At 66.9% G+C, this 90,649-nt stretch carries 73 protein-coding genes and 4 pseudogenes; 33 read left to right on the plus strand and 44 right to left on the minus strand.

Annotated elements, in window-relative coordinates; all coding sequences use genetic code 11:
- The 4 genes and pseudogenes from IU459_RS27555 to IU459_RS38760 all read left to right on the plus strand — a co-directional run.
- Positions 1 to 797: pseudogene (locus IU459_RS27555) on the plus strand (hypothetical protein); the annotation flags it as partial.
- 15 nt (positions 798 to 812) lie between these two features.
- Complete coding sequence (locus IU459_RS27560; protein ID WP_195132496.1) at positions 813 to 1,892, plus strand: glycosyltransferase; 1,080 nt, start codon at positions 813 to 815, stop codon at positions 1,890 to 1,892.
- A gap of 9 nt (positions 1,893 to 1,901) precedes the next feature.
- Complete coding sequence (locus IU459_RS27565; RefSeq protein WP_195132497.1) at positions 1,902 to 3,512, plus strand: DUF707 domain-containing protein; 1,611 nt, start codon at positions 1,902 to 1,904, stop codon at positions 3,510 to 3,512.
- Between the two features lie 539 nt (positions 3,513 to 4,051).
- Positions 4,052 to 4,279, plus strand: a pseudogene (locus IU459_RS38760) (metallophosphoesterase family protein); the annotation flags it as partial.
- Between the two features lie 28 nt (positions 4,280 to 4,307).
- On the opposite strand, the gene IU459_RS27570 reads toward IU459_RS38760, so the two are convergent.
- The gene (locus IU459_RS27570) at positions 4,308 to 4,949 is read right to left on the minus strand and encodes a TetR/AcrR family transcriptional regulator (protein ID WP_195132498.1); all 642 of its coding nucleotides are present in this window, start codon (positions 4,947 to 4,949) and stop codon (positions 4,308 to 4,310) included.
- A gap of 71 nt (positions 4,950 to 5,020) precedes the next feature.
- On the opposite strand from IU459_RS27570, the gene IU459_RS27575 reads away from it, so the two are divergent.
- The gene (locus IU459_RS27575; RefSeq protein WP_195132499.1) at positions 5,021 to 5,899 is read left to right on the plus strand and encodes an alpha/beta fold hydrolase; all 879 of its coding nucleotides are present in this window, start codon (positions 5,021 to 5,023) and stop codon (positions 5,897 to 5,899) included.
- 693 nt (positions 5,900 to 6,592) lie between these two features.
- Here IU459_RS27575 and IU459_RS39805 read toward each other — a convergent pair.
- Positions 6,593 to 7,618: an AraC family transcriptional regulator gene (locus IU459_RS39805; RefSeq protein WP_195132500.1), complete on the minus strand. Its 1,026-nt coding sequence runs from the start codon at positions 7,616 to 7,618 to the stop codon at positions 6,593 to 6,595.
- Between the two features lie 229 nt (positions 7,619 to 7,847).
- Here IU459_RS39805 and IU459_RS27585 point away from each other — a divergent pair, with 229 nt between their 5' ends.
- Both IU459_RS27585 and IU459_RS27590 read left to right on the plus strand, forming a co-directional pair.
- Positions 7,848 to 8,510, plus strand: a complete 663-nt coding sequence (locus tag IU459_RS27585; RefSeq protein WP_195132501.1) for a hypothetical protein — start codon at positions 7,848 to 7,850, stop codon at positions 8,508 to 8,510.
- Complete coding sequence (locus IU459_RS27590) at positions 8,507 to 9,448, plus strand: NADP-dependent oxidoreductase (RefSeq protein ID WP_195132502.1); 942 nt, start codon at positions 8,507 to 8,509, stop codon at positions 9,446 to 9,448. The genes IU459_RS27585 and IU459_RS27590 overlap by 4 nt, the downstream gene beginning before the upstream one ends.
- Before the next feature lie 60 nt (positions 9,449 to 9,508).
- Here IU459_RS27590 and IU459_RS27595 read toward each other — a convergent pair whose 3' ends face one another.
- Entirely contained in the window at positions 9,509 to 9,877 is a 369-nt protein-coding gene (locus IU459_RS27595; RefSeq protein ID WP_195132503.1) for a VOC family protein, read from the minus strand.
- 63 nt (positions 9,878 to 9,940) lie between these two features.
- Between IU459_RS27595 and IU459_RS27600 the strand changes: the two genes are divergently transcribed.
- Together IU459_RS27600 and IU459_RS27605 are read left to right on the plus strand one after the other, a co-directional pair.
- The gene (locus IU459_RS27600; RefSeq protein WP_195132504.1) at positions 9,941 to 10,399 is read left to right on the plus strand and encodes a MarR family winged helix-turn-helix transcriptional regulator; all 459 of its coding nucleotides are present in this window, start codon (positions 9,941 to 9,943) and stop codon (positions 10,397 to 10,399) included.
- 61 nt (positions 10,400 to 10,460) lie between these two features.
- The gene (locus IU459_RS27605; protein WP_195132505.1) at positions 10,461 to 10,991 is read left to right on the plus strand and encodes a hypothetical protein; all 531 of its coding nucleotides are present in this window, start codon (positions 10,461 to 10,463) and stop codon (positions 10,989 to 10,991) included.
- 98 nt (positions 10,992 to 11,089) lie between these two features.
- Here IU459_RS27605 and IU459_RS27610 read toward each other — a convergent pair whose 3' ends face one another.
- The 3 genes from IU459_RS27610 to IU459_RS27620 form a co-directional block, all read right to left on the minus strand.
- A complete protein-coding gene (locus tag IU459_RS27610; protein ID WP_195132506.1) occupies positions 11,090 to 11,488 on the minus strand; it encodes a PPOX class F420-dependent oxidoreductase in 399 nt (132 codons plus the stop codon).
- Between the two features lie 121 nt (positions 11,489 to 11,609).
- Complete coding sequence (locus IU459_RS27615; RefSeq protein WP_195132507.1) at positions 11,610 to 12,086, minus strand: DUF1772 domain-containing protein; 477 nt, start codon at positions 12,084 to 12,086, stop codon at positions 11,610 to 11,612.
- Positions 12,087 to 12,746: 660 nt separating this feature from the next.
- Positions 12,747 to 13,319 carry a TetR/AcrR family transcriptional regulator gene (locus IU459_RS27620; protein WP_195132508.1) on the minus strand — a complete coding sequence of 191 codons (573 nt, stop codon included), beginning with the start codon at positions 13,317 to 13,319 and terminating at the stop codon, positions 12,747 to 12,749.
- Between the two features lie 136 nt (positions 13,320 to 13,455).
- Here IU459_RS27620 and IU459_RS27625 point away from each other — a divergent pair, with 136 nt between their 5' ends.
- A complete protein-coding gene (locus tag IU459_RS27625) occupies positions 13,456 to 13,719 on the plus strand; it encodes a hypothetical protein (RefSeq protein WP_195132509.1) in 264 nt (87 codons plus the stop codon).
- Positions 13,720 to 13,742: 23 nt separating this feature from the next.
- Here the strand turns inward: IU459_RS27625 and IU459_RS27630 are convergent, their stop codons facing one another.
- From IU459_RS27630 to IU459_RS27660, 7 genes are all read right to left on the minus strand, one after another.
- Entirely contained in the window at positions 13,743 to 14,108 is a 366-nt protein-coding gene (locus tag IU459_RS27630) for a TetR/AcrR family transcriptional regulator C-terminal domain-containing protein (protein WP_195132510.1), read from the minus strand.
- Positions 14,105 to 14,548 carry a nitroreductase family deazaflavin-dependent oxidoreductase gene (locus IU459_RS27635; protein WP_228838616.1) on the minus strand — a complete coding sequence of 148 codons (444 nt, stop codon included), beginning with the start codon at positions 14,546 to 14,548 and terminating at the stop codon, positions 14,105 to 14,107. The genes IU459_RS27630 and IU459_RS27635 overlap by 4 nt, the downstream gene beginning before the upstream one ends.
- Positions 14,529 to 15,089 (minus strand): dihydrofolate reductase family protein, encoded by a 561-nt coding sequence (locus IU459_RS27640; protein ID WP_228838617.1) that lies wholly within the window; start codon positions 15,087 to 15,089, stop codon positions 14,529 to 14,531. The genes IU459_RS27635 and IU459_RS27640 overlap by 20 nt, the downstream gene beginning before the upstream one ends.
- Before the next feature lie 48 nt (positions 15,090 to 15,137).
- The gene (locus IU459_RS27645) at positions 15,138 to 15,641 is read right to left on the minus strand and encodes an SRPBCC family protein (RefSeq protein ID WP_195132512.1); all 504 of its coding nucleotides are present in this window, start codon (positions 15,639 to 15,641) and stop codon (positions 15,138 to 15,140) included.
- A complete protein-coding gene (locus IU459_RS27650) occupies positions 15,638 to 15,985 on the minus strand; it encodes an ArsR/SmtB family transcription factor (protein WP_324199052.1) in 348 nt (115 codons plus the stop codon). Before IU459_RS27650 ends, IU459_RS27645 begins: the two co-directional genes overlap by 4 nt.
- Positions 15,986 to 16,690: 705 nt before the next feature.
- Positions 16,691 to 17,071, minus strand: coding sequence for a peptidase inhibitor family I36 protein (locus IU459_RS27655; RefSeq protein ID WP_195132513.1), 381 nt, complete (start codon positions 17,069 to 17,071; stop codon positions 16,691 to 16,693).
- A 146-nt stretch (positions 17,072 to 17,217) separates the two neighbouring features.
- Positions 17,218 to 18,117: an AraC family transcriptional regulator gene (locus IU459_RS27660; RefSeq protein ID WP_195132514.1), complete on the minus strand. Its 900-nt coding sequence runs from the start codon at positions 18,115 to 18,117 to the stop codon at positions 17,218 to 17,220.
- Between the two features lie 724 nt (positions 18,118 to 18,841).
- Here IU459_RS27660 and IU459_RS27665 point away from each other — a divergent pair.
- Entirely contained in the window at positions 18,842 to 19,018 is a 177-nt protein-coding gene (locus tag IU459_RS27665; RefSeq protein WP_195132515.1) for a hypothetical protein, read from the plus strand.
- 44 nt (positions 19,019 to 19,062) lie between these two features.
- Here IU459_RS27665 and IU459_RS27670 read toward each other — a convergent pair whose 3' ends face one another.
- Positions 19,063 to 19,539, minus strand: a complete 477-nt coding sequence (locus IU459_RS27670) for a hypothetical protein (protein ID WP_195132516.1) — start codon at positions 19,537 to 19,539, stop codon at positions 19,063 to 19,065.
- Positions 19,540 to 20,184: 645 nt separating this feature from the next.
- Between IU459_RS27670 and IU459_RS27675 the strand changes: the two genes are divergently transcribed.
- Positions 20,185 to 20,511 carry a hypothetical protein gene (locus IU459_RS27675; protein ID WP_324199053.1) on the plus strand — a complete coding sequence of 109 codons (327 nt, stop codon included), beginning with the start codon at positions 20,185 to 20,187 and terminating at the stop codon, positions 20,509 to 20,511.
- Between the two features lie 13 nt (positions 20,512 to 20,524).
- Here IU459_RS27675 and IU459_RS27680 read toward each other — a convergent pair whose 3' ends face one another.
- Positions 20,525 to 20,683, minus strand: coding sequence for a hypothetical protein (locus IU459_RS27680; RefSeq protein WP_195132517.1), 159 nt, complete (start codon positions 20,681 to 20,683; stop codon positions 20,525 to 20,527).
- A 73-nt stretch (positions 20,684 to 20,756) separates the two neighbouring features.
- On the opposite strand from IU459_RS27680, the gene IU459_RS27685 reads away from it, so the two are divergent.
- Both IU459_RS27685 and IU459_RS27690 read left to right on the plus strand, forming a co-directional pair.
- The gene (locus IU459_RS27685) at positions 20,757 to 21,419 is read left to right on the plus strand and encodes an HAD family hydrolase (RefSeq protein WP_195132518.1); all 663 of its coding nucleotides are present in this window, start codon (positions 20,757 to 20,759) and stop codon (positions 21,417 to 21,419) included.
- Positions 21,420 to 21,464: 45 nt separating this feature from the next.
- Complete coding sequence (locus IU459_RS27690) at positions 21,465 to 22,292, plus strand: enoyl-CoA hydratase-related protein (protein ID WP_195132519.1); 828 nt, start codon at positions 21,465 to 21,467, stop codon at positions 22,290 to 22,292.
- A gap of 104 nt (positions 22,293 to 22,396) precedes the next feature.
- On the opposite strand, the gene IU459_RS27695 is transcribed toward IU459_RS27690, so the two are convergent.
- Positions 22,397 to 23,614, minus strand: coding sequence for an NAD(P)/FAD-dependent oxidoreductase (locus tag IU459_RS27695; protein WP_195132563.1), 1,218 nt, complete (start codon positions 23,612 to 23,614; stop codon positions 22,397 to 22,399).
- A gap of 420 nt (positions 23,615 to 24,034) precedes the next feature.
- On the opposite strand from IU459_RS27695, the gene IU459_RS27700 reads away from it, so the two are divergent.
- Positions 24,035 to 25,231, plus strand: a complete 1,197-nt coding sequence (locus tag IU459_RS27700; RefSeq protein ID WP_324199054.1) for a L,D-transpeptidase — start codon at positions 24,035 to 24,037, stop codon at positions 25,229 to 25,231.
- A gap of 344 nt (positions 25,232 to 25,575) precedes the next feature.
- On the opposite strand, the gene IU459_RS27705 is transcribed toward IU459_RS27700, so the two are convergent.
- The 4 genes from IU459_RS27705 to IU459_RS27720 all read right to left on the minus strand — a co-directional run bounded on the left by IU459_RS27705 (position 25,576) and on the right by IU459_RS27720 (position 29,253).
- On the minus strand, positions 25,576 to 26,172 hold the full coding sequence (locus tag IU459_RS27705; RefSeq protein WP_195132521.1) for an MBL fold metallo-hydrolase: 597 nt from the start codon (positions 26,170 to 26,172) through the stop codon (positions 25,576 to 25,578).
- A gap of 154 nt (positions 26,173 to 26,326) precedes the next feature.
- Positions 26,327 to 26,716 carry a DUF2267 domain-containing protein gene (locus tag IU459_RS27710; RefSeq protein WP_195132522.1) on the minus strand — a complete coding sequence of 130 codons (390 nt, stop codon included), beginning with the start codon at positions 26,714 to 26,716 and terminating at the stop codon, positions 26,327 to 26,329.
- Between the two features lie 507 nt (positions 26,717 to 27,223).
- Positions 27,224 to 27,817, minus strand: coding sequence for a 3-hydroxy-9,10-secoandrosta-1,3,5(10)-triene-9,17-dione monooxygenase reductase subunit (gene hsaB / locus IU459_RS27715; protein WP_195132523.1), 594 nt, complete (start codon positions 27,815 to 27,817; stop codon positions 27,224 to 27,226).
- The gene (locus tag IU459_RS27720) at positions 27,814 to 29,253 is read right to left on the minus strand and encodes an MFS transporter (protein ID WP_195132524.1); all 1,440 of its coding nucleotides are present in this window, start codon (positions 29,251 to 29,253) and stop codon (positions 27,814 to 27,816) included. Before IU459_RS27720 ends, hsaB begins: the two co-directional genes overlap by 4 nt.
- Positions 29,254 to 29,344: 91 nt before the next feature.
- On the opposite strand from IU459_RS27720, the gene IU459_RS27725 reads away from it, so the two are divergent.
- Positions 29,345 to 30,019, plus strand: coding sequence for a TetR/AcrR family transcriptional regulator (locus tag IU459_RS27725; RefSeq protein ID WP_195132525.1), 675 nt, complete (start codon positions 29,345 to 29,347; stop codon positions 30,017 to 30,019).
- On the opposite strand, the gene IU459_RS27730 is transcribed toward IU459_RS27725, so the two are convergent.
- The 8 genes from IU459_RS27730 to IU459_RS27765 all read right to left on the minus strand — a co-directional run bounded on the left by IU459_RS27730 (position 29,988) and on the right by IU459_RS27765 (position 47,957).
- Positions 29,988 to 31,241 carry a cation:proton antiporter gene (locus tag IU459_RS27730; RefSeq protein WP_195132526.1) on the minus strand — a complete coding sequence of 418 codons (1,254 nt, stop codon included), beginning with the start codon at positions 31,239 to 31,241 and terminating at the stop codon, positions 29,988 to 29,990. The two genes, IU459_RS27725 and IU459_RS27730, sit on opposite strands and share 32 nt — an antisense overlap.
- 11 nt (positions 31,242 to 31,252) lie before the next feature.
- A complete protein-coding gene (locus tag IU459_RS27735; RefSeq protein ID WP_195132527.1) occupies positions 31,253 to 31,969 on the minus strand; it encodes a class I SAM-dependent methyltransferase in 717 nt (238 codons plus the stop codon).
- On the minus strand, positions 31,966 to 32,952 hold the full coding sequence (locus IU459_RS27740; protein ID WP_195132528.1) for a methyltransferase: 987 nt from the start codon (positions 32,950 to 32,952) through the stop codon (positions 31,966 to 31,968). Before IU459_RS27740 ends, IU459_RS27735 begins: the two co-directional genes overlap by 4 nt.
- Positions 32,943 to 34,013: a cytochrome P450 gene (locus tag IU459_RS27745; protein WP_195132529.1), complete on the minus strand. Its 1,071-nt coding sequence runs from the start codon at positions 34,011 to 34,013 to the stop codon at positions 32,943 to 32,945. Before IU459_RS27745 ends, IU459_RS27740 begins: the two co-directional genes overlap by 10 nt.
- An 11-nt stretch (positions 34,014 to 34,024) precedes the next feature.
- Entirely contained in the window at positions 34,025 to 35,083 is a 1,059-nt protein-coding gene (locus IU459_RS27750) for a Gfo/Idh/MocA family oxidoreductase (protein WP_195132530.1), read from the minus strand.
- Complete coding sequence (locus tag IU459_RS39810) at positions 35,080 to 35,880, minus strand: hypothetical protein (protein WP_195132531.1); 801 nt, start codon at positions 35,878 to 35,880, stop codon at positions 35,080 to 35,082. Before IU459_RS39810 ends, IU459_RS27750 begins: the two co-directional genes overlap by 4 nt.
- 150 nt (positions 35,881 to 36,030) lie before the next feature.
- Positions 36,031 to 40,980 (minus strand): amino acid adenylation domain-containing protein, encoded by a 4,950-nt coding sequence (locus tag IU459_RS27760; RefSeq protein ID WP_195132532.1) that lies wholly within the window; start codon positions 40,978 to 40,980, stop codon positions 36,031 to 36,033.
- Positions 40,977 to 47,957, minus strand: a complete 6,981-nt coding sequence (locus IU459_RS27765) for a non-ribosomal peptide synthetase (RefSeq protein ID WP_195132533.1) — start codon at positions 47,955 to 47,957, stop codon at positions 40,977 to 40,979. The genes IU459_RS27760 and IU459_RS27765 overlap by 4 nt, the downstream gene beginning before the upstream one ends.
- Before the next feature lie 161 nt (positions 47,958 to 48,118).
- Between IU459_RS27765 and IU459_RS27770 the strand changes: the two genes are divergently transcribed.
- The 10 genes from IU459_RS27770 to IU459_RS27815 all read left to right on the plus strand — a co-directional run bounded on the left by IU459_RS27770 (position 48,119) and on the right by IU459_RS27815 (position 61,290).
- Positions 48,119 to 49,801, plus strand: a complete 1,683-nt coding sequence (locus IU459_RS27770) for an ABC transporter ATP-binding protein (RefSeq protein ID WP_195132534.1) — start codon at positions 48,119 to 48,121, stop codon at positions 49,799 to 49,801.
- Positions 49,798 to 51,582, plus strand: coding sequence for an ABC transporter ATP-binding protein (locus tag IU459_RS27775; RefSeq protein ID WP_195132535.1), 1,785 nt, complete (start codon positions 49,798 to 49,800; stop codon positions 51,580 to 51,582). The genes IU459_RS27770 and IU459_RS27775 overlap by 4 nt, the downstream gene beginning before the upstream one ends.
- 4 nt (positions 51,583 to 51,586) lie before the next feature.
- Positions 51,587 to 53,170 (plus strand): NAD(P)/FAD-dependent oxidoreductase, encoded by a 1,584-nt coding sequence (locus IU459_RS27780; protein WP_195132536.1) that lies wholly within the window; start codon positions 51,587 to 51,589, stop codon positions 53,168 to 53,170.
- Positions 53,167 to 54,231: an alpha/beta fold hydrolase gene (locus IU459_RS27785; RefSeq protein WP_195132537.1), complete on the plus strand. Its 1,065-nt coding sequence runs from the start codon at positions 53,167 to 53,169 to the stop codon at positions 54,229 to 54,231. The genes IU459_RS27780 and IU459_RS27785 overlap by 4 nt, the downstream gene beginning before the upstream one ends.
- Complete coding sequence (locus IU459_RS27790; RefSeq protein ID WP_195132538.1) at positions 54,231 to 55,592, plus strand: salicylate synthase; 1,362 nt, start codon at positions 54,231 to 54,233, stop codon at positions 55,590 to 55,592. Before IU459_RS27785 ends, IU459_RS27790 begins: the two co-directional genes overlap by 1 nt.
- Positions 55,589 to 57,193 (plus strand): AMP-binding protein, encoded by a 1,605-nt coding sequence (locus IU459_RS27795; protein ID WP_195132539.1) that lies wholly within the window; start codon positions 55,589 to 55,591, stop codon positions 57,191 to 57,193. Before IU459_RS27790 ends, IU459_RS27795 begins: the two co-directional genes overlap by 4 nt.
- Before the next feature lie 271 nt (positions 57,194 to 57,464).
- A complete protein-coding gene (locus IU459_RS27800; protein WP_195132540.1) occupies positions 57,465 to 58,397 on the plus strand; it encodes a universal stress protein in 933 nt (310 codons plus the stop codon).
- 162 nt (positions 58,398 to 58,559) lie between these two features.
- On the plus strand, positions 58,560 to 59,087 hold the full coding sequence (locus tag IU459_RS27805; RefSeq protein ID WP_195132541.1) for a flavodoxin family protein: 528 nt from the start codon (positions 58,560 to 58,562) through the stop codon (positions 59,085 to 59,087).
- A gap of 408 nt (positions 59,088 to 59,495) precedes the next feature.
- Complete coding sequence (locus IU459_RS27810; protein WP_195132542.1) at positions 59,496 to 60,410, plus strand: universal stress protein; 915 nt, start codon at positions 59,496 to 59,498, stop codon at positions 60,408 to 60,410.
- A gap of 16 nt (positions 60,411 to 60,426) precedes the next feature.
- Positions 60,427 to 61,290, plus strand: coding sequence for a universal stress protein (locus tag IU459_RS27815; protein ID WP_195132543.1), 864 nt, complete (start codon positions 60,427 to 60,429; stop codon positions 61,288 to 61,290).
- Between the two features lie 22 nt (positions 61,291 to 61,312).
- Here the strand turns inward: IU459_RS27815 and otsB are convergent, their stop codons facing one another.
- Complete coding sequence (gene otsB, locus IU459_RS27820; RefSeq protein WP_324199055.1) at positions 61,313 to 65,293, minus strand: trehalose-phosphatase; 3,981 nt, start codon at positions 65,291 to 65,293, stop codon at positions 61,313 to 61,315.
- Positions 65,294 to 65,434: 141 nt separating this feature from the next.
- On the opposite strand from otsB, the gene IU459_RS27825 reads away from it, so the two are divergent.
- From IU459_RS27825 to IU459_RS27835, 3 genes are read left to right on the plus strand one after another with little or no spacing between them, the layout of a single operon-like run.
- Positions 65,435 to 66,433 (plus strand): Acg family FMN-binding oxidoreductase, encoded by a 999-nt coding sequence (locus IU459_RS27825; RefSeq protein WP_195132544.1) that lies wholly within the window; start codon positions 65,435 to 65,437, stop codon positions 66,431 to 66,433.
- Between the two features lie 20 nt (positions 66,434 to 66,453).
- The gene (locus tag IU459_RS27830; protein ID WP_195132545.1) at positions 66,454 to 67,161 is read left to right on the plus strand and encodes an SRPBCC family protein; all 708 of its coding nucleotides are present in this window, start codon (positions 66,454 to 66,456) and stop codon (positions 67,159 to 67,161) included.
- Positions 67,158 to 68,165, plus strand: a complete 1,008-nt coding sequence (locus IU459_RS27835; protein ID WP_195132546.1) for an Acg family FMN-binding oxidoreductase — start codon at positions 67,158 to 67,160, stop codon at positions 68,163 to 68,165. Before IU459_RS27830 ends, IU459_RS27835 begins: the two co-directional genes overlap by 4 nt.
- A 73-nt stretch (positions 68,166 to 68,238) precedes the next feature.
- Here IU459_RS27835 and IU459_RS27840 read toward each other — a convergent pair whose 3' ends face one another.
- The 4 genes from IU459_RS27840 to IU459_RS27855 all read right to left on the minus strand — a co-directional run bounded on the left by IU459_RS27840 (position 68,239) and on the right by IU459_RS27855 (position 73,383).
- Positions 68,239 to 69,846 carry an ABC transporter permease gene (locus IU459_RS27840; protein WP_324199056.1) on the minus strand — a complete coding sequence of 536 codons (1,608 nt, stop codon included), beginning with the start codon at positions 69,844 to 69,846 and terminating at the stop codon, positions 68,239 to 68,241.
- A complete protein-coding gene (locus IU459_RS27845; protein WP_195132547.1) occupies positions 69,843 to 70,754 on the minus strand; it encodes an ABC transporter ATP-binding protein in 912 nt (303 codons plus the stop codon). The genes IU459_RS27840 and IU459_RS27845 overlap by 4 nt, the downstream gene beginning before the upstream one ends.
- Positions 70,751 to 72,208, minus strand: a complete 1,458-nt coding sequence (locus tag IU459_RS27850; RefSeq protein ID WP_324199057.1) for a serine hydrolase domain-containing protein — start codon at positions 72,206 to 72,208, stop codon at positions 70,751 to 70,753. Before IU459_RS27850 ends, IU459_RS27845 begins: the two co-directional genes overlap by 4 nt.
- A gap of 203 nt (positions 72,209 to 72,411) precedes the next feature.
- Entirely contained in the window at positions 72,412 to 73,383 is a 972-nt protein-coding gene (locus tag IU459_RS27855) for a 1-phosphofructokinase family hexose kinase (protein ID WP_195132549.1), read from the minus strand.
- Positions 73,384 to 73,726: 343 nt separating this feature from the next.
- On the opposite strand from IU459_RS27855, the pseudogene IU459_RS27860 reads away from it, so the two are divergent.
- Positions 73,727 to 75,324: pseudogene (locus tag IU459_RS27860) on the plus strand (adenosylcobalamin-dependent ribonucleoside-diphosphate reductase).
- On the opposite strand, the gene IU459_RS27865 reads toward IU459_RS27860, so the two are convergent.
- Complete coding sequence (locus IU459_RS27865) at positions 75,282 to 75,560, minus strand: DUF1918 domain-containing protein (protein ID WP_195132550.1); 279 nt, start codon at positions 75,558 to 75,560, stop codon at positions 75,282 to 75,284. The pseudogene IU459_RS27860 and the gene IU459_RS27865 overlap by 43 nt on opposite strands.
- 291 nt (positions 75,561 to 75,851) lie before the next feature.
- Between IU459_RS27865 and IU459_RS27870 the strand changes: the two genes are divergently transcribed.
- A complete protein-coding gene (locus IU459_RS27870; RefSeq protein ID WP_324199058.1) occupies positions 75,852 to 76,829 on the plus strand; it encodes a magnesium transporter in 978 nt (325 codons plus the stop codon).
- Positions 76,830 to 76,849: 20 nt separating this feature from the next.
- Here the strand turns inward: IU459_RS27870 and fdhF are convergent, their stop codons facing one another.
- Positions 76,850 to 79,534 carry a formate dehydrogenase subunit alpha gene (fdhF, locus tag IU459_RS27875; RefSeq protein ID WP_195132551.1) on the minus strand — a complete coding sequence of 895 codons (2,685 nt, stop codon included), beginning with the start codon at positions 79,532 to 79,534 and terminating at the stop codon, positions 76,850 to 76,852.
- Positions 79,534 to 81,105, minus strand: coding sequence for an NADH-ubiquinone oxidoreductase-F iron-sulfur binding region domain-containing protein (locus IU459_RS27880; protein WP_324199059.1), 1,572 nt, complete (start codon positions 81,103 to 81,105; stop codon positions 79,534 to 79,536). Before IU459_RS27880 ends, fdhF begins: the two co-directional genes overlap by 1 nt.
- A 758-nt stretch (positions 81,106 to 81,863) precedes the next feature.
- Between IU459_RS27880 and IU459_RS27885 the strand changes: the two genes are divergently transcribed.
- Positions 81,864 to 82,229, plus strand: coding sequence for a hypothetical protein (locus IU459_RS27885; protein ID WP_195132552.1), 366 nt, complete (start codon positions 81,864 to 81,866; stop codon positions 82,227 to 82,229).
- A gap of 9 nt (positions 82,230 to 82,238) precedes the next feature.
- Positions 82,239 to 82,376, plus strand: a pseudogene (locus IU459_RS40165) (helix-hairpin-helix domain-containing protein); the annotation flags it as partial.
- Positions 82,377 to 82,411: 35 nt separating this feature from the next.
- Here the strand turns inward: IU459_RS40165 and IU459_RS40170 are convergent.
- The 8 genes from IU459_RS40170 to IU459_RS27930 form a co-directional block, all read right to left on the minus strand.
- The gene (locus tag IU459_RS40170) at positions 82,412 to 82,696 is read right to left on the minus strand and encodes a wax ester/triacylglycerol synthase domain-containing protein (protein WP_195132553.1); all 285 of its coding nucleotides are present in this window, start codon (positions 82,694 to 82,696) and stop codon (positions 82,412 to 82,414) included.
- 64 nt (positions 82,697 to 82,760) lie between these two features.
- Positions 82,761 to 84,296 (minus strand): ABC transporter permease, encoded by a 1,536-nt coding sequence (locus tag IU459_RS27900; RefSeq protein WP_195132554.1) that lies wholly within the window; start codon positions 84,294 to 84,296, stop codon positions 82,761 to 82,763.
- Complete coding sequence (locus tag IU459_RS27905; protein WP_195132555.1) at positions 84,293 to 84,988, minus strand: ATP-binding cassette domain-containing protein; 696 nt, start codon at positions 84,986 to 84,988, stop codon at positions 84,293 to 84,295. The genes IU459_RS27900 and IU459_RS27905 overlap by 4 nt, the downstream gene beginning before the upstream one ends.
- A gap of 90 nt (positions 84,989 to 85,078) precedes the next feature.
- Complete coding sequence (locus IU459_RS27910; protein ID WP_195132556.1) at positions 85,079 to 85,306, minus strand: DUF2933 domain-containing protein; 228 nt, start codon at positions 85,304 to 85,306, stop codon at positions 85,079 to 85,081.
- Between the two features lie 502 nt (positions 85,307 to 85,808).
- A complete protein-coding gene (locus IU459_RS27915; RefSeq protein WP_195132557.1) occupies positions 85,809 to 87,647 on the minus strand; it encodes an AMP-dependent synthetase/ligase in 1,839 nt (612 codons plus the stop codon).
- A 123-nt stretch (positions 87,648 to 87,770) separates the two neighbouring features.
- Positions 87,771 to 89,228: a GNAT family N-acetyltransferase gene (locus tag IU459_RS27920; protein WP_195132558.1), complete on the minus strand. Its 1,458-nt coding sequence runs from the start codon at positions 89,226 to 89,228 to the stop codon at positions 87,771 to 87,773.
- A 382-nt stretch (positions 89,229 to 89,610) separates the two neighbouring features.
- Complete coding sequence (locus IU459_RS27925) at positions 89,611 to 90,060, minus strand: Hsp20/alpha crystallin family protein (RefSeq protein WP_195132559.1); 450 nt, start codon at positions 90,058 to 90,060, stop codon at positions 89,611 to 89,613.
- 147 nt (positions 90,061 to 90,207) lie between these two features.
- Entirely contained in the window at positions 90,208 to 90,528 is a 321-nt protein-coding gene (locus IU459_RS27930; protein WP_195132560.1) for a hypothetical protein, read from the minus strand.
- Positions 90,529 to 90,649: the final 121 nt, after the last annotated feature.

A 90,649-nucleotide genomic window follows, 5' to 3' on the forward strand; every position in this document is an offset into this window, starting at 1 on the left:
TCGGCCAGGTCCCCGAATTCGTCGACCCGAATACCGCGGCACCCGCCAACAATGGTGGGACAGGCGGTGGTGGGGGAACCGGAGGCAACAACGGCGGCAATGGCGGCGGGAGCGGCAACGGCGGCGGCGCAGGCAACAACAGCGGCGGACCCGGCACAGGCGGAAACAGCGGCACCGGCGGCGACGGCGCCAACCCTCCCACCACCAGCGGCCTTCCACCTTCATCCTCCAAAAGCGGCTTGGACTCCGCGGGCAACCAACCGACGCCGACCGGGTCGACCGGTCCGACCAACTCGACCAGCCCGCTCGGCAGTTCGGGGCCGTTGTCCAAGCTCGCGGACATGCTGGCTCAGCTGAATTCAGGCCCCATGTTCAACGGAACCCCCGGCTCGTTCGGCGCGACCGGCCCATGGGGTGCGTCCGGCCCATGGGGCGCATCGGGTCCGTTCGGGTCAATAAGTCCGGCGGGCCTCGGCGGCGGATCGGCCGGCGGCGGAGCCGGGATCGGCAGTCCGGTCGACGACAAACTGTTCCCTCGTGCCGGCGCCCCCGGGACCGGCACCCCCACCAACACCGGCCGTGCCGGAATCCCGGACACCGCAACCCAAACCAACGCCGCCTACCCGATGGGGATGGGCGGCTACCCGATGGGCGGAGGTATGGGCGGCGGCATGGGCGGACAAGGCCAGCAACAACAGCAGGAGCGCAAACGTGCCGCCTACCTGGACGGTCCCGAGCACCTCGAGGAAGCCGTCGGCGACGATCCACTGTCGGTCCGGCCCATCATCGATCGTTGAGACAGGCGGCCGACCATGCGCTTTCATATCGTGAATTTCCCCAATACCGAGACCACCCGGCACTATCAGCCGTGCGCGTATACGCAGAAGAATCGGCGCTTCGCCTCGATGATGACCGAGCTCGGTCATGAGGTATTCCTGTACGGCGGCGAGGAGAACGACGCGACGTGCACGGAATTCGTCCCGATCATCACCAAAGCTGAGCAGTCCGAGTGGTTCGGCGGCGCCGACCTGTACAAGGACCCCATCAATCTCACGTGGAGTCCCCATGATGTGCATTGGCAGACCTCCAACGAGCGCGCGGTCACCGAGATCGCCCAGCGGAAGATCGAGCACGACTTCATCGGAATCCTCGGTGGCACTTGCCAAAAGCCCATCGCAGATACCTTTCCCGAGCTGATGACCGTCGAATTCGGCATCGGCTACAGCGGGGTGTTCGCCAACTATCGTGTGTTCGAGAGCTACGCGTGGATGCATGCCGTCTACGGCTCGTATGCGAGTGTCCCCGGCGTCATGAGCGCCCGCGGCCAGTTCTACGACGCCGTGATCCCGAACTACTATGACGTGGCGGACTTCCCGTTCTCCGACGAAAAGGACGACTACTTCCTGTTCATCGGCAGGATGGTCGAGGCCAAAGGCATTCAGATCGCGATCGACACCTGCACGCGGCTCGGCGTGAAGCTGATCGTCGCCGGCGCGGGGGAAGTCCCCGAGGCCGACTGCGTCGAATACGTCGGTGTAGTCGACTCGACGCGCCGCGGCGAGTTGATGAGCCGGGCCCGTGCGGTTTTCGTGCCGACGCTCTATCTCGAACCTTTCGGTGGCGTCCACGCCGAGGCGATGCTGTGTGGGACCCCGGTGATCACCACCGACTGGGGTGTGTTCACCGAAACCGTGCAGCACGGTGTGCAGGGCTTTCGCTGCCGGACGCTACGCGAGTTCTGCGAGGCCGCTGACGCCGTCGACAAACTCGACTATCGCGGAATCCGCGACTACGCGATCTCGAAATTTTCCACTGACGTCGTCGCCCCACAGTACGAGGCGTATTTCGAACGCTTGCTCACGCTGTGGGGCGAAGGCTGGTACGCGACATAGGAGGTCACTGTGACGGGAACACTGTCGCGGTCGGACACAGGGCCTACCGTGCTGACGGAATCGGGCCGCCGGAACCTGGTCGTTCTGCGGGCGGGCGACGAATCACTGCACGAGCAGTGGCTGGCCGGTCCGCATCCACGCACCTGGGACCTGGTGGTGAGCTATTTCGGTGACGACCCGGACCGCTACCGGGTCGCGGACGTGACCAGAATCGACCGCAAAGGCCCGAAATGGCCTGCCCTGCACCATGTCCTGACGGTCGACCTGGCTGAGGTGCTCGACCGATACGATTACGTCTGGCTCCCCGACGACGACCTGGCCGCCGACACCTCCAGCATCAACGAGCTGTTCCAATACGCGGCGCAGCACCGGCTCGCACTGACCCAGCCCGCGCTCACCGAGGACAGCTACTACTCCCACGAGATCACGCTCGTCGATCGCCGATTCGTCCTCCGGCACACGAACTTCGTCGAAATCATGGCGCCTTGTTTCAGCCGGGAATTCCTGCGCCGTTGCCTGCCGACCTTCGACGCCACCCAGACCGGCTGGGGTCTGGACTTCCACTGGCCGCGATTCATCACCGACTCCACAGCGATCGCCATCGTCGACGCCGTAACGGTCCGGCACACCCGACCGGTCGGCGGGCCGAATTACGCTGCGGCTCGGGCGAGTGGGATCGACACGTGGGCGGAGTATTGCGAATATCTGCTCACGCACGAAATCAGTGATTTGACGCCGCGCGTGCACCGCGGCGTCGGCGCACCCAACCGGCCGGCGGGAACCCTTGAACCCACCGCGATCTGCGTAACCATCGACCGGTGGCGCCCCGAGTTGGCCGGCTGGATCGACTTCCACTCCGCGCAAGCGGAATTGACCATCGTCTACACCGATGATCCGGACGTCCGGGCCGCGCTGAGCGCAGTGCGCGGTGAGCGGCCCGTCAGTCTTCGCGACCACGCGGCACCCACCGACGACACGGTTCCCCGCGAGGTAGCCAACATCGCCGACGCCGCCGCAACGGCCGAGGCGGCGGGTATGCAATGGCTGCTACCACTCGGCCCCGACGAGGTCTTCTATGACGACGGTCGCCGCCGCTGGCAGATTCCCGGCGCCGGGCAGGTGACATTCATCGGACACGAAGCCATCCCCTCCCCGGTGCCGGTGACCGATCCGATCCACGAGTGCACCGTGTTCCGGGTCAGCGGGCGGTCACCCTTCCTCGACACACCGGCCAACCGCAGCGCGGTCCGTCTCGGCCCTGCAGTCGCACCGGTGGACGAGTACGGTTTCACCGGATTCGACGGCGTGCACGGCACCGTGACCGCGCCGATGATCCTGCACTACCCGTATCCGAGTTTCGAGAGCTGGCTGGCTCGAGCCGAAGAAGTCGCCGAGGTCGGCGGCAGCAAGGCACGGCATTTCGCCCATCACTCCAGAGACCTGCTGCAGGTGGCCCTCGCCCATGGCGAGCTCTCGGGCGCACGCGCCTGTTTCCAAGCCGGAATCCCGTCCGACGGCATGGTCGACCGGATGCTCCTGGCCGGTGAGCTCATGCGCGCCGAGCCGCTGCGACTGATGCGCGGCCCCACCGGTGCGAGAGCGGCTACCGGCAGTCGGTGAGGTCGAGGGCCGCGCGCACGAGGTGTCGGTGCCGTGGTAGCGGTAGACGTCGTCAAGAGATCCGGATTGGCCGAATGTGCTGACCCCCAGCGCAATACCGCGCACCTGGCTGATCGTGGCCAGGAAGGTCAGGGTCGAGGCGGCAGCCCGCGGCGCGGTCGCGGCGATCAGCGACCGGCCATGTACCGAGCTACCGACGTTCGTGGTGGACGACCCTCGACGCGTGCTGGGTCCACTTGCCTCGAGGATCTACGGCGAGCCCTCTCACAAGGCAGCCACAATGGTCCACCGCTGGATCCACGCTGTTCCAGCGCACATCGCCCGGTCGTACCGGCACGTACCGCAATTCGCCGATCCCGCCGCTCTGCCGAGTTGATCGGCCCGATTCTGTGCGAACTCATCGAGCGCACCGGTGTTCTGCTCCTGCTCGACCTCGCCTACGCCCTCCGGACTACGCGATCGGAACTGTCGTACCGGCGCGCCGCGCCGCGTCACCGTCACGGCGGGCATACAGACAATCGGACGTCCAATTGCTGATCATGTCCGATACGCACGTTCCCACGCGGGCACGGGATCTGCCGGGGATGCTCTGGCGCGAGGTCGGCGCGGCCGACGTGGTCGGACACGCGGGCGACTGGGTGGAGCTCGCCCTGCTGTACCGGCTGGCAGTGCGCAGTATGCGCCTCATCGGCGTCTACGGCAACAACGACGGTCCCGAGCTCCGCGCGCGGCTGCCCGGGATCGCTCATGCCGACCTCGACGGACTCTTCCAATGCGACCGGTTCAATGAAATATTCAATTATCCTTTTCCCCGGTGCGAGGCGTCGGCACTTGCTCTGGGGCGACGGCCGTGCGCAGGGTCTCGATCCACCAGTCGACCGTGCGATCCCGCGCGCCCGCGCCCAGGCCGGCGCTGCGGCGGAATTCATCGCCGAACAGCGGCTCCATCGCAACAGCCTGGTGCAATGCGGCCACCGTCAGCTGAATCGCCTCGCGTGTCGGCGGCGTTCGCCCGAGGGCCACGCAGCTCTCGCACGCCTGGGCGTGCAGCCGGTCCACCACCTGATCGAGCAGTCCGCTGCCGGTGTCCCGCCAACCGGACCGGTGCAGCGCAAGCGCCAGTTCGGCATAACCGTCGGCGTACAGCGCCGACAGCGCATGCACCAACTCGGCGGGGTCGATCGGACGATCCGTCCACGCACCCAGAACGGCGTGCAGTTCCGTCTTCAGTTTGGTCCCGCCGAATCGCAGCAATGCCTCCAGCAGTTGGTCACGCGTGCCGAAGTGATGGTTGACCGCGGCATCGGACACCCCGATCTCGGCGGCGACCGCACGCACCTGCACCGCGGCCGGTCCACCCGTGGCCAGCAGCTTGCCCGCCGCCTCCAAAATGATCCGCTTGGCGTCATCGGGTTTGCGTCGCACTCGGTTAGCCACTCATAGATCCTACCTTGACAAGTCAAAGTAGCTCCTCTTACCTTGGATGCTCAAGGTAAGGAGGTGGCGTCGTGCACGGACAATCCACGATTCCCGCGATGACCGATCTGGCGGTGACACTGGGCGTCTCGATCCACGATTCGACACCACCCCGCGAGATCCGCTTCTCCCATGCGGGCTGTCGGCTACACGGATTGGACTGGGGCGGAACCCGATTTCCGGTACTGCTGCTGCACGGCGGCAAATTAACCGCGCACACATGGGATTTCGTCTGCCTCGGCCTGCGCGGCGATGTCCGGCTGGTCGCGCTGGATCTGCGCGGACACGGTGACAGCGACTGGTCCGACGACTACAGCATCGACACCCTTGCGGCCGACGTCGTCGCTACGGCCGACCACCTCGGCTTCGATCGGGTCGGGCTGGTCGGAATGTCACTCGGCGGCGTGGTCGCCGCGCACGTCGCTGACGCGCGGCCCGACCGAGTCGACCGGCTGGCACTCATCGATGTCGCCCCCGGCGTGGACTTCGACAGCACCCAGCGAATGCGAGCATTCATCACCGGGCTCGGCCCGGTGCGCGAACTCCAGACGGTGGTAGATGCCGCCATGCGGGTCAATCCACGCGCCAACCGCGCGACAGTCGCCTACCGCATGAGCACACTGTTTCGCCAGGCGCCCGATGGCGATTGGGTGCCGAAGGCCGATCCGAGTCCACCCGACTTCCCCGCTATTCTCGCCGCCATCGATCGGCTGGCCGCTCAGCTGAGCGGGGTGCGGGTGCTGTTGGTGCGCGGCGGACGCAGCAGGGCACTTTCTCAAGCCGCGGCCGAACGACTGGTCGAACGCATACCGGACGGGGAACTCGTGGTCGTACCGGACGCCGGGCACAACGTCCAGGAGGACGATCCGGCCGCGCTGATAACCGCACTGCGCGCCTTCTTGACACGCTGACCGCTACCAACGCCCGGCAACTGCGACCGCAGTCACCCCCGCCGCCGCATGCACCTCACTTTGCGGTACGGGGTACAGCCCGGAGTAAGACAGGCAACAGGTGCAGTCAACGCCGAGTCTCGTCGACGCGACCCGACGGTGTCGGCCGGACTGCAGTTGGCGGTCGCCGCGGTACTGACCACGCCTCTGCTAGGTCCAAAATCATTGGTGTACAACGTCTTCCAGTGCGCGGTAATGGCCAGGAGCGTATGGTGGTCGGCTTTCAGTGCTCTGTCACCCGTATGGCACGGACGCACGCTGCTGGGCAAGGCGGCCGGCCGGTTACGATACTCAACCACGCCGATGCGGCCGGTAGGAATCAATCGGACTTCGCCTTGCGCTCAGCCAGTCGCGTGGTGAGCTGGGCCAGCACTTCGCTATATTCGTCGTCGCTGCCCGGGTGACGGTCCGGGAGGGTCAGCCGTCCGCTGCACCGCGAACGTACCAGACGGCGTGGAGTATCCTGACGCCGCAGCGAGCGGCGGCGGCCATCCTGTACGCGATGCCGTAGGCGCGGCGGGTGTTGGCGGGCCCGATCGTGTCCAGGAAGCGGCATCCCGGCCGACAGCTCCTATCGTCTGCTGCCGGCCTGACGGCCCGGCCTCACTTCAGGTGCCGGACGAAGAACCGGTTTGCCGCTGGTTTCGCGCGTGGCTAACCCGAGAGCTGCACGTCGGCCAGCCCACTGCGGGACGCGCGCCGGTAACTGCCCGGCGCGACACCGTATTCGCGTTTGAATGCCTTCGCGAACGCGAATTCCGAGCTGTATCCGGCTCGTTCGGCCACGGTCGCCAGCGGGGCATCGGTTTCGCGCAGCAGCCTGCCCGCCGCGGTCATCCGCCAACTGGTGAGATAACCGAGCGGCGGCTCCCCCAGCACGGCGGTGAACCGCTTGGCGAACGCGGCGCGCGACAGACCGGACGCTCGGCTGAGTTCCTCGACGGTCCACGGATGGCCAGGGTCGGCGTGGATGGCGCGCAGCGCGGGCGCGATGACGGGGTCGGTGACCGCTGCCGCCCATCCTTTCGCACGATCCGCCGTCATGCCCTGATACCAGGCTCGCATGATCAGCAGCAGGAGCAGGTCGATCAGGGCCGCGACGATGCTGTCGCTGCCGGGGCCCGGATTGTCCATCTCGCTGGTCAGCTGGCCGACTGCGATACGGAGGGCGGGCTGCTGGCTCGCGGCAGGCAGATGGATCACCTCAGGCATCCCCGCCATCAGCGGATGCTGCCGGGTTACGTCGAGTTTGTAAGCGCCGCAAGCAAGGACGGTCCGTTCGCCCGGCCCGTCTTTGTACAGACCGCAACCGAGGACGGGCTGATCCCCTTGCGCTTCGACGGCCACTCGGCGGTCTACCGTCTTGCCGTCGATCAGTAACTGACGGATGTAGGAGCTGTGGTCGACCCGATCTTGGGTGAACACGTCCGGCGCCAGGACCTGGTCGCTGCACAGCGTATGTCCGCTGCCCTGTCGCAGGAACACGGTGTCGCCGGTATCGAGCCGGACTGAGGCGCCGCCGTCGGGTGGGACGAGCAAGCAACTGCCGTGCAGGACCACATGGAAACTGGCGCCGGAGACAGCGGGGAATCGCATGCTCCACGGCGCGCGGGCGTCGGTGCGGGTGAACACCGGTGTACCGGTTCGCAGCGCAGTGAGGGCGTCGCTGAATACATCCACTCGCTACCTCACCGCATCCCGAAGACGTTGGGACAGAAATGCGAGCGTATCAGCCATTCAATCGCGGTCCCGGCGAACCTAACGTTGCTCGCGTTCCACTAGAGCACGGAAGGTGCGAGGTCGATGGGCACAATCACCACAGCTCAGAGCATGCGGCGAGGTCGAGCGACGCTGACTCCCGACGGCGATGTTTACCGCGGAATCGTGCCCGACGATGTGGTGGTGGGCCATGGCGGATGAGCCGATCGCGCCAGCGTTGATGAACGCCTTGGTAACCGAGCATTTCGTGCTGCAATCCGCCGCCAGCACAACCGTCAGCGAGGCTTTGGGGCGCGCCACACTGTATCTATCGTCGCTGTCGAGCTCGCTGGTGGCCATGGGGTTCGCTGCCCAGTCACCCGATATCTTTCCCGCGTTTGCGGCCGCCGTGATTCCGGTGCTCCTTCTGCTAGGCGTGCTCACCGTCGTTCGGCTGGTCGACACCGGAATTCAGAACATCACCTATTTGGCGGGCATAGCTCGGATCAGGGCTCGCTACCGAACCCTTTCGCCGGAGGCGGCGCAGTTCTTCCAGTCCTGGGGCGATGCGGAGGACGAAACCGGACAAGCTTTGGCGTCATTGGCGGTGACGAGAAGCCCGTTGGTCGGTCTGTTCACCACCGCCAGCACCATCGCTTCGATCAACAGCGTGGTGGCGGGAGCCGGAATTGTGTTGCCGCTGGTGAGACTTTTCGGTATTGATCTCGCAGTGGCTGTTCCCGTCGCGGTGGTGCTGTCCACAGTGCTCATAGCCGTCTTCTACCGGTATCAGGACCGCCGCTACCGGGCCACAGACAGGTTGCGAGGCCCCGATCGCACACCGGTTGTGATGCGAAAGGGAATATCCAGATGACACGAATGCGCGCCGTGGTGGCCGAACGGTTCGGGCCGCCCGAGGTGCTTCGGGTGGCGGAGGTGGCCGTGCCGGAACCGTCAGCTGGACAGGTCGTGGTGCGGGTTCGAGCCGCGGGTGTCAACGCCATTGATTGGTTGACTCGCGCCGGTCTAGGAGTGAGGGTGTCTCGTTTCCCGGCGATCCTCGGCTGGGATATGTCGGGCACGGTAATGGCCTGTGGGTCAGGTGTGACCGGACTACGGGAAGGAGACGACGTGTTCGGGATGTTGAGCTTCCCCGCGCTTGCGAGCTGCTATGCCGAGTACGTTGCCGCGCCTGTCACAGATGTGGCACTCAAGCCGAGTGCCATCGACCATCGCCAAGCCGCCGGTGCGCCGATGCCTGCGATCACTGCCTGGCAGGCACTGTTCCGCCACGCCGATCTGCGGGCTGGACAGCGGGTGCTGATCCACGGAGCCGCAGGCGGTGTCGGACACATCGCTGCGCAATTGGCGCATCTCACTGGCGCGGAAGTGATCGCGACCGCCTCGGCGCGCAACCGTGACTTTCTTATCGACCTCGGTGTGGACCAGGTGGTCGACTATGGCTTGGGACCAATCAGCGAGCTGGTGTCGAAGGTGGATGTCGTCGTCGATTCCCGCGGCGGCGCCGACTTCCTCGATCTGGTGAACGCGGTCCGCCCTGGGGGAATTGTCGTCACCCTCAAAGGAGAGCAACCCGAGTACCGTGCTCAGCTCGAGGCGCAACAGGTCCGCGCTGGGTATGTCTATGTCGGCCCCGACCCGCAGGCGTTGAAAGCTGTCGCGCAACATTTGGCCGATGGCGCAGTTCGCGTTGCAGTCGACCGTGCACTCCCGTTGGCGCAGGCCGCCGAAGCGCACAAGGTTGGCGAAACCGACCACGTGCGCGGCCGGATCGTGCTCGACGTCTACTGAGCCATCATGAGTCGGCCGCGGTCTGCGGGGGCCGGTGATCTTCCGGTGGCGTTTGGCCTGTCAGGCGCGGTCGTGGAGAGTGATCTGGTAGCCGTCGGGGTCGGCGAAGGTGAATGTCCGACCGAAGGGGCCGTCGATCGGTGCGGAGACGATGGTGTGACCGTCGGCGACGAGAGCATCGTGAATTGCCTGGATGTCTGTGGCGTGGAGCCAGATCGCGGCACCGATGCCGGGCTGAGCAGCGGATGCGAGATCGGTGCCGGGAACGACGTCGCGGAGTGCGAACGCGATCGGCTTCGTCTCGAAGACGACGGCGTGCGGAGGTCCGGTCTGCGAGCGGACGAGGCCGAGGTACTGCTCGTAGAACGCCTGCGAGGCGTCGAGGTCGCGCGCTTGGAGCGAGATGAAGTCGGGGCCGGTGGCGGGCATGATGATGCTCCTTCTTTACGTGTCAGGTTTCTGACACGGGCCAATCTATGTCAGAATGCTGACATGAGTCAAGACGGTGCCGGCGTCGACCTGGAGACGTCACTGGGCTACCTGCTGAAAGAGGCTTCGAGCGCCCTCCGCGTAGCCATGGAGGAGGTGCTGCGGCCACTCGGGATGAGCGTGACGCACTACTCCTGCCTCGAGCTGCTGGCTCAACGACCGGGCCTGTCGAATTCCGAGCTCGCGCGGGGCGCGTTCGTGACACGGCAGACGATGAACGTGCTACTCCAGGCCCTGGAACGAGACGGCTACGTGACCAGGCCCGCGCAGGCACCCGTCGGAAAGGTTCTTCCCACGCGGCTCACGCCTCGCGGACGACGGAGCCTCGAGAAGGCGACCGTAGCGGTCCGGTCCGTCGAGGTCAGAATGCTGGCCGGCCTGACCGAGACCGAGCAGTCAGACGCGTTCCGGATCCTGCGGAGCATGATCCATTCCCTGCGCGATGGCAACGACGGTGCATAGCTCGTTCCCCGGCGCACGTCTCGCCGCGCCCGGATAGGAGTGCAGCCGAGCGTGAAAATCCGTGCAGTCAACTTCGAAACCGACAGACCCCGACTACACCCTCTTCCGCGATGAAGCTGATTGTCGGCATGCCGAGGCTGATGATGACGGTTCGCCGGGCTGCTTCCTCGTCGAGTTGGGCCAGTTTGCCTTCAGCACCGGCGGGGCTTACTTGCAGGCCTTCGATCTCGCCGTGCCATCCCTCTCGCTCTGCTTCGCCGATCCGGGTGGTGAGGTTGTCTGGGATTTGTTCCAGCCGGGTGCGTTGTTGCGGAACCGGCCGCAGGAGCGAACATCGACACAGGCTTCTATGAACTTGATTCCCATGGTGCAGAGCTTCTTCCGGAGATCGAGCCGAACGTGGGCACTCCGAGTCCTCGAGGTTCAACCGCGGCGCCGGGACCTTGATCCGCTCGTCGGCGGCGTTGGTGGTGGTGGGCTCGACGGTGGCTTCGGCCGGCTCGAACAAATTCGCGACAACGCACCCATCGCATCACCGAGGCCGAACAGCAAGGCTCGCTCGGCGAAGCCGAAGGCCTGCGCGTCAGCCTGACCGCGGCCACCGGAAAACTGGCCCAGCTCGACGAACGAACCCGCCGCGCCGCCACGGTCGGTGACGGCCTTACGTGTGGGATCGCCCACGATGCCTGACTACTCGGCGCCGCGACTGGTGAAGTCGAAGGATCCGCCGTCAATGCCCCAGGAGATAATCCGTTCGGGGTGAATTCGGATGACCGCGCGTTCCTGGGGTTGGAACGGTGGCTCCTCGTCATCGAGCGCCTCGGCCGTGCCGCGTACCTCGATGCCGCGAATCACGTATGGCTCCAAGGAAACCTGTTGGTCGATGACGAACGACACCCGGCTGCCCGCCTCGACATTGCGGAACTTTCGACTGGCACGCATCCGCATGCCCCCGATGTCGATCGTGCCGTCGGCGTTCACCCGATAGCTGGTCGGGTTGTTCTGCACAACGCCGTCGGGCGACACCGTGGCCAGCCGACCGATCCCGGCCTCCGCGAGGAACTGTTGTTCATTGATGGTGAAGGTCATGTCAGTTACTCCTCAGTGAATTCGATATCAGGTGTGCCCCCGGCGATCAGCCGGAAGTTGTTGGGTGCGGGAAGCGCAAGCTGCTACTCACGCGCGACACCGCCTACCCCGTGCTCTGCGATCAGAACAGGATCAGCGCGGCGCACAGTCCGGCAATGGCAATGAACTGCAGGGTGACCCGGTACTTCAGAATGCTGTCCCACTTGTCCTGCAGCGCGCGGGCGTTGGCCGGAATGATGCCGCTCTGCGCGGCGGCGGTCTGCTGGGAGTTGATCGGCTTGGCGATGCGGACGTAGAAGGCGAGCCAGGTCAGCAGCGCCGCCACCGTTATCCCCGCCGCGACAGCGGCGCCGATCTGCCCGGCCCACAGCGCGATCAGCAGCGTGAGCACCGCGGTCACCGTACCGACCGCACCGACAACCGGCATGCGTTTATCGCCGTAATAGTGACCCCATCCCGCACTCATGGTCACGGTCGCATCATCGAGCTTGCGGTATACGGACCGGGTGATCACGGCCACGCAGACATCGGTGCCATAGACGATGGCATTGGAGAGAACGGCGACGGCGGCAATGATCTGGCCCGTGACAATCAGCATTTTCGGCCTCCTTCCAGGAGCTAGCAGCGCTAGCAATCGAAGCAACGTTAACATTCGCTCGCTAGATTGTCTAGCCCTGCTAGATATCAGACCGCTACCGCGGGGATCGCGCTCGGATCAGCAAGCTGCACACGCCCGTTCCGGCCGAGCAGACGCCGTCACGCGGCAAGCCGGTCACCGAACGTTGCAGATCTTCGGTCTACTGGATCCGCTGGTGGCGCTGGGCCTCAACGCGGTCAGTTGCGGCAGCCTGACCGCGCCGGGGTCGGCGATCGACGACACCTGGCCACTCCCCCGCCTTGACGCCGGTGAGCCGACCTGCCGGCCAGTGATGCCGCCGCAGCTCAGGCGGCGGCATCACTGCCACGCACCGAGGCCACCCGCAGAAACGCACTCATCTGCCGCATACCGCGCGATGCGATGGGTCAAAAATGGTCGTTTCTGACCCAAACTCGATTCGGCGCACCGGCATCGCGAAACCGCAGCTTGCCGAAACCACGAATCGGGTCACAACCCGTGTGCGGAATCTACGGGACGAAACCAGCGATGTCGTCCCTTTGGGGAACAGTTCTGGGCATGACTCGGTTCGTCTACGCGCGGGTCTCCACTCGCGGGCAGAAAGACGACTCCCAGATCGATGCGCTCAACCCCGGCAGAGGCTTACCGTGTCCACTGGTCGACCAACACCGCCAGGCGAGCGTCCCGCTGAGCCGGCCGCAGACGTCCACCGCGGTCCAGGGTCGCCAAGCCGTGCAGGGCACTCCAGCCGACCTCGGTGAAGGTCTCCGGATCGTGCTCGCCCGCGAACGGTGAGAAGGCGGCGAACATGACGGCGAACGCGTCCCGCAGCGGCTGCGAGGCATTCTCGCCGAACGCGAGGTTCACCTTCATCAGGAACATCGCGTCGTAGAGCGCGGGCCGCGCGGTCGCGAAGTCGAGGTAGGACCGCGCCACCGCCGCCAACGCTGCGCGCGGCTCGCCGCCCGCGGACTCCAACGCCGCGCGGCTCCACGCGGCCATCTCCGCGATACCTTCCTCGGCGACCGCCGTGACGATCTCGTCCTTGCCCGCGAAGTGCGAATACAGCACAGGCTGGCTGTATTCGATCCGTTCCGCCAGCCTGCGCACAGTCACCGCGTCCCAGCCCTGCGACTCGGCCAGCTCCCGAGCAGTGTCGATGATCAGCCGGTGCCGTTCGGCGCGTTCCCGTTCTCGTCGCGTCTGGGTCGCCATAGGCCGACTATAGCATCGCTTGACAATCTAGCGTTACTAGATCTCATCAATCATTGCCGACGCAACGCTTCAACCTGAAGCAGGAATCGATCGCCGTAGTATCCAGAGCCCGTGTATCGATCCTGGAATCGCTGACATGGGGTTAGCCGATGAGGTTGCCGCCCCCGACAGCAAGAACTCCGGAATGCTGGCGGCTTCGGATCGGGCGAAACTCGCCGACCTGCTGGCCGCCGGGCAGCGCGCGAGCGAGTTCCGGGATTTCAACACCGACATGATGGCCGGGTTCATCCTCGCACTGCGCAACGGCGTGATCGCCCGCATGGCCGCCGAACACGACTTCGACCTGGACACATCCACCACCGAACTGCTCGCCGCTATCCGGTCCGCCACCACAGTGTGAGCGCCACTGCGGCTTCCCGCGGCTTATGGCGCAACAGCTGCGGCAATGGTGATGCCGTCGAGCAAGCGGTTCAGGCCGAAGTAGAACAGCGACTCGGGGTCGATGATGACTCCGGGGGCGGCGCGCAGGGCGGCGAAGTGCGGGTAGCGGCCATTGGCAAGAATGGCCGCGAGCTGCGAATCCGATTCCACGAGTTCGGTTTCGGCGTCGATGCCGGTCTCGTCGGTGGCGATGCGATCGTGTTCGAGGTCGGTGGCGCAGCCGCGCACATAGCCGAAAAGGGTGATGGCGGCGTGCATCGCGGTATCGGCGTCGAGGTCGAGTTCCCGGCGAAGAAGCCGAGGTCGAACTGGTCGTGCGGCGTCCTGCAGACCATGGACGGGGCTCACCGCCGTTCTGCGCAACTCGGGCCGAGACGCCGCAAGAGCAATAGCGGGATCATTCGCTCGGTCCTGCCCTGATATTCGGTGAGCTCGGCAGATTCGGCGAGAAGCTTCGACCAGAGTTCCGCGCGTGCGGTGCCCACCAACTCCTCGGCCTGCGCCGGGAACCTCTCGATACCCACCTCGACCGTGATCGTCGGATTGGCCTTGAGGTTGTAGTACCACATCGGGTGTGTCGGCGATCCGCCGTTGGACGCGACGATCGCGAAGTCGCCGTCATTTTGGGCGAAGTAAGCCAGCGGCGTGACGCGCTCGATCCCGGATTTGGCACCGATATGGTGGATCAGGATCAGCGGGGTGCCTGCCAACACCCCGCCGACCCGTCCGCGGTTCGCGCGAAACGCCTCGACGGTCCGGCAATCGAAGTCAGTCATGGCCGATCTCATAAACAAGGCCGAGGCGGCCGTCCGGCAGTTGCTCGACATTGCGCAGTTCGACCGCGCGACGTTTTTCCGACGTCGCGAAGAGCCCCGTACCCTCGCCCGCGATCAGCGGGTAAACGATCAGCCGCAGTTCATCCACGAGCCCGGCATCGATGGCACTGGCCGTGATGGCGGCCCCACCCATCAGGTAGATGTCTTTGCCGCGGTCCAACTTGAGCGCCGCGAGTTCGTCCAGGCCGCGCAGGAATTTCGTGTTCGGCCATTTGGCCGAGGTCAGGGTGTTCGACACCACGTAGTGCGGGGTCCGGCGAGCGACCTGCGCCCATTCGATCTCTCCGGGCGTGGGCACGCTGCCGCTCTGCGGATGGACTTCATCGGGCTGGTTCTGGATCGTGGTCCAGTACTGCTCATATCCGGGGTACATCCGGCCGCCGAGCACGCACGCGTCCACTTGTGATGTCAGATCGTAGTCGTCCGACCAGCCGTCCACCCAGTCCGCGTATCCCTGCGAACCCTCGGTCTTCCCGTCGATCGAGATCTTCATGGCTGCGATAATTCTGCGCATTATTGTTCTCTCCCAATGTGTTTCGGTTCAATTGCCGATTCGCGCGGCGTATTCGACACGCAGATCGGCCATGACGTCGTCGAAGTGCGGCGGTGTGCGGTCGGCCAGTCGGTCGACGAGCAGGTTCAGATGCGCATGCCAGCCTGCGCCGTAGTTGACGATGCCGTCACGGTCGGCGATCCGGCGGTGGGTGACGACGAGCCGGACCCGGTCGCCGACCGGGGTCAGCTCGAACGTGACATCGGAACCGTCTTCCCAGGTGTAGGACAGCAACCGCGATGGCTCCCACGCCAATACCGTGCCCTCGATCAGGTGTTCATCGACCGTGCCGCGCGGGTGGCCGGTGAGCTCCGCATTGCGGAATACATGTTCCGCCGCGCCGCCGACTCGCGGCTCGACGCCGCCCGCCGCCAGCCACGTTTTGCGTTTGTCCGGCTCGGTGAGAAATGCCCAGACCCGCTCGATCGGGCCACGCACTTCACGTTCGATGCGAAGCGTCTCCGGGGTGACCAGGGTGCAGTATTCGCTCATTGCTCTTCCTTTTCGAGGTCGTCGGCTTCGAGGGCCGCTTCGAGTGCGTCGATCCGCTCGTGCCAGAACTGCTCGTAGTAGTGGAGCCAGGCGGCACCATCGCGCAGCGGTGCCACGTCCAGCGCACAGGTATGAGTGCGTCCATGGACGAACCGCCGCACCATGCCCGCACGTTCGAGCACTTTGATGTGCTTGGACGCCGCTGCCAGCGACATCGAGAACGGCGCCGCCAGCTCACCCACCGAGCGCTCCCCGCCCGCGAGGAGGCTCAGCATTGCTCGGCGAGTCGGATCGGACAATGCGTGGAAGATCGTGTCCAGTCGCTCCGACGAATTCTCAACCACGAGGTTGAATATCCCCGAACGTCAACCAATTGTCAACCATCGGGTTGAATGTTCCGGGCCAAGGTCCACGCCGGCACCTCCACCGGTTCAGCATCCTGCTCGGCGGCATCGAGGAAAGCCACGCCACCCTGGACGACCGACACCGGCCTGACTGTCCGACTCCCACAACGCACGGCACGACCGAACAACGACAGCAGCACCCGAAACAGACACCGCCCACCCCGGAGGTGACGTCACTTTTCGTCAGCACAAACCGCCGTTCCAGGCCCAGGGTGACGCCCAAATTCACCTGCAACTGACGCTGAAATTCACCTGTCTAATCAGGCCGGAACGATCGAAGGCCGGCGGTGAGGCAGCGATGAGCTTGTCGAGGCTGGGGCTGACCGCCGAGCAGGAGCGGGTGTACCGCTACCTGCTGCGCAACCCTCACATCGGCCCGGACGCCGGTGGCTCCGAGCTGGGCGAGCCCAATATACGGGTGGTCATAGCGGAGCTGCGTAGGTTGGGCCTGGTGACCGGCTCGCATACCGCGATATCCCCACCTCCGCCGTCGATCTGCTGGTACGGCAGCGCTTCGAACGGATGCGACGGGAGTTCGCCACGCTCACCGGCGCCTGGGACGTGCTCCGGGAACTGTCCGAAGAGCACAGTAAACCCTCCCGGCTGCGCGCCGGGAGAGTTACCGAGTATTGCGAATTGCAACCCTCAGCCGCAGACCCACAGGGCGTCGGCCTTGTTGTCACCGTCGGCAGGCACATTGCCCTTGCTGTTGTCGGGGACCGAGACGAGCAGTTGCCACTCCTGACCGGTCCAGTTGTAGACGCCGACCGTCTTTCCGGTGCGGTTCCAGTACGAGCTCAGACGATCTCCATTTCCTTCGTTGCCGATGTCGTGCAGCAGGCAGTTGTTGTCGACCTGCACGAACATGCCGGTGCCGTTGCGGTGGTCGTAGCCGCAGAACAGTCCGCCCGGGCAGTCGTAGGCCGCCGACGCCGGCGTCGGCGCGAGGGCTGCGCCGTACCCGGCGACCGCGAGGGTGGCCGCCGCCGCGACGCTGAGACGGCGAAACTGTGTGAGTGAAAACATAATTGACCCTTCGAAGCCGATGGGATCGAGTATCGGTGCGGCGGAAATCCGCCGCACTCATGATGGGGGGACCCGGCCGTCCGCGACTATCCACCTCGCGCGAGTTCTGTCCGGGCCGCGCGGCAGGTTCGGCGCTGCGCGGCGGGTCAGGCGCGCAGCGTCACCGACGGCGGCACACCCCATCGCCGCCGGTACAGGGCCGAAAAACGGCCCAGATGCCAGAACCCCCAGTCCGCGGCCACCGCGGCGACCGTGGTCATGGTGGGGTCCGCGGCGACCAGCGCGGCGTGCACGCCCACCAGCCGGGCTTCACGCAATCGCGCCGTCGGTGTGGTGTCGAGGTATCGGCGGAAGCCCTCCTGCAGGCTCCGCACCGAAAGTCCCACTGCCTCTGCGATGTCGGTGATGGTGAGCATTTCGTGCGCATGGTCGGTAATGAGTTGTTCGGCCAGGCGGATGGGACGCGGCGTCGACTTTCCGGGGGCGCCGTCGAGCAGGAGCTCCGAGTAGCTGTTCGGCTGGGCCAGCAGGAATTGGGACATCATCAGCTGCTCGATCTGCGGCCGCAGCTGCGGATCCAGGAACAGGCCGGGGCCTTCGGCGTCGGTCTGCAGCATGCGCACCGATTCGAACCAGATCCGGGCGGCCGGTGATCGCAATTGCATGGCGATGGCCATCCGCAGCGGTCGATTCGGCGGCCGGCCCAGCATCCGCCGCAAATGGTCGTCCAACGCGGCACGGTCGAATCGGACGAGGAGTTGCCTGCTGCTCTCGTGCCAGTTCATGTCCAGGGGCGCGTCCGGGTCCGGAACCGAGGCCACCGCCGGGCCGGAGGCAATATCCGCGGTCCCGTTGAGTATCCGGGCCCACCCTGCCAGCGGTATTTGAACCAGGCGGAAGGTTTCGATGGGTTCGGTCCGGATCCGAACCTGAACCCCGTAATGCTTGTAGACGAGGCCGACATCGCCGTACCGGACGACATTGCAGCTGGCCTCCATGGCGGAAGCGCCCGGGTCGAGCCGGTGCTCACGCAGAATGCCACTCATCCCGGCCCGGGCCACCTCGGGGTCAGCGGTCCGAAAATAGCGATGCCCCGACAGCGGTTCAACGAACATTCCGACTGCCCTCCAAGCAGCAGGCGCCGCGCGAACGGGCCTGGATCAGTGGATGCCGAAGGTATTGTCCGTCGACACCTGCGGGCACACAATCGGTTTCGCATTTCGTAGCGCGTCTTGTGGACGCTTCACTGGGGTCAGGAATCCACAGCCGTTTCCGCTGGTCGGCCCGTTGCCGGAACAGTCAGCGCCTGCATATTCTCCGGAAGCTCCTCACCGACAACCAGATCGACCTCCGACTGCGGGTCGCGTTCACCTTGCTGCTGCTCTACGGGCAGCCGCTCAGCAGAATCGTCCTGCTCACCATCGATGACGTCCTCACCAACGCTGACGGCGTCTCGATCCGATTCGGCGAACCACCCACGCCGGTTTCCGAGCCTGGTCCGCGAACTGGTCGACTACTGACGGGGAACTTTGGGTACCCGATTTCCGTTCTCGAGGACCACGCCGATATGGGTGGGCCTGGAATCTGCGGCATTGCGGCCAGGGAAGATATAGCACTGCAGAAGCTAACCAGCTGTGGTGGTAGACCACAGGGCTACAGCGTATCTGGACGGTAGTCGTAGGTCCGACGGCGAGATAGAGGAGCCTGCCCGCAGAGGTGGTCGAGCTCGTCGGCTCGGCACCTCGAACTGCCCGACGGTACGCTGCCAGTGTGGAACTGGCCGCCGCCGAGACGGGCGAGCTGGTGTTCGGGGAGACGGTGGATGCCGACGCGGTGCTGCCTTCCACCGCTGACGACGACTTCATCGAGTTCCTCGTCGGAGGTGTGGCTCTGCACCGCCCGGGGCGGTGCAGAGCTGATACGAAGCGGGACGGCCTACGGCGATGAGGCCGGAGGGTCAGCGGTTCCAGGGGTGAGCGCTGACCCTCAGCTCACCCCAGGTGGATAGGGCCGGTGTGGATGGTGGGCTCCTCGCCGGTGAACCGGTGGATCAGCCGTGTTCCCCTCGCTTGCTTGTCGAAGTAGATGAAATCGGTGTCGGGGTCACGCAGCGTTAAGCCGGCCAGGTCCCAGTTGTCGGTGGTCTCCGGCCACGACGGATTGGAGATGGACGTGATCGCAAAGCCGCCTTCCAGCGCCGGTTGGTTAGGTACGCACCCCTCGAACTCGCCGATCCTGGAGTCGATGGTGTTGCCCGGTATCCCGCCACTGACGAGAAAGCTCTTCGTACCCAGCGTGACCTGAACGAGGGTGTTGCCTCGTAGGTCGTCGCCGGCGATCCGAAAGGTCAGCTCGACACGGCACACGACATTGCGGTCCGCTGAGGCCGGACCCGCCGCCAGCGTCGCGGCAAGTCCGACCGTGATGCACAAGATCAGCGCGTGGAGGGTTTTTCGGATGGTGTGCATGGAGGTTGCTCCTGTCTGTGCCCGTCTTCGGAAGATGAATGACCGGTGCGCGCCCACAGCCGAGTCCAGTCCCGACCGCCATTGCCGCGCAGCACATGTGGCTGCCTGCCCAGGCTGAGCGACTTCGCCGGGTCGCGCTCCGATTCCGCCGGAGACGGCTCGCGGTTGCTTACTTTCGCGCAGATCAACGGTAGTTTTTGGGCAGGCGCGCGACCTATACGAACAATTTCGAATAGCGCTTCCGGATTCGACCGGACGACGGAATCGGTTGGCGCACAATACTGGAGTAAAGTCAGGACCCGACTCGAACGCCAAGAAGATCCACGACCTGGCTCTGGCGATCGTCACCGAACGCAATCAGGTGCAGATCTGGCCGCTGCTCATGCAACGACTCATCACCGACCTGACCATGCGATCTCGCGGTACTCGTCGATCTGGATCGGCACGCCGGCACTGGACACGCCCGCACCGGCACACCGGACTGGTTGTTCGAGGCCCCTTGGACGCACTCATCCACGCGCACATGCGCTCTCATGCCCTACTCCGCCACTACGCACGCATGAGGGACACGACGCCGCTGACTCTCGACGGGGCGCCGAGCTGCGCCAGCCGATTGAGAGCCTGATCCGCTGGTCCACCCCGTTGATGGTCCGCGGCCCTGACGGCGACTCTTTCCGCCCCGAATGGCTCACCCTCGCCGTCCCCGCCTTGCTCGACACCCGGGTCAAGGTCCGCCCCTCTGCGACGGTCGGTCTCGAGATCGGCGGCCCGCCCTTCCAGCTCCGCGCGACGCGCTCCGGCTTCGAGGTCGGCCCGCACGACGGCCGCTACCTCGACGCCACCGTCCGCGCCGAGCCCGCCTACGTCCTCGGCCTCGCTGCCGGCGCCCTCACCCTCGGCGACGCCCGCACTCTCGGACTGGTCGAGGTCGACGGCGACGAGTCCGTCGTCCGCACCGTCTTCGCCGCCTGACAGGACCGCTCCGTCAGGCGCGCGGTGGCAGCATCCCGTGGAGATACCGCTGGACTTTCGTATCGAGAGCGGCGGTGATCGTGGCTAGAGGCAACGCGACGACATCGCGCACACCTTCCGACGGAGCCGCGACGTTGCCCGAGCCCACGACTATCCCGGGAAAACCCCTCACGGCGTCGACTATATTGAATATGAACTCAGATTCAATTATGGTCCACTCGAGCGACTGAGCGGAAGGGGTTCTCATGACCAGCCCGGCACCGGCATCGGCCGAGAACGACCATCGCGCAACCGCGGTGCTGTTCGATTTCGGCGGCGTGCTGACGTCCAGCGTCTTCGGGGCGTTCGAGGCGCTCGGCGCCTCCCTCGGCTGCGATCCGAGGTTGCCGCTGCGCCTGCTCGGCCAGGACTCGGACGCGCGGGCGCTGTTGATCGCTCATGAGGAGGGTCGGATCGGCGAGCGGCAGTTCGAACAGGGATTCGCGGCAAGGCTGCGCCATCATGGCGTCGACGTGAACGGATCCGGCTTGGTTCGACGCATCCAGTCCACGATGCGCGCCGATGACGACATGATCCGACTGGTGGCCGACGTCAGGGCAGCCGGGTTTCGGGTAGGGCTGTTGTCCAACTCGCTCGGCGACGACTGCTATGCCGGATTCGACCTGGACGAGATGTTCGACGCTGTCACGATCTCCGGCGAGATCCGAACCCGCAAGCCTTCCGCCCGAGCGTACGAAATCGCCTGCGCCCGTTTGGGTTCCGATCCGGAAGCCACCGTGATGGTGGACGACCTGAGGCAGAACATTGTCGCGGCCGAGGGTGTGGGGCTCACCGGCGTCCTGCATCGGGAGGCGTCCGACACGGCCAGACAACTATGGGGCGCACTCGGTCCGCACCCAACCTTCTGATTCTCTCCCACAGCGAGTGGCAAAGCATTTCGAAACAAAGAACGGATGGACACGTCATTGAGTCCGATCATCCAGGAGCCCAGCGACACCGTCCTGGCCGAAAAGCGCGGCCCAGTGCAGATCCTGACACTCAACCGGCCGGACCGGCTCAATGCCTGGAACGATACTCTCGAAGCGCGCTACTTCGAATTGCTGGACGAGGCGGAGAACGCCCCCGACGTCCGGGCCATCGTCGTCACCGGAGCGGGGCGAGGTTTCTGCGCCGGAGCCGACATGGAGGATCTGCAGCAGATCAGCAACCGCACGGATCTCACCGTCCCCCCGCGGCCCCGGCCCCGCGAGTTTCCCTTGTCGGTCCGAAAGCCATTGATCGCCGCCGTCAACGGTGCGGCGGCTGGCCTGGGTCTGGTCGAGGCGCTCTACTGCGATCTACGGTTCACTACTCCGGAGGCGAAATTCACGACGGCCTTCGTGCGCCGGGGATTGATCGCAGAGTACGGAATCGCGTGGCTGCTTCCTCGCCTGATAGGTCGTAGCCGCGCCCTGGATCTGCTGCTGTCGGGCCGGGTGATCCGCGGCGAGGAAGCCTATGCGATGGGACTCGTCGATCGGATCTGCTCGCCGGAGAACCTGTTGGGCGAGGCGGTCGCCTATGCGACCGAATTGGCGAATTTCTGCTCCCCCAACTCGATGAGCCTGGTCAAGAGTCAGGTCAATCGCGCCATGCACGCGGATTTCGCGACGGCGGTCGCGGAAGCCGAGGACCTGATGCCCGCATCCTTCACCCATCCGGATGCGACCGAGGGCGTGACGAGCTACCTCGAGCGCCGCCCGCCCGAGTTCGCTCCGCTGCACCCCATCGCTGCCGACTGAATTACGCGGCCCGCGCCGGGATGGCGGGGGCCTCTCCTTCCGTCGTTCAGAGTGGTTGCAGACCAGTGCCGTGGGCTCGGCGCTGCGCGGAAGGCGTGGGCGCACTAGTGTCCGTGCTCGGGCGCGGTCTGCAGTTCGGGCGCGGCGGCGGCCAGCAATGCGTCGCGGTCGCGGTTCAACGGAGGATAGATACGCCGGGTATTGATGGCGCGCTTCGTGTCTTTAGCCTCCTCTCCGCACGCGACCACGTGGCGGTCCCAGCCCTCGGTATACACCGCTCCTGCCGGTCCCAGATCGAGAACCGTTACATACCAGGGGATCCGCAACGGCTTCATGGGCTTGCCCAGAAGATCGCCGATGACGTTGTATCCCGCCCATCGGCCCATCGGGCGGCTGTGCTGGCAGGACATCACCGACATATGCTCGTCGTCCATTCTTGCGGCGGCGACGTCACCGGCGGCGAATACCCCGGGCACACCGCAGACCCGCAGGTAATCGTCGACGGGGAGTCGACCCAGCCGGTCACGGTCGACCCCGAAGTCTGCGGTCAGCAGGTTGGCCCGCATGCCGGCACACCAGACGACAGTGGCGGCGGCCACCACTTCGCCCGAGGTGAGTGTCACGCCGCGCTGACCGATGGCGACGACCCCGACGCCCAACTTGGTCTCGATCCCGGTGTAGGCCAGCGCCGCCTCGATGACCGGTCGCGCCGATAGGCCCATGTCCGAGCCGACGACGGGGTTGCGGTCGATCAGGATGACCCGCGGTGTGACGGCACGCGTGGCAAAGGAGTCGGCGAGCATCGCGGGCAGTCCGGTCGCCTCTTCGATCCCCGTCAAACCTGCCCCGACGACGACTACTGTCGCGGCCGCCGGGTCAGCGGGGCCCTCGGCCAGCCGGCGCAGGTGGGCTTGCAGTCTGGTCGCTGCGTCATGGGTGTCGATGTCGAAACCGAACTCCCGTAGGCCAGGGATGTCGGGCTTGACCACCTGGCTGCCCAACGCGAGCACCAGCCGGTCGTAGCCGTGAGCGCCCGCGGTGGATTCCACGACCCGTGCCGCAGCATCGATCGCCGTCACTTCGCCGATGATGTGCTTGATTCCGACCGGATCGAGAAGAGCGCTGAGCGGTATGCGGGATGTGCTCAGATCGGTCTCATAATCGCGCACGCGGATGTCGTGATACGGCGTGGAACTGATTGTCGTGACATCGACGGTTCCGACCGCCACACCGAGCTCGTCGAGCCGCCGGGCCGCCGCGAGCGCCGCCCACAGACCCGCAAACCCGGACCCGAGAACCACGACACGCGAAGGCTCGGTCACTGCAGCGCGCTGCACATCGTCATCCTAATGCTCCAGCCGGACTTCGTGATCGTTGATGCTGCTGGTCAGGGCGCTGGAGTGGGGCCCGCCATCGCGTGCTCCCATTCTCCGACGGCCGTATTGGGCCCGTGGGGTGCCGCCAGCGCTGCTGCGAGCACGTGGGCAGGGCAACGGTCTCGCAATAGGTGATGACCGACGTGGCCGGGTCGGCCGCGAGCAGGCTGCCGGGGTGTAGTCAGCGCAAACACCTGATCGAGGTCTTCGCAGACCACCGACGACCGTCTGGATCGATCGAGGATCGGTATCGGTTGTGCGGCGGATCGGTGGAGATGCTGGTCGTCAGTGTCACGGGCGGCGCGTAGCTGCCGCATGCTGGCGGACAGAGGTCGGCCCAGCACCCGGCAGAAGGGAGATAAGACGGTGGCAGTGGGACGTCGTCGGCTGCTGATCGGCTTCGCCGGTGCGGGTGGCCTTGCCTTGGCCGGATGGGGGTGGGCGCGAGAACTGGCGCCGCCACCCAAACCCGCGACAATCCGATTCGATCCCGCACCCGGTACCCACGATGTCGAAGCGCGCAGTCCCGCCACGATCACTGTCACCGACGGGACGCTGCGGTCGGTCGAATGGGTCGATGAAACGGGCAGGTCGCTGCCGGGCGTATCGGCACCCGATCGTCGAGCCTGGACCAGTGCCGAACCACTCGGCTACGGACACACCTACACCGCGAAAGCCGTGGCGCACGGCGAAACCGGCGACGTCACCGCGACGACCACCTGCACCACAGTGCAACCGCATCAGCTCATCGACGTCTCCCTACGCTCCGCCAATCTCGTCGAGCTGGTCGAAAACGACATCTACGGAGTAGGTTTCGTGCTCGTCGCCCATTTCGACGAACCCGTGGATCGGGTGGCCGCGGAACGCCACCTGAAGGTCACCACCCAGCCGGCCGTCGCCGGTGCCTGGTACTGGCTCGACGATCAGAACGCACACTGGCGGCCGGAGCACTATCACGCACCGGGAACCAGGATTACGATCGCGGCCGAACTCTTCGGCCGCGCGCTCGGCGAGGGCCGCTACGGACTGCGTGACCAACGGGTTTCGGTGGTCATCGGGCCCGCGCACGTTGCGATCGCCGACGACCGTACCAAGCAGATCGAGGTCTTCGACAACGGAAACCTTGTGCGCACCATGCCTACATCGATGGGCATGGGCGGCACCACGGTCGTCGGCGGCAGAGTCATGTCGTTCTGGACTCGCCCAGGCATCTACACCGTGCTGGACCGAAACAATCCGGTGATCATGGACTCCGCCAGCTACGGCCTGCCCACCGGCTCCGCCCTCGGATACCGCACGAGCATCAACCATGCGGTCCGCATCAGCCACGACGGAATCTTCGTGCACGCATTGGCCGCGAGCATGTGGGCCCAAGGCAATACCAACGTCTCACACGGCTGCCTGAACCTCTCCCCTGCCGACGCCGCATGGTTCTATGACTTCGTCATCCCCGGCGACGTAGTCGAGGTCCGCAACACCGGCGGCGACCCCCTCGATATCTGGCACAACGGCGACTGGAGCATCCCGTGGACCGACTGGCTTCGCGGTGGCGCCCACACATGACACGAACGAGAAAGAGCGGCTGATCTGGTCGTCATTCGACTCCGCCTCCGGGCACCGTTTTGTCATGCATCCCGGACCGCGCGCGGCATGCGCGACCCGAGCACGCCGCGCGCGACACCGACTAGCACACGCCCTGCAAGTGGGAGTGCGCGCGGAATACGGCCGCCGCGGCCCGATCCTGTCATATTCACGCTGTAGCGCCACCAGTCAGGGCGTGGGTCTGATTCCACGGCGACAGATTCGGCCGGACTGGTCCGCGAGGTGAACCGCACTGGTTCAACCTCCTTAGACCGAGCGCGGATCCGGCCACCTGCGGTGCCACAGTGGCCGCGATCGACGCCGCGTCAACGCAGACGGTAGGTTCGGCCTTGGACTCCCCACTCGCCGAATTCCGGGACGTCGCCACGGTCGATGGCACGGATCGACGGGCGGCCGATGTGAGCGAACACCAGTCGTCGAACACGACTTTCCCGGGCGAGGCGGGCGGTGTCGCAAACGGCGGCGTGCCCGCCGACGTTGCGCGCGAAACGAATCGGTCGAGCCCAGCCGGCGGCGTCGGCGAACATCAGGTCCGCACCAGCCGCCCACGATGGGAACTGCCAGAACTCGGGCGCCCACACGACCCGACGGCTGCCGCAGCAGATGAGATAGCCATAGGTGGGATGGTTGGTGTGCAAGACCGGGCACGGGTCGATTTGCAGTGCTCGATCACGGTAAGAGGCGACTGCCGGTTCGGTGTCGTAGGCCCGCGCAAGGCGGCGTATCTGCCCGATGAGCTCGGCGCGGGTATCGGTGATCAGCCAGGCATCGATACGGCCGCCGGGCTCGGCACCCGGACCCCCGTCGAACATGATCCGCTGCCCCGACGAGCACAACAGCAGCCCAGCCGGACGATACCGCGGCGAGTTCATCGCCCCGACACCGAGCAATTCGAACCCCATGCGACCGAACGCTTCCTCCCTATGCTGGACAACCGGCGAGACCGCGTGCGCCCCGCACCACGAAGCGGCCTGGAGTGGAGCCGCGAGCCCTCGATGAGTCGATGCGTAGCGGCGTCGGCGTCAATGAAGACCGGCCAGCGCATCGGCGTTCGGGTCAATGCTGGACGGGTTCGGTGCCGAGCAGGTCACCGTAGTCAGCGGGCAATTGTGCTGCAATATGGTCGAATTCCTGTGGCATTGCCACCTTCAACGCGGCCATGACGGCACGAGAATGCCTGCGCGCTTGCTGCTCGGTGCGTTCTGCGCCTTCAGCGGCGGCCACCCGTCGATAGAATTCATCGATCGCGAAACGCTCGCCCGCGCCAGTCTGTGGCAAGGCATCGGCGAAGGTCTTCGGCAGCTGCGATGCGAGATCTTTGGTCTCACCGCCCGTGATCCGCTGACCGAGCACCTGCAGGGTGGCCCGGATCGCCCGGGCACCCTCGTCGACACTATCGATCTCCGCGGTGCTGCGCACCGCGGATACCAACTGATCCTCGTTCATGATTCCTCCCGTTCCGAATCGGTTGCGGACAGATTTCGAACACAGTGCCACGACGTCCACGGCTCGTCTCCGGTCGCCCGCGCAGCACATCCGCCCGGTTGCAGAAACCGGGCCGCACGTCTGGGCACTACCACCAAGAGGCACCGGCAAACGGCTCTCGACGGCACAGTCGGCAGGCCCGGTACTCCAGCGGGCATGTCAGCCGAACCCCTGCACACGGACCCGACACGGCAGTCAAGGCGCTCGCGCCAGGGTCAGTACCTGTCGTCGATAAAGCACGTGTGCGTAGTGGTCGACTCCCCCTCAGGACACCAGTGCTGAACACAGGATCGGTCCCGACAACAGCCAGCGGTTGTCGGGACCGATACGTTATGTGCAGCCGAGGAGCCAGTTAGAGGTTCGCTTTGTCCGATCGGGCGCCTGCGGGAAGGACGGCGGCGATGTCGCCGAGTGCGGTGACGAAGGTGCGGGTTCGGGTGCAGCGGACCGTCGACCACCATGTACCGCCTACAACCAGGTGTCGAGGCTGGTAGTGGTGAGGAAGTGTTCCAGGTCGGCCCGCCATGGGGCGGGGGTGGTCTTTTCCGGTTCGATCGCGCTGTACTGGCCGCGGTAGAACAACAAGGGCCTGCCGGAGTCGGCGGATTCGGTCAGGGCCAGGACTCGGCCGATCACGATGTAGTGATCGCCGCCGTCGACGACGTTGTCCACCGTGCACTGGATTGTGGCCAGCGCGCCCTCAAGGACCGGAAGTCCCAGTTTCGAAGTGGCCCAGTCGATGCCCGTGAACTTATCCGGCTCACGTGAGCCGAAGCGGGCACACACCTGCTGTTGTTCCTCGGCGAGGACGTTCACGCAGAAATGCCCGGACCTCTCGATAGCGGCCCAGCAGCGCGACCTCTTGGTGGGGCAGAACAGCACCAAGGGCGGATCGAGGGACACCGCGGCGAACGATTGGCATGCGAAACCGATCGGCTCGGCGGGAGTATCGTCGCTGGGCGATGTGAAGGTCGTGATCACCGTGATGCCGGTGCAGAACCGACCCAGCACGTTCCGGAACCGACGGTCGTCGATCTCCGGGTACTCGCCGGTCATGGTCATTGTTGTTCGGGCGCCGGTGTCGCAACGGGCGCCTTTTTCGCAACGGCAGGCGCCGCCTGGTGACCGGGAAGGATCACAGCGGCGGCCACGGAGCCGACGGCCAACAGTCCTGCGGCGATGGTGAGTGCGGTGGTGTAGCCGTCTGCGAGATCGGCTGGCGCGTACGAGCTGCCGATGATGTTGCCGGCGATCGTCACCAGTACCGCGAGCCCGACCGACCCGCCGAGCTGCCGCGAGCTGTTGAGGACTCCGGATGCTAGGCCCGCCTGCTCGGCCGCTACGCCGGCGACACCGGCGACGCCCATACCCACCATGGCGGCACCTATGCCGATGCTGCAGACCATGGAGGGGCCGAGTACTGCGCTGAGAAAACCGCTCGACTCCGTCGCCCGTCCGAACCACGCCAGTCCCAGCGCGCCCAGCAGGCCGCCCACGACCATGACCTGCCGTGCACCGACTCGGCCGATCACGCCTTGCGCCACCCGGAGACCGACGACCACTCCCACGCAGAACGGCAGGAACGCCAACCCCGTGCTGGTCGAGCTGTAGCCGAGGACTCGCTGGAGGAACTGCGAGACGAAGTAGAAACTGGCGATCTGACCGGACACCAGCATGAATCCGAAAACGGTCGCGCCGATCAGGGACCGCCGCCGCAGGAAACCGAGCGGAACCAGCGGATCGGCCGCGCGCAGTTCGGCCCACCCGAACACGGCGAGTGCCACGATCCCGCCCGCGAACCACCCCAACACCGTCGGAGAGCTCCAAGGATGATGCTCGGTGGAGATCACCGCGGCGACGCACGCTGTCATACCGACCGTGACCGACACCGCGCCGAGCACGTCGACCGGTCCACGCCGCGTCACCGTCACATCACGCACTCCCCGGACCACTGCGGCGATCGCGGCGGCGACGAACACCAGATTGACCCACATCACCCATCGCCAGCCGAGATAGTCGGTCAGCAGGCCGCTCATGACGACACCGAACGCCCCGCCTGCCGCGCCGGCACCTCCCCAGACGGCCATCGCCTTCGAGCGAGCGGGCCCCTCCGGGAATTCCGAGGTCACCAGTGCCAGTGACATCGGCGACAGCACCGCCGCCGCGATGCCCTGTACCGCCCGGGCCGCGATCAGCTCCCAACCCTGCTGCGCGGCGCCGCCAGCTGCACTGGCTACCGCGAATACGACAAGACCGGCGAGCAGCAGTCGACGGCGACCGGTCAGGTCCGCCAGCCTGCCCCCGAGCAGCATCAGGCCCGCGTAGGGGAGCATGAACGCGTTGATCACCCAGCTCAGTGCCGAGGGGCTGAAATCGAGAGCGGCGTCGATATCCGGCAACGCGACGTTGACGATCGACAGATCCAGGGACACCAGGAACATCAACAGGAAGACAACCGCCAGGATCGCCTTCGGATGCTCGGACTCGCGCGCGGGCACAGCAACCTCCATAATTTACGAACGCGTATTTTTAATACAGTTAGCACACCCTAACCACCCTGTCGAGAGCTTCGAACGCAGAAGGAGTCCCTTGTCGCCCACCACAGCCCGCAAGCGTGGCCGCCCGATCAAGGTCGGCCGCAACGCAGTCGTCGCCGCTACGACGCAGCTACTCGCCGCCGAAGGTGTCGACGGTTTCAGCATGCGGCGGCTCGCCCGCGAGCTCGGCGTGAGCACCGCCGCGATCTATCACCACTTCCCCACCAAGAACGCGCTGTTCTTCGCAGTCCTGAGCGCTCGCGCCGACGAACTGGACCGGCCGTCGCTGCCCGACGATCCACGCGACCGCCTGGTCACGATCGTGGTCTACCTCATCGACACCCTCCACCAGCTGCCGTGGGTGCTCGACATCCTCGTGACCGGTGAAACCTTCGGCCGCGCGGCGATGTGGATTCTCGACGAATTCGTCCGTGCGGCAAACGAACTCGGTGCCAGCGACGACGAGGCGGTGTACGCGTACAACGTGATGTGGCGGTTCGCTCTGGGCGAGCTCATCACCCGCCGCGCCGCGGATGAGCGGGACGAGGCCACCGCCGCCGGTAACCCACCACCGCACTGGACCGACGTCGCCACCCCTGAAGTCCTCGCCGAATTCCCCACCGTGGTCCGTCTGCTGCCGCGCTGGTCGCACAACACCGCCCGGTACGACACTGCCACCGCTGCACGGCACATGATCAACGGTTTGCTGCCCGAGGCGAAGCCCTGAGGCGTTGCGGTGTCACACGTCCGTCTGCGTCGTCAACCGGATCAGCCTTCGAATCGGCCCCTAGCAGCCTCAGCAGCGGCGCGGTGAGAGCTGTGGTGACGAGGGCCATCACGACCAGTAGCGAATACAGCTGCGGCCCGATGATTCCGGCGGACAGTCCGACATCCAGCAGAATCAGCTCCGTCAGCCCCCGGGTGTTCATCAGTACCGCGAGGACCGAGGCCGAGTTCTTTCCGCTTCCAGTCGCCCGAGCGGACAGGTAGGCGCCGCCCAACTTGCCGGCCACCGCGGCGACGATCACCACCACGAGTTCGACAACGCCGGCGCGCTCGGTGGCGGAAAGGTCGACCCGAAGACCGGCGACAACGAAGAAGCAGGGCATCAACAGCATGCCGAGCGGCCGCACGGCCGCCTGGACCTTTTCTCTGGCGGCCCGCGGAAACGCCGCCCCGAACAAGAAGGCACCGAAGATCAGATGCAGCCCGGCCCATTCGGTCGCTGCGCCCCACAGCAGGGCACCGCAGACCGCGACCAGGGTGAGAGCCGAATCGGCGGCGGCGCAGGCGGTCCGGGCGAGGATGGGGCGCACCACCCACCAGGTCCCCACAGCCACCGGAACCAGCAGCAACAGCCGCCAGGTGTGGCCGGCATCGGTGCGGGTGGAGGTGACGATACCCGCGAGCACAACCCACGCGAGGACGTCACCGACCGCCGCACAGCCGAGTGCCATCTGCCCGACCGGTGTGGCGAACATCTTCCGGTCGTGCAGGATCCGGACCAGCACCGGAAAGGCGGTCACCGCCAGCGAACAGCCGATGAACAGCACGAATCCGACCCGGCCGCCGGTGTAGTGACGAGCCAGGACTGTCAGCGCCACAACGCATCCCAGCACGAACGGCGTGAGATAGGTCGACAGCGACACGACCAGCACGGCGCTGCGGTTTCGGGTGAGCCGGCCGAGGTCGGTCTCAGTTCCCGCGACGAACATGAACAGCGCGATGCCGATGTTCGCGAGAGCGGTGAGCGCCGGTCTTGTGTCCGTAGGGAAGACGGCACTCGACAGATACGAGCCGAGTATGGTCGGACCGGCCAGAATACCCGCGGCGATCTCGCCGACAACTGGTGGCTGGCCTACTCGTTCCGCCATCCAGCCCAATATTCGCGCGGTGACCAGGACGAGGACAAGATCCACCAGGAGCATACTGATGACATGGCTGGGCATCGACGGTCCTCCTAGTTCCTGTGTGTGAGAACCGCTGTATCGGGGGCGATTCGGAGACAGCGCATATTCGATCGCTCGGCTTCGTCACGGAGATCGGACAATCCGTATTCGGCCCACGGCATCGGCACCTCGGCCTCACGTATCACCCTGTGGTCGTGCAGGACTCGATAGGTCAACGTCCACATGGTCGCGCTGCCGGAGCCTGAGCCGCGGCTCCACACCTCGTAGATGTGGTCTCCGACCGGCGTCCGGGCGATCCGCAGTGGTGCCCGGCTCGGCGGTGCGGTCTCGTCCATCAGTTCCACAACCACCGGGGCTCCCGGTGGCAGCCGCTCGGCGAGATCGGCCAGCAGCCGCGTTCGTTGCGGTGGCTCGATGTGACCGAGCACCCCATAGACCACCGCACCGCCGATGCGCTGCGGCAGAGTGAACTCGCCGGCCGTGGCCGCGGCTATGGTGACCCGGTCGGCCAGACCGCGCAGGGCCACCCGTGCGGACAAGGCGATGCGCATGCACGGGGACGGCTCGACGGCAACGATCGCCGCACCGGGTAACGCGTCGGCGATCACTTCGGTGGAGCATCCGGTGCCGGCGCCGATATCGACGATCGGGCCGAGATCGGTCCGCGCCGTGCGCAGGGCAGCGGCGAGGACCGGCCCCTTGCGCGCCCACAGCGGCCCGGCCACCAGGTCGTAGAATTCCGCGGCGCCGGCGTAGATGTCGGTCATCGGGCGTACTCGACCAACCACACCGGGCTCGCGCCCGGCAGCTGACGCGCCGACAGTCGTCGCAGTCCGGCGGCTGCCGCACGGTCGTCGAGTTGGGCGGGTGTTCGTTCGCGACCGCCGAACAGGACCAGCAGGCGCAGGTCCATCGCGGTGGCGACCTCGGGGCGCGTCCCGCTGTCGAGATTCTCCACGACAACGACCCGGCCCTGCGATCCGGCCGCCTCCGCGCATCGCGCCAGAATCCGCTCGGCATCGGCGTCGGGCCAATCGTGGAGCACCCAGGTCAGCAGATACACGTCGGCACCAGCGGGAAGCGGTTGGAAGAAGTCGCCCGCCACGGCGGCGCAGCGGGACGAGAGCCCCGCGGTTGCGAAGGATTCTGCGGCCGCGCGCGCGGCGTCGGCCAGATCGACCACGGTGCCCGACAGCCGCGGATGCGCAAGCGCAAGGGCACGCAGCACGGTTCCCGAGCCTCCACCGACGTCGACTACGGTGCGCACCTCATCCCAGGCGTAGCCCTCGACCACGCTGGGAACGGTGAACCGGGTGTGCTTGCCCATCAGTTCGTTGTAGGAATCGTCGGTGTCCTCCCACAGGGAACGACCGTGCACCACGGGGTAGCCGGGATCTCCGGTGCGCACTACATCCAGCAACGCCGTGAACGCGCGATCCATGCGCCCGCCCGCACCCTCGAGATCGAACCAATCCCGCATGGCCAGTGGGTGTTCCGCACGTAGCAACTCCGCCGATTCGGTCAGACCGAAGCGTCCGGGTTCGGATTCGGTGAACACACCCCGGCAGGCGAGGTAGCGCAACAGCCGGTGCAGGGCGTCGGTGTCGGCGCCGGCCTTCGCGGCGAGATCCGGCACCGTGCAGATACCGTCGGCGATGAGGTCGGCGATCCGCAGGGTGGCGGCCACGCGGATAGCCCACGGGGTGACCAGATCGGCGCGGGACATCAGGGACTGTGGTGTCAGGGACATGGCGATCTCCGTACCGGTAGCGTTGCGGGACCCCGGCTCATCAGATCGCCGGTCGGTCGATAGGTGGTGCCCTCGGCCAACCGCAACTCGGGAGCGCGGTCGGTGAGAACCTCGACATAGATGCCTGCCTGCAGCCTGGTGAATGCGGCGCCGAGGCAGGCATGCGGACCGGCGCCGAAGCTCAGATGCGCCGAGGCCGCCGGGCGGCCCAGCTGGAACTCGCTGGGGCCGGGCCAGCGTGCCGGATCCCGGTTGGCCGCGGCGGTGAGCACGAAGACTCGCTCCCCCGCCGCGATCGGCACGCCGTCCACCGCGCACGGCCGCATCGCGGTGCGCATACTCCACAGCGCGGGTGGTTCGTGCCGCAAGGATTCCTCGACCGCGGCGGCGATGCGATCCTCAGGAAGCGGCCACATCTGCGTTATCAGCAGACGATGCAGCAGGTTTCCCAGCAGGTGGGTCACGTTGCGCACCCCCGCGACGACGAGGAAATGCACGAGCATGCGCTTGTCCGGAACCGGCAGCTCCGGGAATCGGCGCAACGCCACCGCGTCGATCACCTCGCAGAATTCCCGCCAGCCCGGCGAGGATTCGTAGCCGACCAAGGTGGCGAACCGTGCTACCCACAGCCGGATCAGCTCCGCCGGTAACCCCAGGAACTCCGCGAGCGCCAAGGCGGGCAGCGGTTCGGTGAAATCGGTCACCAGATCCCGCAACCCGTCGATGTGGGCATGGGCCTGCGCGCGCAACGCCGGTTCGAGACCGGCCAGGGCGCGGGGAGTGAACTGCGCCTGGATCAGGCTGCGGATCCGGGTGTGGTCGGGCGGATCGAGCTGCGACAGCGCCGGAGTCTTCTCCGATTCGTTCTCCGTCGCGGTGTTGTTGGCACGGCTGGAGAAGGTCGCGGTGTCGCGCAGCACGGCCCGCGCACCGGCATCCGAGGAAACGACACGAAAGCCCGGCATCGGTGTGGTCACCGCCGCGATGTCGCGCAACCGCGGATACGGGTCACGGATATGACCAGGGTCGAGCGGGTTGAACGGGGGGTCTGCGGTGGACATGTCGTACTCGCTCAGCACAGATCCTCGACGCCGATAGGTGCGGCGGGCGCCCGCCGCACCGGTTGCGGATAACCGAGCCGCCGGGTCAGCTCCGACCACAGCCGTGACAGCGTCAGGTGGTACTGGCCCGCGATGAACGGATCGGCACCGTCGGCGATCGCCTGCCGCATGGCAAACAGCGAATGCCGCACGCCCTCCGGCCACACCGAGTCGAAAACCTCGCGCACGCCGGGCGCACCGGACGGCCCCAGACACGACACCGTGGGCGAATCGCCGACATCGTCGAGGGAGAAGGTGCCGTTCTCCTTGGGGACGTACACCGCCGGCTTCCACAGCACGGGACCGTGTGTGCCGGCGAGTTCGAGTGTGCCTGCCTCGGTGACGAGTGCGATGTGGTGTTGCAGGTGTGTCGGGTGGTCCAGATCGTCCGGTACGAACTGGTTGTTCACCCGCACGGTGACCGGTACTCCGGAGATCACCGCGTTGATGCTGCGTTCGGTGAACTCGGCGCGGGCCAGCCCGCGTAGCCGTGGCGAGACATCGAGCGGATCGCCGATCGCCCACGGGCTCAGACCGCCGAGGGCCTGCCCGATGATGTCGAGCAGGTCGTAGGACACCTGTACCGCGCAGGCGGCGTGCACGGACACCGCAGGCTGGCGCTGCAACAGCCGGTGCGCCGCGTCCAGGAACCGGCGAACCGGTTCGAGGTGGACGTAGAAGGTGTTGACCGCGAAGCCGACGCCGCGCCGGGCCGCGATCCGCAGACAGTCTGCGAGCTCGTCCCCGCGCACCGGGTGTTCCAGTAGGACCGGAATATCCTGCGACAGCAGGGCCTTCGCCAGCTCCGCTCCCGGCCCCCCGCCGACGCCGCTGGGAACCACGACACAGGCGAGGTCGATGCCGCCGGACACCTGGTCGGGGGAGGTGAACAGCGGAACTCCGTAGTGCTGGGCACAGGCGCGGGAGCGTTCGCTGCCGCGTGCGAGAATCCCGGCGAGGGTGAACGGGGGTTCGTGCACGGCGCGCAGGTAGATCCGGCCGAAACCGGTCCCGCAGACGAGAACTTTCACAGACTTCCTTCCTCGCCGAACAGTCGCGGTACGACCCGGACCGGATCGAGGACTTCGTCGGCGGAATATGTTCCGGCGGGTATTTCGCCCTCCAGCGCTGCCCGAGCGCAGAGGATCGCCGTCGCGGCGGTCAGATCCGGATCGGTGCGCAGCCGCATCCGGCGCACGGCGCCACCCGTCCCGATCAGTTCGGCGGCGATCGACAGATACTGCGCACGTCCGGCGGTATCGGCCTGTGAGGCCGCGATGAGCTGTTCGGGTGTCGGTGTGCCCGAGCTCAGCAGCCGCCGCACGCACTTGCCGTCGAACTGGGTGGTCCATGCCGAATCGCGCAGTCCCAGAGCATGATTCACGCGGCTCGCCTGTGCGCGCCAGCCATCACGGGTGCCGAGGAATTCCCGCGCTGACGCCGGTGTGAAGCGGTAGAGTCCCCCGGCGGTCACCGACAGCCGGGCCGGTTTCTCGTCCAGCTGCGCGGCCAGCAGCCGGGGCAACAGGCCGATCGCGCCCGGCATCGCGCCGGCGTCGTAGACGGCGACGCGCTCACCACCCGACCGCCGACCGGTGGCCGGACCCGCGCATGGATCGACGTAATGCGCTCCCGCTGCGTGGATTTCGGATGCCAAGGGGTGACCGGTGCAGTTGATCACGACCTGGCATCCGGCGCACCAAGACCGCAGGTCGGCGAAGTCCGCGCGGTATCCCGGCCGCGGGCGGTGGCCGGACAGCATCGCCAGGACAGCCGATCCGACCGCACCGCTCGCACCCAGGACCCCGATCACGGGTCGGTCGCTCACGGTGTCCCCTCGCTGGCGCTCGGCGCCACCGTGCGCGATGCGCGCTGTATCGTTGGTTCGCTCGCAAGCTCGCTCACGGTGTCCCCTCGCTGGCGCTCGGCGCCACCGTGCGCGATGCGCGCCGTGTCGTTGGTTCGCTCGCAAGCTCGCTCACAGCGTTGCGGTGATGTCGTGCGATAGGCATGTGAAGTGATTGCCGGGGATGTCGACGACCTCGAGTCTGCCCAGACACAGTGCGGACCAGTATTCGGTGAGATCGGTCGACATGCCGGAGACCAGTTGCATGCCCTCGCGCGGGCGCAGCAGGGTGATGTCGCCGGCATACGGCTGCGGCCGGTGTTTGCCGGCGGCGTGGAAGCTGTGGCTGAAGACCTCGAACCGTTCGATGTCGGTGGTGATCCTGGCGACGCGTTCGGCGGCGGGCAATTCGGCGAGGGAACCGAAATCCAGTGAACCTGCTGGGATTCGGCCCGGGGTTCCGGCGAGTACGGCGCTCAGCGTGGCACCCAGCGCCTCAGTGTCTCCAGGGTAACCGAACACGGTCGGGTCCGCTCCCAGCGCTTGCGCGAAAGTGCCTTCGATCACCATCGGCTCCTCCACTTCGAATTCCAATGGGTAGCTGCTGATCACGGTCAGACCGGCGACCGTGCCGCCGCGTTCGGTGAAGGTGCGCGCGACCTCGGTGGCCAGCAGTCCGCCCAGGCAGTATCCGACGAATCGAACCGTGGTGTGTCCGGCGGCGAGCAGCGCCTCGGCGTAGTCGCCGGCCAGCCGGTCGAACAGCACCTCGTCGGGGATATCGGTGAACGCCTGCGCCTGGGGCACCACCAGTCCCAGGACCCGCCGCGAGCCCGACAATCGCGCGGCCAAGCGCTGATACGGTGCCATCGTGCCCATGCCCTCGTGAACCAGGACGATGACCGGATTCGGATCACTGGGCGGGCCGCCCAGATCCACCAGCGGCGACCCGGCGGCCGTCGACTCCGACTCCGCACCGTCACGGAGGAAGTCCGCCAACTGGGCCACTGTCGGTTGATGCAGCAGTTGCCGCAGAATGCTGTCGAAGTACAACGCGTTCGCGCGGGTGATCTCCCGCTGCACCCGCCCGGCGATCTGGCTGAGCAGAACCGAGTCCGCGCCGAGGCCGAAGAGATTGGCCGAGCGAGGAATATGTCTGCGGCGCAACAGCTCCGCGGTGATCTCGGCCAGCTGCCGTTCGAGGTCGTCGCGCGGCGTGTCGTCCTCGGCGCTCGTCCGATCGGATTCGGCGATCAGGGTCGCCGCCAGATCGGTGAGTGCACGTCGATCCACCTTGCCGTTGCCGGTCAACGGCAAGGCCGACACGGTGTGCACGATCTGCGGAACCATATACTCCGGCAGCGCGGCACGCAGATGCGCCGTCACCGACGGCCCGGCGATGAACACGTGCTGTCCGAGCGGTTCGAGGGGGTGACCGGGCTCGGGCAGACAGGTGACCTCGCCGAACGGTTCCAGTTCGGCCAGCCACTCCTCGCGGGTCAGGAATGTCCGGCCCGTTTCGGCGCGCTGATCCTCAGGGGCGGTCATCATGAACGCCTGCGAGGCCATGACCTCGTAATGCTCGCGAGTGGGTTCGGTGATCACGAGCGTGCCGCCAGGTGCGAGCAATTCCCGCAGCCACGCCATCGACCGGGTGGTATTGCGGGCGTTGTTGAGCACCCCGGCGCACAGGATGAGGTCGAATGACGCCGGTGCCAAATGCTGTTCCGCCGGGGGCTGGTCGATGTCGTAGACGGCGAAGGCCAATCCGGGGAACCGGGTGCGCGCGTGATCGAGCAGGAACGGCGACACATCGGTGTAGAGGTAGTACGCGGACCCGATATCCGGACAGGCGGCGAGGACTTCGGCGGTGGTCGCGCCGACCCCGGCGCCGACTTCGAGGATCCGCGCGGGACGGCGCTGGCGCACCGCCTCGGCGGCGACCCGGTTCATGTAGCGAGTCATGATGTTCGTGCGGTAGGCGGCCTCGGCCACTTCCATGCCGCCGCGGGGGAACATCAACCCGAACGGATCCACCTCGCCCCGCAGCACCCCCGCCATCGCCGCGGCGCTGCCGGCCAGGTAGTCGATCAACCGGGCGTCGCTGAGTTCGGGTACCGCCAGCGCGCGAACCCGCGCCCACGCCGAATCGAAATCCGCAGTGGGTGCCGGGTTCTCGGCCAGCACATGTTGCCACCGCTGATACAGCCCACGATGGCGGGGGGCGATCTCATGCTCGGCGACGGTGTGCATCGCCGCGTGAGCCGCGGTCAGTACTGCCGCGTCCAAGGCGTCGGCGAAGGCGCGCCCTCGATCGGCGTCGGCGTGTACCGAGTCACCGGCGTGCCGCAGCCGCGATTCGGCGAATGCCACGAGCTGCCGGTCGGCGCCTGCGCCGTGCACGACGACGGCGCTCGCCGCGACATCCGGATGTCCGGCCATCGCGGCTTCGATCTCCGCTGGTTCGATCCGGTGCCCCCGCACCTTGACCTGATGGTCGGCGCGACCGAGGAATTCGATTTCGCCGTCGGGGAGATAGCGGCCGAGGTCCCCCGTCCGATACCAGCCGCCGACGAACTTCTGGGCCGTCAGAGCGGGATCGCCGCGATAGCCGAGTGCGACACCCGCGCCGCCGATCCACAGCTCCCCCGCGACCCAGTCCGGACAGTCGTGCCCCAGCGCGTCGACGATCCGGAAGCGCTGATTGGCCAACGGCCGGCCGTAGCGCACACTCGCCGCATCTGGTGCCAGCTCACCGATTTCGTGACTGATCGACCAGATGGCCGCCTCGGTGGCGCCGCCGAGCGAGATCAGCCGCGCCTTCGGGAACCGCTGCCGAAGCTGCGCGGGCAAAGTGACCGGAATCCAGTCGCCCGACAGCAGCGCCACTCGCACCGACGGCGCATCACCGGGCAGATAGTCGGCCAGCATCTGGGCTTGGGCGGGAACGGAATTCCAGATCGTGACCCCGTGACCGAGAACCAGCTCCGCCCAGTGTGACGGGTCGCTGCGCCGGTCCGGATCGGGCAGGATCAGACAGCCGCCGACACCCAGCACGCCGAAGATGTCGTACACCGACAGATCGAATCCGAGCTGGGCCAGCCCCAGCACGCGGTCGTCGGCGCAGACCTCGAACCGGGTGTTGATGTCTTCGATGGTGTTGCGCGCGGCGGCATGGCTGATCATGACGCCCTTGGGGGTGCCGGTGGATCCGGAGGTGTAGATCACGTACGCAACCGCCTCGGGTCCGATCAGCGACGACGGCGGATTCACCACAGCATCCGGTGCGGGCGCCGGGATGTCGGTGAGGACGTGGTGGACACCGTCGAGCATCGCGGCGCGGCGCGGCCCGGGCTGGGTGGTATCGACCGGGACATAGGCGCAGCCCGCCAGCAGTACGCCGAGCACCGCGGCGATCTGGTCGATTCCCTTCTCCATGTTGATCGCCACCAGATCACCGGGTTCGGTGTCCAGGGCGCCGGCGACCGCGGCTGCACGGGCGAGCAGTTCGGCATGGGTGACCATTCGTCCACCGGCGATCACGGCGGGCCGGTCACCGTAGCGAGCCGCGGCGGCCAGCCACGGTTCGTGCAGCAGCCCCGACGGCAACTCGGCCGCGGTGTCGTTCACCTGCCTACGGATGCGCAGCTGCGACTCGGGCACCGGGATCGGCGGCTCGGCGTCGATCGGCCCGGTCAGCAGTGCGACGAATGCGTCGAAGGCGTCGTCGGCCAGCCCTTCGGGCAGCACTCCCTCACGGACGTCCCAGCTGACCAGCATGGAGTCGGCTTGTTCGACGGCCTGGCAGTCGATCCAGACCTGCGGGGTCTGGCTGATGCCGTAGCGGATATCCGCGCTGCCTCCGTTGAGCACGCCGGTGAACACGATCGGCATCAGCGTGCGCCGCCCGCGGCGACCGAGTTCACGCAGCAGCTCCACCCCGGAGTAGAGGCGGTGGTCCACGTCGTTCAACAGCTGTCCGCCGAGACTGTGTGCGCGCTCGGCCAGCGACTGTGACACGGTGAGATCGACTTCGAGCAGGTTCACCGAGGTGAAATCGCCCGCGAGCGTACACACCTGCTCGTGCAGGGCGAGACGGTTCTGCAGCGGCATGTTCAGCGTGAATCGCTTGCTGGTGCTCCAGCGGCCGATGGTCTCGGCATAGGCCGCCAGCACGAGCGCCGACGTGGTGACCTGATGTGCGGCCGCGGCGGCGCGCAACGTCGGTATCCGCCGCTGCAGGCGGCGGAATCGCGGCGGCGGGGTGCCTGCACCGGCCACCGGCAGCTCCGGCGGACCGGGCAGATCGTCGATGCGGGCGAGCCAGTAATCGCGGTGTTCGGCGTACTCCGTTGTATCGGTCATCGCCCGCTGGGCCAGTACATAGTCCCGGAAGGAGATGTCGATGTCGGCGAGCGTGCCACCCCGCAACAAGTCCAGCAGTTCCCCGACCACCAGTTGCACGCTGGAGAAGTCGGCGATGAGCAGATCGACTGACACATGCAGCAAGCGGCCGGGAGACAGACATAGCGTATGCAGTGGCCATCGGGCCGGATCGTACTGCGCATGACTCAGCTCCGCGCGGACCTTTTCGGCCGATTCACCGATCCGGATGCCGAATTCGGGCACCTCGGACAGCACCCGCTGGGTCCCGGTGGCCGGATCGATGACCGCGCGCAACATGTCGTGGCGTCGGATCAGTGTCTGCCATGCGGCTTCCACGGCCTCCGGCTCGACGTCGCCGAGCCACACCTCGAGATACCCGTGGCAGGGCACGCCGCCGTAGTCGAAGGCGTCGGTGCGCCCGAGCAGGTACGACGACTGGACATCGGTGAGCGGGAATGGTTCGTGCCGGTTCTGCGGACGTGGAATCAGGGTATGTTCGGCAGACAGAAGTTCGATCACCGCGTCGCGGTGGTGTTTCAGCGCGCTCTTGTGCTCGTCGGTGAACACCGCGTGCGGGGCGCGGTAGCGCAGTGCACCGTTCTCGGTCCAGAGCTCGATTCCCAAGGCACGCAGGACTCGAACCAGCTCCGCGGGCTCGGTGACGTCGGCTGGGTTGGTTTGGGCAGGGCTGGTCACAGCTCCCCTTCCTCGAATTGCTGGTTGTCGATCGACCCCGCGAGGTCGGCGATGGTGGGCGCGGCGAACACCTCGCGCAGGGTCAGCCGGATGCTGTGCTCCCGGCGCAGCCGCTCGGTGAGCCGGGTGACGACGAGGCTGTCGCAGCCGAGGGCGAAGAAGTTGTCGTCACGGCCGACGCTGACGTCGAGCAGTTCGCCGAGCAGTTCGGCGAGCAGTCGTTCGGTGGGGCCTTCCGGTGGCGCGGTAGTCGGGGCCGGTTCGATATCGGCCAGCGCCCGCCGATCCACCTTTCCGTTGGCGGTCAGCGGCAGCGCCTCCAACGGCATGAGGGCGTGCGGGACCGCGTAGGTGGGCAGCAGGCCGCGCAGCTGCTCGCGCAATGCTTCGACGTCGAGAGCGGTACCGGCGTCAGCGGGCACCACGAACCCGATCAGCCGCCGCTGAGCGCGGGGGCCGGTAGCGACCGCGACGCCGTCGGCGACGCCCGGACACGCTGCCAGCGCCGATTCGATCTCGCCCAGTTCGATGCGGTGACCACGGATCTTGACCTGATGGTCGGTGCGGCCGAGGAACTCCAAGGTGCCGTCGTCCCAGAACCGGCCGCGGTCACCGGTCCGGTACCACCGCTGCCCGTCGCTGGTGACGAATTTCTCGGCGGTGAGCCCTGGATCGCCCCGGTATCCGCGCGCCACGCCGGCCCCGCCGATCCAGAGTTCGCCGGCTACCCAGTCGGGGCAGTTCCGGCCGTTCTCGTCAACAACCCGGTACCGCTGCCCACGCAGCGCCCGGCCGTACGGGATCGAGGTCCAGTGCGGCGGTACCTGTTCCACTTCGCACACGTTCGACCAGATCGCGGCCTCGGTGGCCCCGCCCAGCGCGAGGAACCGGCAGCCAGGAGCCGTGGCGTGCAGTCGATCCGGCAGATCGAGGCCCACCCAGTCACCGGAGACCAGAACCACACGCAGCGGCAGGGTGGCGGTCTCATCCGCGTGAGCGGTCAGCAGCATGTCGAGCAGAGTCGGCACAGTGTTCCAGACGGTGATGCCATGGTCGCGGACCAGGCGTACCCAAGCTGGGGCGTCGCGGCGCTGATCCTCGTCGACGAGCACGATCGTGGCTCCGGCCGACAGCATTCCGAAGATGTCGTAGACCGACAGATCGAAATCCAGCGCCGACACCGCCAGCACCCGGTCGGTCGAGTCCACGTCGTAGCGCTCGTTGATATCGGTGATGGTGTTGTATGCCGCGGCGTGGGTGATCTCCACGCCTTTGGGATCACCAGTGGAGCCGGAGGTGTAGATGACGTAGGCGAGCGAATCGGGGCGGACCGTGACCGGCGCCGACAGGGGCGTGGGTGACCGGAAGCGATCGAGATCGTCGATCACCGTGGACACCTCCGCCGCGGCGAGGATGCGCGCTCGCCGGGACTGCGGCTGGTCCACCCCGATCGGCAGGTATGCCGAACCCGCGGCCAGAACGCCCAGGACGGCGGCGATCTGGTCGGGTCCTTTCGGCAGCGCCACGGCGATGACCTCGCCCGCAGGCAGCGTAGCGGCGATACTGAGCGCCCGGTGCGCGAGCTCGCCGTAGGTGATCTTGCGACCGTCGTGTATCACCGCGACGGCCCCCGGCGGCTGATCGAAGAATCCGCTGTGCAGCAGTCCACTGCGGGCGCCCGCGGCGCCGACACCGCGCTGCGGCGCCGTGACCTCGGGGAGCGACTGCCCGTGACCGTCGGTGACCGCGCGCACCAGATCCTCGAAGGCAGCGAACATCGCACCGACCACACCCGGGCAGAACAGCTCCTCGACCGCGTCGAGCGCGTACTCCAAACCGGAGTCGGATTCGTGGACCTGTAGATCCAGCCACACCTGCGGTGTCTGCGAGATCGCGAAGACTTTGTCGCCGAATGCGGACGGATCCAGGGTCAACCCGTCCTCGGCGACACCGAGCGCGCTGGTGAACACGACGGGGAAACCGACCTGTTCGCCGTGATGACGGGCCAGTTCACGCAGAATCCACATCGGTCCGGCATCACGATGATCCAGGTCCGCCCACATCCGCCGGTGCAGCTGCCGCGCGGCGTCGACAATCGTCGCGCCGCTGCGGAACTCGGTGAACAGCAGGGAGGTGAAGTCGCCCAGCACCCGGTTGATGTGCGGGTGGACCGCCCGGCGGTCGAACAGCGTGACGTTGACGGTGACGTCAGGGCGGCCGGACCACACGGCCAAGACCTCGCCGTAACAGGCCAGCAGCAGCACCGTCGGTGTGATGCCGTACTCGCGGGCCACCTCGCGCAGTCGCTGCCACCGTGCGGCCGGTAGCAGGCCCGAGCGACGCACGAAGCGCGGCGCGCCGACCGAAGCCGGGTCGATCCGCAGCGGCGGGCTGGGTGCGGGCGGCAGTTCGGGGATGCGCTCGCGCCAGTACTGCCGCGCTTCGTCCTCGCATGCCGGCCGGACCTGGGTCAGGTAGTCGCGGAACGTGATATCGATCTGCGGCAGCGCAACGCCGGGATCGCGGTAGAGCAGACCCAGTTCGGAGAAGAGGATCATCATGCTCAGCCCGTCGAGCAGTATGTTGTCCAGGCTGATGCCGATCCGATCCCCGGGCCCCAGTCGCACATCGAACAGGGGCCAGCTACCGGTGTCGAGAACCTGGTGCGACATCACCTCGCGCACATCGCGATCGGTGCGCCGCACCCGCCACTGCGGCAGCTCCTCGGCGCGCAGCACACGCTGATCACCGTCTTCGCCGAATACCGCCCGCAGCATGTCGTGCCGGGCGATCAAGTGTCGCCAGGCCTGTTCGAACCGTTCGATATCAATACCGGGACAGTGGAATTCGCTGTAGTAGTGCGTGCCGACACCACCCAGCGCGGCGCCGGCGCCCCGGCCGATCCAGTAGGCACGCTGAATCTCCGAGGCGGGGAAAGGGTCGTGGCGCCGATCCGGGTCGGCGGTGATGGTCTGTGGGGAAACCGCGTCGCTGTCGGACAGTTGTGCGGCGAACGCGGCGAGGGTGCGGTGGGCGTAGAGATCGGCCAGTCGCGCGCCGGGGAACCGGTCGATCATCCGGGTAGCCAGGAGCGAATCGCCGCCGAGTGCGAAGAAGTCGTGTTCGCATCCGATGTCACGGACACCGAGGACCTGTGACCATACCGCCGCGACGTGGCGCTGCGCGGCGGTCCGCGGGGCGGTCACTGCGGGCGCGGGACCGTGGTCGGCCAGCAGTTCGGTGAGTGCGCGGCGGTCCACTTTCCCATTAGCCGACAAAGGCATTCGCGGCAGCACCCGGATCCGGTCCGGACGCATGTACTCGGGCAGGAAATCTGCCAGCGAACGAGACAGGTCCTCCACGTCGACCGCGACGCCGGTCCAGCGCGCCGAGATACTGAACAGGCTGCCGTGCGCGCGAGCATGCTCCACCGCGAAGCCGCCCGCGGCCAGCAGCTGCTGCCATCGCTTCGGTGACAGCATCGGATCACCTTGCGGGAAGCCATTTTCCAGTATGGCCGCGGTGAGCAGGCCCAGCGGCGGCAGGCTCGGCTGTTCGACCAGGAACAACCGTCCTCCGGGGCGGAGCAGATACGCCGCGGCGGCCACGCCGGCGGCCGGATCGCGAAACGTGTGCAGCGTGGCGAAGCACACCACGAGATCGCATCGGCCATGCAGATCCGGCGGCAATTCGCCGTGCGGCGCAATCCGGCTGTGCCGAACGGCTTCCGCCGACAGCTCCGTGCCCGCACACAATGCCTCCACCAGTCGGTCGCCGGTGTGGTCACCGATTTCGGCCACATGGACCGAGCCCTGCGAGGGCACCAAGTGGCGCGCAACCGTCGTCACATCGGCAAGTGCCGCCGGTGATTCGGGCAGCGACCACAGGAGCGAGCGCGGCGCGAGAACTGGATCGTCGAGCAGTACCAGCGGATCGCGGTCCCCGGACAATACCGCCGGCAACGCCTCGCACGGCAGCGGCGACGAGGCGGTGTCGTATCCGTCGGTCTCCGCCAGCCAGCGTTCCCACCGCTGCACGAGCGGGCCGAAGCGCTCATGGATGCGCGGCTCTTCCCGCAGCAGTCGGGCGAGGGTGGCCCGCACGACCGGTATCTGGTCCTGGGGCGGCAGGCATGCCGGGTCGTATGTCGTCGCTTCGACCTTCGGTATCACCGGCGTCACGGCGGCAGTGAGCCGGTTACCGGCCGCCACGGTCACTGCCGTGCCGACCGTCGGATGCGCGCTCAGCGCGGCATCGATCTCGCCAGGTTCGATCCGGTGTCCCCGCACCTTGATCTGGTGGTCGGCGCGCCCCAGGAATTCCAGGGAGCCGTCGGGCAGATACCGGGCCAGATCGCCGGTGCGATACCAGCCGTCGGTGAATTTGTCCCGGGTGCGTTGCGGGTCACCGAGGTATCCGCGGGCCACTCCCGCGCCGCCGATCCACAGCTCTCCCGGTACCCAGTCGGGTCGGTCGCGGCCGAGCGCGTCGACCACGCGGCAGCGCACATTGCTCAGCGGTATCCCATAGGGGATCGAGGTCCACCGCCTGTCGACCTCGTCCACGAGCTGGATCGTGGAATGGATGGCGGTTTCGGTGGTGCCGCCGAGGGCGGCGAAGACGCAATCCGGTGCCACGCGGTGGAGCCGACCGGGCAGGTCGGTGCCCACGCGATCGCCTCCGATCAGCACCACGCGCAATGGCAATGGCGGGCAACCGGTCACCAGCATGTCCAGGATCGCGGGCACGCAGTTCAGCACCGTCACCTCGTGGGTGACGGCCAGCTGGGCCCACGCGGCGGCGTCGCGACGTTCATCTTCGCCGATGAGCACGATCGCGCCGCCCACCGACAGCGGCGCGAAGATGTCGAACACCGACAGGTCGAAGTCCAGCGCCGAAATCGCGAGGGTGCGGTCACGACTCGACAGGTCGAACCGCTCGATCAGATCGTCGATGGTGTTGGCCGCGGCCGCATGGGTGATCTGCACGCCCTTCGGCTCCCCCGTGGATCCGGAGGTGTAGATGACGTATGCCAGCTCGCCGGCGTTGGCTGCGGGAAGGGGGCCCGCCGCGGCGAGTATCCGCTCGCGCCGGTACTGCGGTTGGTCGGCACCGACCGGCAGGTAAGCCGACCCAGCGGCCAGAATGCCGAGCACATCGATGATCTGGTCCGGTCCTTTGGGTCGGCGGACCGGAATGAGATGACCGGCAGGCAGACCGGAGGCCACCGCCCGCGCCCGCCGCGCGAGTTCACCGTAGGTCAGACAACCATCGCCACCCCACAGGACTGCGGGTGCGTCCGGCTGCGCCTCGGCAAGGGCGAAGAAGCGGCCGTGCAGAGTTCTTGCGGCACGGGGCTTCTCGGTCGCGTTGACCGATTCGCGGACCGTGCGTTGCGCCGCGGGAAGCAGGTCCGGCAGCGGACCGTCCCAGGCCGCTTCGTCGGCCACCAGCGTATCGAGGAGCCTAGTGTAGGCGGTGAACATCGCGTCCAGTACGCCCGGCGCGAAGATCTGCTCCCGCGCGTCCCAATTGACCAGCAGACCGCCGTCGAACTCGGTGACCTGGGCATCCAGCGACACCTGCGGGCCCTGGGAGATGATCCACACCGGATCGCCGAAACATTCCCGCACGGCTGGAGCGAACAATTCGCCCAACCCCAGGGCGCTGGTGTAGACCACCGGAGCCAACTGAGGCTCGGCGTGGTGGCGTCCGAGATCGCGAAGCACATCGACACCGGGATAGGCGGCGTGAGCGGCGTCGCGGCGAAACCGCGCCTGCAGGGCCGTGGCCCGTTCGGCGAATGTGCCGGCAATGGTGGTGTCCACCGCCACCAGTACCGAGGAAGTGAAATCGCCGACCAGGGCTCCCACGTCCGGATGCAGCGGATCCCGGTCGAACAACGGCACATTCAGCAGGAATTCCGGCTGGCCGCTCCAGTTTCCGATCACCTCGGCGAATGCCGAGGCGACGGCCATCGCCGGAGTCAGTCCACGACTTCGTGCCCGCCGCTCGAGCGTGTGCCGTGCGTCCGGTGGTAGCCAATGATGCCTGCGTACGACCTGGGTTCCGGAACTGGTAGCCGATCCCGGGACCGCCGGTGCGCCGGGCAGTTCCGGCAATCTCCGGCCCCAATATGCGCGGGCCGCACGGTATTCCGTTCTGTCACGCAATTCGTCGCGGTCGGCGAGGTAGCGGCGATAGCTGTAGCCCAGTTCGGGCAGCCTCGCCTGCGGATCGCGATACAGCGCCGCCAAGTCGGCGAACAGGACCCGCAGGCTCTGCGCGTCTGCGGCCAACATGTCGAGGTTGACATGCACACGGGTCCCTCGGGGTGTGTGCGACAGCTGCACATCGAACACCTCGCCCTGGGCCACGTCGAGTTGCCGGTGCGACAGCTGCGACCGCAGCCGGTCCAGCCCGTCCGGATCGGTGCTGAGATCGTGCACTCGCAGGCCGCGCCACGGACTGCTGGCCAGAACACGTTGTTTTCCATGCGAGTCGAATGCGGCCCGCAGCATGTCGTGGCGCTCGAACAGCGCTCGGACCGCGGTCTCGAGCCGGACCGGATCGACGTCGCGGCCGTCGAATTCGTTGTAGAAATGTGCCGCGACCCCGCCGAGTCGCTGACCCGGTTGCCGTCCGGCCCAATAGGCATGCGCCATGGTGGCCAGGTCGAAGGTGTCGCTCGCGGCCGCTGGTTCGGGTTCGCGGCGTGCTCGGCCGTCGAAGAACCTGCCCGCTCGGTGCGGGGCCGCATCGGCGACCAGTTCCACCCAATCGCGTAGCCGGGGTCGTTCGAGTAGTTCGATGAATCCCGCGCTCGCGCCGGCCCGCCGCCATTGCGCGGCCAGTTCCATTGCGGAGATCGAATCGATTCCCCTGCGCAACAGATCCTCGTCCAGGTCGATCGTCACTGGCGAGACACCGAGAACCCTTGCGACTGCGGCAATTACATCGGATGCCGCTATCGACATCGGTTGTCCTCCCTCGCTGGAAAGTCGTGCCGAGACAGGCTAACGTAATCCACAATGATTTTCATTACCAATCTCAAGAGGGGTGCTCGTGGCGAACGCGACGGCGTCGGCCCCGACCGGATCGTCCGGGCGGTAGTCGCCGTGCCAGTGGGAGGTACACGATGCTTGGACTGATACGTCCGGGGCGCACCCGGATCGCGGTGGCGATCGGATGCCAGGTACTCGCCGCGGCGGCGGGTGTGGTGCCCTTCGCGGCGGTCGCGGAACTGGGACGGTGGCTGCTCTCCGGTGCCGACGCCTGGCCTGCGGTGCTGGTCGCTGCTGCCGCGCTGGCGGTCCGGCTGGCGTTGTCGCTGTTGGCCGCGTCGCTGACCCACTACGCCGACAACGACATTCAGCTGTCCATCAGGCGCGCGATCGCCAGGCACGTCGGCGGGGTCCGTCTGGGCTGGTTCGACAGTCGCGACGCGGGTGCCCTGCGGAAAGCGGTCGGCGAGGACGTCACCGCACTGCATCACTTGATCGCGCACTCGGCGCTCGAGATCGTCAATGCGGTCACGGTCCCGGTTGTCTGTCTGGTGTATCTGTTCTGGGTCGACTGGCGGATGGCGTTGATCACGCTGATTCCGATCGTGGTCGGAATCGAGCTGTACCGCCGCGCGATGGCCGGTTTCGGGGAGGGTATGCGCGCCTACAACGAAGCCTCGGCGGGGATCAGCAAGGGCGCCGTCGAGTTCGTGCAGGGCATCGCGGTGGTCAAGACTTTCGGCCAGACCGGTCGCGCACACGACCGCTATCGCCGCGCGACCACGGAGTTCTGCGATTTCTTCGTCGGCTGGATGCAGCGGGTCAGTACGGTGTCGGCGGCCGCGGAACTCGCTTTGTCGCCGGTGTGCATGCTGGTGGTCATTCTGGTCGGCGGGGCCGCACTGGTGACCACGGGTCATCTCGACGCGGTCGATCTGCTGCCGTTCGCACTGCTGGGATTGGCGCTGTCGGCGCCGATTCAGGCACTCAGCCAGAGTGGTCAGGCGGTACAGGCGGGCATGCACGCCGCCGAGGCCATCCGGCAATTGCTGGCCACACCGACTATCGAGTACGGCACCGCCGCGGCGGGTGCGTCCCCGGTGATCCGATTCGACAACGTCCGGTTCAGCTACGACGGGGAAACCGATGTGCTGACCGGAATCAACCTGGAGTTGCGGCCCGGCACCGTCACCGCGATCGTCGGCGAATCCGGTTCCGGAAAGTCCACACTGGCCTCACTCGTCCCCCGCTTCCAAGACCCCATGGAGGGACGAATCACGCTTGACGGCACCGATATTCGCGAGCTTTCCCAAGAAAGTCTCTACCGGAGTATCGGTTTCGTCTTCCAAGACGTCCGGCTGCTGCGCATGAGTGTGCGCGACAACATCGCCTTGCCGCGTCCGGACGCTTCGACCGAGGAGATCGCCGCGGCGGCTCGCGCCGCAGCGATCGACGACCGGATCCGCACACTTCCCCGCGGGTACGACACCGTGGACGCGGCGCTGTCCGGTGGCGAGGCGCAGCGGGTGTCCATCGCACGCGCCGTGCTCGCCGACGCACCCGTGCTGGTGCTCGACGAAGCGACGGCATCGGTCGATCCCGAATCGGAAACCGCTGTCCAGCAGGGACTGTCACGTCTGGTAGGTAAGCGCACCGTGCTGGTGGTCGCGCACCGGTTGAGCACCGTTGTGGACGCAGATCAGATCGTGGTGCTGCACCGCGGCGCGATCGCCGAACGCGGAACGCACGCCGAACTGTTGGAGCGTGGCGGCCGCTACGCGCAGATGTGGGCCACTTGGAAGGGAGCGAACGCATGATCCGGATGCTCGCGAGAATCACCGATCTGCGCGCGGCACTCACCGCCACCGTGCTGACCGCTGTCGCACAAGGCGTCGTCTTCGCCTTGTTGGTGCCGGTGTTGCGGAATCTGCTGGGTCCCGACCCCGGCCGTTGCCTGCCATGGCTGGCCGCGCTCGCAGCCGCGGCCGTCGTCTACGGAACGCTGTTCCTGCGCACCGCCCGGGCCGGGCACGAACTCGCCGGCACCGTGCTGCGAACGCTCTACGAACGTCTCGGTGATCACCTCGCTACCCTGCCGCTGGGCTGGTTCGGTCCCGGCCGTGTCGGTGACGTCGGTACACTGGCGGGTACCGGGGTCGTTCAGGTCGCCAATGCGGTGGCCAATCTGGTCCGGCCGATCGTCGCCTCGGTGGTCACGCCCGCCACGGTGGTGGTGCTGATGTTCGCCTTCGACTGGCGGATCGCCTCCGCTGTGGTGGTGACGACACCGCTGATCGCGCTGGCGTTCTGGTGGACCGGCCGCCTGGTGTCCCGAGCCGACGAGGGCGCGCACACCGCCACCGCCGCGGCGGGCACCCGGGTCGTGGAATACGCGCAGGCGCAACGGGTCCTGCGCGCGTGCGGCCAGATCGCCCGCGGTTACGGTGCCCTCGACGATGCGCTCGTGGCGCAGCGCGACGCCGGGCGTCGTCTGATCGGCGCGGCCGTGCCGGGCCTGGTCGGCTTCACCGTGGTTGTGCAGGCGGTGTTCACGCTGGTGCTGTGGTACGGCACCTACCTGGCTGTCGGCGGCTCCCTCGACATCCCCACGTTGCTGGCGATGCTGGTCCTGGCGGTGCGGTTCGTCGAACCGATGATCGCCGCCGCCGAACTGGGCGGCGCGGTCGAGGTGGCGCGCAATCACCTGCGGCGCATCCAGGACGTCCTCGGCACCCCGCCGCTGCCCGAACCCGCCGCGCCCGCGGTCCCGGCCGGTCCGGAGGTGCGATTCGACAACGTGGTCTTCGGTTACGACGAGTCCGCGCCTGTGCTCGACGGTGTGTCGTTCACCCTTCCCGCCGGAACGCTCACCGCCCTCGCGGGACCCTCGGGGGCCGGCAAGACGACGGTGACCCGGCTGATCGCACGGTTCTTCGACACCGATTCCGGATCGGTGCAGGTGGGTGGGTGCGACGTGCGTGACCTGCCGAACGAAGTCCTGATGTCGATGCTGTCGCTGGTATTTCAGGACGTGTACCTGTTCGACGGCACGATCGCCGACAATATCCGTCTCGCTCGCCCCGATGCCGACGACGAACAGATGCGTGCCGCCGCGGCGGCTGCCCGCGTGGACGAGATCGTCGCCCGGCTACCGCACGGCTGGAACACCCGGGTCGGCGAAGGCGGCACCATTCTGTCCGGCGGGGAACGCCAGCGGGTGTCGATCGCCCGAGCGATGCTCAAGGATGCGCCGATCGTGCTCGCCGACGAACCGACCTCGGCGCTGGACCCCGAGAACGAAGCCGCGATTCGCGACGGACTGCTGGCCCTGGCCGCCGAACGGACCGTGCTGGTCATCGCGCACCGTCCCGCCACCCTCGTCCGTGCCGACCAGGTGTTGTTCCTCGCCGACGGCACCATCACCGAATCCGGCCGCCACGCCGAGCTGCTCGCCGCCGGTGGCCGGTATGCGCAGTTCTGGCGCGACCGCGAACACGCCCAGACCTGGCGGTTGACACCGTCCCCTCCACCCCCGGCGGTCAGCACGACTATCCGACCGACCGACGTTGCCCGACTGATGGCAGAGCAGGAGTCCTGACCCGATGACGCATACCGAACCGTCCTATGATGTCGCAATTCTCGGAGCGGGCATCGCCGGAAGCACCCTCGGAGCCATCCTGGCCCGCCACAACGTCAAAGTGCTGCTGATCGACGCCGGAGTGCATCCCCGGTTCGTGGTCGGGGAATCCACCATTCCCTACGCCACCAACACCATGAACATCCTCGCCGAGCGCTACGACGTCCCCGAACTGGCGCCGCTGTCGAATTTCAAGGACACCACCGACCGGGTCAGCGTGATGTGCGGCCAGAAACAGAATTTCGGCTTCGTCTACCACCGGACGGACCGGCCGCAGGACCCGGATCAGGCCAATCAGGTGGTGCTCCCGATCTGGTACCGCACCGAGGCGCACTGGTTCCGCCAGGACATCGACGCCTACGTCTTCGATCTGGCGGTGAAATACGGCGCCGACCACCGGCTCAACACTCGCATCGACGCCATCGACATCGACCCCGAACAGGGCGTCACGCTGACGTCGACGTCCGGGCAACGGTTCCGCGCCGAATATCTCGTCGACGCCAGCGGATTTCGCTCACCGGTCTCGGAACGATACGAACTACGCGAACAACCCACCCGCGCGCGGACTCACTCACGGTCCCTGTTCACCCACATGGTCGGCGTGAAACCCTTCGACGCGGTCAGCTCGGTCCGATACGGGCAGCCGACCCGATGGCATGACGGCACCCTGCACCACGTCTTCGACGGCGGCTGGCTGTGGGTCATTCCCTTCGACAACCACGACGCGTCCATGAACCCGCTGTGCAGCGTCGGGCTGACCCTCACCGACGGCACCGATCCGGACCGGCGTGACGCACCCGAGAAAGAATTCGACGACTTCCTGCGCCGCTTCCCCGCCATCGCCGAACAGTTCACCGACGCCCGCACGGTTCGCCCCTGGGTCAGCACGGGTCGTCTGCAGCACTCGGTGTCGCGTACCGTCGGCGACCGCTTCTGCCTGACCGCGGCCGCCGCCGGAACCATCGACGCGCTGTTCTCCCGGGGGCTGGCGAACACCTTCGAAATCGTCAACGCGCTGGCCTGGCGGCTCATTGACGCCGCATCCGACGGCGACTGGTCGCTCGAGCGCTTCGCCTACGTCGACGACATCCAACAGCGCATGTTCGACATGAACGACGACCTCGTCTATTCCTCGTATGTCGCTTTCCGCGACTACACCTTGTGGGACGCGATGATCAGGGTCTGGGACACCTTCAGCTTCTATTTCGCCGCCACTCAAGAGCACACGCTGGGCAAGTATCTGACCTCCCGCGACGATCAACTGTTCCGAGCACGTGAAACCGCCGATACGGCACTGTCCGTCGCGCTACGCGAGCTGCTGGCTACCGCGCGCACCACGTGCCAGGCCGTCGAGCGCGGCGAACTGGCCCCAGCCGCCGCGGCCGACAAACTGATCGACTACCTGCACCGCGAGCGGTTCTGGCCCGACTACATGCCGCACCTCGATCGCGAGGCCAAGTTCTTCGATATGAATTCCGACCGCGCCATGCGGATCATGCACTGGTCACGCACCGAAGCGCCGCAGCGCATCAGAGAGTCGTTCGCGTGATCCCCGCCTCTCGGTCGATTCTCGATACGACCGCCGCGGCGGTGGCGATCATGGTCGCCGCCCCCGCGGCGGTCGCGAATCCGGTTCCCGGACTTCGACCGAGCACTTGTCATGAGGTGACTGCGGCACTTCCCGATTCGGACCGAACCATCGCGGGTACGCTGTGTTCCCCGCCGGGCGCTCATGCGGTGCAGATCCTGCTGCACGGCTATACCACCAACCGCAGCTACTGGGACTTCCCCTACCTATGGCCGACATATTCGTATGCGCACGCCGCGGAGACCGCCGGGTTCGCGACGTTGCGGATAGATCTGCTCGGCTCCGGCACCTCCTCCCACCCGCCGAGTACCGCCCTCGGTTACGGGGACCAAGCAGCCGCGGTCCATCAGCTAGTGTCCGCCCTGCGAGACGGCAGCCTCGGCGGGGTTCGGTTCGATACCGTCGCGATCGTCGGTCACAGCAGCGGTTCGCTGGTTGGCCTGCTCGAAGCTGCCCACTATCACGACGTCGACGCCCTGGTCTCCACGGCGTTCACCCCCATGTTCAATGTCGACGACATCCTCACTCGCCTAGCGCCGAATCTCGTTCCCGCCGTGCTCGATCCGCGATTCAGCGACTCCGGCCTCGATCTCGGATACGTGACCACCAGAGCCGGATCACGCGCGATGTTCTACCACCCGGCCGACACCGATCCACAGGTCATCGCCGCTGATGAGAAGAGTAAGGACACCACCGCCATGCCCATGCTGGCGACCGTCACGCCGGGGACCGTGTCAGAGGCGCTGCGCGCCGTCGACATCCCCGTCCTCACCGTGAACGGAGCAGACGACCCGTTCTCCTGCGGATTCCTTGCCTCGGACTGCTCGTCGTCGGCTGCGCTCGCCGCGTCCGGACACGCCGTCTTCGGGCCCATGGCGGCCGTCGAGGCCGAAGTAGTGCCCCACAGCGGACACAATCTCGCACTCGAATACACCGCTCCGGCCACCGCGCAGACGATCCTGTCGTTTCTGGTCCGCCACCTGGGCACGGGACATCCCCACACCACCGAGGCCGGCCGGTGATGTCCGAGAAGACAACCCTCCGCCGCCGGGACTATTACGAGACCATCGTGCGTGGGCAGTTCGACCCGGTCTCGGTGACCGCCGCACTGGCCGGGTCCGGGCGATTGTCCGGCTACGTCGCCTACGAACGCGAGGGACGAATCCACCTCGGCGCCAATCCGATCGGATCGGTCACCGTCGACCGGAACCATGTTCGTTCCACCCTCGGTGAAGGGTCCACCCAGGCATGGAGCGGCACCCCGTGGCCACAGGTCGGGGCCGCGCTCGAGCACACGCCGGTGCCCGGCTGGCGTGCCTACGGATGGGCCTGTTTCGAGCTGGCGCATCCGGCCGCGGCACCGCACGACGTGCTGGCACATATGATGATTCCGGCCATCGAGTTCGACATCGGCGAGGACGCTGTGCTGATCCGCACCTGCGAGTCCGCCGACGATCTGCCGCAACTCGTGGCAGACCTGAAACACCTCGCGGCGGACCTGCCTGGTACCCGCCCCCGACCTGTCCACATCGCCGAGACCGACCCACAGTTTCTGCGCGCGGTAGGTACGGCGGTCGACCGCATCCGGACGCACGCACTACAGAAGGTCATTCTGTCGCGTGTCGTCGACATCCCTTTCCCGGTGGACATGCCCGCGACATACGTCACGGGGCGGCGGGCCAACACACCGGCGCGATCCTTCCTGGTCGACCTCGGCGGGTGGCAGGTTGCGGGTTTCAGCCCGGAAACAGTCCTGGAGGTGGACACCGACGGAATCGCGGCGACACAACCGCTGGCGGGCACCCGCGCACGGACCGGCGACGCCGAGGTCGACCGGACACTGCGTGCGAAACTGCTCACCGATCCGAAAGAGGTTTTCGAGCACGCCATCTCGGTGCGCCTCGCAGTCGAGGAGCTGACGACGATCGGACGTGCCGGCGCAACCCGGGTCAGCGAATTCCTCGAGGTCAAGGCGCGCCACAGCGTGCAGCATCTGGGATCACGGGTCGAAACCAGGCTGGCTCCCCCGCATTCGCGCTGGGATGCCCTCGGTGCGGTCTTCCCTGCCATCACCGCATCGGGGCTGCCGAAAGCGGCGGCCTGCCAGGTGATCGGCGAACTCGAATCCCGCCCGCGCGGGCTCTACGGCGGCGCGGTCCTGATCGCCGACCACGATGGCGAACTGGATGCGGCACTGGTGCTGCGGGCGGTCTACCAGCGCGCCGGACGGGCCTGGCTCCGCGCAGGCGCCGGGGTGGTGTCCGCCTCCACTCCGGCCCGTGAGCACGAGGAGACCTGCGAGAAATTCGGCAGCGTCGCACCGTATCTGGTGCCCGCCGCGCATCCGTTTAGCACCGAAACGATAGAGAGGCAACGAATATGACAGCCATGCCCGGCGTTGGCGATGGGTTCGACCGGATACCCGACCACCTCGCCGAATCTTATCGAGCCGCCGGGTACTGGACACGCACTTCGCTGGGCGGACTGCTGCGTGGCGCCGCATCGCGCTGGCCGGGCCGCCCGGTCCTGCACACCGGTGACGGGGTACGGACCTACCGTGAGCTCGACACCGATGCCGACCGAATGGCCCACGGGCTGCTGGCATCGGGCGTCGCGCCCGGCGACCGCGTCGTGGTTCAGTTGCCGAATGTCGCGGAATTCGTGGTGGTGCTGTTCGGACTGTTACGTGCGGGTGCGATCCCGGTCCTCACCTTGCCCGCCCATCGACGCACCGAAATCATGCATTTCGCAGAGCTTTCCGGTGCCACCGCCTACATCACGGCCGATCGTATCCGTGACTTCGACTACCGGGAGCTTGCGACCGAGGTTGTCGACGCGGTGCCCTCGGTCCGCCAGGTCCTCGTCCTCGGAGATCCGGGACCATTTCGCGCACTGAGTTCGGTTCCGTGCGAAGGCAATTCGCTGCCCGAGCCGAATCCGGGCGAGCTTGCGCTACTTCTGGTGTCCGGCGGCACCACCGGATTGCCCAAACTGATCCCCCGCACCCACGAGGACTATTCCTACAACGCGCGTGCAAGTGCCGAGGTCTGTGGCTGCGGCCCCGACGATGTCTATCTGGCGACTCTTCCAGTAGCGCACAACTTCCCGCTCGCGTGTCCGGGCATTCTCGGCACCATCGCGACCGGCGGTTCTATCGCCTTCACCGCCGCGGCCAGTCCCGACGCCGCCTTCTCCGCCATCGAACGCCACCGTGTGACGCTGACCGCGGTGGTGCCGCAGCTGGCGCAGCTGTGGTGCGCGGCGACCGAATGGGAGAACGCCGATCTTTCGTCGCTGCGACTGCTTCAGGTCGGCGGGGCCAAGCTGGCGGAGACGAACGCCCGCGCGATCAGGCCCGCACTGGGTGCTCAACTTCAGCAGGTCTTCGGGATGGCCGAGGGCCTCCTCAATTTCACCCGGCTCGATGACGACGACGAAATCGTGTCCACCACACAGGGCCGCCCACTCTCGCCGGCCGACGAGATTCGCGTGGTCGACGCCGACGGCAACGACGTCGCACCCGGTGAACAGGGCGAATTGCTCACCCGCGGCCCCTACACGATCCGCGGCTACTACCGCGCACCGCAGCACAATTCAAACGCCTTCACCCCCGACGGCTACTACCGCAGCGGCGACCTGGTCCGCCGATTGCCCAGTGGACACTTGGTGGTCTGCGGCCGGATCAAGGACGTCATCAGTCGCGGCGGGGAGAACATCTCATGTGCGGAGCTCGAGGAGCATCTGCTCGCCTATCCCGGTATCCGGCACGCCGCGGCGGTCGGAGTGCCGCACGGTCAGGGGGAGAAGGTCTGCGCTGTCGTGGTCGTCGACGGCGAGACGCCCACCCTCGCCGACCTGCGAGGGTTCCTCATCGATCGCGGACTGGCCTCCTTCAAACTCCCTGACATGATCCGCAAGGTCACCAGCCTGCCTGTCACCGCCGTCGGGAAGATCGACAGAAAAGCACTGCGCATACAGCACTGATCATCTGCCGACGCGAACACAAGGCACGCAGATTCAGCCGATCCGCCGTTCCGCTACCGAGCGGACCCGTGTCGTACTGGACGTCCTGGGCCGGGGCGATCGCTTCTGGACACACCAGGGACGAAGTCCCCGCGACACTGCATCCGGGCACGACTAGGCTCCGGACCGGACAACGCCGCCGGTGAGCCCTTTGGCAGGTAACCGCGATGACCGGATCACGATATGACGTAGCAGCTGTGCTGATTGCTAAGGTCACAGCGGTGTCCGGCCAATGCGACGGATACGAGGGCGCGACTCGTGGGGCTGCTTACCCCACCTCTCGATCCGAAAGGCGATAATTCTGCCTGTGCGTCGTCCCATTGTCGTCGGTGTCGACGGCTCGGAAGCGTCGCTTGCTGCCATTCGCTGGGCCGCGGCGATGGCTGCCCGCCGCGATGCGCCGCTGCATCTTGTGCACGCCATCGGTGTCCCCGGCCATGCCATGCCGTTGATCGGCTCGCTGTTGTTCGATATCAGCGCATACCGGAAGATCGGTGAGTCCGCGCTCGACTACGGACGAAGCATCGTGCGTCAGTCGGGTCACTTGCCCAGGGATGTCGACGTTCAGACCTTCCTCGATTTACCATCGCCGGTCGCGGCTTTGACCGCACGATCAGCGGCGGCCCAGTTGCTCGTTATCGGTGCTCGCGGGTTGGATCCGTTGGAGCGTGCGTTGTTCGGGTCGGTTGGCGTCGGTCTGATGAAACACGCCGATTGCCCAGTGGCCGTTATCCCGGCTGTCGCGGAAACAGCGCCGCCTTCGTCACATCTGCCGGTCCTGGTCGGAGTAGATGGATCGCGCTGTAGCGCTCGTGCGGTGGGACTTGCTTTCGACGAAGCGGCGAGCCGGCAAGTGGGGCTCGTGGCCGTGACCACGTGGTCCGATCGAAACGGTGCACCCAGCACAGCGCAGGAGCGAGCCGAGGTGTTGCTCGGCGAAAGCCTGTCGGGCTTCACCGACAAGTATCCGGGTGTCTGCGTGGATCGAGTCGTCGTCGAAGGCAGCCCGGCGCAGCGGTTGCTCGAGGCGTCCCGGCACGCGCAGCTGGTCGTACTCGGTAGCCGTGGGCGAGGCGGAGTTGCCGGCGCCGCGCTCGGCTCCGTCAGCCAGGCAGTACTGCAAGGCAGCCGCATCCCAGTGCTCATCGCTCCCTGTCGGCAGTGAGAGCCTCGCCTATCCGAGCAGCCTCCGTCCGGCAATGGAAACCACAGTGACGGGGCGAAGGTCCCATGGTCAGCGTCGGTTCGGCCCTGTGCGCTCGTGTCCCGCCGCCGTAGCGTTGTGATTCTCCCGAGTTCCGCATCGCACCGCGCCGAGGAGAAGGTCATGCGCGCACGAGTTGTCTACGAGTCGATGTTCGGCAACACCGCTGCTATCGCGGAAGCCATCGCACAAGGATTACGCGAGCACGCCGACGTAGAAGTGCTGAACGTGGCCGCAGCCGGTGAGTGTCCCGCTCCGGCGGTCAGCTTGCTCGTGGTCGGCGGACCCACCCACGCGTTCGGGCTCAGCCGCCCGCAAACTCGCCGCGACGCCGCCAGGCAAACCGACGCCCCCATCGCGACCGACATCGGCGTCCGCGAATGGCTCGACGCGGCGGTGCCGGCACCGCCGGGCCACCGCGCTGCTGCATTCGGCACCAAGATAGCCAAACCTCCATGGCTGCCGGGATCGGCCGCACGCGGCATCGGAAAACGGCTGCGCCGCTTGGGTTATTCCCTCGCCGACGAGCCAGTGGACTTCCTGGTCGAAGACACGACCGGCCCACTCAGCGCGGGTGAGCTGGAACGCGCCCGCGTCTGGGCCGCCCGGCTCGCTCATACCGAACTCGACCGCATCATGCACCGAACGTGACCGGCGGTCTACGGCGAATCCAGGCTCCGCATAGGCGGAATTACACGTGTCGGTGAGCGTCGGCGCCACGCTCACTACGGTGTACAGCGTGTCCGTGGCCTGGATACCGGTGATCGTCGTGTCGACGCCTCGGCCACGGTCGCCGGCGATGCGTTCGATCACCGAGCTGGCGAGTGTCATCAGAAAGCTCGCGCGAGGAGAGCACCACCAGCACCAAAGTGGGTCCGACTGGCCCTCCATCCCGGGACCTCGCGAAGCTCCCACTTTCCTTCCTGTGCGGCGGTCGGCGCGTCCGTCGGCTCCTGGAGGTGCAGCCGAAGGGCCTCCTGATTGGGGACCAAGGACAGGCGTGTCCGGCCAGGTGCGATTCCTAACCTTCGAGTATCGTTCTCCGAAAGGACGCCGTACATGTCCACCTCGCTCACCGACAACCCGCACGACCTGGCGTCTGCGGCAGTGGTTGTCGGCATCGACGGTTCCGAAGCCTCCGATCTTGCCGTCCAGTGGGCCGCTGAGACCGCCTCGCGGCGCGGCCGTCGGCTATGCATCGTGCACGGCTTGGACCTCGCGGCAACCCAGGCCATTTTCGGCATGTACGACTTGGTGGTCCCCGCGGTTGCACAGACGCTGCGGGAAGAAGGCGCCGCACGCCTGGCGGCCGCGGCCCGATCGGCCCGCCGCGTCGACCCCGAGCTGCGCGTCGAAACCGAGCTTTCGCCCGCGCATCCGGCCACCGTGCTCATCGAGCGATCCAAAGCCGCGCACCTGGTTGCGCTGGGTGCCGGGCCGGGCGGGGAACTCTCCCACGTCGGCTCGACGCTGCTCGCGGTGACCGCGCACGGACACGGCGACATCGTGGTCGTCCGGGATACCGGCAGCGAGCAGCGTATCCGCCGGACCGGACCGGTCGTGGTCGGCGTCGACGGCAGCCGAGCTGCCCAGGCCGCAGTCGCCGCGGCATTCGCCGAAGCGAGCATCCGCGACACCACACTCGTCGCCGTACACGCCGCGAGCGACATGACCTTCCATCCCGATCCCGGAACGACCAGTCTTGTCCCGGCCCGCGAACTCGAAACCGCCGCACAGCGCGCGCTGGCCGAACAGCTCGCGGGCTGGCAGGAGAAGTACCCCGACGTCCAGGTAACCCGCGTGGTCTCCGTCACCGCGCCACGCATCCTGCTCACCGCATGGTCGAAGTCCGCGCAGCTGCTCGTCGTCGGCAGCAGGGGACGCGGCGGCTTCCGCGGTCTGCTCCTCGGCTCCACCAGCAATTTCCTTGTCCAGCATGCTCATTGCCCAATCATGGTCGCCCACGAAAATTAGAAGAAAGCGAAAACACATGTCTGCCAGCAACAATCCCCCCGTCCTCGTCGGAGTCGACGGCTCGTCGTCCGCGCTCGCCGCCGTACGGTGGGCCGCCACCGACGCAGCCCACCGTCACGCACCGCTGCACATCGTCTACGCGATCGGTGCACCGATGGACTTCGGCCCCGGGCTCAGCGTTCAGTACGTCGACTACGACGGCTACCGGCAGGAGGGACGGAAGGCGCTCGAGACGGCGCGCGAGACGGCCGTCGCGACAACCTCCCCGATCGGGGAGCTCGACCTCGAGACCGATCTCGTCGAGGCGCCGCCGATCCCGGTCCTGCGCGACCGATCCGAATCCGCGCGCCTGCTCGTCGTCGGCACCCACGGGCTCGGCGCCTTCAGCCGCATGATCCTGGGCTCGGTCAGTACGGCGCTGGCCCGGCACGCCGGATGCCCGGTCGCAGTGATCCCCGAGACGACCGACCACTCCGGCGGGCCGGTTGTGGTCGGCGTCGACGGCTCGCCGCGCAGCGTTCACGCTGTCGAGATCGCCTTCGACGAGGCCGCGCACCGCGGCGCCGAACTGGTTGCGGTGCACACCTGGTCGGAGTTCTTCCGCTATGCCTCGCGCAGCGAAATGCAGGAAGAAGCCGAGGAATTGCTCTCCCAGAGCCTGGCCGGCTACGGCGAGAAGTATCCGGAGGTGCCGGTCCGTCGCGTCGTCGTCGAGGATCGCGCCGCCAAGGTTCTGCTCGAGGTCGGCCAGAGCGCACAGTTGATCGTGGTCGGCAGCCACGGGCGTGGCGGTTTCGCCGGGATGACCCTCGGTTCCGTCAGTCAGGCTGTCCTGCACGGGGCGAACGTTCCAGTGATCATCGCCAGGGCGGCGAGCTGACGCCTCCCTGCCGTGCTTCGGGTCATTCCGAGGATGCCGAGTTCACCAACCGAATCGTCTCCCCCGCCGCCAGCTGTGCGTTCCGTTCTCGGCAGGTGATCTCGATCGGCGGTGCGGACCCGGCATCCGAGCTGACCTCGACGGCGTCCCCGCTGATGTGCACGGTCAGCCGATGGCCGCGATAGATGATCGGAAATGTCAGCGCGCCCAGCATTTTCGGCCAGTACGGGCAGAAGATCAGGCGGTCGTGGCGGATCTCCAGGCCGGTGAAGCACCGCTGCAGCAGGTCGATACTGCCGGCCATCGCTCCGAGATGAATTCCCTCCGCGGTGGTGCCGCCCTGGATGTCCGCGACATCCGACTCGAGCACCAGGTCGAAGAATTCCACGGCGCGGTCGCGATTGGCGCGAGCGAGCACCCACGCATTCACCAGCGCGCTGAGCGTCGAACCGTGGGAGGTGCGAGACAGATAGTAGTCGATGGTGCGTGGGATCATCTCGCCGGTGAACTCGTATCCGAGGTGGCTCAGCAGTTCTCGGAGTTCGTCGGCCGACAGCAGATAGAACAGCATCAGAACATCGGCTTGTTTGGCCGCCCGATAGCGGTTGACGTTGTCACCCTCGGCCTCGAGTATCCGGTCGAGCCGCTGAATATTGCCGTAGCGCTGCCGATAGCGATCCCAATCCAATTCGGCCAGTTGGTCGTAGCCGTCGAACTGGCTGATTACCCCGTCGTGGAACGGCACGTACATGCGGCGAGCGACATCCTGCCAGCGCTGGAGCTCCGATGGGTGTACGGACAGGGCTTCCAGCAATTCCGACCGTGCGCGCGGTGAGAGGAGACCGAGAGCGTCCAGCGTTCGCAGGAGTACCCAGACCACCATGATGTTGGTGTAGGCGTTGTTGTCGATGCCCGTTTCCGGCGCCTGCGGATAGCCGGTATGGAACTCGTCGGGGCCGATCACGCCACGGATGGTGTACCGGGCGCGCTCGGCGTCGTAGCCGGCCAGGCTCGACCAGAACCGCGCGATCTCTACCAGCAACTCGGCGCCGTTCTCGACGAGGAATTCCATGTCGCCCGTCGCCTGATAGTACTGCCACACGTTATAGGCGATAGCCAGTCCGATGTGATGCGCGCGCCCGCTGGGATCCGGATTCCAATGCCCCGATAGGGGATTGAGATGCAGCCGCTGACTCTCCTCGCGGCCGTCGCTGCCGGACTGCCACGGGAACATCGCCCCGGCCAGCCCAGCTTCGGCGGCCGCCTGGCGGGCCTCGGGAAGGCGGCGGTAGCGGTAGCGCAACAGCGATCGGGTCAGAGCTGGAAAGCGCGGATTGAGCACGGGGAAGACGAACAATTCGTCCCAGAACACATGACCGCGATACGCCTCGCCGTGCAGCCCGCGTGCCGGCACGCCCACATCGAGTTCCGGTGTGTTCGGCGACAAAGTCTGGGTCAAGTGCAGCAGATGCAGGCGCATTATCCGCACCGCGTGTTCCCTGCCGTCGAGGTCGATCCGCAGCCGTGCCCACAGATGCTCCCAGGCAACAACGTGCCCTGCGAACAGCTCCGCGTAATCCCCGGTGGCGTCGAGCCAGCGGACCGCTTCTTCATCGGGCCCTGCTGTCGCATGGTCGCGTCCGGTGAAGACGGTGACGATCTTCTCCAACGTAAGCGGGTCGCCCTCGGCGACATCGATGGAGAAGTCGTGTCCGATGACTCCGTCTCGATGAACCAGTTCCCCTGTCGCGCCGATGGATCGTCCGCCGCGCCGAAGGGTGCTGCGAGTCGCCACCGCGACCGGAATTCCCGATTCGCTGGTACGCACCACGAGCAGGACCGAATCACCGGACAATTGCTCGGCACGCACTGTCGTCAGATGCTTCTCCGACAGGTCCCGATAGCGCTCGACCAGGCGATTGCGCACGGAGCCGTCGACGGACGAGCGGATCCGCAGGTTACCCGACCAGTTCTCGGCGGTGATGGTCGTCGCAAGCGCGCCGACATGCGGACGGTGCATCGCCACGAACCGGCGCTGGGTCACCGTGGTGATCCGCCCCGCGGTGTCGCGAAAACGGAACCGCCGCACGAGTTCGGCGCGGCGCAGATCCAATTGCTGCCTGTACCACACTAGATCGGCGGTATCGATGTCGAACCAGTCGCTGCCATCGATCCGGAAGGTCACCGGCAGCCAATTCGGCAGGTTCACCAGGCTCTCGTTGTCGACACGCCGCCCTGCGATCTGGTCGCGGAGCCGGTTGTACACCCCGGCGATGTAGGTGCCCGGGTAGTGGACAACACCGGCCCCGCATTCCGGCGCCGCGCCGCGGGTAGCGAAGTAGCCATTACCCACCGTGCAGAGCGCCTCGCGGAGCTTTTCCTGCGGCGGGTCGTAGCCGTCGAAGGTGAGCGTCCACGATTCCGGAGGGTCCGCGACCTTTTCGGTGTGCAGGAGCTCGGCCAGCCGCCCGAGGAAGTCGCGCACTTGGCGGGGTCCGGCGACCGCGAATCGCGCGGCCGTGTACCTGTCGCCGGTCTCGTCGTGGCGCACCACGATGGGCAGTCCGTCGGATGCGACGGCGTCGAAGGCGTCCTCGTCGGTCAGATCGTCGCCCAGGTAGATCGGCAGCACGGGCGCGGTGACGTGCTCGAGGATCCAGCGCAGGGCAGTGCCCTTGTCCCAGTCCACATCAGGGCGCAATTCGACGACCCGTCGACCATGGGTGACGCGCAGTCCGGCCGCATGTCCGGCTTCGTGCGCCGCCGCGACGACCCCTGCGACGTTCTCGGCCGCCACGTTGCGGTGATGGACCGCGACCGCGAATCGTTTGTGTTCCACCAGAACTCCGGCGATGTCATGCAACTGTCGCCGAAGCTCGGTGGCGGCATCGGCCAGCGTCTGTTCGGCGCCGGGCGCGGCGTCGTGGACATGGCATGTGCCGTCCGGGCCCATCAGCTCGAAGCCGTGGCTGCCCGCGTACCAGATCCCGCTGACGCCCACGCGCTCACGCAGGTCCCGTAAATCGCGTCCGCTGACGACCGCGACGGGGCATTCCGCGGCCAGTTTCCCCAGCACCGCCGGCATTCCGTCGACCGGTTTCGCGTCGTCCGGATCGGCGACGATCTCGGCCGAGGTGCCATCGAAATCCAGTAGGACGGCGGCCTTCTCGGTGCCGAGGAGATCCCGCACGCGTGGCCAGCATTCGACCGCATCCGGGATTTCGGACATCCGCCGGAAGCCCCCGCGTAATCGCACCTGCTGGAGATCATCGACGACGGAGTCGGCGCCCCGCGCCAGTAACCGGTCCGCGTGCGCGCCACGGTCGACACCGATGATCAGTGCGAAGCCGCCACTGCGCCCGGCCGCCACACCTGCCTCGGCGTCCTCGACCACAACCGTGCGGCCGGGTTCTGCGCCCAGTCGGCGCGTGGCCTCGAGCAGCATCGCCGGGTCGGGTTTGCCCGGGAGGTCCAGTTCCTCGGCGACGATGCCATCTACCCGAACCGCGAACAGGTCGGCGATACCGGCGGCCGCGAGCACTTGTGCGCAGTTGCGACTGGCGGAGAACACGCCGGTGGCTATCCCCGCGGCATGCAGCCGCCGAACGAGCGTGACGGTCGATTCGAACACCCGCACGCCGTCGCGGGAGATCCGCTCCCGAAACAGGCGATCCTTGCGGTTGCCGAGCCCGCACACGGTCTCTGCCGTCTCCGGATCGGAGGATTTCCCCCAGGGCAGCGCGATGCCTCGCGCGGCGAGGAAGTCCGCGACACCTCGATAGCGTGGTTTGCCATCCACGTAACGTAGGTAGTCGGATTCGGTGAACGGTGAACGGTCTTGTCCGGCACTTGCGGGACGTTGCGTGAGGAAGACGTCGAACAGGTCGGCCCAGGCCGCGGCGTGAATCGACGCGCTGTCGGTGACCACGCCATCCATATCGAAGATCACCGCGTCGTGGCGGCGCGCATCGATCCGCGGCGCCGCTGGTGCACCGTTTCCCACTCCTCTAGCGTGAATGGGTCGATTCGTCCTGTCCAGGGGAAAAGGTCCGCAACAGCCGCCCGACGTGCGGGGCTACCAGCCACGAGACCTGGGGACCAACGACTCCTCCGCCACCGGCCTGCGACGCATACCGTCGATGATATGACCGAGCTGCCCACCGCTGAAACCATCGAGAAAGCCGTGCTGCTCGCCGGCCGGGCGCCGTCGCTGCACAACAGCCAGCCCTGGCACTGGACGTTCGACGGCCGAGCGCTACGTCTGTTCGCCGTGCCCGAACGCATGCTACCGGCGACGGATACCGCCGGTCGGCAGATGCTGATCAGCTGTGGCATTGCTCTGGGCCATCTGCGGGTAGCCATGGCCGCCGCCGGCTGGCGCATCTTCGTGGCCCGCTTCCCCAACCCGCACCAGCGACATCACCTCGCCACCATCACGTTCCAACCAGCCGAGATCGTGACCGACGGCGACCGCGCCCGCGCCGACGCCATACTGCGCAGGCGCACCGACCGGCTGCCGTTCGCCGCGCCCACCGGCTGGTCGGATTTCGAATCCGTGCTGCGGACCACCTTCGATCGGGCCGACGCCACGCTGGACGTGTTGCGGGACGACAGCCGGCCCGCGCTGGCCCGCGCCTCGGAGTTGACCGCGTCCCTGCGTCGCTACGACTCCGGATACCACGCCGAATTGCAGTGGTGGACCGGCCACACCATCGCCAGTGCGGGGGTCCCCGGGGAAGCCCTGATTTCTCCGGAGGAACGGCAGCGGGTCTCCGTGGGCCGCCAGTTCCCCACTAGCACCGGCAACCCTCGACGCAGCGCGGTCACAGCAGACCACTCGGTGATTCTGGTGCTGTCGTGTAACAGCGACGCCGCGGAAGATCTGGTGCCCTGCGGTGAGGTGGTGTCCACCGTGCTGCTCGAATGCACCCTCGCCGGGTTCGCCACGTGCCCGCTGACTCATCTGACCGAGGTACCGCGCAGCCGCGCCGTCGTCCGGGAACTGACCGCCCACTCCGGACAGCCGCAGGTCCTGATCCGGGTCGGCATCGCGCCCCAACGCGAAGAGAACGCTCCAGCGACGCCCCGCCTGCCACTCGCCGAAATTCTCGACATGAGCGAATCCGCCGGAAAAGCGAACTGACTCCGATGACAACTCGACGCATGAGAACCACGACGCTTGCCATAGCAACCGCCTCGGCGCTGGTCGGTCTGGCAGTGGCCTATCGAAGCTTCTGGCGCACCAAGTGGTTGACCTGGGGTGCCTCGGCGGAGGAGATCGCGAGGGTGATGCCCGGTGATGAGCTGCTGGTTGACGCCGACACCGTCGCGACTCGTGCCATCACGATCGGGACGGGGGCGGACGCGATCTGGCCCTGGCTGGTTCAGCTGGGTCCCGGCCGCGGCGGTGCTTACACCTACGACTGGATCGAGAACCTGCTCGGACTCCAGATGCACAGCGCCAATGAGATCTTGCCGCAGTTCCAGAACCTCGCGATCGGCGACACTTTTCCGCTCGGCGAGTCCGGCCCGCGCATGCGAGTGGCGGTCCTCGAGCCCGCGCGTGCCCTGGTATTCGCCTCCGAGGACGGCCGATGGGTATGGGCCTTCGGCCTCTACCCGATGGGGAAGGCCACCCGGCTGGTCAGTCGCAATCGCATCGCGCTGACGGGTGCGCCGACACTCGCACGTTTGGTCAACCTTCTGGTGATGGAACCGGGCAGTCTGCTGATGGAACGGAAGATGCTGCGGGGCATCAAGCGGCGCGCCGAGCGTATAGGAACACCGGACGGACGGAGGACCAAGGACCCTGACCCGCGGGCGGAAGGCCCATATCCGCCGGTCCCCATGCCGAGAACACTCGAAATATGACTTCCGGCGACGTCACACCCGCCGTTCCGATACCCGAGCGTCCGACGATACTGGCGGCGCTGCGGCTGGCCACACGCGCACCCTCAGTGCACAACACCCAGCCGTGGCGCTGGGTGCTGGACGGCAATCGCCTGCGCCTGCACACCGACACCGATCGACTGTTGACCTCGACCGATCCCCGCGGCCGCCAGCTGGTGATCAGCTGCGGGGCCATGCTGCACCATGCGCGGACCGCCTTCGCCCATCAGGGGTGGCACACCGACACCATGCGCTTACCGGACCGGCAGCAGTCCGATCATTTGGCGACGATCGAGTTCCGCCCGTGGCCGGACCCGCCTGATGGTGTCCACGCTCGTGCGCTCGCCATCGAACGTCGGCGCACCGACCGGCTGCCTATGGTCGCCCCGGACGGGTTCGACGAGATCTTGCCCCAGATGCGCATGCTCAGCTCTCCGCACGGGGTCGAGCTCGATGTGCTCGACGAGAGCGCCCGTGCGCGCCTGGCCGCCGGGTCGCAGCAGACCGAAGCCCTGCGCCGCGACGACATGTTCTACCAAACCGAATTAGATTGGTGGGCAGGGCATTCTGATGCGCCCGAGGGCGTGCCGCCGTCCGCACTGGTGTCGGACGCGGAGTTCGCGCGCGTCGGCGTTGGACGCGTTTTCCCCTCCGCCCCGCACTCGATGCGGCGCGATCACCTCGAAGACCAGGCGCGACTGGTGGTGCTCAGCACCGATGGCGACTCGGTGATGCAGTGGTTGCGCACCGGCGAAGCACTGTCGGCGGTGCTGCTGGAATGCACCGCGGCCGGGCTGGCGACCTGCGCGCTGACCCATATCACCGAACTCCCGACCGGCCGGAAGCTGCTCACGAACCTGATCCCCCGCCTGGGCACGCCGCAAGTGGTGATCCGGATCGGGACCGCGCCCGAGGACAGCGAGCTGATACCGCCCACCCCTCGCCGACCGCTCACGGACATCTTCACCGTCATCGGATCCCACTGATATTAATCGGCCGTGCGGTAACACTGCCGGGACGGCGGCGCGCGACAGGGGTCTGGTCAGCGGCCGGATTTTCTCAGTATCCGGCGTCACGGCGGCGGAATCCGGCGAAACCGAACGCCATACCGGCCGCAGCTGTCGCGATGATCACGAATATCGATGTGGCGGTGACGGTTTCGAGTGGTGCTTGCGGAGTGTGTGTGAAGGGGGATGCGTCGTCGAACCAGTCGGGCAGATCGAAGGCGGTCGCGAACAGCACGGCGACGGCACAGTAGGCGAAGGCCGCCCAAGCCAGTGGGACGGCGGCCCGCGGCAACCAGCCCGATCCGATCGTCGCGACCGCGACGAGTAGCCAGACGGCCGGCAGATACACCAGCGACACCCCGGTCATGCGCAGTGGTTGGACGGCATCCGCGACCGTCAACCCGTACGCCAGCCCGATCCCGAAACCCCCGACAGCGAGCACGAACGCGCCGCCGACCACGGCGATTGCGACGTGGCTTGCGAGCCAGGAATAGCGGCTGACCGGTGCGGCCAGGACAGTTTCGGCCCGGCCTGCGGTCTCCTCCCCGCGGGCGCGCAGGACGCTGGTGACACCGTATGCGGAGGCGAGCAGCGCGACGATCGAGACCGTGAGTGCCAGATATGAATCCACCGCGTCGGCTACGCCGCCGGGCAGGTACGCGGCGATCTCCGGGTTGTCGGCGAGAAAGTCCTCGATACTGTCGGCGAACGAGCCATAGGCCGCGCCGAGGGCGAAAACGCCGATAGCCCAACCACACAGGGAGCCGCGCTGTAACCGCCAGGCCAGGCCGAGCGGTGAACCAAGCGCCCACGACGCGGTCGCGCGCCCGGTCGCGTAGGGAAGCAGTCCGGCGCCGAAGTCCCGCCGTTCGAGCAGGGCGAACGCGACGACGGTGAGCGCGAGCGTCGCGGCAGCGAACAGCAACAGCGTCCACCAGCGGTCGCCGGTGTAGGGGTAGCTGCGCTGGCCCCATCCGATGGGCGATGTCCAGGACGCGACGCCACTGCCGACGTCGCCGACGGCCCGGGCCACGTACGCTGCCGCGAGCGCCAGGCCGACTGCTCCGTAGACGCTGCGCGGATTCTCGAAGATCTGCGCGGCAACCGCGGTGAGGGCGGCGAAGGTGACACCGACACCCCCGGTGACGAGTCCGAGCAGCAGCGAACCTCCGACCGGAAGTCCGGTGCCGACCGCGGCGGCGAAGACCACCAGCACGACGGCGACATCCGCGAGTCCGGCCAGCGCGAGCGAGGCGACGGCGGGGGCTCGGCGTCCCACCCTGGCCGAGCGGAGCAGTTCGGCCCGGCCGGTTTCCTCGTCCGAGCGGGTATGCCGTCCGACCAGGAACATGTTCATCAATGCGACCACGACCGCGAGATAGGCGAAGATCTCGAACACGATCTCGCCGCCGATGGTGTCCAGCAGCCGGGTCGGTCCGCCCATCGCGATGGCTGCCGCGTTGGCGCTCATCGTCTCGCGGATCTGCGCGAGTTTCTGCGGTGTGTTGTAGAAGCGTTGACTGCCCAGGGATTGGAACGCCAGCAGCGCGGCGGTGCCGAGCAGCCAGCACGGCAGCGTGAAGCGCTCGCGCCGCAGCGCGAACCGCAGCAGGGTGCCTGCTCCGGCGGTGATTTGGCGCAGCATCGATGTGGTGCTCACTGTCTCTCCTCGACCGCTGAGACCGGGGTGCCGTAGTGACGCAGGAAGATGTCCTCCAGGGTCGGCGGGGTGCTGGTGAGGCTGCGTACGCCGAGACCTGCCAGGATCCGCAGGACGGCATCGAGGTGGGTGGTGTCGACGTCGAACCTGGCGTGTGTGCCGTCACGGGCCAGGTCGTGCACACCCGGCACCGAGTCCAGATCCGTGGCGGGCCGAATGGTTTCGACGGTGATCGTGGTGCGCGTCAGATGCCGCAGCTCCGACAGGGTGCCGCTTTCCACGGTGCGTCCGTGCCGGATGATGCTCACCCGGTCGCACAGCGCCTCCACCTCGGCCAGTATGTGGCTGGACAACAGCACGGTCCGGCCCTCGCTCTTCGATTCCGCGATACAGCGCTGGAATTCTGCCTCTTTCAGCGGATCCAGGCCGACGGTCGGCTCGTCGAGCAGCAGCAGTTCCGCGTCCGAGGCCAGCGCGGCGACGAGCGCCACCTTCTGCCGGTTGCCCTTCGAATAGGCGCGTGCCTTCTGGCGGGGGTCGAGATCGAATCTCTCCAGCAGTTCGTCACGGCGGCGCCGGTCGATGTCGCCCCGCAGCCGCCCCATCAAGTCGATGACCTCACCGCCGGTGATTCCGGGCCAGAGGATGACCTCACCGGGCACATACGCCAACCGGGCGTGCAGTGCGACCGCGTCCGACCACGGATCGCCACCGAGCATCCGCACCGTGCCGGAATCCGCGCGCAGCAGTCCCAGCAGAACCCGGATCGTCGTCGTCTTACCGGACCCGTTCGGACCCAGAAACCCGTGTATCTCACCGGTGTGCACGGTCAGATCCAGGCCGTCGAGCGCCCTCGTAGCGCCGAAGGATTTCGTCAGACCGGCGATGGAAATCGCGCACTCGCTCATCGAAGCGTCCTTCCTGCCCGCAGTGTCCACGGATTTTCCGACTTCCACATGGTCAGCGGATGCAGGTCGAAGTTCATCTTCATCGCCCCGGTGCGGGACGCGCGGGAAAAGAGAATCCGGCCGGTGCCGAGTCCCCACCGGGCCAGATCGATGCGGAAGGCCAAGGGATCGTCCGGATCGTCCGGGTACAGCGGCAGCCCGCGCAGCAGCGCGGGAATCGGGGTCAGTACCCGTAGTGCCGGCCGGCCACCGCTGATCCGCACGTCGACCCCCGCGCCCACCATCGATAGAGCGCGAACATCGGTGAGCGATCCCGGCAACGTGTAGTAGCCGCAGATCTGCGGCCAGACCTCAGGATGATGTGGGATGTCGCCGCGAACAGCCGGTTCCGTGACACCGAGCAGCTCGTGCAGCAGCCCGGAGGTCTCGGCCGGGAGCCACAGCATGGCGCGGTGGCCGCCGGTGACGAAGACCATGACACCCAGGCCGTCGTCGGGCGCCAGCCAGATCTGGGAATTGAATCCCGGCAGGATGCCCTGATGCTCGACCAGCCGATGCCCCGCCGCGACCCCCCGGAAGAAACCCAGCCCCATACCCGGCACCCGGGGATCGGGCTGGTATTGCGCTGCGAACATCATTGCCAGCGTGTCGGACTCGAGGACCGAACCGTGTTCGTTGCGGCCCCCGCCGAGCAGCGCGGTGAGGTACCGGCCCATGTCGCGCGGCGTCGAGTAGATCGAAGCGGCACCGGCGGTGATCATCTCGCGGTGTGTGATCTCTTTCGGGCCGTGCGCGCGCAGCGCGTACCCGATCGCCCGGCGCATCGGCGCGCGATCGGGCGGCGCAAGGCTCGTGTCGATCATTCCCAGCGGCCGGAACACGTGCTCGCGCAGGTAGTCGGCGAGGCGAACACCGGTGACGTCGGCGACGATCTGTCCCAGGGTGGCGAAACCGTGGTTGGTGTAGGTCCACCGGGTACCCGGTTCGGCTTGAACACGCAAACCACGCCGGTAGTACTCGCTCAACGGCGTGACCACGGTCCCCGGGGCGACGCTCTCGCCGAAATCGGGTCCGAACACCCGTAGCGGGTGGGCCGTTTCGCCGATGCCCGAGGTGTGCGTCAACAGGTGGCGCACCGTTACCGGACCGAAGCTCGGATCGGCCGGGACCAGGCGGTAGGCACGCAGATACTCGCTTGCCGGCGCGTCCAGATCGATCCGCCCGCGCTCCCACAGCTGCATCACCGCGATCGCCGTGAATGTTTTCGTGATCGAGGCGATCCGGAAGATCGTGTCCTCGGTGACCGGCTGGTTCGCGGCGATATTCGCCAAGCCGTGCCCGGCGAACTCCATCCGCCCATCACGCACGACACCGATCGCGGCACCGACAACCGGCCGACGATTGAACACCGCTTCGATCCGCCTTGTCAACCGGGCTTCGTCGATTTCCAGCACGGCTCCTCCATTCACCAGCCCGCCCATCCGGCGGCGTGATACCAGCCTGCGGCTCCTGGCACCCGAGCGGAGGAGGACATCGGCTCGAACCGTGGGGCCGAACGTCCCCGCCCGTTCGAAGACGGCCGGACCTGTCAGGGCGATCTCCGATCCGGGATGACGTCGGCCGTGGCTCGAAACGTCACCAGAATCCGTCACAGCAGTCACGGGGCAGCAGGCCATGCGCCTGCGTCGCCGCTGGATGCCTCGGTCCGGACGAGTTCTTCGTACAGTTCCGCGATACGGCCTGGCAGTCCTGGTGCGGTGCCCGCAGTGGCGAGCGCCGCGGTCGCCGCGGCGATGCCCAGGCGCACCGCGGCATCCAGTGCGTACCCCCGGGCCAGCCCGACGGTGGTGCCGCCGACCATCGCGTCTCCCGCGCCGATCCCGCTGCGCACCCGGGCCGGTATCGGCGCGAACCACTCGTGCGATTCCCTGGTCACCACCATCGCTCCGGATGCACCGAGGGACAGAAGCACGATCTCGGTCAACCCGGAGGTGATCAGCCCACGGGCCGCCGACAACTGTTCCGCACTGTCGCGCAGCGGACGGCCGACGTAGTCGCTCAGTTCCCGCACACTGGGCTTGATCAGATACGCGCCGCCGCGCACGCCGCGTAGTGCGGCGCCCGATGTGTCCAGCACAACGCGGACACCGAGGTCGGCGACGAGATCGATGAGGATCTGATAGAAGTCATGCGACGCACCTGGGGGCAGGCTTCCACTGGCGACGAGGTAGTGCGCGCCGCGCACCGCTCGCTCCACCTCGGCCAGGCAACGGTGCTGTTCCGGATTGGTCAGCCGCGATCCGGGAAAGACGAACCGATACTGCTCGCCGGTCGCCTCTTCGGTAACCGCGAGACTCTCCCGGGTGGATTCGGCTACCGGCACCGGCCGCACCGGCACTCCGGCATCGCGCACCAACTGCTCGAGCAGCTTGCCGCTGTACCCACCCGAGGGAAACACCGCCGCCACCTCGAGGCCGAGCGCGGCCACCGTGCGCGCCACGTTGACCCCACCACCGCCCGGATCGAATCGAGGTGTCGCACAGCGCATTTTGTCGACCGGCACAACTTTCGCCACCCGAGTCGCGAGATCGACCGCAGGATTCATCGTCAAGGTCACGATCGGACTCACCGGAACCTCCTCGAACGGGCCTTCAGGGCCGCCCGCTGGCCCGCCCGGCCGCCTCTTCGTAACGGTCGCCGCTACCGTCTGAGGTGTGCGGCAACCGATCTGTCCTGTTCGCCGCTGTTCTCGGCCACGTCCGCCACACGGATCAGGTGCCTAACACCAGCATCGGCGCGGCGACGAACGAGTTCCGCAGGGCAGTAGCGCACAGGGCATCCGGCGAAGGGGAAGCGGACTCATGGTTTCCTCCTCGGAGCCGGGTGCTCCGACACGGTCGATTTCACCGGTATTCCGGTACGGCGGATAGAGCCCGCGGTACTGCGGTATTCCGACCGTTGTCCGTGGGAATGTGACCAAAGTCCTCCCTAGGCGCACGGCCAGGGTCGCTGCTGCGCACGGGCCGAAGGTCACCACTGCACTGCTGCACAAAGCCGGAGCGGGCACTGGCTTCTCCTTCTCCCACCTGCGTCCGCGTGGTGATGCTGTCACCTCGAGCGGAGGCATCGCCAGTGGCCCGGTCTCGTTCATCGAACTGTACGACGCCGCCACACAGGTGATCCGGCTCGGGGGCGCCGCTTCGGCGCTAACATGGCGGTTCTCGACGTCCGTCATCCCGACATCGAGGATTTCGTCTCGGCCAAGGCTGAGCCGGGCCCGCTGGCGACCTTCAACCTTTCGGTGGCGGTGACCGACGACTTCATGCGAGCGGCCGCCTCGGGCGGGCCCCACGCGTTGATACACCCGCGCACGGGCCGGACCGTTCGAATGATTCCGGCGCGCGGCTTGCTGGAGCAGATCGCGGAACGAGCCTGGCGAAACGGCGAACCCGGACTGCTGTTCCTCGACGCGGTCAACCGGGCGAATCCGGTGCCTGATCGTGGTCCGATAGAGGCGACCAACCCGTGCGGCGAGGTCCCCTTGGCAGCCTACGAGTCCTGCAACCTCGGTTCGGTGAACCTGTCGCGTTTCCTCTCCGGTGACCATCTCGACGAGAACCGTCTGGCCGATGTCGTGCGGGCGGCGGTGCGCTTCCTCGATGACGTGATCGATGTCGCGCGCTACCCCCGGCCCGAGCTGGCCGTCGCCGCGCGAGCCACCCGCAAGCTCGGGCTCGGCGTCATGGGTCTAGCGGATACTCTTGCCGCGCTGGGAATCCCGTATAACAGCGAGCAAGCGGTGCGTTTCACCGAGCATGTGATGGCGCACATCGCGCGGTGGGGACACACGGCGTCGGAATGGCTTGCGGCAGACCGCGGTGCTTTCCCGCTGTTCCCGCACAGTGGATGGGTGGACGGGGACGGACCGCCGATGCGCAACGCACAGGTCACCTCGATCGCGCCGACCGGCACCATCGCGCTGATCGCCGGCACTTCCGCTGGAATCGAGCCACTGTATGCCCTGGCCTACACCCGCCATATTCTCCGGCGCGACTTTCACCACTTCGACCCGCTCTTCCGGCAACTCGCCGTCGGATGCGGAGTTTGGTCCACCGCGCTGGAAGCCGAAGTCGCGTCGTCAGGAACGGCCTGTGGCTGCGCCGAACTCCCCGAGGAGCTGCGCCGCCGCTTCGTCACCGCCCAGGAGATCACGCCCTCCTGGCACGTCCGCATCCAGGCCGCCGCGCAACGGCACACCGACGCCGCCGTCGCGACAACCGTGAACCTACCGGCAGACGTGCACGTCGAGGACGTGCTCGACATCTTCCGGCAGGCATGGTCGGCGCAGGTCAAAGGGATCACCGTCTTCCGGTCCGGCAGCCGACCCGGGCAGGTGCTGCGGCACGCCGACGCCGCTCCCGAGCCGCATGCCGCCGTCGAGCCCGGTACCGTCCGGGCACCCGGTTGCGAAGCGTGCGAAGAGCTGGTTCCGATCGTCCGCCCGGTACGCGCCGGTCCAGGGACTTCTCAGCTTTCGGCCGACTCGGAGGCGCCTTCGCTCGACCGATAGTGCCGCGAGGAGAAGTAGGCCGCGGCGACCTCTTCCTGCGCACGCAGCTCGTCGCTGGTGACTACGTGGGCGTCCGGACCGGGGAAGGTGAGTGCCCGGTGCCCGGTATCGGTCCAGTGCACGAGGTAGGGCGGCGCCCCATCTTTCCCGTGGACTTCCTCGATGAGACCGTGCCGGACCGTGCCGCCGACACTGCGCCCCTCCACGATCAGCCAGTCCCCTGCTTTCGCCTGCATCGATGCCAACCTCCTGTGCGGTGCGATCCCATCGTCGCGCCGGGTGGCGCACCGCCGGTAGGGCCGTTGGTCCGCTGCACGGGGCGACCGACGATACGAATGCACCAACAGCAGGTCCTTGCGGCTGATGATGCCCCCTCGGCACCGATAACGGCGGGTATGGCTGTTCGGAAGCGAACCACCTCGCTGAATCCGCCGGCGAGTCACAGACGGTTCGGCACGCGCGACCGAACGGCGCGCGGCCTGTTCGGAACGCTGGCGCTTCCCGGCTGATCGGACTACTTTGCGGCCGTGGAACCGACTGTGCGAAGCGGGGAGCTATTCGAAACGGCGGCGGCTCATGCCACCCGTGACGTGCCGATCGCCGATCCCGGGGAAAGGGCCGACGATGTCCTGGCCCGCATGCGCGGCAGCCGATTTGCCAGCGCGGCCGTGATAGCGGTGTGTGACGGCACTCGACTGGCCGGTCTGATCACGATCGAGAATCTGCTGGCGGCACCCACCGGGACGGCCGTCGGTGCCGTGATGGACCCTGATCCGCCGACGATCGCCGGGCACCAGGACCAGGAGGCGGCGGTGTGGGAGGCGTTGCGGCATGAGGAACCGGGGCTCGCTGTGGTCGATGCCGAGGGCCGCTGGCTCGGGCTCATTCCACCGCGGCGGCTGTTGACGGTGCTGCTGCAGGAGCACGACGAGGATGTCGCCCGGGTCTCCGGATATCTGAAATCCGCGACCGGCGCCCGGACTGCGACGGTCGAACCGATCGGCCGCCGACTGTGGCACCGCTTGCCGTGGCTGCTGGTGGGGCTCGTCGGCGCGATGCTCGCTGCCGGTGTGGTGGATATCTTCCACGGCGAACTGGAGCGCGAAGTCCTTATCGCATTCTTCATCCCCGGCGTGGTCTATCTGGCCGACGCGGTCGGCACCCAGACCGAGGCGCTGGTGATCCGCGGCCTTGCGGTCGGTGTCGGCGTCCGTCGCATCGTCTACCGTGAATCCGTCACCGGCCTGCTCATCGGGCTGCTGATCGCCGTCGTGTCCTACCCACTCACGCTGACGTTCTGGGGTGCACCGGACGTGTCGCTGGCGGTGGCGATCTCGCTACTGGCCGCATGCTCTGTCGCCGCGGTCGTGGCGATGGGTCTGCCGTGGACGATGTCGAAACTGAAGATCGATCCGGCCTTCGGCTCCGGACCATTGGCAACCGTGGTCCAGGACCTCCTGTCGATCCTCATATATCTAGGAGTGACCGCACTCGTCGTGACCTGATGGCGGACAGATCGCACCTTTCACCGCGGGACCGGCCGCAACGCCACCGCGGTCACCTTGTACTCCGGGCAGTCGGTGACCTCGTCGGTGCGGCTCGAGGTGAGTTCGTTGGTCGGCGCTTGCGGGAAGTGGAACGCGGTGAACACCTGGCCCGGCGCCACTTCGTCGGTGGGGCGCGCCGCCAGGGTCATCCGACCGCGGCGGCTGCGGATCTCCACCCTGTCGCCCGCGGCGATACCTAGGGCGGCGGCATCGCTCGGTGCCAGGTCGAGGGTTTCCGCGCTCAGCAAATCCGTGTTGGCGGTGCGCCGGGTCATCGATCCGGTGTTGTAGTGCATCAGCCTGCGGCCGGTGACCAGAACGAACGGGTACTCGGTGTCCGGGCGCTCCCCCGGCGGCAAGTACGGACGCGCGGCGAGCTGGGCCCGGCCATCCGGGGTCGCGAAGCCGTCCAGATACAGCACCGGTGTTCCCGGGTGATGGCTGGACGGGCACGGCCACTGGAGCGGTCCCGTGGCGTCCAGTCGCCGATGGCTGATCCCACCGAAAGCCGGAGCGAGATAGGCGCATTCGGCCATCGCCTCAGCCGGTGTGGGACAGCCCAGGTCAGCGCCCATCGCTGCGGCGAGTGCATGCAGGATCGCGAAGTCGGTGCGGACCTCGCCCGGCGGTGCGAGCGCCGGACGGACGCGCTGAAAACGGCGCTCGAAGTTGACGAACGTACCGTCCTTTTCCAAGAAGGCGGCGGCGGGCAGCACCACATCGGCCAGTTCCGCGGTGCGGGAAAGGAAGACGTCCTGGCTGACGACGAAATCACAGGCGGCCAGCGCGGCACGGACGTGGTTGGCGTCCGGATCGGAAGTGACGATGTCCTCGCCGATCACATACAACGCCCGTAAGTCTCCGTCGAGTGCGGCGCCGAACATCGCGGGGATGCGCAGGCCGGGACGAGGCGGCACCTCCGCACCCCATGCGTCCGAGAACTGCTGCCGCACAGCGTGATCGGTCACCTTCTGATAGCCGGGCAGGACATCGGGCAGTGCACCCATGTCCGACGCGCCCTGTACGTTGTTCTGCCCGCGCAGCGGCAGCACACCGCAGCATCCAGGCGTACCGACCGCGCCACGCAGCAGCGCGAGGTTCGCCAGTGTGCGCACCCCGTCGGTGCCGTGGGCGTGCTCGGTGATGCCCAGTCCGTACATGATCACCGGCCGTTCGGCGCGGCCGAACAGCCGTGCCGCCTCGGTCAGGGATTCCGCTGGAATGCCCGCGATGGCGGCGACTCGGTCGGGCGTATAGTCGCGCAGCAGTTCGAGGAGTTCGGTGAGCCCGCTGGTGCGGGTCTGAAGGTAAGCACGGTCGGAGTAGCCTTCGTCGAGCACCACCCTGGCCAGACCGTTGAACACCGCCACATTCGATCCCGGTGTGCCGCGCAGGTGGACGTCGGCCATCTCCGCGAGCTCGGTGCGGCGCGGATCGATCACGATCAACGTTGCCCCGGCGGTCACCCGGTGCACGATGCGTGAGCCGACAACCGGGTGGGCTTCGGTCGGATTGGCTCCGGCGACCAGAATGCAGTCGGCGCGGTCGATATCGTCGAGGGAGTTGGTGCCGCCGGCGTAGCCGAACGACGCGGTCAGCCCGGCGGCGGTCGGCGCGTGGCACAGCCGTGAGCAGTTATCGATGTTGTTGGTGCCCAGTACTGTTCGGGCGAACTTCTGCGCGAGGTAATTCTCCTCGTTGGTCGCGCGGGCCGAGCAGATCATTCCGATGGCCGTACCGCCGTGGGCGTCGTGGATGCGGGTCAGTTCACGGGCCGTCAGTGCCAGCGCCTCCGCCCAGGTCGCCTCGCGCAGCGGCGAGCCGCGGCCCGCCGAACGAATCAACGGCCGGGTGAGCCGGTCACCGGAGCTGACGAAGCCGTGCGCGAAACGGCCCTTCACGCACGCATGTCCGCGGTTGACCGGTGCGCCGTGGGTGGGGGTTACCGAGACGATCCCCGCCGGATCGGTGTGCACGTCCAGTGAGCAGCCGACTCCGCAGTATCCGCACGTGGTGGTCGTTGTTGCGGTGTATTCGCGGTCGGCGCAGCGGCTTTCGAACAGTGCGCCGGTGGGGCACGAGTCGACGCAGCCGCCACACGACACACACGGCGACTCCACCCACGGGCCGCCGTTGCCTGCTGCGACTACGGTGTCGAAGCCGCGACCGGACAGTTCCAGCGCGAAGGTGCCCTGCACCTCGGCGCACATCGCCACACATCGCCCGCAGGCGATGCACAGGTCGCGGTCCAGGGTGAGGTATGGATGGGAGTCGTCGATGCCGCGCTCATGCACGGCGCCGGAGAATTCGCCGCCGCGCACATCGAGCCGCTCGCATACCCGCACCAATTCGCTGCGCTGCGCCGGAATATCGAGTGCCCGCGGAGGGAGTTCCGAGACGATCAGTTCGAGCGCGCCACGTGCGGCCGACCGCGCCTGGGCATCGTCCGGGTCGATGATCATGCCCTCGCGAACAGGTGTCGTGCACGCAGCCACCACCGAGTGGTCGGCGCGGACCAGGCACACCCGGCAGGATCCGCGCGGGGTCAGGCGCTCATCGTGGCACAACGTGGGAACATCGCCGCCCGCGGCCAGCACCGCGTCCAGAACCGTCGCGGCATCAGCGATTTCGACCTGCCGACCGGACACCTGCACCCGCGCCATCACGACCTGCCCGCGGGTGGTTCGGCATACACGCGCAGCAGGCTCCGCACCGCGGCGGCCACGCCCGACCCGAACGCGCACATGCTGCCTGTCTTCATGATGTCGAGCAGGTGCCCATAGGTCTCGTCGGCCGCGCTCAGCGCGGGATCCATGTTGCCGACCAGTTCGAGGCCGCGTCGCGTGCCCACCCGGCATGGCGCGCAGGCACCGCAGCTCTCGCGGGCCGCGAACGTCCACAGGTGCCGCAGCAGATCCACTGCTTGCACCTGCTCGGGGATCGCGACCACGCTGCCGTGCCCGAGGCTTACCCCACATGCGGCCAGGTCGGCCGAGGCGAGGCCGACGTCGAGATCGTCTGGGCCGAGGAAGCCGCCGAGCGGGCCGCCGATCTGGATCGCGCGCAAGCGCCGCCCGTCGCGCAGGCCACCGCCGAGCTCTTCCACGATGCGGCGCAACGGTGTTCCGAATTCCACCTCGTACACCCCGGGTGTGGCGAACTCCTCGTTGAGGCAGACGAGCTTGGTCCCGGTCTCGACTTCCCGGCCGAACCGGGCGTACGCGGCGCCGCCGTTTCGCACGATCCACGGGATGGCGGCAAGGGTTTCGACGTTCTGCACCACGGTGGGCCGCCCCGCATAACCGTATTCGGTCGGATATGGAGGACGCGCCTGCGCCGAACCGCGCAGGCCCTGTAACGAACGTAGCAACGCCGTCTCCTCCCCCGCGACGTACGAACCGGCGCCGTCGTGCACCGTGATGTCGAAATCGACGCCGGAGCCGTGGATGTTCTCCCCGAGATGCCCAGCGGTCCTGGCTTCTTCGACCGCCTTCCGCAACGCCGCCGCCGCGGCCGGATACTCCGACCGCACCAACACCAGACCGTGCCGGGCGCCGACCGCATACCCGCACAGCGCGAGTCCTTCGAGCACCCGGCGCGGGTCGTATTCCATCAGCAGCCGGTCGCAATAGGATCCGGGGTCTCCCTCGTCGCCGTTGGCGACGACATAGCGCGGTGCCGGGCTGTTGCGGGCGGCGTGCCATTTGGCGGCCACCGGGTATTCGGCACCGCCCCGGCCGCGCAAGCCCGACCGTGCGACCTCGTCCGCTATAGCGCTCCGGCGCCGCTGCGACAGCACCGCGGACCATGTTTCCCACGGCCGCTCCGGCCCGCACAGCCCGGCCAGAATCACCGGTTCCGGCGCCGCGCAGGTATACGGAATCGGCTGCGCCGATGTCCGTTGCGGACCGGTCAGAGGAGTGTCGTCAACAAGCATCGCCGGTGCTGCGTAACAGAATCCGAGACAATACACGTGCTGGGCGGCGCCGCCCGCCTCGGAAGTAGAGCCGCCGCGGGCCACGAAGCAGCCGGTACCGTCGCACACCCGCACCCGGTGTGTCGAGGCGAGGTCGGCATAGAACGACGCGGTCCCGGCCACCGCCGCGACGGGACGACACGCGTCCCTCGCGACGGCGTCGATATCCGATTCGGTGATCTCGTGGTGGTCGGCGATCGCGTCCCGCAAACTCTCGGTCACGTCCTCGGCGGGGGTGGTGAACCGGTTCGCACGCACTGCCATCCAGTCTCGGGGTCGGCCGTTCATCGCCTCCTCGCTCCCATCCCGGCTCGTCGACGGCCGGCACCGACTACTCTGCTCCGGCTCCGGCGCGGCGGGGCAGGGCCGGGCGACTCTCCATCGCGAGGACATAGGTCCCTTACGCTAGGTACACATCCTCCTTCTCACAGGCGCCGCTGGGCGTGCGACCGCGATTCCCGGGATCATCGGCCTCCTCCCGTCGCGGGATCAGCGGCCGCATCGGTTCGAGTGCACGGTGTGGGTCACATCCCCATCGTCATCGGCGGCAGGATCCCCCACTCGTGCAGGCGCATCATGAACATGTGCATCATCCGGGCCAGTTCGGACTCCATAACCGTTCCTTTCCTCTTTGCATCCGACCCATACCGGTTTCCCGGTGGCAGCTTGCGGTCAGGAACTAGCCTCCGCTGTCCGAACGCCCAGCATCAGTGCAACGTGTCACCCTCTGTCATGACATTCGTCCCGACGGCAGTCAGTGCCCGGACGCTCGAGGTCTGTCGGGCCGACCTGCGCGGGGCCCAGCCGCCACCATGCCCGGGCGTCGGTCGTGTCCGGCCGTATCCGCCTGCCGAGCAGATCGCCCGAGCTGATGACACTGACCACGGGCCATGCCAGGGTCGTTGGTCTATCGGCGTGGTACGGATGCCGCTACCGGGAACCATCGTTTCGATGCATGATCGGCACAAATCGGACCGAGCGTGGCCCGGCCACCCTGGCAGGAAGGAGGCGGATCCATGACCGTAGGTATTGTCCTGCTGCTCGCGTCCGTGATCGTGTCGCCGGCGCTGCTGTGGCGGGCGATCGGAGCGGCCATCGACAGGACCGTTCGTGACGGTCTACCCGGGCGGTATCGGCGCGATGCCGACGACACGACTCCGAGCCGTGCGCCCCGGGCCCTGTCCGACGAGTCCGATCCGTCGGTGCTGGACGCGGAACCTGGGTGGACCGATCCCGCGCGGGTGTGGTCCGCCCTGGACGCGGAGAACGCTCTGTTGGCCGCGTTGCTCGACCGGCGGATCAATCCGGCCGCGTTCCGCGCACGAATGGTCCGGCCGACCCGGCGGTGCGAACCGGCCGGCCCGGCGACCCGCGACCGGTAGCCGACCATGATGCGCTCGAATGACGTTGCGGCCCAAGCCCTCTGGGAGATGGCGGATCTGATAGCCATCTCCGGCAGTGATCCGTACCGGGTCCGATCCCACGAAAAGGCGGCCCGTTCGGTCGCCGGGTATCACCTCGACATCGATACCCTCGACCGCAAGGGTCTTGCTCACCGAACGGATCACCGTGAACGGCGTCGCCACCGGTCTCGCCGCAGACGCCCTGAATCGAAATCGAAAGTCGGATCCTCCTCCCACACGGGCGCTTTCAGGTCCAAAAGACTGCGGTGGACCCGCTGCCGTAGCCGCCCGTGCCGCTCCAGCCCACGATCGAGCCAGGCGCGTAGCTCTTGGTGCGCCGGGGGTGGTCCATCGACGACTGCTACCGTCCCGATCCCGAGACTGACTCGGCGGTCGGTGTCTTCCATTTCCATGAAACCGGTGTCCAGCGGGCCCAATTCCGTCATCGCACACCTACCTCGGCAGCTGCGGCGGAGCTGCTGTCTATGAAACCGCCAGTGCTGGTTCGGTTCATGACGATCCGAACCGGATGCCGCGGTGGGTCGGGTGTCCGCGCTTGTAGAGCAGCGCGGCGACAGCCGCCGAACCGGTCAACCAGGCCAGCGCGATGAGCAGTGCCCCTACCTCGTCGAAGTGATCGGTGAGGCCGGTGTCGAACAGGACGCGGCTGGCGCCGTAACCGGGCATGGCGCGCGCCCACGTCTGGGGTTCGGGACGCAGCATCGGGCTCTGCACCAGGCCGAGGTCGAGGAACGGGATGAGGAAGGCGACGAACACCCCGGCGATCCGCCCGAACAACGGACCGATGATCACGCCGATGAGCGCATAGGTCGCGGCCAGCAGCAGATTCGCCGCGGCGTATCCCACCCAGTTGTGGGCGTCGAACACGGTCGCCGTGATCGCGAGTGCTGCGGCGGTGACCACGAGCACCGCCACGGCGATCACTCCCAGCCGCGCCGTGAGCAGGACGCCGGCGCGGTATCCGGCAAGCCGCAGTCGGCGATCGCCGTCGGCGGCGTCGAGGGCAAGGAACAGCCCGGCCAGTGTCGCCAAGGAGCCGACCGCGATCGGCGTCATCGTTCCGGCGTGTACTTCGGGGAACCAGAAGGACATGGTGACGGTTGCGCGGTTCTCCCGCAGGGTCAACATCATCGACCGGGCCGGGGTGGTGATCTTGGCCAGCAGCACGAACACCACCGGAACCACGATCAACAGCACCGCGAGGACCGGGTTGCGGCTCAGCTCGACCACACCCAGACGCAGGCCCGTGCGCAACTGTCCGGCGGCCCGGCGGGTGGGGCGGGCGATGCGTGAACTGGCTACCAGCGCAGCGGCCGCGACCAGTGCGGCCGCGACCACCCAGATCAGTGCTGCGCCGAGGTCGCCGAGGCGTCCGGCATGGCCCGTGGGCAGGCCGACCATCCATCGGGCGACGAAATGTGTGGGGAACCAGCGGGAGACCTGCTCGGTGGTGTCGCCGACCTGTCCGATGAACACGTCGATGATCCACACGAACAAGATCACGACCGCTCCATTGACCGGATTGCCGGCGAGGATGCCGACGATCGCGCCGATCGCGAGATAGATCACCGCGAACATGACCGTCGCGGGGATCACCCGCACCGGGTCGCCGAGCCCGGCGCGGGCGGCGAGTGCGAGCAGCGACACCGCCGACACGAGCACCGCCAGCGCCAGCCCGGTCGCCGCCCGCGCGGCGACCAGACGGGCCGGGGACAGCCCGGCCAGCACCAGCCGTCGATCGGTCGCCCGCGCGGAGCGGACCTGGAAATACATGGCGATGCCCGACAGGAACGCCGCCGCCCACCCCGCGGTCGCGGTCTCCACTGCCGGTCGGGAACCGAGGTTGCGGCCGAGCAATTCCATTGCCTGGGCGATGCTTCCGGCCGCGACGAGCACGAACACCGTGGGCACGAGCACCAGCACGATCAGGTTGACCGGGTTGCGGATGTAGTCGCTGACGAAGCACCGCACGAACGGCGACACCGCCGTCGGTGGTGGCGCCGGGACCGACGCGGGGACGCTCATCTTCCGACCGCCCGCCCGTCGCGCAGTTCGACGATGCGGTCGAAGCGGTGTTCGTCGGCGACGAAGTGACTGATGATCAGCACTGAGCGGCCGGCGGCGCGGCGGTGCGCGACGAGTTCCCAGAATTTGAGGTAGGTGTCCCAGTCGAATCCGGCATACGGTTCATCCAGTAGCAGCACGTCGGGATCGGCCAGCAACGCCAGCGTGAGATTCAGTTTCGCCACGGTGCCGCCGGAGAGCCGGTCGGCGCGCGTGGTCGCGTAGCGTTCGAACCCCAACGCCGCATACAGCTCACGACGCGCACGGCGCTCGGATTCCCGGGTCATCCGATAGGCGCGGGCGAACAACTCGATGTGCTCATCGCAGGTCAGCCGCTCATACAGGACTGGTTCCTGCGGGCAGTATCCCAACCGCCCCGACCGGGTGACCGAGCCCGCGTCCGGAAACAGGTCACCGACCAGGATCTTCATGACCGTCGATTTGCCCGACCCGTTCTCCCCGACCAAGCCGACCACTTCACCGGGTCGCAGTCTCAGATCGACCCCCCGCAGTACGGGAACGCGGGGAGAAAAGATCCGGCCGCCACGGCGATAGGACTTCTCCAGCCCCTCGGCCGCCAGCAGCGGCGCGGCCTGCGTCGCCGACCGCGAAACCGTGTCCGATTCAGCCCCGGTGAGCGGCTCGGTGGTCATGACGTTGCCACGATGCTGGCCACCGGTCCGGCGAATGCGGACCGTTGAATCTGTGCTGCGCCGACCATGACACGTCCCATAGCGGCCCGGTTACGGTCGGCCGGAGGTGGGGCCGTGGTCGTGGCGTCTGCTCATCCGGTGCGGCTCGTAGTCGTTGCCGCCGTGTCCGTGGCCGCCCATCATGAACATCATCATCAGCGGGCAGGCCAGCACCACCAGCAGTACCAGCAGCGTCGACACCGACACGCCCGAAATGGCGAGACCGGCGACCAGCACGGCCAATGCGAGTGCGTACCACGGAAGATGCCGAGTGTTCATCGCCTTCCCCTTCTCTTGGGATCACCTCGAGTCTGCGCTGGTACACCGGTTGCCGAGGAGGGGATGAGGTCGCTTCGAGCGGCGCCCAAGGACCCTCATCCGAGCGCCGAAGGTCCCTACCCCGGCGGGGTATCGACACGGCAACTTCGACTACACCGGCATGTCCAACCCTTGCGGCCGGGCAATGGTGGCCGGATCGCGCGATGAGAAGGAGCTCGGCGATATGAACCTCATGCACATGTTGTGTCAATGGATGTGCAGCCTGATGGTCGGCTGCCCGATGATGGGGCAGCCGATGTGAAACTCTCCAGCCTCCAATTCCCGGCTGGGCGTGATGGTGGCGTGACGACCGATGCATCCTGCCTCCAGTGGCGTTCGGGCGATGTCGCCGGTATTACCGGCATCACGCCGGCATGGCGGCGGTGCTGAGCGACTCGGCGCCTCTGTCGGTGGGTGCTTGCTCGCGTTGTTCGGCGAACAGCGCGACGATTATCGATCGACTTCAGCGATAGAGTGCGTCGATGCTGGCGGCGAGGTTGTCGACGACTATCTTGCGGCGCAGTTTCATACTCGGTGTGAGATCTCCTGCCTCGACGGACAATTCGTGGTCGATGATGTCGAATTTCTTGATCTGTTCCCAGCGATTGAGTTGGGTGTTCAGGTGGTCGACGTAGCCGGCGATCACGTCGTGGGTCTTCTCGTCCCGCGCGATGTCGGCGAGCGGTTTGTCTGCCAGGCCGTGCTTGCCGGCCCATTCGGTGATGCTCTGGGCGTCTAGGCCGACCAGTGCGACGCAATAGGGCCGTGTCTCTCCGTAGACGATGAATTCCGCCGCGTACGGACACATTCCCTTGAATGTGGCGGCAATCGCGGAGGGCGCGACGTACTTGCCCTGCGAGGTTTTGAACAAGTCCTTCTTGCGGTCGGTGATGTGCAGGAATCCGTCTGCGTCGATCTCGCCGATGTCGCCGGTGCGGAACCAGCCGTACGCGTCGAAAGTTTCGGCGGTGGCGTCGGGGCGGTCGTGATAGCCGCTCATCACGCCCGGGCTTCGTAGCAGGATCTCGCCGTCCTCGGCGATCTTGACCTCGGTGCCGGGAAACGGCTTGCCTACGGTTCCGAACCGGTATGCCTCTGGGCGGTTGATGAACGAGGCGGCGGCGGTCTCGGTCAGGCCGTAACCTTCGAGCACGATGATGCCGATCGCGTCGAACCACTGCGCGACATCGCGGTCCAAGGGGGCCGCTGCCGAAACGAAGTACCGTAGCCGGCCACCGAAGCGTTCACGGATCTTGGAAAGCACCAGTTTGTCGGCAACTTTGTGCTGCAATGAAATCAGCAGCGACGGATCCTTGCCGGCCTGTCTCGCACGCGAGACTTTCAGGCCGACCCCGACGGCCCAGTCGAAGAGCTTCTTCTTGATCCCGCCTTCCTCGGCCACGATGCCCTCGATACGGGCATGCGCCTTCTCGAATATGCGCGGGGCGGCCGCCACGATGGTGGGGTGCAGGATCGTGAGGTTGTCCACTATCTTCTCCACCCGGCCGTCGATCGCCGTGGGATAGCCGATCAGCGGTGACAGCGCGAGCATCACCTTGCCGAAGGCGTGGGACAGCGGCAGCCACAAGAAGTTCAGATCGTCGGGGCCGAGAACATGCAACGCGTCGATTGCTGCGGCGCTGTAGGTCCATGCCGAATGCGGCAGCCTTACCCCCTTCGGGGTGCCGGTCGTCCCGGAGGTGTACATGATGCTGCCCAGGTGCTCGGGCCGGATGCCGCGGATGCGGTCGGCCACCGCGTCGGGCGATTCGGCGAGCAGTGTGCGTCCGCGCTCTTCGAGGTCATCGAGAGTGATCACCCAGTTTCCGTCGCCCTCGCCGTCGAAGATCACCACCTGTCGCACGTCGGGCAACTCGGTGCGGTGCTCGATCAGTTTGTCCACCTGGGCCTGATCCTCGGCGACGACGACACGGCTGCCCGAGTTGGCGACGATGAACGCGACGCCGGGGGCATTGGTGGTGGGGTACACGGTGGTGGTGGCCGCACCGGCGCACATCACGGCGAAGTCGGCGAGCACCCATTCGTACCGCGTGGACGACACGAGGGCGACCCGGTCCTCGGCCTGGATTCCCAGTGCGATCAGCCCGGCGGCGAGGATGTCGACGCGGTCACCGAACTGCTTCCAGGACACGCTGGTCCAGCGCTCGCCGTCCGGGAATCGGAATGCCTCCGCGTCCGGAGTCGCGGTGATGCGGTCGACAAGCATCTGGGCAACCGAGGATGCCCGGCGCTCGATCTTGCTGAGATCGGGAAGTTCCTCGGATTCCCGAAGGAACGTCATCACTTCATTCTACGGAGTCCCAGGCCGATCGATGAGGCGCTCGGACGAGAAAAGCATGCGTACGAGAAAAGCCCGGCATGATTCTTGGAATCGGTCCGGACGGGGATAGCGGCGCGACGTTCCCTATCGACCTTTTCGGATTGCTTGGCCGGCATTTCCCTTACGCGGGAGTACAGGCGTGCCCGGATCTTCCTGACCGTGGGCGTCGAGTTCGAGATCGAAGTGCACGGTGGCGCCCTCGTATCGGAGCGCGTCATTCCACCCCTGTTCGGTGATGATCGCGAGCATGAGGGTGTTCTCCGCGAGTATTTCCGCCGTCAGATGTTTCACCCCCTGCAGGTAGGCGGCCGTGCCCAGTCGCCGCACGAGCAATGTGCCGATGCCGTGTTGCTGGTCATGCGCGTTGACCGCTAGCGCCATCTCCGCAGTGAGGTGTCCCGCGGTGGTGTCGGTGACGACGTAATTGGCGACCCCGACCAGGTCGTCACCCTCGAAAGCGCCGAGCGCGAGGTGGGTGGAGTCGTGCCGGCACAGTTGTTCCGCGAACTCGTCGATGCGCTTTGGAGGGGCGCTGAAGAACCGCAGATAGGCATCGTGCGCCGACATCTGCTCGTGCAGCGACGCGACCGCGTCCCGGTCGTCCGGCGTCAGTGCGCGGACGGTCATCCCGGAGATCAGCGGCGTAGACGGTGCCGGTGCGGTATTAGCGGTGGATGCGATCGGATCCGCGCCGAGGCCCACCGGGGGCATCCGTGACGGACAGATCATGACGGGGCACCGGCTGCGGCGGAAGAAGTACGAACCGAAACCGGGTCCTTCCGGAACAGACGCGCGACCATCAGGTCCGGTGACCACCAGTTGCGCACCCGTCGCGCGTTCGTTCAACGACCGATGTGGGATGTCGGCGAGGGCGGACACGGTGACGTCGGGGAAGGCGTCCCGTGCCACGGCCAGGTGGGCGTCGAGGGAGTGCCGGTTCGTCGAAGTGACCGGAGCGGCCGTTCCGGGTTGCTCCGGCTGGGCGTTCACGGCGATGACCGATGCACCGAACAGGTGGGCGTAGCCGAACGCGGCGAGGGCGGCGTCAGCGCCGTCGATGTCGTCGTCCACGGCGAGAAGCACGGGGCGCTGGTCTGGAAGCTGGCCGGGCTCTCCCCGCCAGACGGTTACCGGGCAAGTGGCGTGCTCGGTAACCATCGTTGTGGCCGTCGGCACGTCGAGCGCCCCCACGTCGGGATGACCGAGGACGACCATCCGGGCGTCCTCTCCGACTGTGGCCAACGCCTGCGCGGCCGGTCCGTCGATCAACTCACCACTGATCTCGAGGTCGGGGTGATCGCGGCGCACGACCGCGATGGTGTCGTCGACGACGGCTGTCGCGCTGGATTCCGTCCGAGCCGCCGCTTCGGGTCCGGTCGCTGCGATGTCCGCCGACACGTCAGAAGTGGCGGCGGCGATGTAGACGACCCGCAGGGTGCAGTGCAGCCGTTCGGCGAGGCGGGCCGACCATAGGGCGGCGTCGCGCCCGATCGGCGGTTGGTCGACGGTCACCACAATCGGAGGATGCCCGTGTGTGGTCATGCGGTTACTCCCGTCCGGAGAGCTGGCCATCTTCCGCGTGGTCCGCCGACTGGCCGCCGATCGGTCAACGGCCGAGTAAGGCCGTCCGAGCGCGGATCGCGTCGACGTGACAAGGGCGGCGCTGACCGAGTTCCCCCGATGGTCGTCGTGGCCGTGTGCCGTAGGCCGGCAAAGCATCGCTGCCCTGCCGACGGCGTGGGCCGGCAGCGTAGGTGCCCAGCGGCGGCCAAGGCGGAGATGACGAAGGTGGCGGTGCTCAGCGTGTCCCGGCTATGGCCAGCAGACCCTACGCAGGCCTCGAATAACGCCTACTCGCAGCAGCGGTCGTATGGCGCTGTGTCGGCCGGCCCGTGTGCCTGGGCCATCCCGGGTCCCGCGGCGGTCAGCTGTGTCCGTTTCCGGTCTTCTTGATTTCGATGTGCTTCGCCGGGGTCTCCGACTCGGCCACCGGCACGGTCACCGTCAAGATCCCGTCGGTGTAGGACGCGTCGATGTCGTCTTCCTTCGCGCCGACCGGTAGCGGAATCGACCGGTAGAAACTGCCGTAGTGAAATTCCGAGCGGGTGCCTTCTTCCTTCCGTTCCGTGCGTTCGGCCTTGATCGTCAACTGTCCTTCCCGGACACTGATGTCGACGTCTTTGGCCGGGTCAACCCCGGGCAACTCGGCGCGCAACGTGTACCGGCCCTTCTCGAGATGCTCCTCGACTCGAATCATGTGGCCCTCGAGCGAGGTCCAGAGGGGCCGCGACTCCAACCGGGCCATCAGATCGGACCAATCGGGCAGTGCAGGCCAGGTCGGTAGCAATGCCTGGCGAGAGGGAAGGATGCTCATAGCGCGACTCCAGCGGAGAGAGTGGTTGATGACTCTTCGATTCCACGCGGCGCCCGCACCGAGCAGTAGGGCCTACGGTCCTTCCTCGGAGGACTCCGGTCCCTGAATAGGAATCCCGCTTCGAAGAGATGAGATCGTGTGGTTGGGTCAAGCAACTTCGTCGCCGAAACGGGTGAAGAGAAGCTCGTGCAGCCGCGGGGTCGGCGCGAGTTTTCCGGCGGTGATCAGCGTTCGCAGTGCGGCGCGTTTGCGCGGACAGTCTTCCGCAAGGCACTCGCGATGGTCTTGGGCGACCCGGTGTGCCTGATCGAGCGTGAGCGGTGCAGGCGGCGCGCGATGCGGCAACTCGGCTCGAATGTCCCACACACTCGGCCCGTCGGGCTTGTGCGGCCAGTAGTACGCCGTGAGTAGCGCCGCGACAAGCACGGCCGATGAGATGGCCAGCCAACCCAGCACACTAACGAGCAATGATCAGGACCTGTGGATGACGGGAAGGACGCACCTTCCCGGATGATCTATCAGTCCGAAGTCTTGATCATGCCGGCGCGCCAACGCCGGTCGGGAAGGTACGTCCGTGTTCACGGTAGTT

The organism is Nocardia amamiensis (genome assembly GCF_015477605.1).
GTDB classification, from domain to species: Bacteria; Actinomycetota; Actinomycetes; order Mycobacteriales; family Mycobacteriaceae; genus Nocardia; species Nocardia amamiensis_A.

Coding starts and splice junctions, on each gene's coding strand:
- IU459_RS27765 (WP_195132533.1), bottom strand. CDS start 47,957: ATGTCGATAGCGGCATCCGATGTAATTGCCGCAGTCGCAAGGGTTCTC.
- IU459_RS27560 (WP_195132496.1), top strand. CDS start 813: ATGCGCTTTCATATCGTGAATTTCCCCAATACCGAGACCACCCGGCAC.
- hsaB (WP_195132523.1), bottom strand. CDS start 27,817: ATGACCATGACCGGCGAGTACCCGGAGATCGACGACCGTCGGTTCCGG.
- IU459_RS27780 (WP_195132536.1), top strand. CDS start 51,587: ATGACGCATACCGAACCGTCCTATGATGTCGCAATTCTCGGAGCGGGC.
- IU459_RS27710 (WP_195132522.1), bottom strand. CDS start 26,716: ATGAACGAGGATCAGTTGGTATCCGCGGTGCGCAGCACCGCGGAGATC.
- IU459_RS27800 (WP_195132540.1), top strand. CDS start 57,465: ATGCGACGGATACGAGGGCGCGACTCGTGGGGCTGCTTACCCCACCTC.
- fdhF (WP_195132551.1), bottom strand. CDS start 79,534: ATGGCGCGGGTGCAGGTGTCCGGTCGGCAGGTCGAAATCGCTGATGCC.
- IU459_RS27685 (WP_195132518.1), top strand. CDS start 20,757: ATGACCAGCCCGGCACCGGCATCGGCCGAGAACGACCATCGCGCAACC.
- IU459_RS27610 (WP_195132506.1), bottom strand. CDS start 11,488: ATGACCTTCACCATCAATGAACAACAGTTCCTCGCGGAGGCCGGGATC.
- IU459_RS27795 (WP_195132539.1), top strand. CDS start 55,589: ATGACAGCCATGCCCGGCGTTGGCGATGGGTTCGACCGGATACCCGAC.
- IU459_RS27675 (WP_324199053.1), top strand. CDS start 20,185: ATGGTCCGCGGCCCTGACGGCGACTCTTTCCGCCCCGAATGGCTCACC.
- IU459_RS27635 (WP_228838616.1), bottom strand. CDS start 14,548: ATGAGATCGGCCATGACTGACTTCGATTGCCGGACCGTCGAGGCGTTT.
- IU459_RS27655 (WP_195132513.1), bottom strand. CDS start 17,071: ATGTTTTCACTCACACAGTTTCGCCGTCTCAGCGTCGCGGCGGCGGCC.
- IU459_RS27770 (WP_195132534.1), top strand. CDS start 48,119: ATGCTTGGACTGATACGTCCGGGGCGCACCCGGATCGCGGTGGCGATC.
- IU459_RS27865 (WP_195132550.1), bottom strand. CDS start 75,560: ATGCAGGCGAAAGCAGGGGACTGGCTGATCGTGGAGGGGCGCAGTGTC.
- IU459_RS27670 (WP_195132516.1), bottom strand. CDS start 19,539: ATGCACACCATCCGAAAAACCCTCCACGCGCTGATCTTGTGCATCACG.
- IU459_RS27620 (WP_195132508.1), bottom strand. CDS start 13,319: ATGGCGACCCAGACGCGACGAGAACGGGAACGCGCCGAACGGCACCGG.
- IU459_RS27660 (WP_195132514.1), bottom strand. CDS start 18,117: ATGAGTGGCATTCTGCGTGAGCACCGGCTCGACCCGGGCGCTTCCGCC.
- IU459_RS27740 (WP_195132528.1), bottom strand. CDS start 32,952: ATGTCCCTGACACCACAGTCCCTGATGTCCCGCGCCGATCTGGTCACC.
- IU459_RS27705 (WP_195132521.1), bottom strand. CDS start 26,172: ATGGGGTTCGAATTGCTCGGTGTCGGGGCGATGAACTCGCCGCGGTAT.
- IU459_RS27730 (WP_195132526.1), bottom strand. CDS start 31,241: ATGCCCAGCCATGTCATCAGTATGCTCCTGGTGGATCTTGTCCTCGTC.
- IU459_RS27900 (WP_195132554.1), bottom strand. CDS start 84,296: ATGAGCGTCCCCGCGTCGGTCCCGGCGCCACCACCGACGGCGGTGTCG.
- IU459_RS27805 (WP_195132541.1), top strand. CDS start 58,560: ATGCGCGCACGAGTTGTCTACGAGTCGATGTTCGGCAACACCGCTGCT.
- IU459_RS27910 (WP_195132556.1), bottom strand. CDS start 85,306: ATGAACACTCGGCATCTTCCGTGGTACGCACTCGCATTGGCCGTGCTG.
- IU459_RS27690 (WP_195132519.1), top strand. CDS start 21,465: ATGGACACGTCATTGAGTCCGATCATCCAGGAGCCCAGCGACACCGTC.
- IU459_RS27920 (WP_195132558.1), bottom strand. CDS start 89,228: ATGACCACACACGGGCATCCTCCGATTGTGGTGACCGTCGACCAACCG.
- IU459_RS27585 (WP_195132501.1), top strand. CDS start 7,848: ATGGCGGATGAGCCGATCGCGCCAGCGTTGATGAACGCCTTGGTAACC.
- IU459_RS27595 (WP_195132503.1), bottom strand. CDS start 9,877: ATGCCCGCCACCGGCCCCGACTTCATCTCGCTCCAAGCGCGCGACCTC.
- IU459_RS27925 (WP_195132559.1), bottom strand. CDS start 90,060: ATGAGCATCCTTCCCTCTCGCCAGGCATTGCTACCGACCTGGCCTGCA.
- IU459_RS40170 (WP_195132553.1), bottom strand. CDS start 82,696: ATGACGGAATTGGGCCCGCTGGACACCGGTTTCATGGAAATGGAAGAC.
- IU459_RS27825 (WP_195132544.1), top strand. CDS start 65,435: ATGACCGAGCTGCCCACCGCTGAAACCATCGAGAAAGCCGTGCTGCTC.
- IU459_RS27600 (WP_195132504.1), top strand. CDS start 9,941: ATGAGTCAAGACGGTGCCGGCGTCGACCTGGAGACGTCACTGGGCTAC.
- IU459_RS27615 (WP_195132507.1), bottom strand. CDS start 12,086: ATGCTGATTGTCACGGGCCAGATCATTGCCGCCGTCGCCGTTCTCTCC.
- IU459_RS27590 (WP_195132502.1), top strand. CDS start 8,507: ATGACACGAATGCGCGCCGTGGTGGCCGAACGGTTCGGGCCGCCCGAG.
- IU459_RS27845 (WP_195132547.1), bottom strand. CDS start 70,754: ATGAGCGAGTGCGCGATTTCCATCGCCGGTCTGACGAAATCCTTCGGC.
- IU459_RS27775 (WP_195132535.1), top strand. CDS start 49,798: ATGATCCGGATGCTCGCGAGAATCACCGATCTGCGCGCGGCACTCACC.
- IU459_RS27835 (WP_195132546.1), top strand. CDS start 67,158: ATGACTTCCGGCGACGTCACACCCGCCGTTCCGATACCCGAGCGTCCG.
- IU459_RS27790 (WP_195132538.1), top strand. CDS start 54,231: ATGTCCGAGAAGACAACCCTCCGCCGCCGGGACTATTACGAGACCATC.
- IU459_RS27625 (WP_195132509.1), top strand. CDS start 13,456: ATGGGGTTAGCCGATGAGGTTGCCGCCCCCGACAGCAAGAACTCCGGA.
- IU459_RS27905 (WP_195132555.1), bottom strand. CDS start 84,988: ATGACCACCGAGCCGCTCACCGGGGCTGAATCGGACACGGTTTCGCGG.
- IU459_RS27885 (WP_195132552.1), top strand. CDS start 81,864: ATGACCGTAGGTATTGTCCTGCTGCTCGCGTCCGTGATCGTGTCGCCG.
- IU459_RS27645 (WP_195132512.1), bottom strand. CDS start 15,641: ATGAGCGAATACTGCACCCTGGTCACCCCGGAGACGCTTCGCATCGAA.
- IU459_RS27735 (WP_195132527.1), bottom strand. CDS start 31,969: ATGACCGACATCTACGCCGGCGCCGCGGAATTCTACGACCTGGTGGCC.
- IU459_RS27810 (WP_195132542.1), top strand. CDS start 59,496: ATGTCCACCTCGCTCACCGACAACCCGCACGACCTGGCGTCTGCGGCA.
- IU459_RS27640 (WP_228838617.1), bottom strand. CDS start 15,089: ATGAAGATCTCGATCGACGGGAAGACCGAGGGTTCGCAGGGATACGCG.
- IU459_RS27815 (WP_195132543.1), top strand. CDS start 60,427: ATGTCTGCCAGCAACAATCCCCCCGTCCTCGTCGGAGTCGACGGCTCG.
- IU459_RS27915 (WP_195132557.1), bottom strand. CDS start 87,647: ATGACGTTCCTTCGGGAATCCGAGGAACTTCCCGATCTCAGCAAGATC.
- IU459_RS27745 (WP_195132529.1), bottom strand. CDS start 34,013: ATGTCCACCGCAGACCCCCCGTTCAACCCGCTCGACCCTGGTCATATC.
- IU459_RS27830 (WP_195132545.1), top strand. CDS start 66,454: ATGAGAACCACGACGCTTGCCATAGCAACCGCCTCGGCGCTGGTCGGT.